Annotated in this window: 122 protein-coding genes, 2 tRNA genes, 1 other RNA gene, 2 pseudogenes and 1 riboswitch (2 of these 128 running past the window's edge); of the genes and pseudogenes, 92 read left to right on the forward strand and 35 right to left on the reverse strand. The window is 37.6% G+C overall.

All coding sequences use genetic code 11. The annotated features are described in order from the left end of the window. A protein-coding gene (locus AC1F25_RS01975) for an acylphosphatase (RefSeq protein WP_002289551.1) crosses the window boundary here: on the reverse strand, positions 1 to 39 show its beginning. It extends 237 nt beyond the left edge of the window; 39 of the gene's 276 nt are visible here — the first part of the coding sequence; its start codon is at positions 37 to 39; its stop codon lies beyond the left edge, outside the window. A 107-nt stretch (positions 40 to 146) separates the two neighbouring features. On the opposite strand from AC1F25_RS01975, the gene AC1F25_RS01980 reads away from it, so the two are divergent. After that, the gene (locus AC1F25_RS01980) at positions 147 to 911 is read left to right on the forward strand and encodes a TrmH family RNA methyltransferase (protein ID WP_325908208.1); all 765 of its coding nucleotides are present in this window, start codon (positions 147 to 149) and stop codon (positions 909 to 911) included. 122 nt (positions 912 to 1,033) lie between these two features. Next, positions 1,034 to 1,537: an HD domain-containing protein gene (locus AC1F25_RS01985; RefSeq protein WP_002291751.1), complete on the forward strand. Its 504-nt coding sequence runs from the start codon at positions 1,034 to 1,036 to the stop codon at positions 1,535 to 1,537. A gap of 412 nt (positions 1,538 to 1,949) precedes the next feature. Here AC1F25_RS01985 and AC1F25_RS01990 read toward each other — a convergent pair whose 3' ends face one another. Next, positions 1,950 to 3,200, reverse strand: coding sequence for an IS110 family RNA-guided transposase (locus AC1F25_RS01990; protein ID WP_119364931.1), 1,251 nt, complete (start codon positions 3,198 to 3,200; stop codon positions 1,950 to 1,952). A gap of 525 nt (positions 3,201 to 3,725) precedes the next feature. Between AC1F25_RS01990 and AC1F25_RS01995 the strand changes: the two genes are divergently transcribed. Both AC1F25_RS01995 and AC1F25_RS02000 read left to right on the forward strand, forming a co-directional pair. Next, positions 3,726 to 4,373 carry a FusB/FusC family EF-G-binding protein gene (locus tag AC1F25_RS01995; RefSeq protein WP_123856425.1) on the forward strand — a complete coding sequence of 216 codons (648 nt, stop codon included), beginning with the start codon at positions 3,726 to 3,728 and terminating at the stop codon, positions 4,371 to 4,373. 41 nt (positions 4,374 to 4,414) lie between these two features. Next, a riboswitch (Fluoride riboswitch) is annotated at positions 4,415 to 4,481 on the forward strand. A 55-nt stretch (positions 4,482 to 4,536) separates the two neighbouring features. After that, positions 4,537 to 5,805: a voltage-gated chloride channel family protein gene (locus tag AC1F25_RS02000; RefSeq protein WP_479994206.1), complete on the forward strand. Its 1,269-nt coding sequence runs from the start codon at positions 4,537 to 4,539 to the stop codon at positions 5,803 to 5,805. Positions 5,806 to 5,831: 26 nt separating this feature from the next. On the opposite strand, the gene AC1F25_RS02005 is transcribed toward AC1F25_RS02000, so the two are convergent. From AC1F25_RS02005 to AC1F25_RS02015, 3 genes are all read right to left on the reverse strand, one after another. Further along, the gene (locus AC1F25_RS02005; RefSeq protein ID WP_010721455.1) at positions 5,832 to 7,031 is read right to left on the reverse strand and encodes a YdcF family protein; all 1,200 of its coding nucleotides are present in this window, start codon (positions 7,029 to 7,031) and stop codon (positions 5,832 to 5,834) included. 118 nt (positions 7,032 to 7,149) lie between these two features. Beyond that, a complete protein-coding gene (locus AC1F25_RS02010; RefSeq protein ID WP_002302201.1) occupies positions 7,150 to 8,457 on the reverse strand; it encodes a serine hydrolase in 1,308 nt (435 codons plus the stop codon). Between the two features lie 115 nt (positions 8,458 to 8,572). Further along, entirely contained in the window at positions 8,573 to 8,695 is a 123-nt protein-coding gene (locus tag AC1F25_RS02015; protein WP_002296297.1) for a hypothetical protein, read from the reverse strand. Positions 8,696 to 8,926: 231 nt separating this feature from the next. Here AC1F25_RS02015 and AC1F25_RS02020 point away from each other — a divergent pair, with 231 nt between their 5' ends. From AC1F25_RS02020 to copB, 20 genes are all read left to right on the forward strand, one after another. After that, positions 8,927 to 10,045, forward strand: a complete 1,119-nt coding sequence (locus AC1F25_RS02020) for a baeRF6 domain-containing protein (protein WP_002299523.1) — start codon at positions 8,927 to 8,929, stop codon at positions 10,043 to 10,045. A gap of 314 nt (positions 10,046 to 10,359) precedes the next feature. Next, entirely contained in the window at positions 10,360 to 10,503 is a 144-nt protein-coding gene (locus AC1F25_RS02025; RefSeq protein ID WP_002318940.1) for a hypothetical protein, read from the forward strand. 44 nt (positions 10,504 to 10,547) lie between these two features. Beyond that, complete coding sequence (locus tag AC1F25_RS02030; protein WP_104765644.1) at positions 10,548 to 10,868, forward strand: hypothetical protein; 321 nt, start codon at positions 10,548 to 10,550, stop codon at positions 10,866 to 10,868. Between the two features lie 2 nt (positions 10,869 to 10,870). After that, positions 10,871 to 11,035, forward strand: a complete 165-nt coding sequence (locus tag AC1F25_RS02035; RefSeq protein WP_162897327.1) for a hypothetical protein — start codon at positions 10,871 to 10,873, stop codon at positions 11,033 to 11,035. A 284-nt stretch (positions 11,036 to 11,319) separates the two neighbouring features. Next, on the forward strand, positions 11,320 to 11,520 hold the full coding sequence (locus tag AC1F25_RS02040; protein WP_002288762.1) for a cold-shock protein: 201 nt from the start codon (positions 11,320 to 11,322) through the stop codon (positions 11,518 to 11,520). 146 nt (positions 11,521 to 11,666) lie between these two features. Further along, complete coding sequence (locus AC1F25_RS02045) at positions 11,667 to 14,456, forward strand: helicase C-terminal domain-containing protein (RefSeq protein WP_002334831.1); 2,790 nt, start codon at positions 11,667 to 11,669, stop codon at positions 14,454 to 14,456. A gap of 46 nt (positions 14,457 to 14,502) precedes the next feature. After that, positions 14,503 to 15,030 carry a cell wall elongation regulator TseB-like domain-containing protein gene (locus AC1F25_RS02050; protein ID WP_002316397.1) on the forward strand — a complete coding sequence of 176 codons (528 nt, stop codon included), beginning with the start codon at positions 14,503 to 14,505 and terminating at the stop codon, positions 15,028 to 15,030. 20 nt (positions 15,031 to 15,050) lie between these two features. Beyond that, complete coding sequence (locus tag AC1F25_RS02055; protein WP_395533229.1) at positions 15,051 to 16,241, forward strand: pyridoxal phosphate-dependent aminotransferase; 1,191 nt, start codon at positions 15,051 to 15,053, stop codon at positions 16,239 to 16,241. A gap of 39 nt (positions 16,242 to 16,280) precedes the next feature. Then, on the forward strand, positions 16,281 to 17,579 hold the full coding sequence (asnS, locus tag AC1F25_RS02060; RefSeq protein ID WP_002308688.1) for an asparagine--tRNA ligase: 1,299 nt from the start codon (positions 16,281 to 16,283) through the stop codon (positions 17,577 to 17,579). Positions 17,580 to 17,983: 404 nt separating this feature from the next. Beyond that, positions 17,984 to 18,370 carry an iron-sulfur cluster biosynthesis family protein gene (locus AC1F25_RS02065; protein WP_002308691.1) on the forward strand — a complete coding sequence of 129 codons (387 nt, stop codon included), beginning with the start codon at positions 17,984 to 17,986 and terminating at the stop codon, positions 18,368 to 18,370. Between the two features lie 168 nt (positions 18,371 to 18,538). Next, positions 18,539 to 19,213, forward strand: coding sequence for an SGNH/GDSL hydrolase family protein (locus AC1F25_RS02070; protein WP_002320309.1), 675 nt, complete (start codon positions 18,539 to 18,541; stop codon positions 19,211 to 19,213). Then, on the forward strand, positions 19,210 to 19,551 hold the full coding sequence (locus AC1F25_RS02075; RefSeq protein ID WP_002316395.1) for a GNAT family N-acetyltransferase: 342 nt from the start codon (positions 19,210 to 19,212) through the stop codon (positions 19,549 to 19,551). The genes AC1F25_RS02070 and AC1F25_RS02075 overlap by 4 nt, the downstream gene beginning before the upstream one ends. 29 nt (positions 19,552 to 19,580) lie before the next feature. Then, a complete protein-coding gene (locus AC1F25_RS02080; RefSeq protein WP_002291778.1) occupies positions 19,581 to 19,940 on the forward strand; it encodes a YccF domain-containing protein in 360 nt (119 codons plus the stop codon). A gap of 203 nt (positions 19,941 to 20,143) precedes the next feature. Beyond that, the gene (locus AC1F25_RS02085; RefSeq protein WP_002313546.1) at positions 20,144 to 22,225 is read left to right on the forward strand and encodes a heavy metal translocating P-type ATPase; all 2,082 of its coding nucleotides are present in this window, start codon (positions 20,144 to 20,146) and stop codon (positions 22,223 to 22,225) included. A 310-nt stretch (positions 22,226 to 22,535) separates the two neighbouring features. Next, on the forward strand, positions 22,536 to 24,002 hold the full coding sequence (locus tag AC1F25_RS02090; RefSeq protein WP_002291780.1) for an APC family permease: 1,467 nt from the start codon (positions 22,536 to 22,538) through the stop codon (positions 24,000 to 24,002). Between the two features lie 291 nt (positions 24,003 to 24,293). After that, a complete protein-coding gene (locus AC1F25_RS02095) occupies positions 24,294 to 24,833 on the forward strand; it encodes a P-loop NTPase family protein (RefSeq protein WP_002313548.1) in 540 nt (179 codons plus the stop codon). Positions 24,834 to 24,906: 73 nt separating this feature from the next. Continuing rightward, positions 24,907 to 25,347, forward strand: coding sequence for a CopY/TcrY family copper transport repressor (locus AC1F25_RS02100; protein WP_002291784.1), 441 nt, complete (start codon positions 24,907 to 24,909; stop codon positions 25,345 to 25,347). 12 nt (positions 25,348 to 25,359) lie between these two features. Beyond that, the gene (gene copZ, locus AC1F25_RS02105) at positions 25,360 to 25,569 is read left to right on the forward strand and encodes a copper chaperone CopZ (protein WP_002308701.1); all 210 of its coding nucleotides are present in this window, start codon (positions 25,360 to 25,362) and stop codon (positions 25,567 to 25,569) included. Next, positions 25,569 to 27,755, forward strand: a complete 2,187-nt coding sequence (locus AC1F25_RS02110) for a heavy metal translocating P-type ATPase (RefSeq protein ID WP_142975979.1) — start codon at positions 25,569 to 25,571, stop codon at positions 27,753 to 27,755. Before copZ ends, AC1F25_RS02110 begins: the two co-directional genes overlap by 1 nt. Before the next feature lie 19 nt (positions 27,756 to 27,774). Next, positions 27,775 to 29,940, forward strand: a complete 2,166-nt coding sequence (gene copB, locus AC1F25_RS02115; protein ID WP_479994207.1) for a copper/silver-translocating P-type ATPase CopB — start codon at positions 27,775 to 27,777, stop codon at positions 29,938 to 29,940. 112 nt (positions 29,941 to 30,052) lie between these two features. On the opposite strand, the gene AC1F25_RS02120 is transcribed toward copB, so the two are convergent. The 3 genes from AC1F25_RS02120 to AC1F25_RS02130 are packed head-to-tail and all read right to left on the reverse strand — an operon-like array spanning position 30,053 to position 34,241. Beyond that, the gene (locus AC1F25_RS02120; protein WP_142975978.1) at positions 30,053 to 32,224 is read right to left on the reverse strand and encodes a DUF4129 domain-containing transglutaminase family protein; all 2,172 of its coding nucleotides are present in this window, start codon (positions 32,222 to 32,224) and stop codon (positions 30,053 to 30,055) included. Further along, a complete protein-coding gene (locus AC1F25_RS02125; protein WP_479994208.1) occupies positions 32,214 to 33,293 on the reverse strand; it encodes a DUF58 domain-containing protein in 1,080 nt (359 codons plus the stop codon). Before AC1F25_RS02125 ends, AC1F25_RS02120 begins: the two co-directional genes overlap by 11 nt. Before the next feature lie 3 nt (positions 33,294 to 33,296). Next, entirely contained in the window at positions 33,297 to 34,241 is a 945-nt protein-coding gene (locus AC1F25_RS02130; RefSeq protein WP_002313554.1) for an AAA family ATPase, read from the reverse strand. 257 nt (positions 34,242 to 34,498) lie between these two features. On the opposite strand from AC1F25_RS02130, the gene AC1F25_RS02135 reads away from it, so the two are divergent. Continuing rightward, on the forward strand, positions 34,499 to 35,791 hold the full coding sequence (locus tag AC1F25_RS02135) for a hypothetical protein (RefSeq protein ID WP_002316391.1): 1,293 nt from the start codon (positions 34,499 to 34,501) through the stop codon (positions 35,789 to 35,791). A gap of 73 nt (positions 35,792 to 35,864) precedes the next feature. Next, positions 35,865 to 36,440, forward strand: a complete 576-nt coding sequence (locus AC1F25_RS02140; RefSeq protein ID WP_002291618.1) for a hypothetical protein — start codon at positions 35,865 to 35,867, stop codon at positions 36,438 to 36,440. Positions 36,441 to 36,503: 63 nt separating this feature from the next. Here AC1F25_RS02140 and AC1F25_RS02145 read toward each other — a convergent pair whose 3' ends face one another. Further along, positions 36,504 to 36,869, reverse strand: coding sequence for a hypothetical protein (locus AC1F25_RS02145; RefSeq protein ID WP_002313555.1), 366 nt, complete (start codon positions 36,867 to 36,869; stop codon positions 36,504 to 36,506). Positions 36,870 to 37,076: 207 nt separating this feature from the next. Between AC1F25_RS02145 and AC1F25_RS02150 the strand changes: the two genes are divergently transcribed. The 4 genes from AC1F25_RS02150 to AC1F25_RS02165 all read left to right on the forward strand — a co-directional run bounded on the left by AC1F25_RS02150 (position 37,077) and on the right by AC1F25_RS02165 (position 43,017). After that, positions 37,077 to 37,559 carry a hypothetical protein gene (locus AC1F25_RS02150; RefSeq protein WP_002308710.1) on the forward strand — a complete coding sequence of 161 codons (483 nt, stop codon included), beginning with the start codon at positions 37,077 to 37,079 and terminating at the stop codon, positions 37,557 to 37,559. 194 nt (positions 37,560 to 37,753) lie between these two features. Beyond that, positions 37,754 to 38,644 carry a phosphate ABC transporter substrate-binding protein PstS family protein gene (locus AC1F25_RS02155; RefSeq protein WP_002313557.1) on the forward strand — a complete coding sequence of 297 codons (891 nt, stop codon included), beginning with the start codon at positions 37,754 to 37,756 and terminating at the stop codon, positions 38,642 to 38,644. A gap of 250 nt (positions 38,645 to 38,894) precedes the next feature. Then, on the forward strand, positions 38,895 to 41,363 hold the full coding sequence (locus tag AC1F25_RS02160; protein ID WP_002308713.1) for a cation-translocating P-type ATPase: 2,469 nt from the start codon (positions 38,895 to 38,897) through the stop codon (positions 41,361 to 41,363). Positions 41,364 to 41,547: 184 nt separating this feature from the next. Continuing rightward, positions 41,548 to 43,017 carry a C69 family dipeptidase gene (locus AC1F25_RS02165; protein WP_002320322.1) on the forward strand — a complete coding sequence of 490 codons (1,470 nt, stop codon included), beginning with the start codon at positions 41,548 to 41,550 and terminating at the stop codon, positions 43,015 to 43,017. 94 nt (positions 43,018 to 43,111) lie between these two features. Here the strand turns inward: AC1F25_RS02165 and AC1F25_RS02170 are convergent, their stop codons facing one another. Further along, entirely contained in the window at positions 43,112 to 44,851 is a 1,740-nt protein-coding gene (locus tag AC1F25_RS02170) for an ATP-binding protein (protein ID WP_002308716.1), read from the reverse strand. Continuing rightward, a complete protein-coding gene (locus tag AC1F25_RS02175; RefSeq protein ID WP_002291606.1) occupies positions 44,848 to 45,552 on the reverse strand; it encodes a response regulator transcription factor in 705 nt (234 codons plus the stop codon). The genes AC1F25_RS02170 and AC1F25_RS02175 overlap by 4 nt, the downstream gene beginning before the upstream one ends. A gap of 130 nt (positions 45,553 to 45,682) precedes the next feature. Here AC1F25_RS02175 and AC1F25_RS02180 point away from each other — a divergent pair, with 130 nt between their 5' ends. The 5 genes from AC1F25_RS02180 to AC1F25_RS02200 all read left to right on the forward strand — a co-directional run bounded on the left by AC1F25_RS02180 (position 45,683) and on the right by AC1F25_RS02200 (position 49,146). Then, a complete protein-coding gene (locus AC1F25_RS02180) occupies positions 45,683 to 46,186 on the forward strand; it encodes a 2-thiouracil desulfurase family protein (RefSeq protein ID WP_002313561.1) in 504 nt (167 codons plus the stop codon). Beyond that, complete coding sequence (locus AC1F25_RS02185) at positions 46,146 to 46,484, forward strand: putative DNA-binding protein (RefSeq protein WP_002291603.1); 339 nt, start codon at positions 46,146 to 46,148, stop codon at positions 46,482 to 46,484. The genes AC1F25_RS02180 and AC1F25_RS02185 overlap by 41 nt, the downstream gene beginning before the upstream one ends. A 20-nt stretch (positions 46,485 to 46,504) precedes the next feature. Then, positions 46,505 to 47,923 carry a signal recognition particle protein gene (ffh, locus tag AC1F25_RS02190; RefSeq protein ID WP_002291602.1) on the forward strand — a complete coding sequence of 473 codons (1,419 nt, stop codon included), beginning with the start codon at positions 46,505 to 46,507 and terminating at the stop codon, positions 47,921 to 47,923. A gap of 110 nt (positions 47,924 to 48,033) precedes the next feature. After that, on the forward strand, positions 48,034 to 48,606 hold the full coding sequence (locus AC1F25_RS02195; protein ID WP_002313562.1) for a DNA-3-methyladenine glycosylase I: 573 nt from the start codon (positions 48,034 to 48,036) through the stop codon (positions 48,604 to 48,606). A gap of 18 nt (positions 48,607 to 48,624) precedes the next feature. Next, positions 48,625 to 49,146 (forward strand): dihydrofolate reductase family protein, encoded by a 522-nt coding sequence (locus tag AC1F25_RS02200; protein ID WP_002308721.1) that lies wholly within the window; start codon positions 48,625 to 48,627, stop codon positions 49,144 to 49,146. A 76-nt stretch (positions 49,147 to 49,222) separates the two neighbouring features. Here the strand turns inward: AC1F25_RS02200 and AC1F25_RS02205 are convergent, their stop codons facing one another. After that, on the reverse strand, positions 49,223 to 49,777 hold the full coding sequence (locus AC1F25_RS02205; RefSeq protein WP_002290264.1) for an NADPH-dependent FMN reductase: 555 nt from the start codon (positions 49,775 to 49,777) through the stop codon (positions 49,223 to 49,225). A gap of 179 nt (positions 49,778 to 49,956) precedes the next feature. Here AC1F25_RS02205 and AC1F25_RS02210 point away from each other — a divergent pair, with 179 nt between their 5' ends. The 22 genes and pseudogenes from AC1F25_RS02210 (at position 49,957) to AC1F25_RS02315 (ending at position 66,010) form a co-directional block, all read left to right on the forward strand. Continuing rightward, positions 49,957 to 51,069: a helix-turn-helix domain-containing protein gene (locus tag AC1F25_RS02210; protein WP_479994209.1), complete on the forward strand. Its 1,113-nt coding sequence runs from the start codon at positions 49,957 to 49,959 to the stop codon at positions 51,067 to 51,069. A 1-nt stretch (position 51,070) separates the two neighbouring features. Beyond that, positions 51,071 to 51,271 (forward strand): PLDc N-terminal domain-containing protein, encoded by a 201-nt coding sequence (locus tag AC1F25_RS02215; RefSeq protein ID WP_002306273.1) that lies wholly within the window; start codon positions 51,071 to 51,073, stop codon positions 51,269 to 51,271. Continuing rightward, entirely contained in the window at positions 51,271 to 52,173 is a 903-nt protein-coding gene (locus tag AC1F25_RS02220; protein ID WP_002313564.1) for an ABC transporter ATP-binding protein, read from the forward strand. Before AC1F25_RS02215 ends, AC1F25_RS02220 begins: the two co-directional genes overlap by 1 nt. After that, positions 52,170 to 52,940 carry an ABC transporter permease subunit gene (locus AC1F25_RS02225; protein WP_002308727.1) on the forward strand — a complete coding sequence of 257 codons (771 nt, stop codon included), beginning with the start codon at positions 52,170 to 52,172 and terminating at the stop codon, positions 52,938 to 52,940. The genes AC1F25_RS02220 and AC1F25_RS02225 overlap by 4 nt, the downstream gene beginning before the upstream one ends. A 123-nt stretch (positions 52,941 to 53,063) precedes the next feature. Then, positions 53,064 to 53,339: a 30S ribosomal protein S16 gene (gene rpsP, locus AC1F25_RS02230; RefSeq protein WP_002290274.1), complete on the forward strand. Its 276-nt coding sequence runs from the start codon at positions 53,064 to 53,066 to the stop codon at positions 53,337 to 53,339. A gap of 11 nt (positions 53,340 to 53,350) precedes the next feature. Beyond that, on the forward strand, positions 53,351 to 53,602 hold the full coding sequence (locus AC1F25_RS02235) for a KH domain-containing protein (RefSeq protein ID WP_002308728.1): 252 nt from the start codon (positions 53,351 to 53,353) through the stop codon (positions 53,600 to 53,602). A 123-nt stretch (positions 53,603 to 53,725) separates the two neighbouring features. Beyond that, positions 53,726 to 54,517 (forward strand): hypothetical protein, encoded by a 792-nt coding sequence (locus AC1F25_RS02240; RefSeq protein ID WP_002334807.1) that lies wholly within the window; start codon positions 53,726 to 53,728, stop codon positions 54,515 to 54,517. Between the two features lie 150 nt (positions 54,518 to 54,667). Continuing rightward, a complete protein-coding gene (rimM, locus tag AC1F25_RS02245) occupies positions 54,668 to 55,192 on the forward strand; it encodes a ribosome maturation factor RimM (protein ID WP_081185933.1) in 525 nt (174 codons plus the stop codon). Then, positions 55,182 to 55,943 (forward strand): tRNA (guanosine(37)-N1)-methyltransferase TrmD, encoded by a 762-nt coding sequence (trmD, locus tag AC1F25_RS02250; protein WP_081185931.1) that lies wholly within the window; start codon positions 55,182 to 55,184, stop codon positions 55,941 to 55,943. Before rimM ends, trmD begins: the two co-directional genes overlap by 11 nt. Positions 55,944 to 56,078: 135 nt before the next feature. Continuing rightward, positions 56,079 to 56,426 carry a 50S ribosomal protein L19 gene (gene rplS, locus AC1F25_RS02255; RefSeq protein WP_002290284.1) on the forward strand — a complete coding sequence of 116 codons (348 nt, stop codon included), beginning with the start codon at positions 56,079 to 56,081 and terminating at the stop codon, positions 56,424 to 56,426. A gap of 259 nt (positions 56,427 to 56,685) precedes the next feature. Further along, positions 56,686 to 56,979 carry a DUF2087 domain-containing protein gene (locus AC1F25_RS02260; protein WP_002335881.1) on the forward strand — a complete coding sequence of 98 codons (294 nt, stop codon included), beginning with the start codon at positions 56,686 to 56,688 and terminating at the stop codon, positions 56,977 to 56,979. Between the two features lie 289 nt (positions 56,980 to 57,268). After that, complete coding sequence (gene alsS / locus AC1F25_RS02265) at positions 57,269 to 58,933, forward strand: acetolactate synthase AlsS (protein WP_002336495.1); 1,665 nt, start codon at positions 57,269 to 57,271, stop codon at positions 58,931 to 58,933. Positions 58,934 to 58,945: 12 nt separating this feature from the next. After that, the gene (budA, locus tag AC1F25_RS02270; protein WP_002313570.1) at positions 58,946 to 59,656 is read left to right on the forward strand and encodes an acetolactate decarboxylase; all 711 of its coding nucleotides are present in this window, start codon (positions 58,946 to 58,948) and stop codon (positions 59,654 to 59,656) included. A 129-nt stretch (positions 59,657 to 59,785) separates the two neighbouring features. Then, positions 59,786 to 60,283, forward strand: a complete 498-nt coding sequence (locus AC1F25_RS02275; RefSeq protein WP_002293167.1) for a GAF domain-containing protein — start codon at positions 59,786 to 59,788, stop codon at positions 60,281 to 60,283. A 185-nt stretch (positions 60,284 to 60,468) separates the two neighbouring features. Continuing rightward, entirely contained in the window at positions 60,469 to 60,729 is a 261-nt protein-coding gene (locus AC1F25_RS02280) for a hypothetical protein (protein ID WP_002289617.1), read from the forward strand. 716 nt (positions 60,730 to 61,445) lie between these two features. After that, complete coding sequence (locus tag AC1F25_RS02285) at positions 61,446 to 61,649, forward strand: hypothetical protein (RefSeq protein ID WP_479994210.1); 204 nt, start codon at positions 61,446 to 61,448, stop codon at positions 61,647 to 61,649. Beyond that, a pseudogene (locus AC1F25_RS02290) lies at positions 61,649 to 63,454 on the forward strand (BppU family phage baseplate upper protein); the annotation flags it as partial. The gene AC1F25_RS02285 and the pseudogene AC1F25_RS02290, both read left to right, overlap by 1 nt. Before the next feature lie 400 nt (positions 63,455 to 63,854). Then, positions 63,855 to 64,295 (forward strand): hypothetical protein, encoded by a 441-nt coding sequence (locus AC1F25_RS02295; protein ID WP_002344276.1) that lies wholly within the window; start codon positions 63,855 to 63,857, stop codon positions 64,293 to 64,295. Between the two features lies 1 nt (position 64,296). Further along, entirely contained in the window at positions 64,297 to 64,434 is a 138-nt protein-coding gene (locus AC1F25_RS02300; protein ID WP_002314480.1) for an XkdX family protein, read from the forward strand. A 37-nt stretch (positions 64,435 to 64,471) separates the two neighbouring features. Beyond that, positions 64,472 to 64,765, forward strand: a complete 294-nt coding sequence (locus AC1F25_RS02305; RefSeq protein WP_252706243.1) for a hypothetical protein — start codon at positions 64,472 to 64,474, stop codon at positions 64,763 to 64,765. 23 nt (positions 64,766 to 64,788) lie between these two features. Then, positions 64,789 to 64,986 carry a phage holin gene (locus tag AC1F25_RS02310; protein WP_002314481.1) on the forward strand — a complete coding sequence of 66 codons (198 nt, stop codon included), beginning with the start codon at positions 64,789 to 64,791 and terminating at the stop codon, positions 64,984 to 64,986. 10 nt (positions 64,987 to 64,996) lie between these two features. Further along, a complete protein-coding gene (locus tag AC1F25_RS02315; RefSeq protein WP_479994211.1) occupies positions 64,997 to 66,010 on the forward strand; it encodes a peptidoglycan recognition protein family protein in 1,014 nt (337 codons plus the stop codon). 32 nt (positions 66,011 to 66,042) lie between these two features. Here AC1F25_RS02315 and AC1F25_RS02320 read toward each other — a convergent pair whose 3' ends face one another. Continuing rightward, positions 66,043 to 67,044: an Abi family protein gene (locus tag AC1F25_RS02320; protein WP_002313578.1), complete on the reverse strand. Its 1,002-nt coding sequence runs from the start codon at positions 67,042 to 67,044 to the stop codon at positions 66,043 to 66,045. Between the two features lie 379 nt (positions 67,045 to 67,423). On the opposite strand from AC1F25_RS02320, the gene AC1F25_RS02325 reads away from it, so the two are divergent. Further along, a tRNA-Ile gene (locus tag AC1F25_RS02325) sits at positions 67,424 to 67,497 on the forward strand. A 527-nt stretch (positions 67,498 to 68,024) separates the two neighbouring features. On the opposite strand, the gene AC1F25_RS02330 is transcribed toward AC1F25_RS02325, so the two are convergent. The 3 genes from AC1F25_RS02330 to AC1F25_RS02340 all read right to left on the reverse strand — a co-directional run bounded on the left by AC1F25_RS02330 (position 68,025) and on the right by AC1F25_RS02340 (position 69,881). Next, positions 68,025 to 68,327 carry a DUF5960 family protein gene (locus AC1F25_RS02330; protein WP_002313579.1) on the reverse strand — a complete coding sequence of 101 codons (303 nt, stop codon included), beginning with the start codon at positions 68,325 to 68,327 and terminating at the stop codon, positions 68,025 to 68,027. 244 nt (positions 68,328 to 68,571) lie between these two features. Beyond that, positions 68,572 to 68,938, reverse strand: a transfer-messenger RNA (tmRNA) gene (gene ssrA / locus AC1F25_RS02335). 169 nt (positions 68,939 to 69,107) lie between these two features. Next, a complete protein-coding gene (locus tag AC1F25_RS02340; protein ID WP_081186009.1) occupies positions 69,108 to 69,881 on the reverse strand; it encodes a Cof-type HAD-IIB family hydrolase in 774 nt (257 codons plus the stop codon). Between the two features lie 143 nt (positions 69,882 to 70,024). Between AC1F25_RS02340 and AC1F25_RS02345 the strand changes: the two genes are divergently transcribed. From AC1F25_RS02345 to AC1F25_RS02355, 3 genes are read left to right on the forward strand one after another with little or no spacing between them, the layout of a single operon-like run. Beyond that, positions 70,025 to 70,375, forward strand: coding sequence for an SdpI family protein (locus tag AC1F25_RS02345; protein ID WP_002290403.1), 351 nt, complete (start codon positions 70,025 to 70,027; stop codon positions 70,373 to 70,375). After that, positions 70,356 to 71,072 (forward strand): response regulator transcription factor, encoded by a 717-nt coding sequence (locus AC1F25_RS02350; RefSeq protein ID WP_002290404.1) that lies wholly within the window; start codon positions 70,356 to 70,358, stop codon positions 71,070 to 71,072. The genes AC1F25_RS02345 and AC1F25_RS02350 overlap by 20 nt, the downstream gene beginning before the upstream one ends. Then, on the forward strand, positions 71,072 to 72,520 hold the full coding sequence (locus AC1F25_RS02355) for an ATP-binding protein (protein WP_252705794.1): 1,449 nt from the start codon (positions 71,072 to 71,074) through the stop codon (positions 72,518 to 72,520). The genes AC1F25_RS02350 and AC1F25_RS02355 overlap by 1 nt, the downstream gene beginning before the upstream one ends. 72 nt (positions 72,521 to 72,592) lie before the next feature. Here the strand turns inward: AC1F25_RS02355 and AC1F25_RS02360 are convergent, their stop codons facing one another. From AC1F25_RS02360 to AC1F25_RS02370, 3 genes are all read right to left on the reverse strand, one after another. Next, positions 72,593 to 73,102, reverse strand: a complete 510-nt coding sequence (locus tag AC1F25_RS02360; protein ID WP_002308814.1) for a hypothetical protein — start codon at positions 73,100 to 73,102, stop codon at positions 72,593 to 72,595. Further along, positions 73,092 to 73,817 carry a hypothetical protein gene (locus AC1F25_RS02365; protein WP_479994212.1) on the reverse strand — a complete coding sequence of 242 codons (726 nt, stop codon included), beginning with the start codon at positions 73,815 to 73,817 and terminating at the stop codon, positions 73,092 to 73,094. Before AC1F25_RS02365 ends, AC1F25_RS02360 begins: the two co-directional genes overlap by 11 nt. A 171-nt stretch (positions 73,818 to 73,988) precedes the next feature. Continuing rightward, complete coding sequence (locus AC1F25_RS02370; protein ID WP_252705796.1) at positions 73,989 to 76,109, reverse strand: LTA synthase family protein; 2,121 nt, start codon at positions 76,107 to 76,109, stop codon at positions 73,989 to 73,991. Positions 76,110 to 76,337: 228 nt separating this feature from the next. Between AC1F25_RS02370 and AC1F25_RS02375 the strand changes: the two genes are divergently transcribed. The 3 genes from AC1F25_RS02375 to ybaK are packed head-to-tail and all read left to right on the forward strand — an operon-like array spanning position 76,338 to position 78,792. Then, positions 76,338 to 77,516, forward strand: coding sequence for a class I SAM-dependent rRNA methyltransferase (locus AC1F25_RS02375; protein WP_002308823.1), 1,179 nt, complete (start codon positions 76,338 to 76,340; stop codon positions 77,514 to 77,516). Positions 77,517 to 77,531: 15 nt separating this feature from the next. Then, on the forward strand, positions 77,532 to 78,284 hold the full coding sequence (gene aroD / locus AC1F25_RS02380) for a type I 3-dehydroquinate dehydratase (RefSeq protein ID WP_002313585.1): 753 nt from the start codon (positions 77,532 to 77,534) through the stop codon (positions 78,282 to 78,284). Positions 78,285 to 78,306: 22 nt separating this feature from the next. Next, positions 78,307 to 78,792 carry a Cys-tRNA(Pro) deacylase gene (gene ybaK, locus AC1F25_RS02385; protein ID WP_002290411.1) on the forward strand — a complete coding sequence of 162 codons (486 nt, stop codon included), beginning with the start codon at positions 78,307 to 78,309 and terminating at the stop codon, positions 78,790 to 78,792. A gap of 70 nt (positions 78,793 to 78,862) precedes the next feature. Here ybaK and AC1F25_RS02390 read toward each other — a convergent pair whose 3' ends face one another. Beyond that, positions 78,863 to 80,116 carry a BaiN/RdsA family NAD(P)/FAD-dependent oxidoreductase gene (locus AC1F25_RS02390; RefSeq protein WP_002308827.1) on the reverse strand — a complete coding sequence of 418 codons (1,254 nt, stop codon included), beginning with the start codon at positions 80,114 to 80,116 and terminating at the stop codon, positions 78,863 to 78,865. Between the two features lie 116 nt (positions 80,117 to 80,232). On the opposite strand from AC1F25_RS02390, the gene gdhA reads away from it, so the two are divergent. Together gdhA and AC1F25_RS02400 are read left to right on the forward strand one after the other, a co-directional pair. Next, the gene (gdhA, locus tag AC1F25_RS02395; protein WP_252705798.1) at positions 80,233 to 81,582 is read left to right on the forward strand and encodes an NADP-specific glutamate dehydrogenase; all 1,350 of its coding nucleotides are present in this window, start codon (positions 80,233 to 80,235) and stop codon (positions 81,580 to 81,582) included. Positions 81,583 to 81,693: 111 nt separating this feature from the next. After that, a complete protein-coding gene (locus AC1F25_RS02400; RefSeq protein ID WP_479994213.1) occupies positions 81,694 to 83,040 on the forward strand; it encodes a glucose-6-phosphate isomerase in 1,347 nt (448 codons plus the stop codon). Between the two features lie 103 nt (positions 83,041 to 83,143). Here AC1F25_RS02400 and AC1F25_RS02405 read toward each other — a convergent pair whose 3' ends face one another. The 4 genes from AC1F25_RS02405 to AC1F25_RS02420 all read right to left on the reverse strand — a co-directional run bounded on the left by AC1F25_RS02405 (position 83,144) and on the right by AC1F25_RS02420 (position 86,064). Next, positions 83,144 to 84,367, reverse strand: a complete 1,224-nt coding sequence (locus AC1F25_RS02405; protein ID WP_479994214.1) for a tyrosine-type recombinase/integrase — start codon at positions 84,365 to 84,367, stop codon at positions 83,144 to 83,146. A gap of 156 nt (positions 84,368 to 84,523) precedes the next feature. After that, a complete protein-coding gene (locus tag AC1F25_RS02410) occupies positions 84,524 to 85,192 on the reverse strand; it encodes a hypothetical protein (protein ID WP_002320149.1) in 669 nt (222 codons plus the stop codon). 65 nt (positions 85,193 to 85,257) lie between these two features. After that, positions 85,258 to 85,686 (reverse strand): ImmA/IrrE family metallo-endopeptidase, encoded by a 429-nt coding sequence (locus AC1F25_RS02415; protein WP_002320148.1) that lies wholly within the window; start codon positions 85,684 to 85,686, stop codon positions 85,258 to 85,260. A 6-nt stretch (positions 85,687 to 85,692) separates the two neighbouring features. Then, complete coding sequence (locus AC1F25_RS02420; RefSeq protein ID WP_002320147.1) at positions 85,693 to 86,064, reverse strand: helix-turn-helix domain-containing protein; 372 nt, start codon at positions 86,062 to 86,064, stop codon at positions 85,693 to 85,695. A gap of 154 nt (positions 86,065 to 86,218) precedes the next feature. Between AC1F25_RS02420 and AC1F25_RS02425 the strand changes: the two genes are divergently transcribed. The 7 genes from AC1F25_RS02425 (at position 86,219) to AC1F25_RS02455 (ending at position 89,454) form a co-directional block, all read left to right on the forward strand. Then, complete coding sequence (locus AC1F25_RS02425; protein WP_002320146.1) at positions 86,219 to 86,443, forward strand: helix-turn-helix domain-containing protein; 225 nt, start codon at positions 86,219 to 86,221, stop codon at positions 86,441 to 86,443. A gap of 237 nt (positions 86,444 to 86,680) precedes the next feature. Next, on the forward strand, positions 86,681 to 87,058 hold the full coding sequence (locus AC1F25_RS02430) for a hypothetical protein (protein ID WP_479994336.1): 378 nt from the start codon (positions 86,681 to 86,683) through the stop codon (positions 87,056 to 87,058). A gap of 1 nt (position 87,059) precedes the next feature. Then, positions 87,060 to 87,197 carry an XkdX family protein gene (locus AC1F25_RS02435; RefSeq protein WP_002314480.1) on the forward strand — a complete coding sequence of 46 codons (138 nt, stop codon included), beginning with the start codon at positions 87,060 to 87,062 and terminating at the stop codon, positions 87,195 to 87,197. A 37-nt stretch (positions 87,198 to 87,234) separates the two neighbouring features. Further along, the gene (locus AC1F25_RS02440; protein WP_252706243.1) at positions 87,235 to 87,528 is read left to right on the forward strand and encodes a hypothetical protein; all 294 of its coding nucleotides are present in this window, start codon (positions 87,235 to 87,237) and stop codon (positions 87,526 to 87,528) included. A gap of 23 nt (positions 87,529 to 87,551) precedes the next feature. After that, on the forward strand, positions 87,552 to 87,749 hold the full coding sequence (locus AC1F25_RS02445; protein ID WP_002314481.1) for a phage holin: 198 nt from the start codon (positions 87,552 to 87,554) through the stop codon (positions 87,747 to 87,749). Positions 87,750 to 87,759: 10 nt separating this feature from the next. Then, entirely contained in the window at positions 87,760 to 88,773 is a 1,014-nt protein-coding gene (locus tag AC1F25_RS02450) for a peptidoglycan recognition protein family protein (protein WP_479994215.1), read from the forward strand. A 249-nt stretch (positions 88,774 to 89,022) separates the two neighbouring features. Next, positions 89,023 to 89,454 (forward strand): DUF4231 domain-containing protein, encoded by a 432-nt coding sequence (locus AC1F25_RS02455; protein ID WP_002308843.1) that lies wholly within the window; start codon positions 89,023 to 89,025, stop codon positions 89,452 to 89,454. 231 nt (positions 89,455 to 89,685) lie between these two features. Here AC1F25_RS02455 and AC1F25_RS02460 read toward each other — a convergent pair whose 3' ends face one another. Further along, on the reverse strand, positions 89,686 to 89,943 hold the full coding sequence (locus AC1F25_RS02460) for a hypothetical protein (protein WP_002295273.1): 258 nt from the start codon (positions 89,941 to 89,943) through the stop codon (positions 89,686 to 89,688). Between the two features lie 162 nt (positions 89,944 to 90,105). Here AC1F25_RS02460 and bsh point away from each other — a divergent pair, with 162 nt between their 5' ends. Beyond that, on the forward strand, positions 90,106 to 91,080 hold the full coding sequence (gene bsh, locus AC1F25_RS02465; protein WP_002287105.1) for a choloylglycine hydrolase: 975 nt from the start codon (positions 90,106 to 90,108) through the stop codon (positions 91,078 to 91,080). Positions 91,081 to 91,681: 601 nt separating this feature from the next. Here bsh and AC1F25_RS02470 read toward each other — a convergent pair. The 3 genes from AC1F25_RS02470 to AC1F25_RS02480 all read right to left on the reverse strand — a co-directional run bounded on the left by AC1F25_RS02470 (position 91,682) and on the right by AC1F25_RS02480 (position 93,523). Continuing rightward, entirely contained in the window at positions 91,682 to 91,984 is a 303-nt protein-coding gene (locus tag AC1F25_RS02470) for a DUF5960 family protein (protein WP_002308844.1), read from the reverse strand. Positions 91,985 to 92,717: 733 nt separating this feature from the next. Next, positions 92,718 to 93,104: a YxeA family protein gene (locus AC1F25_RS02475; protein WP_002308846.1), complete on the reverse strand. Its 387-nt coding sequence runs from the start codon at positions 93,102 to 93,104 to the stop codon at positions 92,718 to 92,720. A gap of 269 nt (positions 93,105 to 93,373) precedes the next feature. Beyond that, entirely contained in the window at positions 93,374 to 93,523 is a 150-nt protein-coding gene (locus AC1F25_RS02480) for a hypothetical protein (RefSeq protein WP_002320735.1), read from the reverse strand. Positions 93,524 to 93,970: 447 nt separating this feature from the next. Between AC1F25_RS02480 and AC1F25_RS02485 the strand changes: the two genes are divergently transcribed. Further along, the gene (locus AC1F25_RS02485; protein ID WP_002308849.1) at positions 93,971 to 94,183 is read left to right on the forward strand and encodes a hypothetical protein; all 213 of its coding nucleotides are present in this window, start codon (positions 93,971 to 93,973) and stop codon (positions 94,181 to 94,183) included. Between the two features lie 277 nt (positions 94,184 to 94,460). On the opposite strand, the gene AC1F25_RS02490 is transcribed toward AC1F25_RS02485, so the two are convergent. Both AC1F25_RS02490 and AC1F25_RS02495 read right to left on the reverse strand, forming a co-directional pair. Continuing rightward, positions 94,461 to 96,260, reverse strand: a complete 1,800-nt coding sequence (locus AC1F25_RS02490; protein ID WP_252705898.1) for a glycerophosphoryl diester phosphodiesterase membrane domain-containing protein — start codon at positions 96,258 to 96,260, stop codon at positions 94,461 to 94,463. A gap of 126 nt (positions 96,261 to 96,386) precedes the next feature. Then, positions 96,387 to 96,983 (reverse strand): TVP38/TMEM64 family protein, encoded by a 597-nt coding sequence (locus tag AC1F25_RS02495; protein ID WP_002308851.1) that lies wholly within the window; start codon positions 96,981 to 96,983, stop codon positions 96,387 to 96,389. Positions 96,984 to 97,353: 370 nt separating this feature from the next. Between AC1F25_RS02495 and AC1F25_RS02500 the strand changes: the two genes are divergently transcribed. Then, complete coding sequence (locus AC1F25_RS02500; RefSeq protein ID WP_002308852.1) at positions 97,354 to 97,698, forward strand: carboxymuconolactone decarboxylase family protein; 345 nt, start codon at positions 97,354 to 97,356, stop codon at positions 97,696 to 97,698. Further along, the gene (locus AC1F25_RS02505) at positions 97,699 to 98,118 is read left to right on the forward strand and encodes a cupin domain-containing protein (protein WP_479994216.1); all 420 of its coding nucleotides are present in this window, start codon (positions 97,699 to 97,701) and stop codon (positions 98,116 to 98,118) included. Between the two features lie 89 nt (positions 98,119 to 98,207). Here the strand turns inward: AC1F25_RS02505 and AC1F25_RS02510 are convergent, their stop codons facing one another. Continuing rightward, positions 98,208 to 98,561: a hypothetical protein gene (locus tag AC1F25_RS02510; RefSeq protein WP_002308854.1), complete on the reverse strand. Its 354-nt coding sequence runs from the start codon at positions 98,559 to 98,561 to the stop codon at positions 98,208 to 98,210. Further along, positions 98,527 to 99,854, reverse strand: a pseudogene (locus tag AC1F25_RS02515) (DUF1576 domain-containing protein). The gene AC1F25_RS02510 and the pseudogene AC1F25_RS02515 overlap by 35 nt, the downstream one beginning before the upstream one ends. Positions 99,855 to 100,109: 255 nt before the next feature. Between AC1F25_RS02515 and AC1F25_RS02520 the strand changes: the two are divergent. From AC1F25_RS02520 to asnB, 3 genes are all read left to right on the forward strand, one after another. Further along, the gene (locus AC1F25_RS02520) at positions 100,110 to 100,676 is read left to right on the forward strand and encodes a TetR/AcrR family transcriptional regulator (protein ID WP_252705896.1); all 567 of its coding nucleotides are present in this window, start codon (positions 100,110 to 100,112) and stop codon (positions 100,674 to 100,676) included. 143 nt (positions 100,677 to 100,819) lie between these two features. Then, positions 100,820 to 100,907, forward strand: a tRNA-Ser gene (locus tag AC1F25_RS02525). Positions 100,908 to 101,197: 290 nt separating this feature from the next. Continuing rightward, complete coding sequence (asnB, locus tag AC1F25_RS02530; protein WP_002308857.1) at positions 101,198 to 103,093, forward strand: asparagine synthase (glutamine-hydrolyzing); 1,896 nt, start codon at positions 101,198 to 101,200, stop codon at positions 103,091 to 103,093. A gap of 81 nt (positions 103,094 to 103,174) precedes the next feature. Here asnB and AC1F25_RS02535 read toward each other — a convergent pair whose 3' ends face one another. Next, positions 103,175 to 103,621, reverse strand: coding sequence for a DUF2188 domain-containing protein (locus AC1F25_RS02535; protein WP_479994217.1), 447 nt, complete (start codon positions 103,619 to 103,621; stop codon positions 103,175 to 103,177). Positions 103,622 to 103,833: 212 nt separating this feature from the next. On the opposite strand from AC1F25_RS02535, the gene rpmG reads away from it, so the two are divergent. Further along, a complete protein-coding gene (gene rpmG / locus AC1F25_RS02540) occupies positions 103,834 to 103,998 on the forward strand; it encodes a 50S ribosomal protein L33 (protein ID WP_002320810.1) in 165 nt (54 codons plus the stop codon). An 87-nt stretch (positions 103,999 to 104,085) separates the two neighbouring features. Further along, a complete protein-coding gene (locus AC1F25_RS02545) occupies positions 104,086 to 104,604 on the forward strand; it encodes a dihydrofolate reductase (RefSeq protein ID WP_002308859.1) in 519 nt (172 codons plus the stop codon). 73 nt (positions 104,605 to 104,677) lie between these two features. Here the strand turns inward: AC1F25_RS02545 and AC1F25_RS02550 are convergent, their stop codons facing one another. Further along, positions 104,678 to 105,634 carry an ABC transporter substrate-binding protein gene (locus AC1F25_RS02550; protein ID WP_479994218.1) on the reverse strand — a complete coding sequence of 319 codons (957 nt, stop codon included), beginning with the start codon at positions 105,632 to 105,634 and terminating at the stop codon, positions 104,678 to 104,680. 165 nt (positions 105,635 to 105,799) lie between these two features. Here AC1F25_RS02550 and AC1F25_RS02555 point away from each other — a divergent pair, with 165 nt between their 5' ends. The 10 genes from AC1F25_RS02555 (at position 105,800) to AC1F25_RS02600 (ending at position 113,932) form a co-directional block, all read left to right on the forward strand. Then, positions 105,800 to 106,606, forward strand: a complete 807-nt coding sequence (locus tag AC1F25_RS02555) for an ABC transporter ATP-binding protein (protein ID WP_002308861.1) — start codon at positions 105,800 to 105,802, stop codon at positions 106,604 to 106,606. Beyond that, complete coding sequence (locus AC1F25_RS02560) at positions 106,603 to 107,592, forward strand: FecCD family ABC transporter permease (RefSeq protein ID WP_002313633.1); 990 nt, start codon at positions 106,603 to 106,605, stop codon at positions 107,590 to 107,592. The genes AC1F25_RS02555 and AC1F25_RS02560 overlap by 4 nt, the downstream gene beginning before the upstream one ends. Then, positions 107,589 to 108,593, forward strand: coding sequence for a FecCD family ABC transporter permease (locus AC1F25_RS02565; RefSeq protein WP_002344361.1), 1,005 nt, complete (start codon positions 107,589 to 107,591; stop codon positions 108,591 to 108,593). Before AC1F25_RS02560 ends, AC1F25_RS02565 begins: the two co-directional genes overlap by 4 nt. Before the next feature lie 142 nt (positions 108,594 to 108,735). Continuing rightward, positions 108,736 to 109,269: a 5-formyltetrahydrofolate cyclo-ligase gene (locus tag AC1F25_RS02570; RefSeq protein ID WP_372684143.1), complete on the forward strand. Its 534-nt coding sequence runs from the start codon at positions 108,736 to 108,738 to the stop codon at positions 109,267 to 109,269. A gap of 19 nt (positions 109,270 to 109,288) precedes the next feature. Continuing rightward, complete coding sequence (locus tag AC1F25_RS02575; protein ID WP_002308868.1) at positions 109,289 to 109,987, forward strand: rhomboid family intramembrane serine protease; 699 nt, start codon at positions 109,289 to 109,291, stop codon at positions 109,985 to 109,987. Positions 109,988 to 110,007: 20 nt separating this feature from the next. Then, positions 110,008 to 110,220 (forward strand): YqgQ family protein, encoded by a 213-nt coding sequence (locus AC1F25_RS02580; RefSeq protein ID WP_002293902.1) that lies wholly within the window; start codon positions 110,008 to 110,010, stop codon positions 110,218 to 110,220. Continuing rightward, the gene (locus tag AC1F25_RS02585; RefSeq protein WP_002308870.1) at positions 110,220 to 111,182 is read left to right on the forward strand and encodes an ROK family glucokinase; all 963 of its coding nucleotides are present in this window, start codon (positions 110,220 to 110,222) and stop codon (positions 111,180 to 111,182) included. The genes AC1F25_RS02580 and AC1F25_RS02585 overlap by 1 nt, the downstream gene beginning before the upstream one ends. A 17-nt stretch (positions 111,183 to 111,199) precedes the next feature. Continuing rightward, positions 111,200 to 111,595 carry a rhodanese-like domain-containing protein gene (locus AC1F25_RS02590; RefSeq protein ID WP_002308872.1) on the forward strand — a complete coding sequence of 132 codons (396 nt, stop codon included), beginning with the start codon at positions 111,200 to 111,202 and terminating at the stop codon, positions 111,593 to 111,595. A 163-nt stretch (positions 111,596 to 111,758) separates the two neighbouring features. Then, complete coding sequence (locus AC1F25_RS02595; protein WP_002308873.1) at positions 111,759 to 112,124, forward strand: DUF488 domain-containing protein; 366 nt, start codon at positions 111,759 to 111,761, stop codon at positions 112,122 to 112,124. Further along, positions 112,121 to 113,932 carry an FAD/NAD(P)-binding protein gene (locus AC1F25_RS02600; protein WP_479994219.1) on the forward strand — a complete coding sequence of 604 codons (1,812 nt, stop codon included), beginning with the start codon at positions 112,121 to 112,123 and terminating at the stop codon, positions 113,930 to 113,932. Before AC1F25_RS02595 ends, AC1F25_RS02600 begins: the two co-directional genes overlap by 4 nt. Before the next feature lie 62 nt (positions 113,933 to 113,994). Here AC1F25_RS02600 and AC1F25_RS02605 read toward each other — a convergent pair whose 3' ends face one another. Next, positions 113,995 to 114,018, reverse strand: the end of a protein-coding gene (locus tag AC1F25_RS02605; protein WP_002288457.1) for a DUF3042 family protein. Its footprint extends 144 nt past the window's final position; the window shows 24 of its 168 coding nt (coding positions 145–168); the start codon falls outside the window, past its right edge — the gene reads right to left on this strand; its stop codon occupies positions 113,995 to 113,997.

Genomic DNA, 114,018 nt, shown 5'->3' on the forward strand with positions numbered 1-114,018 from the left:
TTGGACGCGTCCTTGGACGTTCATTTTAACTTTGCGCATGTTCGTCACCTTTCTTTCCTATTTTATAAATTAATGATACCGATTTTTTTAGGATGAAACAAGCTAAAGCACCTATTCCATGATATAATCATGGGGAGGTGAGGAATGTGAAAGAGATCCAATCAGCAAAAAATCCAAGAATCAAAGAATTAAAAAAACTACATAAAAAGAAATATCGGGAAGAAAAGGAAGAATATCTTTTGGAAGGGTTCCATCTGATTGAAGAGGCTGCGTCGTCTGATGCAGAAATAAAAGAACTTTTTGTGACACAGCGAGGCAGGAAAGAATGGGGAGACTGGCTGGCCGCAAACAAAGAGATTTCTACTTTTCTAGTTTCGGATGAGGTCATGGATGCTGTATCGGATCTACCTACACCACAAGGAATCTTAGCAGTAATGGCGTTAGCGGCTGAAGGCGCGCCAGATTTTTCAGGAGGTTGGCTGTTATTAGATAATGTACAAGATCCTGGAAATGTAGGGACGATGATCCGTACGGCAGATGCATTTGATATGGCTGGTGTTTTATTAGGCAAAGGAACGGCAGATATTTATAGTACAAAGGTGCTACGGAGCATGCAGGGAAGCAATTATCATTTGCCTGTGTTGCAAAAAGATTTGACAGAAGTGATCCCTTTAATGAAAGACAAAGGGTTCACAGTGTATGGCACAGAATTAAATGAAGAAGCACACGCATTAGACAAAGTAGAAAAATCAGATAACTTCGCAATAATCATGGGGAATGAAGGTCAGGGGGTAAGTCAGGAAATCTTGTCTCTGACTGACCAGAACGTATATATCCCGATGAAAGGAAATGCGGAATCGTTGAATGTTGGGGTTGCGGCAGGAATTGTTCTTTATCATTTTTCTTTATGATTAAGGAACTATTAAGCTTTGGCTATTTTATCCAAGGCGACTAGAATAATCCGAACACTGGTGGTATACTTAGATCAATTTCAGAAGAAAATGAAATTCAAAAAGGTGGCAGATCGATAATTATGACAGAAAAATGGCGTGAAGACGAAGAATATATGTCTTATGTAGAAGATCTTTTAGAAACAGAAGCAGTGAAAAAATTAGCGAATTACACACAGCATGTTCATTCCACTCGTTTGGAGCATTCCATCAGTGTTTCTTACTATAGTTATCTGCTCGCAAAAAAATGGGGTGGCAATGCTAAAGCAACAGCGCGTGCTGGACTTTTGCATGATCTGTTCTACTATGATTGGCGTACGACGAAATTCGATGAAGGTACACATGCGTATATCCATCCAAGAATTGCTGTAAAGAATGCAGAAAAGATCACCGAATTGTCGGATCTTGAGCGAGATATCATTTTGAAGCACATGTGGGGCGCAACGATTGCACCGCCTAAGTACAAAGAAGGATATATCGTAACATTCGTAGACAAATACTGCGCAGTCAAAGAAGCCGCTCAGCCTATGTCAGCAAGTATGCGTAAGAGATGGCAACGTTACTTCGGAAAAGAATCCTCGATTTAACAGGTATAACCAATAATAGACCATATTGAGGTTGTGACAGAAGTGGTCAGCTTCAAGAAATAAGAAGGAATTTACGAAAATTGCTTCTCAAATTTTTGTGAAATTCCGGCTTATTTTTCGAAGAAGCTACTTCTGGAACACCGTTTGTTTGTAGAAAGGGACTTTGACACGACTTTTGTCACAGTCCTTTTTCTGTTTGCAGTTTACTATTTGCTCAAGATACGGTTTACTTTTATTTATCGAATGAATCATGTACATAGAAGAGTGAACATTAAAGTCTAATGGTAATAAGTCAAGACAAAAATGAAACATAGTTTTATTGAGTCACCTGTTTTGAAGCGCACTTAACTAGACCCGACCAAAATCAAAATTTTTTCGGGTCATTTCAAGGATTTGCGTCAATAACAAAGTGTTATTTATCTATCACGCTCCTTGGGGGCGTGTAGAGTTGATGGTTACGTAGTAGCGTATCCACCAGACGCGTAAATTTTCTTGCGGTTAAGACGAGAGCTCGTTTGTGTTGATGTTTTGGAACCTCTTTATATTTGCTTTGATAAAAAGCTTTATATTCGGGAAGATAATTTTTTACAGAGTTGGCAGCTTCAACTAAGTAATAACGGAAATATCGATTCCCTTGTTTTGTCAGAGGCGTGTTTTGTGACTGATAGTTCCCGGATTGTTTGACTTTCCAGCTTAATCCAGCATATTTTGCTAATTTCGTCTGATCTTCAAATCTTTCGATTTGACCGATTTCAGCGATCAATCCAGCGGCGTAGACTTTACCAACGCCTGGAATACTGGTTAAGCATTGGTATTCTGGAATAACAACCACTAATTGTTCGATTGCTTTATCTAGTTCTTTGATGTTCTTTTCAAGAGCCCGTATTTCGCAGACAAGAACACCCAGAACAATATCAATAGACTCTTGGGCTACAGATCCTAAGCGATAGCTTGATCTGATAGCTCGTTGAATCGCCTTGGCAATTTTTTCTGGTTGCTTGAACCGACCTCTTCCTTTTTCTTGAAGTAAGTCACAGAAGGCTTCCAAAGGAAGCTCAGCTAACTCATCGAGGGTGAAGTCTTCTGTCATAAGGGAAATGACTGTGGCACTAAAAAGACTTGTCGATTCGTCTCGCATTTCTCGAGCAAGCGTATTGCATTTGTACGTTAGATTTTCCAGAAAATGTTGTTTTGTACGAGTTAATTGCTTAATGAGTTGATAGCGAGTACGAGTTAAACGCTGTAAAGCCATGTATTTCTCTTCTTTGATAGGGGAAGTTGTGAATCGTTGGATACGCAAAAAGTCAGCAATTCTTAATGCATCGTTTCGATCAGTTTTATCCTCATCAAACATGCGACTGAACTGTTTAATCCGAAAAGGATTTTCAATCGTTACAAGTGTATTGAGTTTCTTCAGCTCCTCATCTTCGTGAAAAAACATGGAAGGGTGAAAGCTGTACATGGACGTTGATTCCATACCAATCACAATCTGATTAAAGTGATAATTCTCATTGAACTCAAGAATCATATCTCGTATGGATGTGGCACCCTCAATATCATTGGTAACAGGGATTTCAGACAATATAGAGAGTTGATCATCGTCAGTTAGAAAACAAACATCTAATTTTTCAGAGCTAACGTCAATACCGACAAATAATTTCATGGAAGAAGGACCTCCTTTCATTTTAAATTTTGGAAAATGCTTCGATACTGTGGGATTCCCCAGAAACTCACTGTATAGCCACAACCTCGCCTAATAGAATACGGTGATAAAAGAGCTAGAAGCTGCCTTCCAACTACTATTTGAAAGTCTAGTCCATTATCGAAACAGCTAATGAGTTGGTAGTGATAACAGTGGCACGGGTAACAGACTTTACAAGGTAGACAAAACTACAGGGGTGAGTAGCAAATTCCCGTTGGATCCTTTCCATACATCCATTGTACTCTGAGAAATCACACAATATCGAAACAAATTCCGGAAGGAATGTGTTATTCAATAAATTTTATGATTTATAGACACCTTGAAAGAAAACTGTTAGACAAAATATATTTTACGAGGGGGTGATGATAAGATGCAAAACATATCTTATTTAAAAGAGTCCGGGATCTTCAGGTAACACATACTTTGCAGAAGATCACTTTTTTCTACAAAGTATGCACTTTGGTTAGAAGAAAGGACTTTAAAATCATGGAACAAACAATGAAACCATATCAATATTTTTTTATAAAAAGAGAAGTAGATCAGTTATTAAATGCGTACTCATCTGTCAATGACTCAAAAACGGTACAAACGGTTCAGGCTCTAGCAGCTGAAAAGATTCGCGATGTATTAGGTTACGAACCACCAGAAATCGATACGTTTTTAACGACAGTTTTAGATGTAAAACTGACAAAAACGCAAGCAGAACGAGCATTGGAGGAGCTGAAGCAAATCGTCCAGCCGTTTATGCAGCCGAGCAAACCACAAATCGAGAAATTATTCCGAAAAGTGAAAAAACTCAAACAACCCGCTTGGAATGAAATCGACTTGCAAGCACATACGTACATCGGTTGGAATGATCCAGGGACGCAAAAAAAATTCATGGTTTATTACGAAGATGGAAAATTAAAAGGGATCAGCGGTACTTTATCACCAACGATTAATAAGGGAATCTGTGCGATCTGTCAGAAAACATCGAATGTCTCGCTCTTTCTTTCTACAACGAAAGCCGGTTCTGATGGCACGTATACGAAAAAGGGGAATTATATTTGTCATGATAGTGATCAATGTAATCAACAGTTAACGAAATTGGCTCCTTTCTATGAATTTGCTGAACGTGTAAAGAAAGAACGATAATTTTATTGTTTTTTACAGAAAAATATGCTATCTTTTAATGGAAGTGAATAGGTGATGGTGTTCGCCTTTAAATGCTAACGTAAGATAGCTAATGACGCCTACTAAAGTCTGGGGCCAGCCCCTTTCTTTAGTAGGCGTTTTTTTATTTGAGGAGGAATTTTTTATGGAAAAACAATTACCGAGTCCAGTGCGTATTTTGATGTACATGTTGAAGTGGCTGGTGGTCACAGCGATTCTCGGAGTATTCATAGGGAGCTTGTCTGCTTTTTTCTTAAATAGCCTGACGTTCGTGACAGATATCCGACTAGCACATCCTTGGCTACTTTATCTATTGCCAGTCAGCGGCGCGCTTTTTGCTTATCTTTATGCGTATCATGGCGGTCTTTCTAGTCGTGGGAATAACTTAGTGATTGATCAAGGGAATGGAGGAGAAGAGAAGATCCCTTTGCGGCTCATTCCATTGACCTTGTTTGGGACCATCACTACTCATTTATTTGGGGGATCTGTTGGTCGTGAAGGAACAGCAGTTCAAATGGGGGGAGCATTAGCTGATAATATAGCGCATTTATTCCGATTGGATAAATCAGAACGGGAAATCTTGATTATCAGTGGAATCAGTGCGGGTTTTAGTTCTGTATTTGGCACACCTTTAGCTGGAACATTATTTGGATTAGAAGTGTTGGCAATCGGGAAAGTCCGAACAGAAGCAATCTTCCCTAGCTTCTTTGCTGCACTGTTTGCAAATTTCATGACAGAAAGCTATGGTGTTTCTCATCTACATTACCAAATGGGTGTGATTCCTAAATGGAGTATGTTGCTGTTCTTCAAAGTTTTTGTTGCTGGGATTGCTTTTGGTTTGATTGGTTGGGTATTCAGCCGTTCGATCGTCTTTTTAAAAGCGCGATATGCACAATGGATTCCTCATTCTGTTTGGCGAAATACGATAGGTGGAGCTGTAGTTGTGGCAGCAGCATTGATTTTGCAAACACAACGTTATCTCGGATTGAGTCTTCCGTTACTTCAAGAATCATTTAATGGACAGGCACATGTCTATGATTTTATTGGGAAGTTATTCTTCACAGTTTTGTCTTTAGGTGCAGGGTACCAAGGGGGAGAAGTGACACCATTGTTTGAAATTGGTGCAACGCTTGGTGCAGCACTAGCGCCTTTGCTCCATGTTTCTGTTCCTTTTCTTGCAGGATTGGGCTTTATCGGAGTATTTTCTGGTGCGACAAATACACCGATTGCCTGCTTTGTGATGGGGATCGAATTGTTCGGTTCACAAGCGGCAGTATACTTCTTTATGATCTGCTTGATCAGCTTTATGTGTTCAGGCAACAGCGGTATTTATTCTGCTCAGCAAGTAGCGGTCAAAAAAGGGATACTCTTTTTGCCAATAGTTAAGAGAATGAAAGAAAAAAACAAGGTGTGACATATGTTTTGTCACACCTTGTTTTTTTAGAAAAGTAAAGTAATCAGCGATAAGAATGCGGAGCCTGCGAAAAGCAATCCGCAAATGATCATATGTCTTTTTTTGTTCATCATCAAGATGGCGATGTATTCTCTTAAAAACGCATTAGGCAAGTAGTAGAAAGCTGTTTTTGCACCAATACCATTTGCTTTCAATTTGGCTTGCCGCGCATAAAGACCGGCTCTAAAAATGTGGTAATTGTTGGAACTAAAGATCGCGCGGTACGGCCCTTTCATTTGCTGATCCATGATTTCCTTTGAATAGAGCATGTTCTCCAAAGTGGTTGTCGAATTGGTTTCGACAAGAATGTCTCTTTCAGGGATTCCTTGTTCCATGGCATATTGTTTCATCGCAATGGCCTCTGGTACTTTTTCGTCTGCTCCTTGCCCACCAGACATCAATAAGATGGGCGGATTTAATGTAGCACGGCTTTGAGCCCGATAAAAAGCAATTGCCTTATTGATTCGCTTGGCTAGAAGAGGAGACACTGTTTCTCCATTGATCAACCCGGCGCCTAACACAACGATGAAGTCTTGATTGTATCGAGGCCGGTTGAACTGATACAAGAATGAGACAGTCAAAAAGTTGTAGAATACGATAAATAGATAGATCAAGATCAGGGGAACGCAGAAAAACAAAGCATTTATCCATTGCGGCAAATATTTTAACAAGAAAAAGTCAAAAACAAGAAACAGTGTAAGAAAAATGGCTAGTATCAACGTTAAAAGATTAGCTAATGAATGCGATTCTCTACGTAAAACTGTGACCCCGTTCCAAAAAAGAAAAACAATCAATCCATAAATACCAAATAAAAGGACAAGTAGCAATGGAATCGTGATCAAGGCGATCAGTCCGCCAAGGAAAATATTTTGCGTTTCATACAGCAAGACAAACAAGTAGATGCCGAAACTGATGAGGAAAACATTGAATAAAAGACCATTCAGCAGCCTTCGTTTTTCTGTGAAATAAGAAAAAGCAAAGATACTAAAGAACAACAATGGAATCAAAAAATAAAAGGTCGAATAAAAAATTTCCAACACGACAAAATAAGTTAAGATTACCGTAAATGTCCACGTACTGCTGTAAAAGAACAAGGAAGGATCCTTCTTCTGTTTTCGCCAATAAACGATAGAGAATACCCCAATAAGATAGAGAACTAAAAAGATCAGATCTCTGGTTAGATTCATAAATTCAACTCCCTTTTCTTATACAGTATAACGAAAATAGATGAAAAAAGCTGTTATTTAAACTAGAAAAAGCAAAAAAACATCTTTCCGATGGAAAGATGTTTTTCTTATTGTTCAATTAAAACAAGTTGCCGAAAAATTCTGCGACGCGTCGCCAGCCAATCACGAACATATTCGCTTTTTCCACTGTTTTATCCGTAATGATCTCTGTTGATGGCGCATTGTTGTCTTCTAAATAGCCTAATTTATCGTCTGCCAAGGTGATCGTAGCGGTACCGATTTTTGTACCTTTATCCATAGGTGCTTGGATCTCGTTGTCAGTGACTTGCTTCTTGTCAAGTGTTGGCGTGATCGTTAATTTGCCAGTATCCATATCGTTTCGTACCCATACTTTTACAGGGCTTTTAAGCACAACAGGAACTGTTGATTCTTTTCCGTCTTTTACATCAATGGTTTTTAGACTAGGAATACTTGCGTTAGCTTTTCCGAGCTCTTTTTCTGACCAATTGTCATAGCAGTAGTCCATCAAACGGTCTGTTTCATTGAAGCGGGCACTCGGGTTTTCCGCATGGCCGTCCGCATTCAATACGACAGTGATGATCCGTTGATCGTTTTTAGTGATCGTACCAACGAAACAAGCACCTGCAAGCTCAGTCGTACCAGTTTTTAATCCGTCCACGCCTTCCTTGTAATTAACGAATCCTGGGAGCATCCAGTTCCAGTTGACCATTTCCACTGGTGATTGCGTATTTTCGCCAAACATTTGGGTCGTAGTACTTGATACATCCAGTATTTCTGGGAAATCCAAGATCAAATGGCGGGCAACGATGGCCACATCTTGAGCAGACATTTGATTTTCGTCGTTTTCACCAGTGCCTTCTGGTCGGTTTTCGCCAAGATAAGAGTTGTTCAATCCTGATGCATTAACGATTGTTGCATCTTTGATTCCCCAATCTTTCAATTGTTCTTTCATTCGTTCAGTGAATTTAGCTTCGCTGCCAGAGATTTTTTCTGCCAAGGCCACCATTGAAGCATTGGCTGACTGGATAATTGCAGAGTCGAATAATTCTTTGACAGTGTAGGTGTTTTCTTTATGCAAAGGAACATTCGATAAATCTGGGGTGATACTCAAATTTTCTGCATAATCTGAAATCGAAACTTTATCATCCCATGATAGTTTTCCTTCTTTTACTTGATCAAGAACGATGTAAAGACCGATGATTTTTGTGATTGAAGCGATCCCCATGGTTTTTTCTCCATCTTGATCATAAAGAATCTTACCGCTTTGCGCATCTACAGCAAAAGCTGCTTTTGCATTTACTTTGAACGTATCTTCAGCTTGCACAGCAACAGCTGGTAGAAAAGAAGCAAGGCAAAGAATGAGACTAGCCAATAATAGGACTAGACGTGTTTTTTTTATGGACATATCCGATCTCCTTGTAATTAATTTGTTTCGCTACAAATTAAAATTTTATCAGAGAGGGGAGAGAGTTTCAATGTTTCTGAAAAAACTTTAGGATAAGAACGCACGTTATGGAAGGTTAGCGGTCGTTTTTACGTACTTTTACAGGAATAGGCTGTGTTTCCGCATCTAATAAGCGGGAAGCGCTGAAAGCAAACAAACTGATAATACTTAATAAACTGAAAATCATAATCAAATGCATAAGATCCACCTCTTTTATTCTTTTTCTTAGTTTATCAGCATTTCATGAAGAATAGTTGAAGACTGGGGCTAAATAATTGAGGAAATTATGAAGATAACTTAAAAAATAGCTAAATTTAAAAACGTAGAAACCGTTTTATTTTTTTAGATACGTTTTATTGTATGGAAAAATAGTGTTGTGGTAGACTTTAGATAGAAACAAATGAATGATTTTTTTAGGAGGGGTACGTTTATGGCAAAAAAGGATAAAGAATTATTGTCACAATTGACTTCAGAAGGCGCTAAAGGACCATTCGTCACGATCATGCTGAATACGCATGTCGCCCATCAAGATGTGGAAAAAGATCAGATCAAATTCAAAAATTTTGCGAAAGAAGCAAAGAAACGTTTTGAGAAAAAATATTCCGAACATGACTGGTCCCCGTTCCAAGAAAAAATTGAAAATTTGTTAGGAGATCCTTCGTTTTGGCGTAGTGCAACTACGAGTGTAGCGGTCATTATAACTGCTGACCAAACCTATATCCATCGTTTGAGTATCCCGGTAGACGATCAATACTATGTAAGTGATCTTCCTTATTTACTGGCTATTATCAAAAATGGGCAGTTCAACTATTCTTATTATTTATTGGGATTGAACCGCGACTCCATGAAATTGTATGAGGTCAGCAACAAACAAGTAAAAGAAGTATCTCTACCAGAAGGGGCACCGGTTGATGTCGTTACTGCATTGGGATCTGAACTGACAGGTGGCGGTTTGAACTTCTCTTCTAATGGAGGAGGCGGAGCCCGAGATGGAGTAACTTTCCATGGCGTAAATCCAAAAGATGAAGAGGTAGAGATCGATTGGGTCAACTATTACCAAGCAGTTGATACGTACTTGAAGGATTCTTTCGAAAATCCTGAACAATGGCCGATTTATTTATTTGCATTACCAGAAAATCAGACGATGTTCAAAAAAATTGCTAAAAATCCCTATTATTGTGCAGACGTTGCGATTTCTGCTTCTCCTGCGCAGCTATCCTTTAGAGATATCGAAGAAGGGGCGAAGAAGCTGTCAAGTGAACTCGCAGCTCAAGAATCAAAAGAATACAATAAACTCTTAGATAAGAAATTCATCGATCAGTTAGTTGATATCGTTCCAGCTGCGAAAGAAGGAAAAGTGTCGCATCTATTTATCGCTACGTCAAACTTAGCTGATGGTTTCGGTGAAGATCCTGAAATAGAATATGATCGGCGTCAAGTGTTGAATGCATTAGCAGATGATGTGATCATTAATGGCGGGAAAGTGTTTATTTTGGATCAAAAAGATGCGCCAGATGAAAAGAGTCTGACAGCGATTCTTCGTTATTAAAAGAGGTTGTGAAATCAGTGTTTTGACCTGAGTATTATAGAAACAAACGGAAAAATAGTTTCACATATTTTTCCGTTTTTTGAGCTAATACCGAAGGTCAGCTGATTAAACACCGTGTATGAGAGGTTGTGAAAAAGCTGTTCTGCATCAAGTAATAAGAACAGCAAGCAAAAATAGCTCTTCATATTTTTTGTTTGGTGGGCTTATTACCGCAGATGCAAGCTTTTGAACACCGTTTAAGGAAGAGGTTGTGACAGAAGTGGTCAGCTTCAAGAAATAAGAAGAGATTGACAAAAATTATTTCTCAAATTTTTGTGAAATTTCGGCTTATTTCCGAAGAAGCTACTTCTGGAACACCGTTTAAAAAAGAGGTTGTGACGTGGTCACGACCTCTTTTTGACGATTATGATACAAAAAACATCATTTATGAACAAAATGTGAATAACGGGCGTTCTTGAGATATGATTTTAATTGGGAAAAACTTATCGATAAGGAGGTCTTTATGAAAAAAAGACTATTATGGTGTTTGCTGTTTCTATCCCTAAGTTTAACAAGTCAGCCAGTTTTTGCTGAAGAAACACAGCGGTCTCCTATTACAGGCACACGTCTGTACAAAAATGTTTATGTACAGACAACAGATCTTGATTCTGCGATTCCTGAAACAGAAGAACGGTCTTTGCAGCCAAGATTTGGTTACTTTTGGTACTGTCCGACCTGTGATTATGAAAGTTGCTGGCATTTCTTACATTCTACAGCTGTAGCTTTTGCTTTTACTCATACTCAGAAATATGATGGACATCATCCTGTTATTTATGAGGTATAGATATGAGCAAAAAAGAAAAACTAATCTCGTTGATCGTATTGGTTTGCCTTGTTCTTCTGGTCACTTTCATAGGCTATCAAAAATACCATGAGAACATCAGACCTACTAAAGAATCTTCCCCAGCCTCGACCGTTGAAACAGAACCGATAAGTAGTCAGAAAGAATAATTTTTTTAGTTTAAAGAAGAACATCAGAGCAAAAAAACACCAACTGAACAATATGTCGTTTATTTTAAAAAAAGTTCGGTTTTTCACTTTATGTAATCGCTGAGAAAACTTTTTTTAATAAAAAAAGTCGAAAAACTCTAGCTTTTTTGTAAACGGTATGATATACTATAGGAGTAGTTTTTGTTCGGTAATCTGTGGTAGCTTGTTTCAAATAAACATCTTCCAGATATACACCATTCAAGTAATTGCAAAATATGTGTTGATACACAAGGAGGATTTTTATTATGGAAACAGGTACAGTAAAATGGTTTAACTCAGAAAAAGGATTTGGATTCATCACTGCAGAAAACGGAAACGATGTATTCGTTCATTTCTCAGCTATCCAAGGCGACGGATTCAAAACTTTAGAAGAAGGCCAAGCAGTAACTTTCGATGTTGAAGAAGGCCAACGCGGACCTCAAGCAACAAACGTTACTAAAGCTTAATTAACCTATACTAAAAAATAAACGCCCAGACATTTGCGTGTCTGGGCGTTTTTGTCTATTTTCTTTAAAAAGCGATGAGAGTATTTTTCTGCACTTTGTAGTATAATTTCAAAAGAACATTAGAGGCAGGAGAAGAGGAAGATATTTTGAAACCAAGAACTTATGCAGTCGTTGATATCGAGACGACTGGGACGAATCCAAAAGAAGATCGGATCATCCAATTTGGCTGCGTCATGATTGAAGCTGGTCGGATCACTTCACGTTTTTCGATCGATATTCATCCAGGGCGGAAGATTTCAAAACAAATCCAGCATTTAACAGGGATCACGAATCAACGCGTCCAAAAAGCGCCTTATTTTGAAGATGTCGCCCAAACGATTTACAATCTTTTGGCAGACACCATATTTGTCGCGCATAATATTTATTTTGATTATAATTTTTTGAACCATGAACTCATGCGATGCGGACTTCCTAGTTTGAAGATACCGGGCATCGATACCGTAGAACTTGCACAAATTTTCTTGCCGACGGAACCAAGTTTTCGCTTAGCTGATTTGTCAGAAAGCCTTGGCTTTATTCATGAGAATCCTCATCAGGCGGATAGTGATGCCGAAGTGACAGGTCAGCTTCTTTTACTGATCGAAGAACGAATGAGGAAATTGCCGATCATCACATTAGAGCAGATTGCACGATTAAGTAGCCATACAGGAATGGATACGAGTCGTTTCATTTACCACGTGCTTGAAGAAATGAAAGAAAACCCGGAGCCCCTTGATCTCTCATTAGAAATCATCGATGGGCTAGCTTTGCAGAAAAAAGAAGTGGAACTATTCACATCCGTCCATTATGGCGAGCGGACATATCCAAGAAAAAAACAAGCAAAAGAAAAAATGTTTGGTAAAACACTGATGTATCGAAAAGAACAGAACAGGCTGATGAATGCTGTCTACGACCATTTCACAAAAGATGAATCAAAAGATTTGATGATCGAAGCAGCTACAGGAATGGGCAAAACGATTGGTTATCTGTTGCCTTTGAGTTATTTGGCTACACCTGAAAAACCAGCTGTCATCAGCACCGTTTCGCTTGTTTTGCAGCAGCAGATCATGGAAAAAGACATTCCATTACTGAATCAATTACTAGAACAGCCGATACAACCTGTGATTATCAAAAGCTATCGCCACTATATTGATTTACAGCGTTTTAAAGGTACACTTGTGGAACCGCCGGGACAAAAACAATATGCTTTGTACCAAATGGCTGTCTTAGTATGGCTAACACAAACGAAGACCGGTGATTTGGATGAATTACATTTAACTAATCTGAACCATGCATTCTTTGCAGATGTCGCGCACAGAGGCACCGGGTTTTTAGCAAGGAATCAGTCGTTTTACAAACAAGACTTTGTGCGTTTCTTGCAAAAGAAAATCAAACAAAGCAATTTTTTGATTGTCAACCATGCATTTTTAGTACAAGAAACACAGCGAAAAGAACCATTGCTTCCAGCTAGTCCTTATTTGTTGATTGATGAAGTGCATCATTTGCCGGAAATTGCTGAAAAAGTAAATGACAAACGACTAAGTATTAACTACTTCCATAAACAAATCCAGCAGTTGGAAGAGCCGAATCAGTTATTTGACCGCATACAAAGTTATTTGCCGAAGGAACATGAAGCCTTACGCTGGTTGTCGATTTATCGAGAAGAACTCTCTGCGCTATGCGAAGCGCAGATTTGCGTGGCAGAGGGATTAATGAACTTAGTAAGCAGCAAGCAACCTAACGGACAATATCCAGAAGAAGTCATGATGACAAAAGAAATGTTGGATCAGCTGCCACTGGAATCTGGGACAGCAATGGATCACCTGCAACTTTTTTATCAAGAGATCCAACAACTACAATCACAAATGCGCTTGACTTTTGAGATTATCCAAGAAAGTTGGACTAACCAGATGCGGATCGATTTAGCAAGTTTATATAGCTTATTTGATCAATTAGACAAGCAATACTTGCTGATGGACCAATGGCTAGAAGATTGGCGAGATCATTTGATCCATTGGTTCGTTCCTGGGAATACAGCACAGCAGATGATTTTTCATCTCCATGATTTTCAAGCAGCTATGTTGCCGTCCACTGTGTGGTATCCACGATATGACCATATTCTTTATATTGGAGGAACGCTGAAGATCGGACCTAATCGACAGTATCTCTCTAAACGACTGGGCATTGAAGCAGCACCTCTTAAAGTGATTGCTTCTCCTTATGATTACGAGAAACAGGCAAGAATCTATGTGCCGAAAGAAGCACCTGCAGTCCATCAAGTCAGCAATCAAGCATATATCGATTATTTAGAAGCAGCACTCACAGGATTGATTGAACAAGAAGATCGGCCGATCCTTGTTTTATTCACTTCTCATGATGTTTTGCAAAAGGTATATCAGAAAATGCATTTGTCTATGCTAGAAAAAGGACGTGAAATTCTTGCTCAAGGATTTGGCGGAAGTCGGGAAAAACTTTTGAAACGCTTCATTTTGTCAGAAAAAAGCGTCTTATTTGGTGCTGACAGCTTTTGGGAAGGTGTAGATTTACCTGGAGATGCTTTACAGATTGTTGTAGTCACACGTTTACCCTTCGACAACCCGTTACGTCCCATGGTCAAAGCTAGGAATGCTTATCTGGAATCAGAGGGGATCAATCCTTTTTATCAGGAATCCGTGCCTAAAGCAGCTTTGAAGTTACGCCAAGCATTAGGTCGTTTGATAAGGACGGAGACAGATCGTGGCGTATTACTTATTTTGGATCGGAGATTAGTCACTGCAAAATATGGTGCACGAATCATCCATGCATTACCGAAAAAAGTACCGATAAAAGAGCTAGCTATGGATGAAATCTATCAGGATCTCCATGAATTCTTAAAGAAAAATAAAGAAGGAAGTTAAAGGTGCCGTCTTTTTTCATCATTAAAATCTGCTATAATGAAAAGGAATGAAGATAAAGGAGCGACGACCCTTGAAGAAAAAACAGACAAAGGAAAAAACGATTAATCGCGTGTTGCTTGGCTTGATCGTGTTTTTATTAGCGGTCATCGTGATCAGCTCGATTTTTTACTTGCGTTCTAGTCGTCCGGCGGTCCAGGCGAAAAAAGAAGCAGTAGAAATCGCAAAGAAATATGCAAATCTCGAGGAAGCTGATCATTTTTACTGGTTTACTCGAAAGAAAACGTACTTTTCATTGACGGGTACGAATGATAAAGGAAAAGAAATCGCCGTTATCATTCCTAAATCTGGTGAAAAAGTAAAAGTATTGGATCAAACGAAGGGGTTGACTGAAAACGAAGCGAAACAAACAATTGCTACAGCTCATCCTGAAATCCAAATCGAAAAAGCAGCATTAGGAATGTACGATGATCAGCCTGTATGGGAAGTAGTAGGAAAAGAAACAAATGGAAAATTGAATTATTACCTGATTGGTTTTGAATCAGGAGATGAAGTCAAGACAATCAAGGGAATTTAATAGGTAAAGGAATGAATGGGATGGAGTTATCAAAAAGAACGAAACGATTAGAACCATCTGTTACTTTGGCAGCTGCGGCAAAAGCCAAGGCGTTAAAAGCAAAAGGAAGAGATGTGCTGAGTTTGACTGTGGGAGAACCGGATTTTGCGACACCAGAAAACATCCAAGAAGCAGCAATCGAAGCAATCCGTAACGGAAAAGCTAGCTATTATACACCAACAGCAGGAATCCCAGAACTTCGACAGGCGATCGTTGATTATCTGAAGAAAAACGATGGACTTGTCTATGAATCTTCACAAACGGTCGTAACAGATGGCGCGAAATTTGCTTTGTATACACTTTTTCAAACAATTCTGGACCCGCAAGATGAAGTCATCATTCCTGTGCCTTATTGGGTCAGTTACGGCGAGCAAGTGAAACTGGCAGAAGGCCTGCCTGTCTTTGTGAAAGGGAAAGAATCTAATAACTGGAAAGTCACTGTTGAACAGTTAGAACAAGCACGTTCAGGAAAAACAAAAGCCGTGATCATCAATTCGCCATCGAATCCGACTGGAATGATTTATAGCAAGAATGAACTGCAGGCAATTGGTGAATGGGCAGTAAAAAATGATATTTTGATAGTTGCTGATGATATTTATAGTCGTTTAGTTTATAATGGCAATGAGTTTACTCCAATTGCAACGATTTCAGAAGCAATCAAAAATCAGACCATCATCATAAATGGCGTGTCTAAGACCTATGCGATGACAGGCTGGCGCATCGGTTATGCGGTTGGGAATCCTGAAATTATCAATGGGATGATCGCTGTTGCTTCCCAATCAACTAGCAATCCGACCGCAGTCAGTCAATATGCAGCTGTTGAAGCATTGAAAGGTGAGCAAGATACAGTAGAAGAAATGCGGAACGCCTTTGAAGAACGCCTGAATACGTTATATCCGCTTGTGGCAGAACTACCAGGTGTTTCTCTTGAAAAGCCGCAAGGAGCTTTTTATCTTTTTCCTAATGTAAAAGAAACGCTACGCATGTGTAAGTATGAAAATGTCACACAATGGGTAGAAGATCTTTTAGAAGAAACAGGGGTAGCACTTGTGACTGGCGAAGGATTTGGGGCACCAGAAAATGTCCGCATGAGTTATGCGACTGATCGGGCTACGTTAGAAGAAGCGGTACGCAGAATCAAGCAATTTATTGAGAGTAAAAGTCAAAATTAATCCTGAAGAAATTCAAGGAATATAAAAGGAGAGTCATACGTGGAACAAATTCAAATCATCGATTCGAAAAACCATGTGGGAGAAACAGTAACAATCGGCGCTTGGGTCGCAAATAAACGATCAAGCGGAAAAATCGCATTTTTACAATTAAGAGATGGAACAGCCTTTTTCCAAGGGGTGGTTGTAAAAAGCGAAGTGCCAGAAGAAGTTTTCCAAACAGCTAAAAATCTGCACCAAGAAACATCTGTGTTAGTAACTGGAGAAATTCGTGAAGACAGCCGTTCAAAATTCGGTTATGAAATCGGGATTACAAATGTGGAAGTAGTAAGCGAGAGCCACGATTATCCAATCACACCAAAAGAACACGGAACAGATTTCTTGATGGATCATCGTCATTTATGGCTACGTTCTTCAAGACAACATGCGATCATGCAAATCAGAAATGAAATCATTCGTGCAACGTATGAATTCTTTAATCAACATCATTTTGTCAAAATCGATCCGCCAATCTTGACTGGTTCAGCACCAGAAGGCACAACGGATCTATTCGAAACAAACTACTTTGATCAAAAAGCCTATTTATCTCAAAGTGGCCAATTATATATGGAAGCTGCTGCTATGGCTTTCGGAAAAGTCTTTTCATTCGGTCCGACTTTCCGTGCTGAAAAATCAAAGACACGCCGTCACTTGATTGAATTCTGGATGATCGAACCAGAAATGGCCTTCACTCACCAAGAAGAAAGTTTAGAAGTACAGGAGCAATATGTAGCCTTCTTAGTACAAAATGTTTTAGATCATTGCGAATACGCATTGGATGTACTAGGACGAGACAAAGAAGTCTTAAAAACTTATACAAAATTGCCATTCCCTCGTATTACTTACGATGATGCAATCGAATTACTGAAGAAAAATGGATTTGATGACATCGAATGGGGCGAAGATTTTGGTTCACCTCATGAAACGTTCATTGCGAATTCATTCGAACAACCTGTCTTTATCCTAAACTATCCAAAAGCCATCAAGCCATTCTACATGAAACCACATCCAACAAGAGAAGACGTGGTGATCTGTGCAGATATGATCGCACCAGAAGGCTACGGTGAAATCATTGGCGGAAGCGAACGGGCAACGGACTATGATTTCTTGTTAGAACAAATCCGTGATCACGGTTTGGATGAAAAAGAATATTCATGGTATCTTGATTTACGTAAATACGGTTCTGTTCCGCACTCTGGTTTTGGTCTAGGTCTTGAACGAACAGTCACTTGGATTGCTGGTATCGACCATGTGCGTGAAGCTATTCCATTCCCACGTTTGTTGAACCGAATTTATCCATAAGAAGTGATGAAAAAGCTGTTTAGTTTCGAGTATTAAGAAAAATTTTGTAAAAAATGGCTTTCCACATTTTTACATAAATTTGGCTTAATACCGAGAAACTGGCTTTTGAACACCGTTTAAGGAAGAGGTTGTGAAATCAGTGCCTTGACCTGAGTATTAGAGAAACAAAACGGAAAAATAGCTTCTCATATTTTACCGTTTTTTGAGCTAATATCGAGGGTCAGCTGATTGAACACCGTTTATTCTAAAAAAGAACTGCGAGCTCTCGCAGTTCTTTTTTTAAATACGGGATAAAGGAAGTTTCCAACAGACAAGAGAAGAAAGCAAAAGAAATTGCTATTTGATTCACAAGATTCTATAATGAAATCGCAATCAATCCAACATATACAAAGAAGGCGATTCAAATGGAGATCCGATTTGATGATGCTTCTGCTGCTGAAATAAAGCAGCATCTAGCACCTGAAAACAAACTAATATTAACATTCGAAGATGGAATAGGTCCGTATTCTCAGCATGCAATGATCCACATGCAAGTTCAATTCACCCTTGGAATCATCGGATCAGATATGTCGACAGAAAGTTATGACCAATCTATCCCAAGCAATCTAGGAGAGATATTAGTAAAGGGATATTCGTTGGCAGACTTAGATGAGCATATGAATATACGTTTTGATGCTTCTCGTCATATTTTGAGTTTGACGGGCGACAGTGGGCTGATTGACGGAAACTTAGGTCTGATCGATTTCACTGAATCAAACAACGAAGGAATCAAGAAAAATCCGGCACGTTAAGAAAAAAGCATAAAAAACTAGGCACTTGTTGAGTATTCATCCAATCGTTTGAGGAAACTAGGCGGGTGTCTTTTTTTATACATCTATTTACTCTTTCGTCTTGGCAGAGCTTATGGGATAATATAAGGAAGAAAATCGTCGTTTTATTCAAAAAGGAGTTTTTGACAAATGAAAACACGCGTGTTATTTATTGGTGACAGTATTACAGACGCAGGAAGAGACCGTTCAGAAGCAACGGATTTAGGTAAAGGGTATCCGCTTTTGATTGCCGGGAAACTAATCTCACGATATCCAACGATGGAATTTGAATGTATAAACCGTGGGATAGGAGGAGACAAAATTGCAGATCTGCAAGCGCGCTGGCAAGAAGATTGTTTAGCTCTGCAACCTGATTATGTATCGATTTTGATTGGAATCAATGATACGTGGCATAATACTGGAGATCAAGCTATATTCGGCACTGAGAAATCTGTGCAGCAATTTGAATCCGTTTATCGAGAGTTACTAAATGAACTACAAGCAGCTGGAATCTGCAATATCGTATTAATGGAGCCTTTTGTACTTCCTGTGACAAATGATCGTTATGGGTGGCGCAAAGACTTAGACCCTAAGATCCAAACCGTTCGTAAACTCGCAAAAGAATATGGCACATTACTGATTCCTTTAGATGGAATATTCAATGCTTTAGGAATCGCTTATGGTTTTTCGAAATATACAAAAGAAGATGGCGTGCATCCAACGATTGGCGGACACGAGATTATTGCACAAAGTTGGATAGATGCGATTTCCGCAGTTGATTTTTTTAGTGGAAATAAAAATGAACGAAAGAAAAGGGAGAAATGATGGAAATACGAAGGGCAGTAAAAGAAGATCTCCCTCAAATCAATCAGCTGATTACTGATCATCCAGAATCATTCGTAAAAGTAAAAACGGCAGCTGAACTACATGATAGGAATAAACTATTGATCGTTGCTGTAACAAAAGAAAACCGGATCATCGGTTTTGCGCAAGCAGATGAACAGCAATCAGAAGAACGGGTGGATCAGCGACCAGCAGGAAAACTAATCCAACACACATTAGTAACAAAAGAAAAAACGGAAGAAATCCAAAAAAGATTTGCGGAATACTTGATGCTGGAAGCTAAAAAAAGAAAAATCAAATCGTTTTTTGTCCAGTTCTAATTAAAAACTGTAATAAAAGGAGAAATACAATGAGTTGTTTAGGAAATGTCATCTGGTTCATATTTGGCGGACTAATTGGGGGTCTTAGCTGGTTAGCAGCAGGGGTACTTTGGTGTATCACGATCATCGGTATCCCCATCGGTATGCAGTGTTTTAAAATCGCCTCCCTTTCTTTTGCGCCTTTTGGCAAAGAAGTAATTTATCACCAGTCCGGCATGTCATTGATTGTTAACATCATCTGGCTGATCGTTTCAGGTCTCCCAATTGCTCTTGGACATGTCGTCAGCGGCATCCTTCTATGTATCACGATTATAGGGATACCATTTGCAAAGCAATCTTTCAAACTTGCTCGATTGGCGTTAATGCCATTTGGTGCAGAGATTATATAAGTCAGGATGTTCTAAAAGAGTGTCCTAAACATGTTTTATGAACGAGAGGACTGGATGAAACACAACTATCACGTGTTTTATCTGGTTCTTTTTATATTTTGAAAACTCATTTTTTCTTTCGGATACCTTGACATATGAATGTACATTCATTTATAATTAGTTATGAAGAGATATTCATATGTTAAGGCGAGGAGGTCATTAAAATGAAAAGTTACAGATTAGAAGGTTTAGATTGTGCGAACTGTGCGATGAAAATCGAAAAAGGAGTCCAGCAAATCGATGGAGTCAAGGAAGCAACGGTAAATTTCACTTCTGGAAAACTAACGATTGACGTAGCGGAAGATCGATTAGCTACGGTTGAACAGGAAACAAAAAAAGTAGTGAGGGAATTAGAACCAGACGTCAAGGTAACAGAAATAGATAAAGAAAAAGTATCTGAACATGGAAATGAAAAAGAGAGAAACACGCTGATCCGGATTTTATTTTCACTTGCAGGTATCGCTGTTTTGCTATTATTTGATTTTAATGAACCAATTCGTTTGATAGGATATTTATTGATTTATCTGCTGATAGGATATGATGTAGTGAAAAAAGCGGTGATGAATATCGTCAAAGGACAAATCTTTGATGAAAATTTCCTCATGTCTGTGGCTACGATCGGCGCTATGTTGATCGGTGAATATCCAGAAGCCGTAGCAGTGATGCTGTTTTATCAAATCGGCGAATATTTCCAAGGATTGGCAGTCAATCATTCAAGAAAATCGATTCGTGAATTGATGGCTATTCGTCCAGAAACAGCGCACATACAGACAGAAGAAGGATTGATGACCGTGAATCCTGAAGATGTGCAGATTGGTCAGTATGTACTTGTTAAGCCTGGTGAACGTGTACCGTTAGATGGAACGATCATCGAAGGAGAATCATTAGTCGATACATCCGCACTTACAGGTGAATCCGTTCCTAAATCTGTATATGTTGGTGAAACAGTATTAAGTGGATTTATCAATAAAAATAAACCATTTTTAGTTCAAGTAGAAAAATCCTATGAAAATTCTACCATCAGTAAATTATTAGAATTAGTAGAAAATGCCAGCAGCAAAAAAGCACCAGCTGAAAATTTCATTACCAAATTCGCGCGATATTATACACCAGTCGTTGTAGGATTGGCCGTCTTATTGGCTGTTTTACCTCCAATAGTTTCTGGAGCGGCGTTTTCTGAATGGATCTATCGGGCGTTGACGTTTTTAGTGATCTCATGTCCATGTGCATTAGTGATTTCCGTACCACTTAGTTTCTTTGGTGGGATCGGCGGAGCAAGTAAAATTGGTGTATTAATAAAAGGTTCAAATTATTTGGAGTTGCTTGCACAAACTGAGACAGTGGTTTTCGATAAAACTGGCACATTAACAAAAGGCGACTTTTCGATCCAGACGATCGATCCAACAGGAATTGATCCAAAGAAATTTATGCAATATATTGCAAGTGCAGAACAGTTTTCTACACATCCGATTGCGCAATCCGTTTTAGAAGGCTACGAAGGTCCGCTTTTACCGGCGACAAATATCCAAGAATTTGTAGGTGAAGGAATCTTAGCTGAAGTTGACAGCAAACAAATATTAGTAGGTAATCACAAATTGATGGAAAGGTTTGAGATTTCTTTTCCTTCAAGTCAAGAAATCGGTACACTGCTTTATATAGCAATCAACCAAAGTTATAGTGGTTATCTTGTCATTGCGGATACCTTGAAAGAAGATGCCGTAGACGCATTGGTTCAACTAAAACAGGCTGGTGTCAAGCACACAGTAATGTTGACAGGTGACTCGAAAAAAATCGCTGATCATATCGGGAAGCAAGTTGGCGTGGACAAGATATACAGTGAACTACTTCCAGAAGATAAAGTACAGCGGTTAGAGGAGATCTTACAAAGAAGCAATAAAAAGACCGCCTTTGTCGGAGATGGAATCAACGATGCACCAGTGCTAGCAAGAGCAGATGTAGGGATCGCAATGGGTGGGTTAGGAAGCGATGCTGCAATTGAAGCAGCAGATGTAGTCATCATGAACGATCAACCATCGAAGATTGCAGATGCGATCCGGTTAGCAAAGAAAACATTGAAGATCGTCAAGCAGAACATTATTTTTGCTATTGGGATAAAAATGCTGGTACTTGCCTTAGGTGCTTTTGGTTTTGCAACAATGGGAGATGCAGTATTTGCAGATGTCGGGGTAACTGTCCTAGCTGTTTTGAATGCTATGCGAAGCTTACATGTAAAAAATAAATATTGACCAGTAGAGAGGACGAATGAACGTCCTCTTTTTTTATTCCTTTTTCTTAATAAAAGAATACAAAGAAAATAGCTAAGATTATAAAATAACTGATGTTTTTAATTTTACAGAAAATTCAAAATTGCTTTAAATACAATAAAATCAATGAAATGAAAGAAAACAACTCCTTTTTTTGATGGAAAAAATATGAAAACATGATGTGTATTAAATAAAAGAATACACACATAAAATAACGCTGTCTTGTAAGTTTGTTAAAAATTGAATATGATTACATTTGGTTAACAAATTTTTATTATAAAGGAGAGAACGAATGAACAATAAACAATTACGCTGGTTCACTGTTGCGTTAATTGCATTTAACATGGTTTGGGGCATGGGGAATGTAGTTAATAACTATGCCCAGCAAGGAGTATCAGTTGTCACCTCTTGGCTATTGATTCTAGCCATTTATTTCATTCCATACGCATTGATCGTTGGACAATTAGGCTCAGCCTTCAAGGATAGTAAAGGAGGCGTCAGTTCATGGGTCGAAAATACGACATCCAATAAACGGCTAGCATATTATGCTGCTTGGACTTACTGGGTCGTGCATATTCCTTATTTGGCACAAAAACCTCAAGCCATCCTGATTGCAGGGGGTTGGGCGGTCCAAGGAAATGGAAATATCGTAAATACGATGTCAGTCCAAATGGTAGCAGTTATTTCACTTATTATATTTCTTGCCTTTTTATATTTATCAACAAAAGGACTTTCTACGTTGAAAGTAATCGGCGGATTAGCCGGAACAGCGATGTTCGTTATGTCGATCTTATTTATTCTTTTAGCAGTAACGGCACCGTTCATCAACCCAACGATGGAATTTGCCACACCGCATATGAATCAAGTGAAAACATATATTCCAACCTTTGACTTCAGTTATTTCACAACCGTCTCTATGTTAGTGTTTGCAGTTGGAGGAGCGGAAAAAATATCCCCTTATGTTAACTCTACAAGAAATCCTGCAAAAGAATTTCCTAAAGGGATGATTTTCTTAGCAGCAATGGTAGGGATTTGTGCTGTATTAGGTTCAGTCGCAATGGGCATGCTGTTTGCTAGCGATAATATCCCTAAAGATTTGATGGCAAATGGGGCATACAGTGCTTTTCAAATTTTAGGTAATTACTATGGTATCGGTAACTCATTGATGATTATTTACGCATTGACAAATATGATCGGACAAATCTCCGCATTAGCCTTTTCAATCGATGCACCGTTAAAAATCTTGTTAGCAGATGCAGATCCAGAATTCGTACCAAACTGGCTACGTAAACGTAGTCATAAAGGTACATTAGTAAACGGCTATCTTTTGACAGGTATACTAGTAGGAATCATTATTTTGCTGCCAATCTTCGGTATCAAAGATATGAATGAATTAGTTAAATGGTTGACGAACTTGAACTCAGTTGTTATGCCAATGCGTTACCTATGGGTATTCTTGGCGTATATGATGTTGAATAAAGCTTATAAGAAATTCAATTCTGAATATAAATTTGTCAAAAATCCAAAAATCGGGTTTATCTTCGGTGCTTGGTGCTTTGCCTTCACTGCGTTCGCCTGTATCTTAGGAATGGTACCAAAAGTAGATTATACTGCTGATCCTAAAGCATGGTGGTTCCAGCTATTCACGAATATCATCACACCAATCGTCTTGATCTTATTAGGCATGATCTTGCCAGCTATCGCTCGTCGAGACAAAAATAAAGAAATCACTGAGCCAGAAACTGTGGTTCAGCCTTAAATATAGAAATACTTGTTACAAGAGGTTGTAACAGAAGTGGTCAGCTGATTGAACACCGTTTACCCAGAGGTCGGGAACTTGCCGTTTCACTCTGAGTAACAAGGAACAAGTTCAAAAAACAGCTTCTCATGTTTGTTGAATAGTGTGACTTGTGACCGAGGAGTTGGCAGGAGAACACCGTTTATTCGGAACAAGGGACTTTGACACGACTTTTGTCACAGTCCCTTGTTTTTTTGTGGCATTATAAGTGGTATGATCGAACCAAATTCCAAAGAGAAGTGAGGGAGGAAAATGAAGATCATCGTGATTGGACAAAGTGGGTCGGGAAAATCGACCCTCGCAAGGAAGATCAAAGAAATCACCGGCTTTCCGCTACTGCCTCTAGACCTTTTATGGCATACGACAGATTACAGTATTCAGGCAAAACAGTGGTTTTTACAAGAACAGCAATCGTTTATGGTATCTAATCCGTCATGGATCGTTGAAGGAAATTATACTTCTACGTTAGAAGAGAGAATCAAAGAAGCAGATAAAATCATTTGGCTTAAAGTGCCGCGTTATGTCGCCATCTACCGAGTAGTTTGGCGTTCTCTAAAAAGAAAGATAAACAAAAAATCACGGCCAGATATGCCTGAAGCATTTACAGAGAAACTAAACAGGGAATACGTAGAATTTTTATCTTTTATCTGGCATTTTGAAGAAAACAATGAACCGAAAATACAGCAACTGATCCAAGAAAATCATGCACGAAACAAACTGATCATCCTTAAAACAAGAGGGGAAAAACAAGAATTTTTAACTAAATTGAAAATAGAGAGCAAAAATAATTGACAGTTTTTGTTTACAAGTGTAATCTGTATTCGTAAGCTATTGATTACATTTGTAAACGAAAGGTGTGAAATAAGTGGAGAAAGTCAAAACGCCGGTAAAAATCAGCGATTCAGAATGGGAGATCATGCGGGTTATTTGGACACTTGGGCAGACGACTGCCCAAGAAATCACGCAGATCTTAGCTGATTCGATGGATTGGAAACCAGCAACGATCAAAACTTTGCTGGGACGTTTGGTAAAAAAAGAAGTGATCTGGACAGAACAAGAAGGAAAAAAATTCATTTATCATCCAGCTGTCTCAGAGATGGAAACAGTTCGTAGTGCGACGGAGAATCTTTTTTCCCATATCTGTGCAAAAAGGATTGGAGAGACGATTGCGGATCTAGTAGAAGAAGCTACTTTGACTCAAGAAGATATCAATGAAATCTTGAAACAATTAGAACAAAAGCAACCAGTCGAAACAATCGAATGCAACTGTATCCCAGGTCAATGTGAATGTAAACAACATCAATAGGAGGAAGAAAAAATGAAACAACAATTTTCAATCGAAGGTATGAGCTGCAATCATTGTGCTGCAAGAGTCGAAGAAGCGGTAAGCGCACTTGACGGCGTACAGAAAGTAAAAGTGAACTTGAAAAAAGCAAACGGTACGGTCAAGTTTGATGAAACAAAAGTCCAATCCGAAAAGATTTGTCAAGCAATCAATGGATTGGGATATAAAGCAGAGGTGATTTGATGGCAGCAGCAGAAACCAAAATGGACACATTCGTCATTACAGGTATGACTTGTGCAAATTGTTCTGCTAGGATCGAAAAAGAGCTGAACGGACAACCTGGTGTTGTCAATGCCACAGTCAACTTGGCCACTGAAAAAGCAAGTGTCAAATATGAAGGGACGACCTCTGAAAAATTAATCCAAAGCGTAGAGAACATCGGCTATGGTGCGATTTTGTACGATGAAGCCCATAAACAAAAAATTGCGGAAGAAAAGCAAGCATATTTGAAAAAAATGCTATTCGATCTTGTATTGAGTACGATTTTGACTTTGCCATTGATGCTGTCAATGATTGCCATGATGTTGGGGAGCCATGCGGCAATTGTTCACTTTTTTCATCTGCCAATCGTTCAGTTAGTTCTGTCTACACCTGTCCAATTTTATGTTGGTGCTCGTTTTTATAAAGGGGCGTATCATGCAATCAAGACGAAAGCACCAAATATGGATGTACTAGTAGCAATCGGAACATCAGCTGCTTTTGCATTGAGCATTTACAACGGATTTTTCCGTGGACATCCCCAAGATCTTTATTTTGAAAGCAGCAGTATGATCATCACGTTGATTTTGCTCGGCAAATATTTGGAACATACAGCAAAAACGAAAACAGGTAATGCAATCAAACAATTGATGTCTCTTCAAACAAAAACAGCTCAAGTAATAAGAAACGGTAAAGAAGAAAAGTTAGCGATTGAAGAAGTCGTCGTTGGCGATCAGCTAGTCATCCGTCCTGGTGAGCAGATCCCAGCAGATGGTCGAATCATTTCAGGAAGTAGTGCGATCGATGAAAGTATGCTTACTGGCGAAAGTCTTCCTGTAGAAAAGAATCCAGATGACACACTCTTTGGCGGAACAATCAATACGAATGGTCTGCTTCACATGGCAGTCACACAAGTTGGTAAGCAGACAGTTTTAGCTCAAATCATCCAAATGGTGGAAGACGCTCAAGGAAGCAAAGCACCAATTCAAAAAATCGCGGATCGAATCTCAGGGATTTTTGTTCCGATCGTTTTAGTCATTGCATTCATCACACTAGTGGCGACAGGTTTGATCTCGGGTGATTGGCAACTTGCATTGATCCATAGCGTCTCTGTATTAGTCATTGCGTGTCCATGTGCATTAGGTTTAGCGACTCCAACAGCTATCATGGTAGGAACGGGTGTTGGCGCACGAAACGGAATCTTAATTAAAGGCGGAGAAGCATTAGAAGCAGCTGCTCACTTAGACAGCATTGTTTTGGATAAAACTGGAACGATTACAGAAGGAAAGCCCAAAGTTACAGATCTAGTCGGTTCTAAAGAAGTCCTATCTATTTTTTATACTTTAGAACAAGCTTCTGAACATCCACTAGGTAAAGCAATCGTGGAATACGGAAAACTGCAAGAAGCAGCAACATACGATATGATTGATTTTACAGCTCACCCAGGTGCTGGAATCAGCGGTACGATTAACGGAGTACGCTGTTTTGCGGGTACACGTAAACGATTAATTGAATTGAACCTATCATTTGATGAATACCAAGAACACGCGTTAGAATTAGAACAGCAGGGAAAAACAGTCATGTTTTTAGCTGATGAAAAGCAAGTGATCGGGCTGATTGCCGTGGCAGATCAAATCAAACAAGAAGCCAAACAAGCAATCAAGCAGTTACAGGATAAAGGATTAGATGTCTTTATGCTGACAGGAGACAACAAACTGGCAGCCGAAACGATCGGTAAACAAGTGGGGATTGATCCAATGCACATCTTTGCCGAAGTACTTCCAGAGGATAAAGCAGCCTATGTGGAAAAACTGCAGAAAGATGGCAAAAAAGTCGGTATGGCAGGCGATGGAATCAATGATGCGCCAGCTCTCGCATTAGCTGATGTTGGTATGGCAATGGGAAGTGGAACGGACATCGCGATGGAAACAGCAGATGTAACGCTGATGAATAGTAGTTTGGCGTCCATTGCTCAAACAATCGAGTTATCTAGAATGACATTGAGAAAAATCAAACAAAATCTTTTCTGGGCTTTTGTCTATAATACGATTGGCATTCCTTTTGCTGCATTAGGCTTTTTGAATCCAATCATTGCAGGAGGAGCGATGGCGTTTAGTTCCGTCAGTGTATTGTTGAACTCCCTGAGCTTAAATCGGCACATGAAAAAGTAAGAGAAGGGATGGAGTAAAAATGAACGGGAACGATATGGAGAAAAAACAGGAGCATAAAAAAGAAGCAGGAAACAAAGAAAGTGCTCATTCAAACGAAAAACAGATGAAGCATGATCATAGCCAGATGGACCATTCGATGCATATGGAACATAACCATGGAGATATAGCGGACAGCAAACAAATGGACCATTCGATGCACATGGATCACGATCATGGCGGTATGGATCATTCCATGCACATGGGGAATTTCAAACAAAAATTTTGGCTATCACTTATCCTAGCTATCCCAATCATTCTTTTTTCACCAATGATGGGAATGGAATTTCCCTTCCAGATAACATTTCCTGGTTCGGATTGGCTCGTACTGATCTTAGCAACTATACTGTTTATCTATGGCGGACAGCCATTTTTAAGCGGGGCAAAAATGGAATTGAAACAAAAAAGTCCTGCTATGATGACGCTGATCGCGATGGGGATTACAGTTGCATATATTTATAGTGTCTATTCGTTTATCGCGAATCTGATCAATCCTCATACGCACGTCATGGATTTCTTCTGGGAATTAGCTACATTGATCGTCATTATGTTGCTAGGTCACTGGATCGAAATGAACGCTGTTTCGAATGCCAGCAATGCTTTACAAAAACTAGCAGAATTACTGCCAGAATCAGTGAAACGCTTGACGAAAGAAGGAAAAGAAGAGACAGTCTCACTAAAAGAAGTAACCGAAGGCGATCATTTGATCGTCCGTTCCGGTGACAAAATGCCAACAGATGGTGTTATCTTGAAAGGTGAAACTATCGTTGATGAATCAGCTGTGACTGGCGAATCAAAAGGAATCAAAAAGCGAGCCAATGATAAAGTGATCGGCGGTTCTATCAATGGGGATGGAACGATCGAAATCGAAGTAACTGGAACTGGTGAAAATGGGTATCTAGCGAAGGTTATGGAAATGGTGCGAAAAGCACAAGGAGAAAAATCCAAGCTAGAGTCATTATCAGATAAAGTGGCAAAATGGCTGTTTTATATTGCCTTAATTGTCGGTATCTTGGCATTTATCGCATGGTTGTTCTTGACAGATCTTCCTAATGCATTGGAACGTATGGTCACTGTCTTTATCATCGCCTGTCCCCATGCTCTAGGTTTAGCTATCCCATTAGTTGTTGCTCGTTCCACATCGATCGCCGCTAAAAACGGATTGCTTTTGAAAAACCGTAACGCACTAGAGCAAGCCAATGATCTAGATGTGATCATGCTGGACAAAACCGGGACACTGACAGAAGGAAAATTTACGGTAACGGGTGTCGAAGTTCTTGATGATGCGTTCAATAAAAATGAAATCCTTCAATATTTAGGAGCATTGGAAGCGAATGCCAATCATCCATTGGCTATTGGCATTATGAATTATTTGAAAGAACATGAAATCAAGCCTTATCAAGCCGAAAATCTAAAAAATCTTTCAGGAGTTGGGCTAGAGGCAACAGTCAAAAACCAACAAGTGAAAATAGTTAATGAAAAAGAAGTTGAGCGTCTCGGATTAAATGTAGAACAAGCATTATTGAAACCTTACCAAGAACAAGGAAATACCATTAGCTTCCTGATTTTAGAAAATCATCTAGCTGCAATCGTTGCTTTAGGTGATGTAGTAAAAACAGAAGCAAAAGAGTTTATCCGAACATTGAAGGAAAGAAAAATCACTCCAGTCATGCTTACTGGCGACAATAAAAATGCTGCTCAAGCAGTAGCAGATTATTTAGGAATCGAAGATTATTACGGCGGTTTATTACCAGATGATAAAGAAGCTGTTGTCCAGAAATATCTTGACCAAGGGAAAAAAGTAATCATGGTGGGTGATGGGATTAATGATGCGCCAAGTTTAGCCCGTGCTTCTATTGGGATGGCAATAGGTGCAGGAACAGATATCGCAATCGATTCTGCGGATGTCGTCTTGACAAACAGCGATCCAAAAGATATTTTGCATTTCCTTGATTTAGCTAAGCAAACGCGAAAGAAAATGATCCAGAACCTCTGGTGGGGAGCAGGGTATAATATTCTCGCAATCCCACTAGCGGCCGGAATACTTGCACCAATTGGTATCCTATTAAGTCCAGCAGTTGGTGCTGTCTTGATGTCGTTAAGTACGGTAGTCGTAGCGCTGAATGCTTTGACATTGAAAATCAAATAATAATGAAAAAAGGTTGTGACAAAAAACGTGTCACAACCTTTTTTTACGAATAATCGATGCTCAATCAGCTGGTTATCGGCATTCCAGAAGTAGATTCTCTAGGAATTTTATCTTATTTTTTGAAGCTGCTCCCTTTTGTCATAACCTTTTTGGATACCGTTTTTCTTATTATATGCGTTAGTTCTAAATAGGTTTTTTTATCGAATTTTACCGGATCTGCTTGTCTCCCATATATTTCTGCTTCATATTGAGCAGTTAATCGAATGAAACGTTGATCTAGATTGAATGTTTGTTCTATTCGTTGGCTGTATGCCTGCAAAGATTCTGCGGGGGTGCGCGGTACCAGTGTTTCCAAATGGTGGAGAAGTTTTTGATACGCAACCGCATTAGTAGAAGCAAAAAAATGAAGATAGATAAGATAACTTGTCCAGCGCAGAGATTTTCTAAATAACAATAGAAAGAACAACAAGACGGATAAACACACCCCAAGGCTGAATAAGACGATTTTATAAGACGGTGTGAGTGTCGTGTTATCTGACGAAATAGTCTCAGGTTTCTCACTGGAAATAGTTTCTACTATATTTTCGCTTTCTTTTGGCTGTTCTTCAGCAGATTGGACGGTTTCTGTTGTTTCAGCGGCTGGTTGTGAAACAGTTGGATTGGCAAATGAAGGGGTTGGTTCAAATGGAAGCCAGCCAAACCCAGGAAAGTACACCTCTGGCCAAGAATGAGCATGACTATTGAGAATGCTGTATTCCTCATTTCCTTGCTCATCTGTTCCTGTTCTAATCCCATCCGTAAACCCTTTTGTCCACCGAGCTGGGATGCCTAGTGTGCGAAGAAGGACGACCATAGAAGTTGAAAAGTTGTCACAGTAGCCGACTTTTGAATCGAAGAGGAAATAATCTACATAATCGCGTTCTTTAGGCGTATGTCCGGTATCCGTTTTGGAATAGCGAAAATTCCCGCTTGTTTTCAAATACTGTTCGACAGCTTCAACTTTACGAATTAAAGTTGCTTCATTTTTGGTCAATTCGATCGCTAAGTCCTCAATACGTTGAGGCAACCCTTTCGGCAACTGAAGATTTGTCTGTTGTTTTTCTAAATCATCGGCCTCTAACTGACTGCTTTTTAATTCTTCTCTCGTAAAAGCTAATCTTTCTGTTTGTAAGGACGCCAATCGCGTCGATTCATTCGGGACAGGGATGAATCGTTGGCTTTCAGGCAAATAGTAAAGTGTTTGTCCACTGGCTAATGAAAAATCAGTCAAGGTAGTATTTCCATAAGGATAAGGTAAGAAAGCTTGGTTTTTTAGCGTCAATGTAATGTTTTCTTTTTCTTCCATAACTGTTTGGTAGCTTGTGATATCAACAGGAAATTCTTGGATTGGTTGGATGGGTGCATCCGGATCTTCTACCCATCCAGAACCGGTGTAATGATTCTTATTTTCTATTTTCCAATAGCCGTTTACTTTCTGGTTCGCTGTAAAAACAACTTCGCCATTATCATACAATGGACCACCAAGTTGTTCATCATTTTCACTGAAACCCGTTCTGGCACTTCCGGTTAATTGATACTCATGGAGTCTGTCATAAAGCCCTTCATCATTAAGATATTCTCGGATCGGTTCACTCGTTTCCTCAAGAGATTGGTGTACTTTTGGGAGATATAAAGGCAAGATGGCGCTGAAAGTGAACAAACAAATAAGCAGGATCGTAGTTAACGACTGGAATCGAGCGTTTCCCGACAACAATCGGAGGGAGAAAAATTGCCTTGCTGCCAAATATACGCATAAAACAGCTACTACCGCAATCATTTCGTACAATAGTTCTTTTTCCCGAAAAACGGTAAGCATCATGAAGTAACCCATCAATGCAAGAAAGGGTGCATACCAATAGTCGTAATCCACGGTCAAAGTAATAAATAAATAGATCAACAACAATATGAGAAAAAAAGCTGTCTTTTCTGGTAAATAATGAAGTTTACCTTGGGATAGATGGAAGAATTCCTCTGTAACTGACGAAAAAAACTGTACGACCCATAATAAAGAAATTGTCTTTGAAGGAAAATAGGTAAACAAACAGCCAAACATTACTGGCAAAGAAAGTAGCAATCGTACCCATTTTTTAGGAATACAGCATACAATAAGACATAGGATACCAATAGTCAGGATAAGAGGATAGCTATTTTGCAATTGATTAGCTGCTACAAATATCGGAGCACCTACACTTAGCATCATAAAGGAATAAACGCCACGCAGGTATTTTTCCCATTTAATCGTCAATCCATTCACCTCCTGACAGTGAACATACCTTGTCTTTTTCTTGTATCATGATTTGTTTTTCTGCGAAATAAACAAGATAGACCGTTCGATCTTTCGACAATGTTTCGACAGCTTCTGAGACTTCAGGAGAATGCTCAGGAATAAAGAGGACGATTTGTTTTTTTGCCTGTTTTTTCAAGTGTGCCAAAAAAGTTTTCTCATTGCCAGCGTTCAAAGAAGCAAAATAGGTATATCCAGGATCTTTGCCATTAAAGGTACGGTCGCCTAATATCAGAAGTTCCGGCTGCTTTTCTTTTCTCAGATGCCATAAAGAAAAATACAAATCTAGCAGATGGTCAAATTTCAAGCTAGGTGAACCCCAAAAGCAAAGAAGCGGAGAATATTCTTCTTGATACTCGTATTCGCGGTATAACCACTCTTGACTATGAGCAGACAATTTCCAATCGATTCGGTTAAAAGAATCGCCGGGGCGATAAGAGCGATGTTCTCGAAAATCAAGACCTTTTTGATACGCGTTCAGCTGTTGTTTTTTTTCCAGAACTCTTTGCAATGTTTCTGCTTGAGTTTTATGAAAAGCAGGAAGAACAGTCACAGGAAAAGAAAGCTCTCTTCTTGTCCTTTTTCTAAAAAGTCCTAGACTATCATAGGCTGTAAAAATGACGGTTAATGCTTCATGGAACCCTCTCTCTTTTGGTTGCCAAAGTACTTGGACTTCTTGCGGTTTATTTGTAAGGATCAATATTTCTTGTTTTTTTTCTGCAAAGATCTCTGGAAAGACGATCTGTAAACGAGGGAGAGGGAAAGAAAAAGCTCCTTTTTTGGCTATAGAAAAAATAACCTGTATACTTTTTTTACGATAAACGACTGGCTGGACTGGCTGGACTGTGCAAGTAACAGAAAGTTTCTTTAGAAAGGTGCTTAATGAAAACACACTCCATGATACATAAAGAGTAAAAAAAGCCAATAAGAACCACCCTAAAGAATTGTTGAATACAAGAGCAAAAAAGACAATGACGAAATATATCAGAAATAACACAAAATTAATGAAATAATCTTTGGCTTTTTCCATTATCTACCTCACGGGAATTGGGATTTGTGCAACAAGGGCATGGATCATTTGTGTCTTTTCGTCTTCCTTCAATGAACGATCGTAAAAAATCAAGCGGTGAGAAAAAACGAAAGGAACTAACTCCTGCAAATCTTTGGGCGTGACGTAATTTCTCCCATGGATTAATGCATAGGCTTTTGCTGCTTGAATAAAGGCAAGGCTTCCTCGTGGACTGATACCAATCTGGATAGCAGAGTGGGTTCTTGTTGCGGATACTAACTGCAAGGCATAAGATGCCACTTCTGGGCTGACAAAGACATTCGCCACTCTTGTTTTTATTTCTTCTATTTCATGACTGTTCAAGACGACCTTCAAATTATCCAACACTTTTTCGAATTTATCCAAAAGTAGCAGAAGTTCGTCGTCAAAAGAAGGATAACCAATTTGTAGTCGGAATAAAAAACGATCGAGCTGTGCTTCCGGCAAAGGATATGTTCCTTCATACTCGATTGGATTTTGTGTAGCTAAGACAAAAAAATGATTGTCTAGGGGGTATGTATTGTTGTCGATCGTTGCATGATTCTCTGCCATTGCTTCTAAAAGTGCTGACTGAGTACGGGGAGTCGTACGATTGATTTCATCTGCTAACAAGATCGTTGTAAAGATTGGCCCCGGACGAAATTCAAACTCTTTTGTTTGTGAGTTATAGACGGAAAAGCCCAAAATATCACTAGGAAGAAGATCAGGTGTGCATTGGACTCTGCTAAAGGTTCCTTGCACAGCCTTTGCTAGTGCTTTGACTAGTAATGTTTTACCTACACCGGGAATATCTTCGAACAAGACATGACCACCTGCTAGCAGGGCAACGATCATCAATTGGATAGTGGAACGTTTACCGATGACCGCTTTTTCTAATTCTTGTATCAACTGATCGATTTTTTGTTTGGATTCTTCGATTTTAGCTTCCATTTTCACATCACCTTCTCATGAAATCACTATTTAATTTAATTGTAATGGAAGGGGATACATCCTACAAGCAAAGTGATTTTATTATGTTTTTTTTAAATACATTCGTTTTAAAATGAGAATACAATTAAATTAAGTAAAATAAAAAATAATGAGAGAAATTTGCGTAATTAAGTAAATAGAAAGGGACTTTTTATCTTTTTAGAAAAGAGCCCTTTCTGATCAAACAATATGTTTAGAAACTAGGTGAGAGATGATCAATGAGATGGCAAAAACTATTATCAAAAAATGCACAGAATTTATTTTCACTAATCAACCTAATGAAAGATCTAATCTGGCGAAAAACGGATCTAGCTGAAGAACTGAAAATCGATGTCAAAACAGTTGATCGGCATCTAAAACGTTTGGCAGAAAGCGACTGTCCAATCCAGCTGATTCTTCATAAGAAAACCGTTCAGTTAGTTTATGATCAAGGATATAGCGAACCCTACCTCCTTTTTGTTTTTCTGATTCAATCACCACCTTTTTGTCTACTGAAAAATCTGCTGTTGAATGAACCTTATGAGCAGGAGTATGATCGTTCGACACAAGAGCGGTTGAGAAAATGGTTTGGTGAGTATCACCTTTCGTTTTCTTATAAAAAAGCGCAGATCTTTGGTTCAGAAAGAAAAATACGGTACCTGCTATTTTGTTTCTTGAAAGATTTCCCCCATTTTTTTGCAGACGATGGAGAGCAATCCTTTTCAGAGACATTCATCCAATTATTGAAGCAACGAAAGGATCCGGCAGAAATCGAGATTTTAGGAGACAGTCGAACCCTTTTCTTTGAGTTGTTTCCAGAATTACTTTTTAGAGAAGAGCAGATTTTGCCAATAAAAGAAAAAAATTATCTAGCGATTTTGCGCTTGAGCTGTAATCAGATTACTGAAAAACGGTGGGAACGGATAGAAGAGACACAAGACTATCGGAAATTGACGATCGTAACTGAAAAGCTTGATTCGCTGTTTTGGCTGAATAGTGAGTTTGAAAGTGGAAATAAATCAAAGCTGACAAAAGTACTTTACCAAGAATGGCTTCGTTATGTGATTGGTATCCATGATCGATTGGTGGAAGAAGAAGTTCGTTATTATCAGGAAACATTAGAAAAGTTTCCCAATTCCAAAGATAAACTGTATCAATTTCGTCTAGCAATCCAACAAGCACTTGCACACCCCGCAGTTGAGTGGGGAATGCTTTTACTTAAGACACTCCAAGAACGGGGGTATTTAGATGTCCATCCTCCTGAAGTGAAAATCGTCTTTTTTTTTCGTTATGAACATCAGGAAGCAAGAAGACTTGCCGGGGTACTGAACAAAACCCTAAGACATCGAAAACGGATTTCGATCCATGTTTGCACTCGAAATAAGCCACCTCGTTATGCAGATCTAGTGATTACGGATCATTTTTTTCCATTAGACCATAATGAAGATCAAAAAACGTATCTGTACCATCCTTCATTTGGTATTGAAAGACTACTTACGGATATCAATTACTGGTTAGGGAAAAACCGATAAAACCTTTGGAAAACAGATCAAAACAAGTCAGTCTATGCTATAATAAAAAGCGATTAGTAAAGGAGGAAATCCATTGGAATTAAAGAAATTAGAAGTTCCCACATCTTCGATCACAGAAGTGAAACGATCGCCGATGGATGTATTTGCTCAAGCGCGAGACGCGGGAACTGGCGTATATATATTTAATCGGGAAAAAGTAGCTGGTGTGATGTTGACCCAAGAACAATACGAAACGCTCTTGCAAGAACTAGATGTCCTTCGTCAAACAGTGAAAGAGGAACTGAAAGAACCAAAGGAAAAAGAAATACATGAAGAATCTGTCAATAAAACAGCTTCCGTCGTATCCAATGCTGAAGGGATGGAAGAGTTGGCACAAACATTACAGCACTCGCTTATTACTGGTGTGACGATTACAGCAAAAAATCTAGATGAACGAATGGTCGCACTTGGTTTTATTACGAAAAAAACCGGATTTGGCGGGGTCGTGGATATGCTCAGCGAATTGATGAAAACCGGGAAAATCAATTACCAGCTAAGAAGAAAACCGCAAAATCGGACCATCATCGCTGAAATCATAGGGGAGCAAAACAGTCAATCCCAATTGATGGATAAGATTATTATCAAAAAAATTTTTCTACATGAATTATAAGAAAACCCTATATGTACAAAAAGAAAAAAACAGCTTCTCTTTGTACATATAGGGTTTATTTTTTTAGGGATGCCGTGCTTTTTTATAAGATAAGGCTACCGCCCATAACGATCCAAGGATTTGTGGAACTAAGTAAATGCCAGCTAGAATCAAAATCAGTTGGGTCGGTTTTAAAGGATGATAAAAGTACCGCCATTCAGCAAAATTGACGCAAAATAAATAGGAAGTGACAGTAGATATAATGTTGGCGATAAATAAAGATAAAATACGCCTGCTTTTTTGGAAATAATACCCAGCAAAAAGAGATAAAAATATCAACGTGATGAATCCGCTTACGGAATGATAATAGAAATCAAGCAGTAAAGCGAAATGCACATAAGGAACAAAAGATAAAAGCAATGGAAGATTCTTCCAACACGTTTTTATCATATTTTGTCACCACCTAACAAGTGTTATTATTTTGTTAATTTTATTGTAAATTGAATCATATAATAATCAATTACTTTTTCATTATTTCTAGATTAAATGAATAAACTCTCATGCCATTATCTCTAAAAAAAAAGTTTTTCCCCCTAATTTTTTTAGATAGAAAATTGTATAGTATGATGAAAGAAAAATTGGTTTGGGGGAACATTGATGAGAAGAAAAGCAGTAATCGATCGGCTTTATTTATTTTTTTGGTTTTTTCCTATCGTTTTGCTACCTTTTACATGGGTAAATGCTGTTGTGCAAGGTGCCGAGATATTAGGGCTGATCCAAGGAAGTGGATTTGTGGTTTCTAGAAATTTTCCAGCTTTGACTATTTTTTACTTAGTGATAAGTGTAGGTCTATTACTGCCAAAATCTCTGATCAATCATTATAATTGGCAGCTGCTTTATTTTTCTTGTTTACTCATATTCACATCTATGTTTTCCTTGTTGCCTCGCATGATCATCGGTCCTAATGGTTTGAGCGAGAGCGGACTGAAGGATTCAGCATATCCCTCCATGTATTTCTTGACCATTAAACCGTGTTTCTATTTAGTCATTGTCTCATTTATTCTTGCGACATTCTTTTACTTCTGGACAGAGATCCGGATAAAAAGTGAACGATCTGTATCTATAAAAAATAACCGTTGATGGTGGATCATCGGTAACAAGCATATGAGCGGCGGAAAACGCCTGTTTCTCATATGCTTTTTTATTATCGTGTAAAGAATCTGAAAAACGTTTACATGATTTTTACATAACTTAACTATATTTTTACAGCAACCATACGAGGGATTTACAGTCGACTGATAAACTTTAGTTGTAAATAAGAAAGGAGCAATAAAATGAAAAAAGTATTGTTTACTCTAGGCATGATTGGAGTTCTTTTAGCCGGATGCGGCTCAGGATCAGGAAATACAGATGGCTCTGCCACACAAAATAATTCAAGTGACTCAAATGAACAGGTAAAAATCGTTGCGGTAGGTTCGACAGCATTACAGCCTTTGGTCGATGCAGCACAAGAAAGTTTTGTACAAGAAAATCCGAATTATCAAATCTCTGTACAAGGAGGAGGAAGTGGAACTGGTTTGAGCCAAGTCGAAGCTGGAGCAGTTACTATCGGAAACTCTGATGTATTTGCAGAAGAAAGAGACGGGATCGATGCCTCTAAATTAGTGGATCATAAAGTAGCAGTAGTTGGGATGGCACCAATCGTCAACAAAGATACAGGTGTCAAAGATATCACAAAACAGGAATTGATTGATATCTTTACAGGAAAAATCACTAATTGGAATGAAGTTGGCGGGAAAGATCAAAAGATCAACGTTGTGAACCGTGCAAACGGCAGCGGTACCCGTGCGACATTTGAAAAATGGGGATTAGATGGTGCCACACCTATACAGTCCCAAGAACAAGACTCATCAGGAACTGTTCGGCAGTTGGTAAGTCAAACACCAGGAGCAATCAGCTATTTGGCCTTCTCATATCTCGATGATTCCACACAAGCACTAAGTATCGACGGTGTAGAACCAAAAGAAGAGAATGTAGCAGATAACAGCTGGAAAATCTGGTCCTATGAACATATGTACACGAACGGAAAACCTTCCCCTGAAGTCCAAAAATTCTTAGACTACATGATGACAGAAGAAATCCAAGAAGGACCTGTTAAAGAATTGGGCTATTTACCAATCACAATGATGGAAGTAGAACGTGACCACGAAGGAAATATCAAATAACTAGCAGATAAATATGCTACAGTTATAGTGACAATCAAGGAAAAATCAACTATCTTTCCCCGCATATAGATTTTTCCTTTAATTGAGAAAAAGAGCGACGACATAGAACTGTCGTCGCTCTTTTTTTGCTATATGACAGGAATGAAAGGTGTATGCAAGCTTAATAGGAGGAACACTTTTCATATCTGTTCTATACTGGATAGGAGAAGTTTGTAAATATCCAGAAAACGAAATTGATCGAGGTAGCCACATGAAGAATAAATGGACAAATCGAAGTAAAAAAAAGAAAATAACACAAAAATCATCTGACAAAGTTATCCGTCTTTTTCCCTCGTACAAAGAAGGATTGACAGCAGAACAAGTCAAGGAACGAATAGAAAAAGGTGCAGCAAACGATTCAGTCGATCCCACATTCAAAACAAACCAACAAATTATATTGGAAAATATTTTTACGTATTTCAATTTGATCTTTCTTATCTTAGCCATTTTGCTTTGCCTAGTAGAATCTTATAAAAACTTGACCTTTTTACCAGTTATCATAGCCAATACAGGAATCGCTATCTTTCAGGAAATTCGATCCAAAAAAGTCTTGGATGAATTGAATGTATTGAATACAGCAAAAGTCAATGTCATAAGAGAGGGGATAGAGCAAACAGTAGATATAGAAAACCTTGTATTAGATGACATTGTTATTCTAGAGACTGGACATCAGATTCCAGCAGATGCAGAGGTCGTGGAAGGAAAACTGCAAGTCAACGAGGCTTTATTAACAGGTGAAGCAGATGAGATAACCAAAGAAATAGGTGATCCATTGATGTCCGGCAGTTTCGTTGTTTCCGGAAAAGCTTACGCCCGATTAGACAAAGTCGGAGCAGATTCGTATATTTCCCAATTGACAGTCAAAGCCAAGACAATGGGAGAAGGAGAACAGTCGGAGATGATTGCTTCTCTTAATCAATTGATCAAATGGATTGGGATCATCATTATTCCTATCGGTATTCTGCTTTTTTCTCAAAGTTACTTTTTTAATGGAAACACGATGAAAGAAAGTGTCGTCGCAATGGAAGCAGCATTGATTGGTATGATACCTGAAGGACTGTACTTGTTAACGACGATTGCATTAGCATTAAGTGCGACTAAACTAGCAAAGCAAAGAGTTCTTTTACACAATATGAAAAGCATTGAGACATTGGCAAGAGTAAATGTCCTTTGTGTAGATAAAACAGGAACGATCACAGAAAACAAAATGTCTGTCCAAAAAGTGATTGTCTCTAAAAAACAAAAAATAATCAGCCAATCAGATCAACTGGAAGAGCGCATTGCTGACTATGCAAAAGCGATGGCAGGAGACAATGCAACAATGGAAGCCGTCAAAGAATACTTTACAAAAACCACTGATCAATCCTATCACCAAGTCATTCCTTTTTCTTCTGTCCAAAAATTCAGCAGTGTAGCGTTGGGAGACAAGGTATATGTTTTAGGAGCACCCGAAATGGTTTTGCGAGATCAGTTGCCGGAATATGCGGAAGAGTTTGTTTCTTTCGCTGAAAAAGGCTATCGCGTGTTGGTCTTTGGTGTGTACGATGGGATTCTTGAAGAACCAGTATTAACGGAGGCAGTCACACCATTAGGGTATATCCTGATCGCTAATCCTATCAGAAAAGAAGCAAAAGCCACATTCAATTACTTCAAAAAACAGCAAGTAGCCATCAAAGTGATTTCTGGAGATAATCCGCTCACCGTATCTAATGTAGCTGTCCAAGCAGGGATTTCACATGCTGATCAGTACGTTGATGCGTCTAAATTATCAGAAGAAGAATATGAAGCAGCTGTCGAAAAATATACAGTTTTTGGACGCGTCAAGCCAGAACAAAAGAAAATCTTCGTTCAATTGCTAAAGCGTAACAATACAGTAGCTATGACAGGTGATGGCGTGAATGACATTCTAGCCATGAAAGAAGCAGACTGCAGTATAGCGATGGCTTCTGGCAATGAAGCCGCCATGCAGGCCTCACAAGTGGTCTTGCTTGATTCTGACTTTTCACGCATGCCGGAAGTTGTTGCAGAAGGACGGCGCGTCGTGAACAATATTGAGCGATCAGCCAGCTTGTTTTTAGTGAAGAATATTTTCTCCTTTTTGCTTTCGCTGTTTTCAGTCATCTTTGCTTTGACCTATCCTTTAGAACCATCACAGATCACATTGATTAGTTTGTTTACGATTGGACTTCCATCTTTCTTGCTTGCTCTAGAAGAAAACAAAAAGCGAATCAGAGGGAAGTTCATCATGAATGTGATGGAAAAGGCTGTGCCAGGTGGACTGACAGATATGATCGTAGTCGGTGCGTTGGTGATCTGCGGGGTGACTTTGGATCTAAATAAAACAGATGTTTCTACAGCATCTACTATGCTTTTGATTGCAGTAGGATTTCTTGTTCTCTATAAAATCTGTTCACCGCTGAATAAATTCAGAAGTCAGATCATTCTTTTCTGTGCTAGCGGTATCTTTTTTTCGGTCGTTTTTTTGCATAAACTGTTTTCAATCACCGGTATCTCAGCTGTATCGCTTTTGTTGTTGAGTATTTTATTTTTCTCGGCAGATTCGATTTTTAGGCATTTGACTACATTGGTAGAATATTTGTTTGAACGTAAAAATGAAAAAGAGCCGGAGATAATAAATAAATTGCCTCGGTTCCTTCGAGTATTCAAAAGAAATAAATGACTAATAAGATAAAAGAAGCTTAAAAATACATTAACTAAAAAATTGTATTTTCTAAGCTTCTTTCTGTATAAAAAACAAAGCAAATTTTTATCTAGAACTTATAGAAAACCAATTAAATCTTTACTTCAGGTGTCCTATAATCATTTTTGAAAGCGTTTTTACAAAAGTGGGAGGGATGCTTCAAATGAAAAATAGAAGATTGCTTCAATTTAGTTTATTTTTAGGTGTACTGTATGGGATTTTCTTATCAGTTTCTATTGATGCTTGTACGACGGTTTTAGTAGGAAAAAATGCTTCAGTAGATGGATCAACGATGATTGCTAGAAATGAAGATCTGAACACGGCTTGGTCAAAACACTTTGTTGTCAGAAAAGAAAATACGAATCCTTCACATTTTGTATCAAAAGGGAATGGATTTACCCTTGATCTTCCGAAAGAACAGCTGAAGTACACAGCGACCCCAGAATGGGATACGTCAGAAGGATTATTTGAAGAAGATGGTATCAATAGCAAGAACGTTGCAATGAGCGCTACTGAATCAGCTACGACAAAGGAAGAGATATTGAAAAAAGATCCATATACCGCGCATGGTATCGCAGAAGACTCTATGTTGACCGTGACCCTTCCTTATATTGATTCAGCAAGAGCAGGGGTAGAACGATTAGGAAAAATCGTTGCTAAGCAAGGAGCTGCGGAGACAAATGGTGTGATTTTCTCTGATAAAAATGAAATCTGGTATATGGAGATACTTAGTGGTCATCAGTGGGCAGCTGTCAAAGTTCCAGATGACTGTTATGCAGTTATTCCTAATATGTTGTCAATTGATTCATTTGATTTGAAGGACAAAGATTCTTATCTTTGTTCAGCAGATTTAGAATCTTTTTTAGAAAAGAATCAACTGATAAATACGAAACGGGATATTTCTTTAAGAGACATATTTGCAGATAAGTCAAAGGATGAAAAATACAATCTTCCTAGGATATGGGATGCACAGAGAAAACTGACACCTTCAAAGAAACAAAAAATAACAGATCGTTCATTTGAGATGTTTGTCAAACCAGATAAACCTATTTCAATTGCAGAAACAGCTTATATCATGACATTACACTTTAATGGTACTGAATATGATACCATCGAAGGGACAAAGCCAGATAAGTATCGTCCAATCTCTGTGCCGAATACGATGGAATCTCATATTCTACAGATAAGAAACAATGTACCAGAAGAAATCAGTGGTATCCATTGGTTAGCGTTGGGGATTCCTGATACAAGCAATTATATACCATTTTATAGCAATATAAGCGAGACACCCGAAGCTTATCAAAAAGGAACAGATATGCCAGATGATATTTCCGCTTACTGGACATATCGGTTGACGAACATCTTGACGAAGCCATACTATAGTGATTTTAAGAAAAATATTACTTTACCAACTCGCCAAAAAGTTCGAGACCATCTATCGAAAGAGTTAGCAAGTACAGACCAACAAGCAAGAGAATTAATAGTAAATCATCCCGAAAAATTAACGGATTATTTGAATCAAAAAACACAAAGTTTTGCTGATTATGCTATAGATGCTTATCAGAAAATGAACCAGGAGCTGATTGTAAAGATGTCAGAAAAGACAGCTACACATCATGACAAAGATCTATAACATGTGGCTCAGCGTTTTTAGCTAATAAAAAGCCTGCTTTTCAGCGTAGTAGATGATCGTTAGACATCTAAACATTGCTGCAAGCAGGCCTTATTTAATTGCTTTTCGGAATGGTAACGGTGAAAGTCGAACCTGTTCCAAGATGACTGTCTACAGTAATTGTACCATGAAGGAGTTGCACGTAGTCTTTTACAATCGCTAACCCTAGTCCGGTCCCGCCTGAATGTCGGCTTCGTGCCTTGTCTACGCGGTAAAAACGCTCAAAGATCCGTTCCTGATCCTCAATGTCGATACCTATACCAAAATCTTGGACAGAAAACGATAATTCATCTGTTGCCTGATAACGGATAATGATCTCGCTGTCGTTTTTTGAGTATTGGACAGCATTTTCAATCAGATTTTTGAGGATTGGATAAAGGATATCTGTTTTAGTAGTAAATGGTTCGTTCTTTCCAATCAATCGAATCGTCAACCGTTTCTTTTCGATGATTGGCTGATAATTTTGAACGATTTGCTGGAAATAAGGTTCTGTATAAATCGTCTGGATCTCGTAAGAATTTTCACCGTCTTTTGACAGCTGGATGATTTCCCGAATCAATTTATCTAACCGAATCGCATCTTTTTGCATGATCTCAAGAAAAGAAGTCAGAGTTTGTGGGTCATCTTTTGCACCATCCAGTAAAGTCTCGGTAAAACCAATCAGTGAAGTCACAGGAGTTTTTAATTCGTGGGAGACGTTGCCCACGAAATCCTTTTGTAGCTTTTCTAAACGTCGCACTTTCGTTAAGTCATACGCCACCCCTAGAATCTGTCCGGTACCTTCTGAATTAGTAAAGTAGCGCAAACTCAAGTCTAATGTCTGTCGTCCTTCAGCGATGGTGATCTCCTGATGGATCAGCGGATGCTCAGGAGTCACTTGGTGAATCAGCTGAATGAGTTTTGGCTCTTGGATGACTTCTGTGTATCGTTGTTCAGGTTCATAGCTTGTCACGTTTAAATGCAACTGCATCTTTGGATTAAGCAGTAGTAAACGAGAATCAGCATCATCAATCAGGAATACGCCTATCATCAGTTCATTTAATAATGTGTACAATTGTTCTTCTGTTGTAGTATACGCTCGATACATCTTACTCATTTGTTCGCTCAGCTCATTGATTGTTTGATACAATTCCTCCCATTGGTCAGGTGTCTGCATGATTACTTCTGCTTGGTTTGGATTTTGTACCATTTTTCTAAGAACAGGCAGGACAGTTTTCAAAGGCTGATTTTTTTGGTAGATCAGGTAATAAATCATTCCTGCAAGAACAAGGAAGAAAGACAGAAAGAAGAAAAAGACCCAACGGCGAAAGCTCTCCGTTCTCGGTAAAAATCCGCTTGTCGGTTCTGCGATACGTAAAATGGCTTCTAACTGGCCTCCTTTTTTAACTGGTAATGCGACGTATAAAAGATCCTCATTCAAAGTAGTACTTTTGCGCAAAGCGCTACCTAGGTTCCCACCATTCAATACAGCTTTTATTTCTGGACGAGAACTTCGCCGTTCATTCAATGTTTCATTGTTTGTGTCAAATAAGATTTTTCCAGTAGCATCCATTAAAGTGATCCGTTCGTTCGACTGATGGACGAATTCTTCCAAAGCAGTTTTGTTTTGCGCTGCTTGGAGGTTTTCGACATCTAATTGCCGGATCAGTAGTTGTGCTTTTTTTGTCAGGTAGCTTTCTTGCTGTTCGACGATCTGTTGTTGGAAATAATGGGAGATCAATTGCCAACCACCAAAAAACAAACTAATTAAAAGAATAAGAAAGAAGAGACGCTCATAAATTTTTTTCCATTTCATCGTTTTGGTTCCTGAAACTTATAGCCAAATCCTCTAACAGTCACCAAGTACTTTGGATGTTTTGGATCTCGCTCGATTTTTTCTCGCAAATGACTAACGTGTACATCTACGATACGGCTTTGTCCTGCGAAGTCAAAATTCCAAATGCGGTCTAGCAATGTGTCGCGATCGATCACACGGTCTTTTCGTTTCATGAAATAAACGAGTAATTCAAATTCTTTCGGTGTGAGTTCAATCAGATGATCGTCTACGGTGACTTGATAATTGGTCAAATCAGCAGTGATTTGTCCAATCGATAGATATTCAGGCTCAGCTTCATCTTTTGATTGCTTACGAGGTTCGATCCGTCTGAATATGGCTTTCATACGGGCTAATACTTCACGTGGACTAAATGGTTTGGTCAAATAGTCATCAGCACCTATCTCCAGACCAATGATTCGATCCACCTGATCATCTTTAGCCGTCAGCATCAAAATCGGTGTTTCATTTTTTTCTTGACGCAGCCGCTGAGTGATCTCCATGCCATCCATCGTTGGAAGCATCACATCTAAAATGATGAAATCAAATGATTGTTCTAATGCTAATTCTAATCCTTCGCCTCCATCTGCGGCACTGGTTACCTTATAGCCTTCTTTTTCCAAATTGAACGTCAAGAGCGTCACAATAGAAGGTTCATCATCAACAACTAGTATTTTTTTCATTCAAATCTCCTTTAAATAGGTTTCATTCTGTTTATATTTTAGCATAGAATCAGTACAAGGGGCTATTTTACAGAAGAAATAAATGGTATAATAGGAAGGCACTTTGCTGAATAGAAAGGAAGAGCAGTCAATGATTGGAATCAGTGCATGTTTAGGCGGTCTGGCCTGTCGCTATGATGGACAGAAAAAAGAAGTACCAGAATTGATGGAACTAGTTGAAACTGGCGAAGCCGTCATGGTCTGTCCAGAAGTAATCGGCGGATTGTCAATTCCTAGAGATCCTGCTGAAATCATTGGTGGAAATGGGTTCGATGTGTGGAAAGATCAAGCAAAAGTATGGACGACAAGCGGCGAAGATGTAACGGAAGCGTACAAAAACGGCGCGATCAAAGCCTATCAAAAATTGCAGGAAAAGCACATTGATCTAGTCATCGTGAAGGAAAAAAGCCCTTCATGCGGGACCCATTCGATTTATGATGGAAGCTTTTCCGGAATAACAAAAAATGGCGCCGGAGTGGCCACTGCTTATTTTATTCAGCAAAAAATGACTGTGCTCTCTGATGAAGAATGGCTGAAAACTAGAGGTGAGCAGAATGGAAATCGAAAAGACCAATCGAATGAACGCGCTCTTTGAATTTTATTCGACCTTATTGACAGAAAAACAAATGAACTACATGGAGTTATATTATGCAGATGATTTTTCATTAGGCGAGATCGCGGAAGAATACGAAGTAAGTCGTCAAGCAGTATATGATAATATCAAGCGGACAAGCAAGATCTTGGAGGATTATGAAAAAAAACTCCATCTCTTCTCTGATTATATTGTCCGAGAACAGATATTGGAAAAGATGACCGCATATATTACTGATAAGTATCCGGAAGATAAAAAACTGCTTGAATATGTACAGCAAATTCAAGCAATCGAAGAATAAATAAAAGGAATGAAGAAAATATGGCATTTGAAAGCTTAACTGAACGTCTCCAGCAGGCGATGGGAAAACTAAGAAAAAAAGGAAAAGTATCAGAAGCTGACGTAAAAGAAATGATGCGGGAAATCCGCCTTGCCTTACTAGAAGCCGATGTTAACTTGCAAGTAGTCAAAGACTTTACTAAACGCGTACGCGAACGTGCGGTAGGGGCAGAAGTGCTGGAAAGTTTATCACCAGCACAACAAATCGTAAAAATCGTTGATGAAGAATTAACAATCACACTTGGTTCTGAAACAGCAGAGTTAAATAAATCACCAAAAATACCAACTGTTATCATGATGGCTGGTCTACAAGGGGCAGGTAAAACAACTTTTACCGGTAAATTAGCGAATTATTTAAAGAAAAATGAAAATGCTCGTCCGCTCCTAATCGCAGGGGACGTATATCGGCCAGCAGCGATCGACCAATTGAAAGTATTAGGTCAACAGCTAGATGTTCCTGTATTTGATATGGGAACAGAAGTCAGCCCAGTAGAAATCGTTCGTCAAGGGATGGAGCTAGCAAGAGAAAAGAAAAACGACTATGTATTGATCGATACGGCAGGACGTCTACACATCGATGAAACATTGATGGATGAGTTGAAACAAATCAAAGAATTAACTCAACCAAATGAGATCTTGCTGGTTGTCGATGCCATGACTGGTCAAGATGCCGTCAATGTAGCTGACAGCTTCAATCAGCAATTAGGGATTACTGGAGTAGTCATCACTAAACTTGATGGGGATACTCGAGGCGGGGCAGCATTATCGATCCGCTCAGTGACAGGCGCACCAATCAAATTCATCGGTTCTGGTGAAAAATTGACTGACTTAGAAGTATTCCACCCAGATCGTATGGCTAGCCGTATCCTTGGTATGGGGGACATGCTGACACTGATTGAAAAAGCGCAGCAAGACTATGATGAGAAAAAAGCGGAAGAACTTGCACAGAAGATGCGGGAAAACTCATTTGATTTCAATGACTTTATTGAACAACTCGATCAAGTGATGGGGATGGGCCCACTGGAAGATCTAATCAAAATGATCCCAGGAATGAATCAAGTCCCTGGAATCGAAAACGTCAAGGTAGATCCAAAAGATGTTGAACGCAAAAAGGCGATGGTTTATTCTATGACACCAGCAGAAAGAGCAAATCCTGATCTGTTGAATCCAAGCCGTCGTCGCCGAATTGCTGCTGGTTCTGGAAACAGTGTGGTTGAAGTAAACCGAATGATCAAGCAATTCAAGGAATCAAGAAAAATGATGCAACAAATGTCCAAAGGGGATATGAACATCCCAGGTATGGACCAAATGTTTGGATCAGGCGTCAAAGGGAAACTAGGCAAAATGGCGATGAATCGAATGATCAAGAAAAATAAGAAGAAAAAGAAAAAACGGAAATAAGATAAAAAAACAGCTTCGGTACAGACTGAAAATGTCTATTGCCGGAGCTTTTCTATCAGCAATTTTTATTCTTTACTGATACAATTACTCTAAACAAAGAGGTGGCACAAATGAGATGTCCGTGGAGTGAACAGACAGAAAATATGCAGCAATATCATGATACTGTCTGGGGTGTTCCTGAATATGATGACCAAAAGCTGTTCCGAAAATTGATGCTCGACATCAATCAGGCAGGATTGAGTTGGCAGACGATTTTAAATAAAAGTGAAGCATTCGATAAAGCATATGATCAATTCGATATCCAAAAAGTCGCAAATTATGGAGAAGCAAAAATGAGCGAACTAATGGAAAACAAAGGAATTATTCGGAATCGCAGAAAAATCGAAGCTGCTGTCCAAAACGCTAAAGCAGTCTTGAAGATTCAAGAAGAATTCGGCAGTTTTTCTGAGTATCTTTGGTCGTTTTCTAATGGAAAAATCGTTGATTCTTCTTATCATTCACAAGAAGAAGTCCCGACAACAAGTTCTCTTTCAGATGAATTAGCAAAGGATCTAAAGAAAAGAGGATTTAAGTTTATCGGAAGTACAACAATCTATGCTTTTTTAGAAGCAGTCGGGATCATCAATGATCACCTTGACAGTTGTTTCCGCAAAGAAGAGGTCGTACGTATCGGCAAAAAATAAAGAAAGGACGAATAAAGCATGCGAAAAATCATATTTTATGGCGCTGTAAGTTTAGATGGTTATTTGGCAACGAAAACGGATGATCTTCAATGGCTTTTTGACACTCCGACAGGTGAGCAAACCACTTATGAAGCTTTTTATGAAACAATCGATACGACCATCATGGGCAGGAAAACTTATCAGGAAGCAAAAAAATATTTGGAAACCGAAGCAATTTATCCAGAGAAAAAGAATTTCGTTTTTTCAACCAATGCACAATTACAATTGCCAGATGCTGAGGTCGTACACGAAGAGCCTGTTGCTTTTCTAAAAAATCTACAAATGACAGAAGGAAAAGATATCTGGGTTGTGGGTGGAGGTCGATTGATCAAACCGTTAGTAGAACATCAAATGATTGATGAATGGTATATCCAGATTGCCCCTGTATTATTAGGGGACGGAATCCCTTTATTCCAAAAAGGAACCTATGAAGCACGTTTTGAATTGCTAGATACGACACGATTCGGTGAATTTATCGAATTGCATTATATACGAAAGTAGAAACAAAAAAAACAAAAAAGACAACTATATGCAGAAGTGTCCTGTACATAGTTGCCTTTTTATTACTGTTCTAATTTTATTCTGCTAATTTGTTAGAAAAATCTAGATATGCATCTAAAATCGTTTGGAAGAAACTTAATGTTCCTTCAACGATATTGCCGTTTTCATCAATTAGATTCGCAACGTTTCCGATATATGCTTCCGGTTGTTGCAAGGTTGGCACATTCAAAAAGACAAGTGATTGGCGTAGATGGTGGTTTGCGCCAAAGCCGCCAATCCCACCTGGTGATGCAGTAACGACTAAACCTGGTTTATGATCCCAAACACTGTGTCCATAAGGTCTTGAGCCTACATCTAAAGCATTTTTCAATACTGCTGGCACAGAGCGGTTGTATTCAGGAGTAACGAAAACGACACCGTCTAATCCGCTCACTTCCTCACGAAAACGAGTCCATTCAGCAGGAGCTTTTTCTGGGGTTTCAAGATCCTCATTGTAAAATGGCAGATCATCGAATTTTACAAATACACTTTCGTACCCTTCAGGAAGCAATTTCGCAAAAGCTTCTGCTACTTTTTTGTTGTAAGAATCTTTTCTTAAACTACCAATAAAAAATCCAATTTTTTTTGTCATACGATTTTTCCTCCTTCAAACTATCTATAATAATCTTACAAAAAATAAGTAACTGGAGCAAATAAAAACACTTACTGGCAAAAGTTTCGTTTTAGTTGACAAATGATCGCGAAGTATCGTTAGTCTCCATTGCCAACCCTCTTAGAAAGTCTATATAATGAAGAAAAAGGAGGGATAAGATGGAAGAATTATCATTATCGAAAAATGTAGCAAATTTACGAAAGGAAAAAGGCGTGACTCAAGAAACTCTAGCCGAATTCATAGGTGTGACAAAAGCTTCTGTTTCCAAATGGGAGACAGGCCAAAGTATGCCTGATGTACTCATATTGCCTAAATTAGCCAGTTTTTTTGATGTGTCTGTTGATGAACTGCTCGGCTATCATCCTCAATTGACGAAAGAGCAAATCAGACACTTTTATCAGCAGTGGACCACCGCTTTTTCTAAAGAGCCCTTTGAATATGTGATGGAGGACTGTAGAAAAGCGGTCAAACAATATTACTCATGTTATCCTTTTCTTCTACAAGTAGTCGTTTTGTGGTTGAATCATTTTATGCTAACAAAGGATCTGGAGGAACAACAAGCAATTCTGTCTGAAGCAGAAGCGTTATGTACGAAAATCGTTGAAGAATCAGCAGAATTATCTCTATGCAATAATGCTTCTTTGTTAAAAGTAGCGGTCATGCTCCAGTTAGGCAAACCAGAAGAAGCTTTATCTGAAATCGAAGAAAAAGCGGATCCTTATCGTTTTGCCCAGCAAAGCGACACCTTGCTTATCCAAGCGTACCGAGCCGCTGGTCAAACAAAAAAAGCGGTAAGCTATACTCAATTCAGCATGTTTTCTCATTTAATCAATCTCGTATCTTCAGCCACTCATTATCTATTGATCCAAATCATTCAATTACCGGTTATAGAAGAAACTGTCAATAGAATAGATGCTGTGATCCAAGCATTCAACCTGACGGCGGTCCATCCCAACAGTTGTGCTCAATTTTCTTACGCTGCAGCCTGTGCTTATGCGAAACATGAAAAAGAAGAACAAGTAATAAAGTGCTTAAAACAGTTTGTGGATTTGACACTTATACTTTTAAGCGAGGAAGGCAGGATCCTTCATGGTGATAGGTATTTTGATGAGATAACTGAGATATTTGAAGGAGCAGATCTTGGGGTACAGCAAATAAGAGACACGAAATTCATCAGGGAAGGGGCATTGAGTGCATTAGAAAATCCGATTTTTCAACAGATTGAGAAATCAAAAATTGAAAAACTAAAAAAGCGATTGGCAGGCGAGTAATATGGGCATCAAAGAATTTCTTCCGTTTTTAATTCCTTTAATCATTGTACAGTTTGGATTACTTATTTATGTACTTCATCATATCTTTACACATTCTGCATATAAACATGGAAATCGAATGATATGGGTGATTATTGTTATTGTTGGTATGCAGTTCATCGGTCCTGTCCTTTATTTGATTTTTGGCAAGGAGGATGCGTAGTGGCTATCTTGACACTTGAAAAAGTCTCAAAGTCTTTTGGTACAAACAAATTGCTGGATGATTTATCTTTTTCTGTAGAAGAACAGACGATTTTTGGTTTCATCGGTAAAAACGGTGCTGGAAAAACGACAACTATGAAACTGATCTTAGGTCTTATCAAAAAAGACAGCGGAACGATCCGAGTGAACGGAAAAGAAGTAGAGTACGGACAAACAACGACCAATCAAGAAATCGGCTATTTAGCTGATGTACCGGTTTTTTATGATTATATGACCGCTTCTGAGTATTTGATCTTTTGCGGCGAACTCACAGGAATGCCTAAACAGCGGATAAAGGAAAAAATCAGTGAACTGTTGTCACTTGTCGGTCTGTCGAATGAAAAGAAGCGGATCAAAAAATTTTCCAGAGGGATGCGACAACGTTTAGGGATTGCTCAAGCATTGTTGAACGAGCCCAAGTTACTCATTTGCGATGAACCAACTTCTGCTCTTGATCCTGTGGGTCGAAAAGAAATATTAGATATCTTATCATCTGTGAAAGAGCAAACGACGATTTTATTTTCAACTCATATTTTATCTGATGTGGTGCGTATCTGTGACAAAGTTGCTTTTTTGGATAATGGAAAAATCGTGTTGTCTGGATCAGTGGACGAATTGAAAAAGCAAACAAATGCTAGTGGATTTGAGATCGTATTTTTTTCCAAAAAAGAGCGCGAACAATTTGAAGAGCTTTTACCTGGAGGGATGATCCGAAGTGAACTGCGTATAGCTTATCCACAAAAAAGTAAAGAAGAAATGCTTTTTGCTATGGATTTGCTAGCCAAATACCAATTGCCAGTCCAATCGGTCCAGATGGAAGAACCTACGCTAGAAAAACTCTTTTTGGAGGTCGTTCAATCATGAGACAACTCATTGCCTTCGCCAAAAAGGAGCTAAAGGAAAACTGGCGTACTGGAAAAATCATCACGCTAAGTGCGCTCACAGTGATTTTCGGTATAATGAATCCATTGCTAGCTAAATTGACTCCTTATTTAGTGCAAGCTATGTCAACAACTCTGGCAGAGTCAGGGATTTCTGTTCAGAAGATTACAGTTGATGCAACGACTTCATGGACACAATTTTATAAAAATATTCCGATGTTGCTGATTTTTTTCCTTCTTTTATTCAGTGGGATATTGACAAGCGAATACCAAAACGGAACAATCATCAACTTGCTGACAAAAGGGATGAAGCGCTGGAAGATATTTCTGTCGAAATGGATCATGGGTATACTATTTTGGAGTGTCAGCTATTGGTGCTGTTATAGTATTACGCTAGCATACACGATTTATTATTGGGACCAGTCGATTATCACCCATCCTTTATTTATCAGTTTTACTTATTATTTTTTTGGTTGTTGGCTTTATTCATTGATTTTATTTTATTCAGCTTTTCTTTCTTCCAATTATGCGGTTCTGTTGGCTAGTGGGGGAACGGTCATTCTGAGTTATGGTGCTGGGTTGTTCTCTAAAGTAGCAGAATATGTACCGACTTATTTGATTTCTTCCTCAAATTTTCTTGCGAAAGAAATCCACCTTGCAGATTATACTCGGTCATTAGCAGTGACATGTTGTTCTATCGTCATATCCATCGTAGCTGGGTGGCTTGTTTTTAACAAAAAAGAAGTCTAAAATCTGCTATTTCCTAAAAAAAAATCGAATTTAATCAAGCTGTAAAGAAAAAAAGCTTTACAGGGTAAAAAAAAACTGTTACACTACATCTTGTGAATAAAACAATGGAGGTGGAAATAAATAATGGCAGTTAAAATCCGTTTAAAACGTATGGGTTCTAAAAAGAGTCCTTTTTACCGTATCGTCGTAGCTGATTCACGTTCTCCTCGTGATGGACGTTTCATCGAAACTGTAGGTACTTACAATCCTTTGAAAGACCCTGCAGAAGTAGTTTTAAAAGAAGACTTAGTTCTTGACTGGTTATCAAAAGGTGCACAACCTTCTGACACTGTACGTAACATCCTTTCAAAAGAAGGCGTTATGCAAAAACACCACGAAGCTAAATTCTCAAAGAAATAAGGTGACCGGATATGAAAGATTTAAGCGACTTAGTCTTAACAATCGTTCGTCCGCTAGTCACTTATCCTGATCAAGTCAAGTTAGAGGTCGTAGAGTCGAAAGATTTTTACGAGTACAACCTAACAGTGGCACCTGAAGATATTGGCCGTATCATCGGAAAACAAGGGCGTGTGGCCAAAGCAATCCGCACGATCGTTTACGGTGTTCGGATCAATGCACCAAAAAAAGTGCGTTTGAATATCATCGATGATAAGGAAAAGTAAATAAACGTGCTGTACTCGAATTTCCGAGTACAGCTTTTTTGTTTTTTTATTAATTGAAGAAATGATTATTTGGCAAAAGAAGTAAGAAAGCGTATCCTTATAATAGGAGGGAGTGAACAGATAATGAGAAATACTATGTTATTTATTCCGTTTGTCTTATTGTTAAGCGCCTGCAGTTTGATTACTGAAAGATCAGACAATACGCAACCATCAAGCAGTACATCTGAAACTGTTGCAAGTACAGAAAAAAGTAATACTAAAACGGCTTCATCTACTGAACAAACAAGGACTACCTCAAATAATGAGGAAAAGCCTGCTTTAAACCAATTGAAAGAACAACAACCAAACGTGCCCATGCCTTTAGATGTACCGATTTCTTCTGGCTATCTCAATGTCGCAGCGGCACAAACAAAGCAAGGCTATTCTATTTTATATTACGGATCAGATCGTCCCCTCAGGTTGAATGCTGACGAATTGAATCAAGAAACGCCTATTGCAACTTATCTCTATCAATATGGATTTGCTTCTAGTCAAGAAACGATCCAAGTCTTGCAGCCATTTGAGATCGATACAAATGGGCAGCAAATGGATTTAGGTCATCAAATCACGGGGTATCAGCAAGGAGCAGCAGGTTCAAGCTACCTTGAATGGCAAGAAGGAAATTGGCGTATTCGGATCCGTGGGAATAATATAGATGGTCAAGAACCCTTGCCGTTAGCTAAAGAAATCGTAGCCTATTTGGAAGAAAACAGGCTGCCAGTACCTGAACAATTTGGTAAGATAACTATTGATATGGGAGATACGACGAATCGAGCCGTAGAAGTAAGTTGGCAAGAACCGAAAAATGTCTATACGATCACTCGTCAAGACCCTATAGCTGCATTGAAGATGGCAGTTTCTATGAAGAAGCCATGACAGAAGTGCTCAGCTCCAAGAAATAAGAAGTCATCAAAAACAGCAAGCCACAGTTTTGCATAAATTTGGCTTAATACCCTAAAAGAAAACTAGAATTGCCTCTCCGCACATGCTAAAATAAAACAGACAAAAAAGAAATGGGGATATAAGTTGACTGAATACTTGAATGTAGGAAAAATCGTAAACACACAAGGTATCAAAGGTGAAGTCCGTGTGATCTCAACAACGGATTTCCCAGAAGAACGTTACAAAAAAGGGACGGTGCTGACATTATTCCAAGATGGAAAAGCACCTGTGGAATTAACAGTCAAAAGTCATCGCAAACATAAAAATTTTGACTTATTGAGTTTTGAAGGTCATCCTTCGATCAATGATGTGGAAAAATATCGGGATGGCATATTGAAAGTGTCAAAAGACAACTCTGTAGATCTAGATGAAAATGAATTCTATTACCACGAGATCATCGGTCTGCGTGTGGTGGAAGAAGATGGAACGGAACTAGGTAAAGTAAAAGAAATCTTGTCACCAGGCGCTAATGATGTTTGGGTCGTTCAACGTCCGAAAAAGGCTGATATCTTGCTTCCATATATCGCTTCTGTCGTCAAAGAAGTTGATTTAGAAGCTGGAGTGATCCGTGTAGAAATCCCAGAAGGACTGATTGACGATGAAGATTGATGTATTGACTTTATTTCCACGAATGTTTGAAGGTCCTATGGGTGAATCCATCATCGGCAAGGCTGTAGATAAAGGTTTATTAGACATCAATATCTCTAACTTCCGCGACTATTCAGATAATAAACATCAGACAGTAGACGACTATCCATATGGCGGAGGAGCAGGTATGTTGCTTAAAGTCCAACCAATCTATGATAATATCCAAGCAATTGAACAAGCTGCACCTGATGTCAAGAAACGAGTCATCCTTCTTGATCCAGCTGGTAAACGATTCGATCAGAAAATGGCAGAAGAATTTTCACAAGAAGAACACCTGGTATTCATTTGTGGTCACTACGAGGGGTATGATGAACGTATCCGCACATTAGTGACAGATGAAGTTTCCTTAGGGGATTATGTCCTTACTGGGGGAGAATTAGGTGCAATGGTCATGATCGATGCAACAGTTCGGCTGTTGCCAGATGTGTTAGGCAATCAGACTTCTGCCCAAACCGATTCTTATTCAACTGGTCTATTAGAACATCCCCAATATACTCGTCCAGCAGAATATAAAGGGATGAAAGTACCAGAAGTATTGACAAATGGAAATCATAAATTGATTGAAGAATGGCAATTAAAAGAGTCGCTAAGAAGAACCTATCAACGCCGACCTGATCTCTTGGAAACACTTGAATGGACGCCTCAAATGACGAAATTTTTAGAAGAAATCAAGAAAGAAGAGCAAAAAAAAACATCAGATGTAGCCAAGTAACTTTTTCTAAAATTTCCTTTACAGTAGATTGATAGTATGTTAGTATTTTATGGTGAGTGCACAAGCACTTAACTATTACGATATTCCGCTGTGAGATAAGCTCATAAGAATATTTGGAATAAGGAGAAGAAAACCATGAATCCATTAATCGAAGAATTAACAAAAGACCAATTGCGTTCTGACATCCCAGCGTTCCGCCCTGGTGACACTGTGCGTGTTCACGCAAAAGTTGTCGAAGGTACTCGTGAACGTATCCAGTTATTTGAAGGTGTTGTTATTAAACGCCGCGGTGCTGGAATCAGCGAAACTTATACAGTACGTAAAGTTTCTAACGGAGTGGGCGTTGAGCGTACATTCCCATTGCACACACCACGTGTTGCAAAAATCGAAGTAGTTCGCTACGGTAAAGTACGTCGTGCAAAATTGTACTACCTACGTGCATTACACGGAAAAGCTGCTCGTATCAAAGAAATCCGTCGTTAATCATTGTTATCAGACAGAGAAAGAACCCTTGGTATTCAAGGGTTCTTTTTTTGTTCTTATCATGTAATGCAATATTCTTGATTCAGTATTTTTTAATTACTCGACTGGGCGAATAACTTATTAGGATGAGTCTATCGACAAATATTAGTAAAAAAAAGAACTATATGATAATATCTTTCTTGAGAGTAACCGCTTTAACAAAAAAATCAGAATATTCTAATATAAATGGAGTATTCTTAGAATCAAAAGGAGAAAGAAGATGATTTATACTTATACGGAGCAAGAGAAAATGAAAGTTTTGGAGACATTTATGAAGGATGGAAAAGTAAAACAAGTACCAAGCGCAACAAAAAAGAAATACATCCTGCTGAAAGAAGTCTTGAAACGATTCGAACATGGAGTAATCTATACAGAAACAGAAGTCAATTCGATATTGATGGACGTATTTTCTAGTGCTGATTATGTCGAACAAAGGCGTTACCTAATCACATTCGGTTTTTTCAAAAGAAGTTCGGATGGTCGAGCGTATCAGTTGATGGGAAATGAAAATTAGAAGTTTTGATGTATACTAATTGAAAAAAATTCAAGTATGGGGCGTAGAACCAATGTCGCATACTTGAATTTTTTTTTGTCATCTTGTGAAATTGGTTGAAACTTTCAACCAAGAATGACAGTTTTTTATGTAAAAACTGTCATTCTTTTTCATTTTTTGAAACATATGGCTAAACAAATGAAATAAAACGTGCTATACTTCTGAATGAAACAGGTTTAGAAACTGTATCACTTGTTTGTGATTATTTCTAACTAATAATTAAAATAAAGCATAAAAAGGACGATGTTCAATGGCTGAAAAAATGAAACAAGGTTCGAAATCTGTAGTAGAAAGTTTGATCAATCATCACGTTGATTATGTATTCGGTATACCAGGCGCAAAAATCGATGGTGTATTTAATGAATTAGAGGATCATGGTCCTGAATTAATCGTAACTCGTCACGAACAAAATGCTGCATTTATGGCACAAGCAATCGGACGTATCACAGGAGAACCCGGGGTTGTTATCGCAACAAGTGGTCCAGGTGCTAGTAACTTAGCTACAGGTTTGGTAACAGCGACAGCAGAAGGAGACCCAGTTTTAGCAATTGCCGGACAAGTAAAACGAAGCGATCTATTGAAGTTGACCCATCAAAGCATGGATAATGCAGCGCTGTTCCAGCCAATCACAAAATACAGTGCAGAAATCCAAGATCCGGAAACAATTTCAGAAGTGATTGCCAATGCTTATCGTATGGCTAAGAGCTCAAAAAAAGGAGCGAGTTTTATCAGTATTCCTCAAGACGTAGTGGATGCGCCAGTTCAAGGTAATATCATCAAGCCATTGAGTGATCCTAAATTAGGTTCTGCTTCTGCAGATGATATCCGTTACTTAGCCGAACGCATCAGGGAAGCAAAACTACCGGTATTATTAGTAGGTATGCGGGGATCAAGCGAAAAAGAAACATTAGCTATCCGACAATTAGTTGAAAAGACAGCATTGCCTGTTGTAGAGACATTCCAAGCAGCAGGAGTGATCTCACGTGAATTAGAAGCGCATTTCTTTGGTCGTGTGGGATTGTTTAGAAACCAACCAGGCGATATGCTTTTGAAACGAAGCGACCTAGTCATCGCAATTGGCTATGATCCAATCGAATATGAAGCAAGAAACTGGAACGCAGAAAAAGATGCGCGGATCATTGTGATCGATGAAGCACCAGCTGAAATCGATCCGTTTATGCAGCCTGAAAGAGAGTTGATTGGCGATATCTCAGCTACTCTTGATTTATTGACAGGTTCATTAGAGCCTCAACAAGTGTCAGAAGATGCGAAAGAATATTTAGCTTCTCTTCAAGCAAAACTAACGGAGCGGGATATTGTCCAATCAAAAGGAGAAGCAGGTATTTTGCATCCTTTAGAAGTCATCAACACACTTCAATCAAAAGTAACAGATGATATGACCGTTACTGTAGATGTAGGGAGTCATTATATTTGGATGGCACGCCACTTTAGAAGTTATGAACCCCGACATCTGTTATTCAGTAATGGTATGCAAACGCTTGGTGTAGCATTACCATGGGCAATTTCTGCTGCACTGGTACGTCCAAATACACAAATCGTATCAGTTTCCGGAGATGGCGGATTTTTATTCTCTGCCCAAGATTTAGAAACGGCCGTACGTAAAAAATTGAATATCGTTCATTTGATTTGGAATGATGGACGCTACAATATGGTAGAGTTTCAAGAAAAAATGAAATATCAACGGGCGTCAGGTGTAGACTTTGGTCCAGTTGATTTTGTGAAATATGCAGAAGCTTTTGGTGCTAAAGGGATCCGAGCTACAAGTGTAGAGGAATTAGAAAAAGCTTTAGAAGAAGGTTTTGCGACAGAAGGACCCGTAATTATTGATATTCCGATCGATTACCGTGATAATGAGAAATTGGGAGAAACAATCTTACCAGATCAATTCTATTAAGGAAGTGGCGACATGACTGAAAAAATCTTATACCAGCACGGGACATTAGGAGCTTTGATGGCCGGCTTGATGGATGGAACAGAAACGATTGCTCATATATTGGAAAAAGGAACTCTGGGATTGGGAACATTGCATGGACTTGATGGTGAAGTCATCTTTTTAGATGGCGTAGCTTATCAAGGAAGATCAGATGGCTCAGTTGTCCAATTAGATGGAAGTGAACTTACCCCCTATGCAGCAATTACAGATTTTACGCCAGATACTAGTTTTTCTGTTTCAGAATCTGCAGATGGAGAACAATTGAAAAAAGACATCTTAGTAAAAGAAGATGGGGAAAATCTATTTTTAGCAGTGAAGATAACTGGATTATTCAAAAACATGCATATCCGTATCATGCCGAAACAAGAAAAGCCTTATCGAAGACTAGCAAAAATTTCAGAGTCTCAACCAGAATTCCAACAAAGCAACATTCATGGAACATTAGTTGGGTTCTTTACGCCTGAATTATTCCAAGGAGTTGCTGCAGCGGGATTTCATCTGCATTTTATCGATGATACACATACATTTGGTGGACATGTAATGGATTTTGAAGTAACTGAAGGAAATGTGGAAATCAGCCGCATCTCGTCCCTTGTACAGCACTTTCCAGTTGATGATCCGACTTTTGTTCATGAAACGATTGATTATGCTGATTTAGCAGCAGAAATCCAACAAGCAGAATAGAAAAAGACAGCGAGATGCGTTCAAGGTGATCAACCTGACGTATCTCTTTTTTTTGAGGAGGAAACCTAGCGTTTACTAAAAAACTGAGCTATAATCTTCTCCATAGATCAAAAAGGAGCGGTTTTTATCATGTGGACAGAAAAACAGAAAAAAGATGCATACGAAATTCTATTATTACAGCAACAAGGATTATTAGAAGCAGAAGATAACTGGTTAGCAAATTTAGCAAATTCATCTGCATTGTTGAATGAAACATTACCTGAGACCGTCTTTGCAGGATACTATTTATTTGATGGTAATGAATTGATTTTAGGACCGTTCCAAGGGCGAGTTTCCTGCACACGTATCAAGATGGGAAAAGGAGTTTGTGGAGAGTCAGCTGAAAAACAAGCGACATTGATCGTTGACGATGTCAAAAAACATGAAAACTATATTTCCTGTGATTCAGCCGCACAATCAGAAATCGTTGTACCAATGGTAAAAGAGGGTCATTTAATCGGTGTTTTAGATATCGATTGCGGAGTAACGAAAGGGTACGATGAAATCGATCAAGCATTTCTAGAAAAATATGTAGATCTTTTATTAGCAAATTTTAATATAAATGCCTTTTCATTTATTAATAACTAAAATCGATTATTGAAACAAAAAAGAAGAGAAATCAAGAATAAAAAGAGCCGGAAAGACAGTGGGCATATCTGTTTTTCGGTTTTTTTATTTTTTTATAAAATCACAAGTGTTATTGGTTTTCATAATCATATTTTAATGGTATTATCATTTTAAATAATGAAAAACACATTAAGGGTGGATGAAATATGAATAACGAAACTATCATTTTAGGAAAAAAATATATTTGCCAACCTATTGGCTTGAAACAAAAAGTGGTTGGAGAAGTAATCAGTAAATTAGAAAATTGTGTTGTGATCTGCGTAGACGAATATCATGACGTCGATCGCAATGAAATATTAGAAAAATGCGGAAAAGTAGTGGCAAAATACACTCACGTTTATGAGTTGGAAACGACAGAATATCTATATAATTACAGCAATAAATATGAACATACTTTAGTTTCATAAAGATTTTAAATAAAGTGCCTTCAAAAGCGAGGAGTCCAAGCTTTTGAAGGCACTTTATTTAGTTGGCGTTGTTTTTTTATGATTTTTGATTTATTAAAAAGGCTCGCCTAGAGAATCTGTTTCTGTAACAATACCTTGTGAAGAAACTCGATAAAAATCTATAGTACCATAGCCGTCCAGTTGTCGAATGGATCTACTAGTTGCCTTAAGAAGATAGCCCGAGCAAATCATTTTAAAAAATGCAAAACTGATATCATAATCATTTAGATCAGGTTTATTATCCGTAAAGTATTTGTAAAGCTTGTGCCTGATCAGGAGTAAACGTAGAACTATCATAGTTATTTGTTGAAGAAGACAAAGAAGTTGACTTAGAGTTTACTTGAAATGATGAAGATGTGCTGTTAGTTTCTCTAACCTGTATTTTTTAGTGGAAGAAACTTTTATATCGGAAGTTTCAGAAGTTTCTCCAGAAGAATTTTTCTTATTTCTAGAAATTGTTGATCGATACTACTCGAAATGTGGATATCTGAAGATATACTCTTTGACTAGGAATTTTCACAAGCAGTAAGTAAAAATAAGCTTGATAAACTGATAAGTAGAATTTTTTCATTATATACACAATCCTTATACTGTAATTTGGCATATACCTATGCTAAATATTAGGCAAAAACAATGCAAAAATATTAAGTCTTTTATTAAGCCAAAATAAAAAAACGTTGATTTATCAACGTTTTTTACAGTATCTATTAGTCTCAACCATACATATATATATTGAGACGGCGGGTTCAGGCAATAACATTGGGGTGTACGTTGATGCAGCAACTGCTAGATATACCAAGCCAGTTGCAGGATTTGCGACAACTGAAAATAAAATTATTGGCAGAGGTTTGATTATCAATAATGGGCAGGTGTTAAGTTAATGGTTTATAAAATGAATGAATCGATCATTGTGATTCAAGCAGAAGCCACTAGTCCAAACAGGACGAATGTTGTTTTTTGGTCGCATGATCGAGGAACAGCTAAGCTTCGAATGAAGTTAGTTCGGAAAAACGGCATCCCTCAAAGCTTACCCGAAGGGACAACTGTTCCGATTCGCTTGATGTTCAAATCTGCAACGGCAGAAGGTGGTTATGGTAAACATGACTATCTAGCTACGGTAGAAGATCCTGTGAATGGTATTGTATTTATCGTATTAGAAGATAATATTTTAGGATATGTCGGTAAAGTAGAAGGTAGCGTATATATTGATTTTCCAAACGACCGCTCGTTAGATACAGCTGGTCGTTTTACTTTTTATATCAAACGCAGTCCAATTGATGATAGTACGCCAGAGCTGGAAGATTATTATTTCAATGGGTTTAGCCAGACAATCGATAAAATCGAAAAAATTCTAGCTGATGGAAAGCTAGAGATTGAAAAGAAAATTGCGGAATCCGAAACGCAGATTGATGCGAAAGTAAAAGACACAAACGACAAAATCACGAAAGCTAATCAAGATGTCGCAACTCTCAATACTAATATTGATAAAGCGAATGATCGTATTGATCAAACCAATCAGCAAATCGGCGACCTCGGCAAGCTGAAAAAGATGTACAGTAACAGCATTGACTTCGGGGACTATGATTATTCGGGAAGACCTAACTTATTCCTAAATTTAGATTTTTCAAAACTAAGTAAAAATGCTTCAGAGATTACAGAACCTCCTGCTTATGTTAAAGACGGCGGTTCGCATTTTGTACTTGACTTTAGCGATCCGTCAGCAAACGATGTAAGTAGAAGCGTATATATTCCATCTGTAGGACGGTTAGAAAAAGGCTCTACTTATATCGTAACTGTGCCTATAATGATTAGTGAGGATTTCTCCACAAATTACGGCTCTTCGCCTATCTATCCGTATTGTGTATCAGCTAATAACGTTGTGACACGTGTCACTTATTTATATCCAGATAATAGTTGTAGGGGAAAATGGGGGTTCATTAAAGAGACATTTACTGTACCTGAAAACGTGTCAGACGGAGAATTTACTTATTTTTAGGTTTACTCGACTAAAGGACAAGTCGGCAAACTCTACATTGGTTATGATATTAAGATTGAGAAAGTAACGTCAACAAGTGATACGGCAACTCCTTACCAGCCAAATTTACTCGATGCGCCATATTATTTGAGTAAAAAAACACTAGGTAAAAATTTACTTGATCCAACTGGCATTACAAGTAGCTCATATTTGCTTCTAACTAAAACACCAAGCGAAAAGTTACTTAAAGACCAGACCTATACTATTACACTTAAAGGAACTAAACCGGCAACGCAGACATTCCGTTGTTTTGTACAATATGAAACTAATGGTTCTACTGTGAATCTTTTTGATATGAAACCAGTTGAAGGTCTTGTTGATGAGTGGCAATTGACATTTAAAGCAACTATAAGCGCCACTGATATAACTGGGAGACTATATGTTTATCAAGTGCCAAATACAAGTTTAGGTCAATGTAAAGTAGAATGGATAAAACTAGAAAAAGGCGACACACGAACCCCAAATATTAGTGAATATAAATACTGTGGTGAAGGATTGAAAGACAGCAACAATCCCAATGATTACAGTTGGGACATCACGCCTGAATATGCTGAAAAAGGCTTGAATAATACGGTTAGTTTGACCGAGCCACAGTCAGTTGAAGGTTTAAAAAACTTTGAGGATGGGTTGCAGATTGCAGGTGAAGAAGTTGCGACAGTTGCAGAAAGTACAGGTTGGCTTGCTCTTACACTTGTGGACGGTTTCGAAGTAGCTGAGAATAATCCACCTCAATATAAAATCACGTATCAAGCAAATGGTGATAATGAAATTGAGTTTAGAGGTGAGTTCCAACTGACCGGAGGGACAAAATTTACAAAGGATACAAGTTATTATCCATTCGGACGTGCTAATCAAGCTACAAATATACCAAATGAGTTGAAACCTGACCGAACCGCCTTTGGTTACGGCGCAACAAGTACAGGTGTCGGTGGTCGGCTAGCTGTAACCACAACGCCAACTTTTGTATTCATACCTGGCGATTCAGATGGTACTTATTGTTCCATTAGTCCTTTACGGTACACGCAAACAAAAAAATAAAGGAGTGAAATAAATGAAAGATATTTGGAAGTATGGCAAGCCTGGTGGGGAATATGCCGGAAAAGTGTTAGATGATATGGTTATGACTGTCCCGTTTACTGATGTCCCACCATTAGAAGGAATTCGTTCAGATGGGGAGCCTTTAACAATTAATGATCAATTATTTGATCCGCAAGAAAAACGATGGATTGTTTTGACGAATGTATTGGATCACAATAAGCTAAATAATCTTGAAGCAGTGTATGAAGCTCTGGAACATGAAAACGGCAATCTAAAACAGCTCAATGCCAAACTCATGCTAAACGATGTAGCAATTAAACAGGAAAATACAGCATTGAAAGAAAAAGCTGATAGTTTAGCACAGATCAATTCAAAGACAATGCTTGCTTCACTTCAAAATAGCAAAGACATTGAAGAAATTAAAGAGCAATTAAATCCAGAAGGAGGCGAGTAGTATGTTTAGTTTTAGCGATGTGAAAATGATGTTTGACTGGGGCTGTTTTACTGACGATCAAGTTCTACAGTTCGTTCCGCTATGCATTACAGACGAAGAAGCAGAAAAAATTATTAACAATGAAGAGAGTGCATCTTAATTGATGTGCTTTTAGTTTTGATACAAGGAGTTGCAATATGATTAATTTAGGGGAATGGGGAGCGATAGCAGGATCAATAACCGCTATCGTTTCTTTGATTTTATTAGTAATTAGACCGATTGTTGCATCATTTACAAAAATTACGAAAACACTATCACAAGTGAGTTACAACTTGGAACTATTAACAAAAGAATTAGAATCGAGCAAATCAGATCGATTGATGATTCATGAAGAACTAAAGAAACACGATGAAAGATTAGATACACATGCAGAAAAATTGGTAGAACACACACAACAAATTAAAACTTTATTTAGGGAAACATCTCGATAAAAATAGAAAGAAGATGAATAAAGATGATCTTACCTGATAAATATTATCAAATCATTAAGTGGGCGGTACTTACGGTACTTCCGGCTACATCTGTATTAGTTGCAACACTAGGCAAAGCATATGGATGGAATGGAACAGATATGACAGTTCTGACTATCAATGCAGTAGCGACGTTTTTAGGTGTTATCACTGGTGTGTCTGCATATAACTTAAAAAAATAGGAGGAAAAAAATGAAGAAAATCATTTTATCATTGAGCCTACTAATGGCTCTTTTTTTATTACCTTCGAATGCTTTTGCCTACACTATTAACAATGAATTTAATTTAGGTGTAAATGAAGGTAGCTCTCAAGTAGCGAATAATCAGTATATTTTACTTCATGAAACGGCTAACGAAACAGCAACAGGACGCAATGAAGCACAGTATATGCAACGTTCATGGACTAGTGCTTATACTGCTTACATTGTGGGAGACGGTGGAATTGTTTACCAAGTCGGACAACCTGGTTATGTACAGTACGGTGCTGGTTCGTATGCTAATGCAAATAGTCCTGTGCAGATTGAGTTACAACACACACATGATAAAACAACGTTTGAGAAAAACTACAAGGCATACGTTGAATTGGCTAGAGATTCAGCAATGAAATATGGTATTCCATTAACATTGGACACGCCTTATAACCAACCAGGAATCAAATCGCATTTATGGGTAACACAAAATATTTGGGGCAATCATACAGATCCTTACGGTTATCTTTCTGAAATAGGTGTAAGTAAAGAAAAATTAGCCTATGATTTGGCTCATGGTTTTACGGATGATAATCCAACTACTTCGGAGGATAAACCAGTCATTGATCCAACTAGAGCAGGTGCTGCAAATCCTACGCTGACAGATGGAACAAATTACGCCCACATTGATCAGTTCGGAGAAATCGAAAACGCAAACTTGCATGTAGCTGGATGGCACATTGCTAACTATAAATACGAGTATATCTTCATTATGAATTACGATACTGGAAAAGAATTAGCTCGAGTAAGAGGTGATGGAATTTATAGACCGGATGTAAATCAAGCGTATGGGACATCTGGGAATGTTGGCTATCATGTATCTTTTAACATGCACAACTTCCCTAATAAGAAAGTATACGTTATGATGCGTGTTACAAATGATCCAACAGGAAATACTAAAGGTGGAGCGCAAGATTTCCACGATAAACGATGGTACTTAAATATTCCGCAAAGATAAAAATAGCCCCTCGGTGAGGGGCGATACATATGCTATACATTTCTCAAGAGAGAACAAATATTCTTTGGAATCATATACTTTCTACACATTAAATCATAAGCTTTATAATTTCTTTTTTTTAAGGTAACAAAAATAGATTCTAGTTCATCTATAAATTGACTTTGCACTAAACTTCTCGAAGATAATAACAAGGTAACTGATAAAAAAAGCCCAATTATTGAATCTGAACGACCATCTTTGACTAGCATATGAGTTTTCTTGTTTTTAGAGAATAATTTAAATTCATATTTAGGTAAAACATTTTTTTCTTCCACACAGTGATTTACAATTCTTTGTCCATGCGCTACTCTATTTCGGTAAATGTGAATAAATTTCAAGGATTTTATAAATAAATTTTTTTGAGCACTAATATCTTGGATTTTTGGTTTCATAAAAACAGAAGAAATATCACTTTTAGCTTCTTTTGGGCAAATACGATACAACTCATAGATTGTTCCTAAAGAAAGTGCAGGGATGGAAATCCAAGGTGGTACATTATTATGTTCTTTTTTATAATACTCAATTGAAGGATCTCCACTTTTTTTGATGCATTTTTCTAAATGATCAATAGTGACTTCTCTTGAAGGTCGACCTTTCATCTTACCGTGTTCTACAATATATCCCCACGAATAATTGTTTTTATTTAAGTAATTAGTTTGCATTTCACCAATGTATAAAGAGATATAGTAAGAACAAGATGTTTTTAATGTAGTCTCAATCATAGAAAAATATTTGTAGAGCAACGAAGATAAGTTTTTGTCAAAATCATATATACTTAACAAATCCTCAAAGTAATTTCCTTGAAAATCATCTTCAAAATCGCCTTCAGCATTTTGAGTAGAAATCGAGAATAATTCTTTATAGCGATTTATTAATCCATAATAAGAGTTATTCATTAGTACATATTTAGCATTTTCACTGTTTTTAAATTTTAAATTTCTTTGTTTTAAAATTTCAATTTGTTCTTCTAGTGTCTTAAACGGTTTATCTGACATTTTGGTCACCTCTACAAAAAAAAGTCCCGCTATAATTGGTGCAGCGAGACATGGAAGTAATCTTCCGGATTCTTTTATTAACTAAAATATACCACTTCTTGAAATTACAGTAAAGCACTTAGAAGAAATTAGCGAAATTATTTAATTATTTTTTCCGTTCCTCGACCATCTGTTCTATTTGACGTTATAAAAATAGCCCCTCAGTGAGGGGCAGTACATAATTATATTGAAAACTATAAAAATCATTCGATAAAATAGTAATGTTATCGCATATCTTCACTATCACTCATAAATAGTCACACTCCAAGATATGCGATAACAGGTTTGTTGCCACACATTCTACTGGTTGATTGTTTATGGCTTTATGTGGCAACAACCTGTACCCTTAGCTCAGTTGGTCAGAGCAGACGGCTCATAACCGTCCGGTCGTAGGTTCGAGTCCTACAGGGTACATTAATGTAGCCATTTGAATCGTTCTGTGTTAGAATTTTTTGAAGAGTATTATACAAGCTAAAGCTTTTCTTCATTGCCACTCAAATGAGTGGCTTTTTTATGTATCCTTTTATGGATTAATGAAAGGATGTTTCACATAGTTATACTTCTGTATATTTGAAAAGTTTTACTTTGATTTTTAAATAGAAAGACATTTGGGTTATATTGTGAGATAATAATAAAGAAGAGTTTAAAGCGTTCCCCAAAAACCACTCCCCCATAAGTGTGTTACGCTTTAAACTCTTTTATATTTGAAGCCATTAAAAAGCATACCATATTTTTGAAAAAAAGTGAGAAAAAAGGCTTATAATTGGAGTGGTAGTTAATTAGTGACTTATTTTTGATTTTATAGCACTGATACTATAAAATATAGATATCATCATATTACACAATCTTAATACTAACTTAAAAAGTATCCCTTTTATAAGTATGGTGATAAAATCCGTTCCGGGCTACCTTTTTAGGTAGCCTACTTTAATCTTTATACCTTAATCTTTATACCTTTCTGGATCAACGAAAGTATACTTTATATAATCATAACGCCGATGATCGCTATGTGCATCCGGCACGTCAGTCACCACATCAAACAAAAAATATACATCTTTCTTCATTCTCGTTTTCGCAGCAGGAATTTTAAAGTAGTTCTTATTAGAATAGTAGAGATTGATTAATAAGCTATCTTCGATTGCCAAAAAGAAAACTTCTGAATCCCACACCTTATAAAAATCTTTGACAAATCTATTCGAAGGATCAAATTTAAACCATAATTGTGTTTTTCCTTCCATCAGCATAAAAGTTCACCTCGAAAAGAGCATACGAACTAATGTTCTTTTTGTAAAGTAGGAATAGCGTTGATAATATGGATGGAACATATATATTAAAAAATGTTCTTTTTGAATGCTATTTTGAATGCTATTTTGAATGCTATTTTGAATGCCATTTTCATTCATTTAACGAAAATCTGCGAAAATAAAAAATGCTCAAACCCTTATAAAATAAGGATTTAAGCATCTAGCGAAATCTGCTGAAATCTCACAATGGAGACGGCGGGAGTCGAACCCGCGTCCAAACACATCGCCACTTAAAAATCTACGTTCATAGTCAACTCATTTGAGGTTTCGCTTTACAGCTTGCCGAGTGACAGGCATTCTGTATCGCTAGTCTGATATTCTCTTTTTCAACTTACAGACGGAAAGTTGAAACGTATCCCACTAAAGTTAGGACCCTTACTCGAGCACATGGGCGATGCCGAGAGGATCTACGCTAACTGTTTTTAGGCAGCTAAAGCGTAAGAGTTGTTTTCGTTTTTAGCAGTTATATTTAACTGTAACGTTTTTACGTAGACGTAACCTACGAAACGCAATTCAAGCTCGACTGTGCCTGTCGAATCCGTAACGTCCCCGTTAGCTAACAAGGGTTACGTGTATTTTTCATACAAAATCAGTATAGCACATCTTGGGATAAATTCAATAAAAAAGCGGATGCTACCCCAGTATTTATATAAAACTGTCCCTTTCTTAAGAAAAAATAAGTGATTTTTTAAGAAAGGGTCCAGTTCCGAAAAAATGACCTTAAATCAGATCAAAATGCTTCAATGCGTGGACAATTCCGCCTTCTGTATTTTTCTTTGTGATGAAAGTAGAAAGCTCTTTTAATCCATCATAGGCATTGCCCATAGCGATTTTGTTGTCGCAAGCTTCCAACAAGGCAAAATCATTCGGACCATCGCCAAATCCAAAAGTAGGAACTTCTTCTAATTGAAGTTCTTTTTTCAGTCGTTTGACACCTGCGCCTTTTGAGATTCCTTTCTTCACTGTATCAATCGAGTAAGGACCATTCCGATAAAAAGTTAGCTCAGGAAAATGTTCATGATAGTATTCGTCACCCGATTGAGATAAGATAAGTAACATATTTACTGTATTGTCTTTAAAGCCTAGAGGATCTATTTCCGGCACATCTGAATGGATAAAGTCATAAGCATCGATCATTGTTTGGCTATGACCGGTACACCAGATTTTCTGGTCGTTATAGTAAGAAAGTTCGTGCCCATTCAACTGTACATGATCATACATTTTTTGACATTCTTCTGAAGAAAATGTCTGAGAGTAGATTTCTTCACCGTTTACTCGAATGAAAGAACCGTTCATGGTGACTGCAGAAGTAATGCCCGCATCTTCCATGATCGAGTGGATTTCTGCTTCTGTACGTCCTGTGGCGATGACGGGAAGAACGTTGTTTTCTTTTAATGCGTTCATAGCTTTTGCCACTTCGGGTGTGATTTTTGACTTCCCATCTAGTAATGTTCCATCAAGATCAAAGAAAGTGATTGCACGATAATTTGACACAAATAAAACTCCTTTTTTATTGGAATAAGTTTATCTTAACAAAGAATGAACAAAAGACAAACCTTTCGTGAAGAATTCCTGAACATATTGGTTCAGTCAACAATATAGAGTATACTATAAGAAGAGAATTTAGGAGGGAAAGAATGATTTTTTTCAGTATTGGTATCTTATTCTTAATAATTGGCAGTCTTTTTCGGATTCTGCCCTCAAAAGGAAACCTGCCTTTTTATGGGTACCATTCGCCTCTTGCCGCAAAAACAGACGCTCATTGGCGACTAGCACAAAAGACAAGCGGGAACTGGTTTTTCCTTATGGGCTTACTGATGACATTGATCGGTTATTATTTAAAGACATCTGGACATACGAATTATTTTTTGATCGAGATGCTATTATTGGTATTTCCAATTATGCCCATTTTTATTATGACAGAAAAAAAATTACAGAGATATGACCTGGAAACTGGAGGAAACGATAATGAATATTTTAATGATTGAAGATAATCAATCTGTTTCTGAAATGATGCAGATGTTTTTCTTAAATGAAGGCTGGGAAGCAACCTTCAAATATGATGGAAAAGAAGGGCTCGACGCCTTTTTAGAAAACCCCCAACATTGGGACATGATTACATTGGACTTGAATTTGCCTACAATGGACGGCATGCTAGTAGGAAGAGAGATCCGCAAAGTTTCAAGCACAGTGCCGATTATCATGCTGACAGCTAGAGATTCTGAAAGTGATCAGGTGATCGGCTTAGAGATGGGGGCAGATGATTATGTGACGAAACCTTTCAGTCCGCTGACGCTTATTGCTCGAATGAAAGCTTTACATCGCCGTAGCGAGTTGGCAGAAGCAAGAGAAGAAGCAGCGGTTTCAGATGACCATTTTGATATTGAGACCAGTCATTTCAAGATGAATACGAAAACACGAGAAGCATATCTGGACAATCGGCCCATCGAAGGCTTGACGCCTAAAGAATTCGATCTATTGTTTACTTTAGCAAAAAAACCACGACAAGTATTTTCTCGGGAACAGTTGCTTGAACTAGTCTGGGATTACCAGTATTTTGGTGATGAACGGACAGTAGATGCCCATATCAAGAAATTGCGTCAAAAAATTGAAAAGGTCGGACCACAAGTTATCCAAACTGTTTGGGGAGTCGGCTACAAATTTGATGATTCTGGTGTTGCCTAATGCGTTATTTGTATCAGCAACTCTTAGCATTTTGCGGAATGGTCGCGTTGATCTTATTGATCGTCGGAGTTTCTTTTACGCAACTGACAAAACAGACGATTGAAGAAAACAATTATCAGCAACTGTTTGGATACGCTGAATCAGTTGAAAAGACAACGCAAACCTATGCCGATACACTTCCGCAGTTTAGTCAAGATCAGGCATTTCAAAATGCATTGCTGCTGACGGAGCAAGTACTGACAGAACAAAATGTGAATTTTATATTCATCGACAAAAATGAACGTGTCATTTATCCGACCAATACAGCATTGCTGAACTTTACCTTAACAACGGATCAATGGAAAAATCTGAGGAGTGGGCGTCAAGAGAAATTCACATCGAATAAAAACATTTTAGGGCAAGCACAGGCGACCTCTTACGCACTTGTACCATTCAATTTGAATCATGAATTCTATGGAGCACTTGTAGTCAGTCAACCTGCGCGGAATATCGATAACAGTGTTCGTCCAATTACACTGAACCTGTTCAAAGGTTTCATTTTTTCCAGTATTGTGGCGGTCATTGCCAGTTATGCTTTTGCAGCATTCCAAGTCAAGCGGATCAATCGTTTAAGGAATGCGACGAAAGAAGTGACGAATGGCAATTTTGATGTACAGCTTCCCGTACATGATAAAGATGAATTTGATGAGTTAGCAGATGATTTCAATAAAATGACGAATTCACTGAAAGAATCTCAAGCAGAAATCGAAGAACAAGAAAATCGTCGAAGACAATTCATGGCAGATGCTTCCCATGAGATGAGAACACCTCTTACGACAATCAACGGTCTTCTGGAAGGGTTGGAATACAATGCAATCCCTGAGAATCAGCGAGAAGACGCGATTAAATTGATGAAGAATGAAACAGAGCGTCTGATCCGTTTAGTAAATGAAAATTTGGATTATGAAAAAATCCGTACGAATCAAATCAGTATGGTCATTAAAAAATTCAATGGTACAGAAACATTGAGGAATATTGTTGCCCAGTTAGAAGCTAAAGCAGAGGCAGCAGGGGATACGTTGACACTGAAAGCCGATGATGATATCGATGTTTACGCGGATTATGACCGTTTTGTCCAAATCATGGTCAATATTATTCAAAACGCGATACAATTTACCGAAAACGGCCAAATCATGGTCACCCTGGAAAAAGGCTATCTTGAAACGATCATCACGATCGAAGATACGGGAATTGGAATGTCTGAACAACAAATGAAAAGTATATGGGATCGCTATTATAAAGTAGATCCTTCAAGAAAAAATACAAAATATGGTGAATCAGGATTAGGTTTACCAATCGTGCAGCAGCTTGTTCGCCTGCATAAAGGAAAATTAGAAGTAGAAAGCGAACTAGGAAAAGGAACGAAATTCACTGTTCGTTTGCCTGACGTAGAAATCAAAGAAGAGTAAAAAAACAAGCGATATAAAAGATCATGAATCGATCTTCTATATCGCTTGTTTTCTTATAATAAAAGGACTGATTTAACCCGCAGGCTCTAAACGATCAATGTAAGGACTTTGGGCAATAGTAGCGTCATGCGTAAAGAGTAAGATACCTTGATTTTCTTCATGAGCTAAATAAGAAAGCAAGTGGAGCAGTTCTTGGATCTCCAATATACTAAGTTCATCAAAGGTGTCTTCAATAACAATATTGTTTCGTTTGGAAAGCAACGCATGAAGCAATTGAAGCTTTACTTTCTCAAAAGGCGTAAGCTCAGTCGCCGCACAATTAAGTAATGAAGAAGAGATATCAAGTTTTTCTTGATAGGCTAAACGATCTTGTTTGATTCCCTTTTCTGGTAAATCTAACAGTACATGGTCTTTGAGCTTTAGGTAAGGAAACATTGGCCAATCTTTTTGAACGATGGCGAAATTTTCCAGATTAGCAACTAGAACTTCTTTTTTTAAGTGCTCTAATATCTTATCCTGTTTTTCGAGGGGACACAAGATAACGGTCAAATGGTCAGCGTTAATCAAATATTCAGGTTTCATTACGTTTAGGCCTCCTGCTTTGCAAGTGATGGATAAAAAAAGTGAATGGGAATAGGCTGAGAATCAGACAGCACCCGCTAAGTCCAACAAGTGTTTGGGCAAAGCCTCTAAGAATATTTGTGAAAAACAGATCATTTTGAAAATCAATAGTAAAGAAAGTCTGCTGATCCATCGGAATCGTAAGTCCGCTTACTGAAGTCAAGATATCACGGATATCTGGCAGCTCAGCAGTCTTTAAGACAAGAAAATTGATCCTTTGAAGCAGTGTTTCATAAACCGACTGGAAGCTGACGATCCACAATAAAACCAAGATACAACAAAGAAAGAGAGGAAAGAACAGCTGCCAAAAAATAAAAAGGAACAGTTTGGCTTTAGAAAGACCAGTCAGGCGCCAATTCATCAATTCTTGCTGGTTTTGCCTGAGTGAATAGTAAAAGAAAAAGATAAAAAAGAAGGCAAACAGAAAAAATAAACTGAATATGCCTTTTAGATAAAATCGGCTAGCTAATTCTAAAGCCGGAAGAAGCGCCGTAGATGCAGAAGCACCGATAAATGAAAGCCGATCTTGGACTTGATTCGCTAAAACCGATCGCAAATGGTAAAGAGTCAGGCATGCTATCAATAAAAAAGCAGAAAAGCTTGAAAATAAACAATAGAGTATTGTCTGCTTTTTGTAATAAATTAATCGAGCAGTAGCATAGCGGATCATTTTCATACTTTTCACCTCTATAAAAAGTATAAAAAATGAATATGAATAAAGTATGAAATTCCTTTAGTAAAATCACGAATTAAAACCAAAACCAGGAAACCTCTTGCAAAAAGCAAGAGGTTTTGAAAAAAGAGCTGCGACAAGATATTTGTCACAGCTCCTTTCAGATTTGTTTTGTCATTCGGAAGAACTTGTGGTCGTTCCGTGAAGTTCTTGATACGTTTGAGTTTTATAAAGATCAACAGTTGATTGTCCGTTGTGTTGACTAAAGACACTAGTTGATTTGTCACCTAGAGATTTTTCAGCTTCTTTTAATTTCTCTAAGCCATTCTTGTAGTCATAATCACTGGTATCAATTGGGTCTAATCCACTATTCGTATAGAACCGAAGAAGATCACCGTTATTGATTTGATCAGAAACAGCTAACTGTTTATCAACTTTTTCTTTGAGTGAATCAATTTCATTTTGTACTTCCTCAGTAGGTTCAGTAATGGCCTCACCAGTTTCGTTACTGTAGATGGTACCACCGTAGTAAGTATATTTTGGAGTAACAAAATCGCCATCACGGAAAGAAACAAGCTGTTCATGATCTTTCGAGAATAGATCTTGTCCTAACTGAATATAATTTTTTGTATCTACACCTAGTAAATGGAGCAGCGTAGGCAAAGCATCAACTTGGCCGCCATAAGTGTGATTGATCCCGCCTTGTGTTTGTCCAGGAATATGAATCATATAAGGGACACGCTGCATTTGTGCATTGTCATAATTAGTCCAAGTAGAACTCGTTTTTCCAACTAGTTCAGCTAGATTTTTATTTCTAGAATTCGAGACACCATAATGGTCACCGTAAAGAACGATAACTGAATTATCATACAAGCCGCTTTCTTTCAAATAGTTGAAGAATTCTTGTACGGCAGTGTCTAAATAATTAGCTGTCGCGAAGTAACCGTTAATCGTTTCATCGTTTGTATTGGCTAACGGGAATCCAGCTTCGTCATTGGTGAATTTCGAATAAGGATAATGGTTAGATACAGCAATGAATTTTGAATAAAATGGTTGTTGCAGACGTTCCAAGTATTGTACAGATTGTTGGAAAAATGGTTTATCATGCAAACCGTATTGGAACGAATTGTCATCATTAACGTCATAATAAGAAGAATCGAAGAAATAATCATATCCTAAATTCTTATAGGTCTCGTTTCGATTCCAGAATGTGCCGGCGTTCCCATGGAACACTGCACTTGTGTAGCCTTCTGTTTGACTTAAAATATCAGGTGCAGCTTGGAAAGTATTTTTTCCGCCTAATTGTGTGAACAAGGAGCCTTGATTCAAGCCAAACAATGAATTTTCCATCAGCGTTTCCGCATCACTTGTTTTTCCTGCTTTTACTTGATGGAAAAAGTTGTCAAAACTGAACGTGCTATTGCTGTGATAAAGACTATTGATGAAAGGTGTAACTTCATGTTGGACACCATTCTCATCTGTCAATTTATAATCGATCAAGAATTGTTGGAAGCTTTCTAAATGGATATAAATCACATTTTTTCCTTTAGCAAGTCCAAACAAATCATCATTTGGTGCTGCGTAATGTTCTTTTACATAATTTTCTACTTCTTTCATATCATTGGGGCTTGCTTCTGCCCGCACTTGGTTTGTCTGGTAAGTTTGAACGCCGTCGTAAACCATGAAAGCATTCAAGCCAAGATATTTGACCAAATAATCCCGAGAGAATGTACGAGTCAATAATTCTGGACGATCAGCTTCCGCCATAAAAAGATTTCCTGAGAAAATCATAACGGCTAATGTAGAGATTGCAAAAGCCATTCTTGCTCGAATCGGACGAGGGTCCAACTTGATTTTTTTGGCGATCAGTAGGACAGTCAAGATAATGAAATCGATCCAATAGATCACGTCATATGGGCGAAACAGTCGAAGGGCACTTTCTCCCAGACCACTTGCTACTTTCCCAGCACCTAAAATCGTGTTGATCGTAATGAAGTCCGTGAATTCTCGATAATAAGTGACATTCGAAAAAACAAGCAACGTCAAAAGAAAATAAATGACCATTATCGTGATATAAGCAACTCTAGGGCGTCTGATATAAAGAGCAATTCCAAGTAATAACAGTGTAGTTGCAATAGGATTGATAAATAAGATAAAGTATTGAATGCCACTTTCAATTCCGAGATGGAAATCAACCAAATAGGCAAAAATCGTTTTCAACCAAAGTAAAACGACTAGTAAAGAAAAAAATCCGAGCCTCTTATTCAAAAAGGCAGGTGTTTTTATATATTTCAAGATAATCTTCCTTTCTGCACTTCTTAATCACAGAAGTGCCATGAAACCATGTTACACAGCTCACTTATTCTCATTTATTTTACTAGTATGACAATATAGTGTCAATTGAAACCAGAACTTTGTGCTGTTTCATTAAGGTTTTCTTTAAGCTTGATGAAAAAGAAGCAGTAAGACAAGACCTATGTTTTTTGTTATACTTGAGAAGAGAAAGCTAAAGCAGGTGAAGGAATGAAAGTACAAGTAAAAAAAAGAGCAAGCAGTCGATTGAAAAAAGGCTATCCATTGATCCAAAAAGAAGACCTTGCACATCCTCAAAAAGAAACCACGCAATGGGTGGAATTAGTTGATCCGCAAAATCAATTTATCGCAAAAGGATATTTAGGAAAGCAGAATAAAGGGATCGGTTGGGTACTGAGCCAGCAGGATATCCCATTTGATCAATCATTTTTTGAAGAACTTTTTGTGAAGTCAAAAGAAAAAAGAACTTTCTTTTTTTCAGATGATTCTACTACCGCTTTTCGTATATTCAATGGAGAAGGAGACGGAATCGGCGGTCTGATTATTGATTATTATGCAGGTTATGCTGTTTTTTCTTGGTATAACGAGACGTTATATACACATCGTGAATTATTGATTCAAGCTTTTCGTGAAATCTATCCGGAAATCATCGGTGGATATGAGAAAATTCGTTTTGAATCAGTGAATCTGCCTGAGAGCCAGTTCATTTACGGAAAAGAGGCACCGGAGCCCTTGATCGTAAAAGAAAACGGAATAAAATTTGCCGTTTATTTAAATGAAGGATTAATGACTGGTATCTTTCTAGACCAAAAAGAAGTACGGGGATCATTGGCAGAAGGTTTCGCTTCTGGGAAAACAGTTTTGAACATGTTTAGTTATACCGGCGCCTTTTCTGTTGCTGCCGCAATGGGAGGGGCAATCGAAACGACAAGTGTCGATCTAGCAAAACGCAGTTTGAAAAAAACACAAGAACAGTTTGAAGTGAATGGCCTGGATGTCGATCAGCAAAAAATCATTGTTATGGACGTATTCGAGTATTTCAAATACGCAAAAAGAAAACAATTTTTATATGACATGATTGTGTTGGATCCACCAAGTTTTGCCAGAAACAAGAAAAAAGTCTTTCGCGTAGCAAAAGATTATGGGGAACTGGTCAAGGATAGTCTGGATATTTTAGCAGAAAATGGGATACTTATTGCTTCTACAAATGCTGCAAATGTCTCGATCGAACAATTCCAAACAATGATCGAAGAGGAATTCCATGCCAAGAATGTTTCTTTTGAACAACTTGCTTTATATCGTTTGCCAAAAGATTTCCAGACGACGGATACCTTTTTAGAAGGTAATTATCTGAAAGTGTTTGTTTATCAAATTAAAAATAACCATTAGAAGGAGCGATGCAGAGTGGTTCGGATAAAGGGATTGAATATAGGAAGCGGTAGACCAAAGATTTGTGCGCCTCTTATCGGAGCCGTCCGAGAGGAAGTATTACGTGAAGCAGTTCTTGCACGTGAAGCAGGGGCCGACTTAGTAGAATGGCGAGTCGATCATTATCGTAAGGTTTTTTCTTTTGATGAAGTTGCAGAAACATTGGTTCTTATCCATGAGATGCTTGATGGACTGCCGTTATTATTTACGTTTCGTACCTTAGCTGAAGGCGGAGAACAAGACATTTCGATCCGTCAGTATCGCGACCTCTATGAACATGTGATACACACAGGATTAGTAGATATGGTCGATATCGAGTTGTTCAAAGTAGAAAGTCTAGGAAAAGGACTGATAGAGGAAATCAAGTCTTTAAATATTCCTTTAATTATCAGTAGTCATGATTTTAAAGAAACACCAACTGACCCTGTCTTGCTTTACCGACTGAATGTCATGGAACATTTTGGCGCTGATATCGGAAAGTTGGCAGTGACTCCCAATAATGAACGAGATGTTTTGCGGTTGATGGAGTTGACTAGACGGGCAAATGCTTTTGTCTCCATGCCTATCATTACGATGTCTATGGGCGATCTGGGAAAAATTTCTCGTCTGGCTGGCGGAACGACAGGATCCGTCATGACGTTTGGTTCCTTAAGCAATGCTTCTGCTCCAGGACAATTACCGGTCAAAGCATTGAAGCAAATTATCCAATTATTAAATGAACCGTTGTAGAACAAGTTTGAGGTGATATTTTTTGGCAAAGAAAAAAATAGTAAAAACGAATGCGATCCGTATGGTCGAACAAAAAAAGATTCCCTATACAGAACACGAATATGAATGGGACGAAAACCACCTAAGTGCGTCCTCTGTCGCAGAACAGCTCCCAGAGAGCCAATCTCGTATATTTAAAACACTGGTTGCTGTGGGCAATGTGACGGGGCCTCTTGTTGCTGTGATACCAGGAGAAGCCGAATTGAATCTAAAAAAATTAGCAAAAGTTTCAGGGAATAAAAAAGTAGAAATGCTTCATTTGAAAGATTTGGAAGCAACGACCGGATACATACGTGGTGGCTGCTCGCCTATAGGAATGAAAAAACTGTTTCCTACTTATTTAGATCAAATCGCAGAAAACTATGATCAAATCATTGTATCAGCTGGCAGAAGAGGGCTACAGATGGAATTAGCTCCTCAAGATATCTGTGCATTAACGAGCGGACAATTTGCAGATATAAAACAATAAATCATACGTATAAAAGAAAGAAGGAGGCCAGGATGTTGTTTGCCCAGTCTCCTTCTTTCTTTTTTATACATTATGCTCTTTGTCCAGCATTCCTTCCTGCTACATGTCCTGTAGCGAAAGCCGCTGTGATATTAAAGCCACCAGTATAACCATTGACATCCAGTAATTCTCCGGCAAAATACAGACCATCAATGATTTTACTCTCCAACGTTTTAGGATGAATTTCCTTTAGAGAAACCCCTCCGCCAGTTACAAATGATTTCTCAATAGGAAAAGTCTTGTTGATTGATAGCTTAAACTCTTTGCATAATTGAACGAAATCTTGAATTTGTTTTTGAGAGGCTTGTTGTCCTGTTAGGCTATCCATTTCAAGCCGCTCAAGAAAGAAAACCAACAATCGCTCAGGTAATAGACCATGCCAAGCATTTACTAAGTTCTTTTTGGTGGCTTTACTTTTTTCTGTCAATAAATGAATAAGCTCTTGTTTGGTTTGTGTAGGAAAACAATCCAGAGAAAGTGTCACTGGTTCTCCCGTTTTCTCTAATTCTTTATTGACGAAACTTGAACAACGCAGTGCAGCCGGACCAGAAATACCGAAATGGGTGAAAAGTAAATCCATCGTATGTTCAGTCAATACACGGCCTTTTTTATTTAGAACACGTAAAGTGATGTCCTGTAAAGAAAGCCCTTGAAGTGTTTTCTCCTGAATATACGGTTCATCCGATATCAAGGGGGACTCTGTCGCATACAGAGGCGTCACCGTGTGACCCACTCGCTTCACGATCTTGTACCCATCTCCAGTAGAACCAGTAGAGGGATAAGTCCGCCCACCAGTTGTTAAGATAACGGCAGGAGCATGGAACTCTTCGAATTCCGTGCGTATACCGTAAATTTTATGTTCTTTGTGGATCAATTTCTCTACTCGAGTAGAGAATAGGATCGTCACATCTAGTTCTTTCAGACGATTAAGTAATGCTTCGATAATCGTTTTTGATTTATTTGTCACAGGAAACATCCGTCCATGATCCTCTTCTTTTAAATGTACGCCTTGTGATTCAAAGAAGTTCATGATATCGAAATTATTCCATTGCGCAAATGTACTATATAAAAAATTTCCATTTCCAGGAATATGTGCGATTAAATCATCAACAGGACGATTATTCGTGACGTTGCACCGACCACCACCTGTCATCAGTAGTTTTTTTCCTGCTTTTTTGTTTTTTTCGATCAAAAGTACGCGTGCGCCTTGTTCAGCTGCACTGATCGCTGCCATCATCCCGCTTGTTCCAGCGCCGACTACGATCACATCATACAGTTTTTCCATTCCCTCACCTCAAGGAAAGTGTAGCATATTTGAAGAAAGAAAACAGAAAAAAATGTTTTGAGCCAAAAGAGAAAATGAGCTAAAATGAGGGAAGATAAGCAAAGGAGCGTGGAACGATGACAAACGCAACAGAATATGTTCAAGCAATTCAAGAAAAGCTACATCAAAAGGATCAAGGACAAGAAGAATTTTTGCAAGCAATCGATGAATTCATGCCCACAGTGATGTCTTTTTTGGACACTCATCCCGAATATATCGAAAAGAATATTTTAGAACTTTTAACAGAACCAGAAAGAATTATTCAATTTCGAGTACCTTGGCAAGATGATAAAGGAAACTGGCGAGTAAATAGAGGCTACCGTATCCAATACAATTCAGCTATCGGCCCTTATAAAGGTGGATTACGCTTTCATCCCAGTGTCAACCTAAGTATCTTGAAATTTTTGGCTTTTGAACAGATTTTCAAGAATAGTTTAACTGGTCTGCCAATCGGCGGAGGAAAAGGTGGGAGTGATTTCGATCCTAAAGGGAAATCTGATAATGAAATCATGCGTTTTTGTCAAAGTTTCATGTTGGAATTGTCAAAACATATTGGGCCATCAATTGATGTTCCTGCAGGAGATATCGGTGTAGGAGCTAGAGAGATCGGTTATTTGTTTGGCGAATATAAACGATTGAAAAAATATGATACTGGTGTGTTGACAGGTAAACCTCTGGATTTTTGGGGAAGTAAGATACGTACAGAAGCGACTGGATATGGATTGGTCTATTATGTCAAACATCTATTGAACGAAGAAAAAGATTCATTTGATCAAAAAACAGTTTTTGTTTCCGGAAGCGGGAATGTAGCCATTTATGCAATCGAAAAAGTGCAAGAACTTGGTGGAAAAGTGTTTACATGTTCAGATTCTAGCGGGTACATCTATGATCCAGAAGGAATAGACGTGTCACTATTGAAAGAAATCAAAGAAATCAAGCGCCAACGTTTAACAGAATACGCGAACCAACGTCCTTCTGCTGTTTATCATGCTGGGGAATCTGTTTGGACATTGAAAGAAAAGGCGGATATCGCTTTGCCATGTGCCACTCAAAACGAAATAGACGAAAGCTTGGCTGAAATCTTAGTAGAAAATGGGATCAAAATCGTAGCAGAGGGCGCTAATATGCCATGTACAGTAAAAGCTGTTTCTGTTCTTCATGAAGCAGATGTGTGGTATTGTCCAGGAAAAGCTGCTAATGCTGGAGGAGTGGCAGTATCTGCTTTAGAAATGAGTCAGAACGCCCAACGATTGACTTGGGAAAGAGAACAAGTGGATGAGCAACTGGATCAAATCATGGAAAAGATTTACCATACGTGTCGCCAAACAGCTGCTGAGTATGGTGACGAAAAAAATCTGCTTCTTGGAGCAAATGTTGCTGGATTTGAAAAAGTTGCCAAAGCAATGGCAGCAGAAGGTTTAGTTTAAAAAATGAAACTTTCTTGGAAATATTGTCAGCATTTTGTTTATTTGCTTGAAAAATAATAAAAAAAAACGTAAAGTATTACCTGTAGAGTAAACCTATAAGGAGGAGAACAAATGGCACACATTCATTTTGACTATTCAAAAGTAGCACCGTTTGTCAATGAACATGAGTTAGGGTACATGCAAAGCCAAGTAACAGCAGCCCACAACGAATTACGGGAAGGAACTGGCGCAGGAAGCGACTTCCGCGGTTGGATCGATTTACCAACGAACTATGACAAAGAAGAATTTGCACGTATCAAAGAAGCAGCTAAAAAAATCCAATCTGATTCTGAAGTATTAGTTGTTATCGGTATCGGTGGTTCTTATTTAGGCGCTCGTGCAGCAATCGACTTCTTGAATCACACATTCTTCAATCTATTAGATAGCGACACACGCAAAGCACCACAAATCTTCTTTGCCGGAAATTCAATCAGCTCAACATATATCGCTGATTTGATCGAAGTAATCGGTGATCGCGACTTTTCAGTAAACGTTATTTCAAAATCTGGAACAACTACTGAACCAGCGATTGCTTTCCGTGTATTCAAAGAGCTTCTTGTTAAGAAATACGGACAAGAAGAAGCAAACAAACGTATCTACGCTACAACAGATAAAGCAAAAGGTGCAGTTAAAGTAGAAGCAGATGCAGAACGTTGGGAAACTTTCGTGATTCCTGATGATATCGGCGGACGTTTCTCTGTATTGACTGCTGTTGGTTTGTTACCAATCGCTGTTAGTGGAGCAGATATCGACGCATTGATGCAAGGAGCTGCTGATGCAAGCAAAGCTTATTCAAGCGACAAACTAGAAGAAAACGAAGCTTACCAATACGCAGCAATGCGCAACATTCTTTACCGTAAAGGCAAAGTAACTGAGTTATTGATCAATTATGAACCAGGAATGCAATACTTCTCAGAATGGTGGAAGCAATTGTATGGCGAATCTGAAGGAAAAGACCAAAAAGGCATCTATCCTTCAAGCGCAAACTTCTCAACTGATTTGCACTCTTTAGGACAATTCATCCAAGAAGGACGCCGCAACATTTTTGAAACAGTTGTGAAAGTTGAAAAACCTCGTAAATCAATCACGATTCCTGAACAAGCAGAAGACTTAGACGGTCTAGGCTACTTGCAAGGAAAAGAAGTGGACTTCGTAAATACAAAAGCATTTGAAGGAACATTGCTTGCTCATACAGACGGTGACGTACCTAACTTGCTAGTCAAAATTCCAGAAATGGATGCTTACACATTGGGTTACACAATGTACTTCTTTGAAATTGCTGTAGGTATTTCAGGTTACTTGAATGGCATCAACCCATTCGACCAACCAGGTGTAGAAGCTTACAAGAAAAACATGTTCGCACTTCTAGGCAAACCAGGCTTTGAAGACCTTGCTAAAGAATTGAACGAACGCCTGTAAGATAAGGGTTTTTCGCTAGATTTAAATAATCAGTGATAGAAACATGTTCGCTTCTAAATAAAATTAGTGATAGTTTTAGTGATAGTGAACTTAAAAAAAGCACTCAATTTGAGTGCTTTTTTATTTGCTCTTCTATATAGTTTTCTAGTTGATTCATTGATTTTTTTTTCACTTCGGGAGAAATATGGGCATAGACTTGTGTAGTAGAAACATCTTTATGACCTAAAAAATCTTTGATATCTTCTAAAGGTATTCCTGCTTGTCTCGTTCTAGCTGCAAAAGTATGTCTACCATCATGCACAGTTATGTGGGGGAGACTGGCACGTTTTTCAATTCTATGAGAAGCACCGTTAACGGTTCGATCTCTTATTGGAATACCTTTATTTTTACCGTAAGTATTTATAAAAATAAATGCTTCGTGGTCATCTGTTTCAGGTAAAAAACCAAATTCTTTTATTACTTGATTTCTTAAAGTCAATAAGGCTTTCTTTACTCGTTTTGTCATAGGCAATGATCGTGTACCAGATGGGGTTTTTGTGTCATCTGTAATAATCAAACCCTTGTTAGGTCCTTTTTCAGCAGCCCCAAGTCGTTCACGATTAATATTAAGTGTATTCTGAGAAAAATCAATATCAGCCCATTGAAGCCCTAAAGCTTCTGATTTTCGCAATCCTTGATCAAATATAATAAGAAAAAAGGGATACCATATAAATGATTTTTCTTTTTTGGCAAATTCGAGAAATAGTTCAGATTGATCAAAAGTATAATATTTAACTTTCTTTTTATCAGATGGATTTCTTGGAAACTCAACAAAACTAGTAGGGTTATTCTTTATATATCCTAACTGAATAGCTTTGTTGAAAGCATTGCTAAGAGTGGCGTTAATACTTTTGGCTGTTGTTACTGAGAGACCTTCCTTAGTTCTCCCCAAACCCTTTTTAGTAAGTAACTGATTGATGAATCTTTGATGATCAGCTCTAGTATATTTATCTAGTTTATATTTTCCAATATATGGATTGATGTACATTTTTATATTTGCTCTGTGAACAATTCTTGTTCCTTCTTTAACATTCATTTTATAGTTATTAATCCAATCGTCCATAAACTTTTCTATAGTCAAATTTTTAGGGTTTTTTTGTGTATATTCTTCCGAAGCTATTTCGCCTTCGACAATTTTTGCGAATCTTTCTGCTTCTTCATGACTTTTAAACCCTTTTTTATGAATCTTTTTCTGTAGCTTAGTACCAGGATCAATTCCATTTGATATATAGACTTCATAACGATATTCTTTTGATTTTTTTAAATAGTACTTTTTAATGGAAGCCATTAAAACCAATCCTTTCGTATTTCATTCCTAATAATAAGAATATTTTAGGGGAGGTATGTTATTTGAACGAATATTTAGAAAATCGTCGTATTAGCAGAGTTTTTATACGAACTTATGTTCTTTTGCGTTTAAAAAGAAAAGCCCGAAGGCCAGTCTTTATTGTAAATTTAAGTTAATATCATATGTGTGATACGAGTTTTCATCATCATAATTATCAGTTTCATAGCTAGAATCAATCTTCAATCGAAGAGATTTGATTGAAGATGCAACAGGAAGTTTTGATAAAGGATAGATGCCCCAACCATCTTTTTTTGTTCCTTTCATGAAGTCACCATCCCATGAATCATAATTAAAGACTCCGCCATCATCAACTTGCTCACCATAGTCAGTTACAATTGTGGCTTGATTAGGGTATATAGATACATCTTGTTGTGTATTATCTATGTTGTAATGCACGGCTACAAAACCATTGTATTGATTATCTGAATAGTCTTTGATATCAGTAGTTTTCACAACTGAGACCCGATCGATATTTAGGTTAACACCCGCCCAAGAATTATCATTAAAATTGGTTGAATAATCTTGTTTACCTTGTACTTCTATGGATTCTCCATCAGGTACATTATCAGCTATTTTTCCGAAATCTGAATCATTTGATAGAAGATTAGTCTTTTTTTCCACAGAGCTACTGAATTCAAGAGAAACCATTGTAGAGCTCGCAGTGGTTGTTTCTTTAGGCGTATCAGAATTTGAATTACTATTTCCACATGCTCCTAGTACAATACTAGAGAACAGAATTAATCCTAACCCAACTATTTTTTTCATTTCTTCCTCCATAACAATAAAAATATATTTACTCCCACTTAAAGGCAGGTAGTGATAGTCGCCAATTAAATTAAAAATCTATATGAATTTTTAGGAAGTCCATACAAATTTGTTAAATCTTCAATTTTTCTAGGGTATTGATCATTATCTTCTTTATAAAGAGAAATAATAAGATTGGCGGCAAAGCAATTCGCTTCGCTTTCTGATTTGCTTCTGGAGGATCGAGTAGAGACATAATAACTAGATAAACCTTGATGAAAAATTGCGTGACCTAGTTCGTGAGCACAAATATAGAACCGTTCTTCAGAATACTTTAGTTCGTGATTTAGAAGAATAACCGAACGCCCTAACAGTTCTTGAAATTGTCCCTTTGGATTATTCAAAAAAGGAACATACCTAATCTGAATATCCATTTTTTCGCAAATAGTAAAGGGATTAGCTGAATTATATTTTTGCTTCAGTTTGCCAACTAGACTAATTACGTCCATCTCCATAGAAAATCACTTCTCTTTACTTTTGTCTTCTTTTCTAAATTCCCAAAATAGACCTGTCAAAACATCTTTTACCCGTTGTTTCTCTTCATCTGTTAATGTTTCACCACCATAAGCCATGTTAACGTTGGAATCGAGCATTTTATCTAATTCAATTAAATCATTTTCATCGGCCCATTTTGGCGTTTTATTTCTTCCTAATAAATAATCAGTAGTAACATCAAAAATATTAGCTAAAGATTGAAGAATAGAAAAGTCAGGCTCTCTCTTTCCACTTTCATAGGCTGTATAAGCAGGGCGAGTAATTCCTAACTTATCAGCAACTTCTTGTTGCGTCATTTTCTTTGAAAGCCTCAATTCTTTGATTTTTTCTGGAAACATTTCGACACCCACTTTCTATATAAATGGTAACACGCTGTTACGTATAAATGAATCTAAAAACAAGTAACCTTTTGTTACTTTTTGCATTGGCAAGTAACTATGTGTTACTTATAATGTATTTGTAACGAAATGACACTTAAATAGGAGGCATATGATGAGGAAATGGCTAATTGAAAAAAGAGAGCAACAAAATCTAACTCAAGAAAAAGTAGCTAAAAGATCAGGAATTCAGCGTTCTTATTATAGTATGATTGAGAGTGGCAAGAGAAGTCCTAGTCCATTTGTAGCTATGAAAATTGCCACTGTTTTATCCTTTGATTGGACTATTTTTTTTAATCAACAAAGTAACAAAGTGACACATGGAGAGGTGATCAAATGAAAAAGAACGATAAGGATTTTCTTGAAGGTAAATTTTGTACGATTGTTTTGCCAATATTACTTTCTATTATTGTTTCAATTGTCTACAAATTATTAGTTAACTAAGAAAGGAGTGCTTTACATGTCACGACAAGAAAAAATAAACATCGTACTTGATGCAAGGCCGAGACTAGTTCACATCATCAAATGTGCCACAGATGATCAACTTGGGGAATATGTCGGAAAAGTGTTAGATGATATGGTTATGACTGTCCCGTTTACTGATGTCCCACTATTAGAAGGAATTCGTTCAGATGGGGAGCCTTTAACAATTAATGATCAATTATTTGATCCGCAAGAAAACCGATGGATTGTTTTGACGAATGTATTGGATCACAATAAGCTAAATAATCTTGAAGCAGTGTACGAGGCACTGGAAAACGAGAACGGCAATCTAAAACAGCTCAATGCCAAACTCATGCTAAACGATGTAGCAATTAAACAGGAAAATACAGCATTGAAAGAAAAAGCTGATAGTTTAGCACAGATCAATTCAAAGACAATGCTTGCTTCACTTCAAAATAGCAAAGACATTGAAGAAATTAAAGAGCAATTAAATCCAGAAGGAGGCGAGTAGTATGTTTAGTTTTAGCGATGTGAAAATGATGTTTGACTGGGGCTGTTTTACTGACGATCAAGTTCTACAGTTCGTTCCGCTATGCATTACAGACGAAGAAGCAGAAAAAATTATTAACAATGAAGAGAGTGCATCTTAATTGATGTGCTTTTAGTTTTGATACAAGGAGTTGCAATATGATTAATTTAGGGGAATGGGGAGCGATAGCAGGATCAATAACCGCTATCGTTTCTTTGATTTTATTAGTAATTAGACCGATTGTTGCATCATTTACAAAAATTACGAAAACACTATCACAAGTGAGTTACAACTTGGAACTATTAACAAAAGAATTAGAATCGAGCAAATCAGATCGATTGATGATTCATGAAGAACTAAAGAAACACGATGAAAGATTAGATACACATGCAGAAAAATTGGTAGAACACACACAACAAATTAAAACTTTATTTAGGGAAACATCTCGATAAAAATAGAAAGAAGATGAATAAAGATGATCTTACCTGATAAATATTATCAAATCATTAAGTGGGCGGTACTTACGGTACTTCCGGCTACATCTGTATTAGTTGCAACACTAGGCAAAGCATATGGATGGAATGGAACAGATATGACAGTTCTGACTATCAATGCAGTAGCGACGTTTTTAGGTGTTATCACTGGTGTGTCTGCATATAACTTAAAAAAATAGGAGGAAAAAAATGAAGAAAATCATTTTATCATTGAGCCTACTAATGGCTCTTTTTTTATTACCTTCGAATGCTTTTGCCTACACTATTAACAATGAATTTAATTTAGGTGTAAATGAAGGTAGCTCTCAAGTAGCGAATAATCAGTATATTTTACTTCATGAAACGGCTAACGAAACAGCAACAGGACGCAATGAAGCACAGTATATGCAACGTTCATGGACTAGTGCTTATACTGCTTACATTGTGGGAGACGGCGGAATTGTTTACCAAGTTGGACAACTTGGTTATGTGCAGTATGGCGCTGGTTCATATGCTAATGCAAATAGTCCTGTGCAAATCGAGTTACAACACACACATGATAAAGAAACTTTTGAAAAGAACTATAAAGTATACGTTGAATTGGCAAGAGATTCAGCAATGAAATATGGTATTCCATTAACATTAGACACTCCTTATAACCAACCAGGAATAAAATCGCATTTATGGGTAACACAAAATATTTGGGGCGATCATACAGATCCTTACGGTTATCTTTCTGAAATGGGTGTAAGTAAAGAAAAACTAGCCTATGATTTGGCTCATGGTTTTACGGATGATAATCCAACTACTTCGGAGGATAAACCAGTCATTGATCCAACTAGAGCAGGTGCTGCAAATCCTACGCTGACAGATGGAACAAATTACGCCCACATTGATCAGTTCGGAGAAATCGAAAACGCAAACTTGCATGTAGCTGGATGGCACATTGCTAATTATAAATACGAGTATATTTTCATTATGGACTACAATACTGGAAAAGAACTAGCTAGAGTAAGAGCTGATGGGATTTATAGACCAGACGTAAATCAAGCTTATAATACTTTAGGAAATGTTGGCTATCATGTATCTTTCAATATGCGTGATTTCCCTAATAAGAAAGTATACGTCATGATGCGTGCGACAAACGATCCAGAAGGAAATACTAAGGGTGGAGCACAAGATTTTCATGACAAGCGTTGGTATCTAAATATTCCACAACGATAAAAAATTCCCCCCTCTTTGAGGGGCGGTACATAAAAATTTATTATTTAGATTCTATAAACATGTGCAACTTATCTAACAACAAAGTATATATTCTACAGAAGTAAACAAATAGCTTATATTTTAGGATGTACACAAATTGACAAGTATAATAAAACTTTGATAAAATACAAATGTTTTTTATTTTTATGTGTGATTAGTTAGAACTTACTTAAATCCTATTATAATATTTTTGTTAATGATTTTAATAAAATGATTGGAGAGAAAATGATGGATCAAAAAGCGTTTATCGAATCTATTGATTCTACAATCGATAGATTAAAAAAAGAAATTCGATTTTATAATAGAGTAATTGGTATCGGAAATATTATAAAAATAGTCTTATCAGCTAGTATCCCAATATTAATTGATCAGGCTTCCGAACACAGGTCTTTACTATTGATTGTTTCAATTGCTTCAGCAATAATTACAATTATACAAAGTGGGATGTCTGCATTTAATTATCAAGATAAAGTACAGACTTCGACAGAGTTATTAATGAAAATTGAAAAAGAAAAGTTGTTATATATAACGAAAACATCCCCATATAATAAAACAGATGAAGAAAATTTCCATTTAATCGTTACAACCCTTCAAACTGAATTAATTGATATTATCTCTGATTTTAATCAAGTTAATAACTAAAAATTTATTTAATTAGAAAGTAGTGCAGATAATACTAATTGTACAATTAAGAAAAGAGATAAGACTTTACATTCCTAAAAAAATGTAAAGTCTTATCTCTTTTCTTAATGCTATAAATTCATAATAACATTATGGACAATAAATTTAAAATTTATTCAGACTGTAGACAAACTCCTAAATTTAGAGTGTTGTTTGCAGTCTGACGACTCAAAAATGAATCGTATAAATCAATTATAGTAATAAGTCATTGATTTCTTTAAATTCTTTATCAAGTTCTTTTTCATCATATTTTTCATATTTATCAGCTTCATGAAGAACTTTTTTAATTTCATGAATAGCCTTTCGTTCAACTAACCATTTTTTTAGGTTATGTTTTTTTTCTGGATTTTCAGATAACGTATCAAGTTCGTCTAACTCTTTATCCAGTTTATTGACAACAGAAACAATTTTGTTTACAACTTTTTCTTCTTTGTTTTCTAAATTTGACATTTATCTTCACGTCCTTTTTATTTGATAATTTAAGTATAGAACTTTGATATAGTTTATACAAATAGAAACGCTTCTTCGTGTATTCTGTGATTTTCTTTTGAAATGAGGAAAACTTTGGAGTAAAATGAACGTGGACAGAACAATATTTAGGAGGAATAAACTATGTGTACGTCTATTACTTATGTAACAAGTGATCATTATTTTGGAAGGAATTTTGATTATGAAATATCTTACAATGAAGTAGTCACTGTTACTCCAAGAAATTATAAGTTGAATTTTCGAAAGGTAAATGATTTGGATACTCATTATGCAATGATTGGTATTGCCGCTGGTATAGCTGACTACCCTCTTTATTACGATGCGACAAATGAAAAAGGATTGAGTATGGCTGGGCTAAATTTTTCTGGGTATGCTGATTATAAAGAAATACAAGAAGGGAAAGACAATGTATCTCCTTTTGAATTTATTCCTTGGATTTTAGGACAATGCTCAACAGTAGGAGAAGCTAAAAAATTGTTAAAAAATATCAATTTAGCAAATATAAATTATAGTGATGAACTTCCTTTATCCCCTTTACATTGGCTATTAGCTGATAAAGAAAAATCAATTGTCATTGAAAGTATGAAAGATGGACTTCATATATATGATAACCCTGTGGGCGTTCTTACCAATAATCCTTCATTTGACTATCAATTATTTAATTTAAACAATTATCGTGTCTTATCGAGTGAAACTCCTAAAAATAATTTTTCAAATCAAATAAGTTTGAATGCCTATAGCCGCGGTATGGGAGGGATAGGCTTGCCTGGAGATTTATCCTCAGTATCTCGTTTTGTTAAAGCGACTTTTACGAAGCTGAATTCTGTATCTGGAGATTCAGAGTCAGAAAGTATTAGTCAATTTTTCCATATCTTAGGTTCAGTAGAACAACAAAAAGGTTTGTGTGATGTTGGTGATGGAAAATATGAATATACAATTTATTCTTCTTGTTGCAATGTTGACAAAGGAATCTATTATTATCGAACATATGAAGACAGTCAAATTACTGCAATTGATATGAATAAAGAAGACTTAGATAGTCATAAGTTAATTAGTTATCCAATTATAGAAAAACAACAAATTAAATATATAAATTAGTTAATGTGTTGTGATTGATTATTTAATATAGATATAATACAAAAAGGCAAAGATATTTTCAAAACATTTTTTCTTGATGTGATATCCTTGTCTTTTTTGTAATGTTTTTAACTTATTGCTTTTGCAAAATTTATTTACCTGTTTTCTGGATCAACGATAGTGTATATTATGCTATCCTTGTTTGGATTTTAGGACGTTTAAAGAGGCACTTTTTTACATAACTTAATCCATAGACATAGACCTTTTAAGCATGCTGTGAGATAATAATAAAGAAGAGTTTAAAGCGCACCCCAAACCACTTCCCCATAAGTGTATTACGCTTTAAACTCTTTTATATTTGAATTCACTAAGAAGCATACCATATATTTGAATTTACTAAGAAGCATACCATATATTTGAATTCACTAAGAAGCATACCATATTTTTGAAAAAAAGTGAGAAAAAAGGCTTATAATTAGGATTTAGAGTAATTAATTAGATGTTTATTTTATAGGACTGATACTATAGATTACAAATAGTATCGTATTTCGCAATCTTAAATTATCTTCTTACTATAAATAAGATAATAAAATTTGTATTTGTCCTTTTTAGGTAACTTATTTTAATCTATATACCTTTCTGGATCAACGAAAGTATACTTTATATAGTCATAACGCCGATGATCGCTCCGTGCGTCTGGCACGTCAGTCACGATATCAAACAAAAAATATACATCTTTCTTCATTCTAGTTTTCGCAGCAGGAATTTTAAAGTAGTTCTTATTAGAATAGTAGAGATTGATTAATAAGCTATCTTCGATTGCTAAAAAGAAAACTTCTGAATCCCATACTTTGTGAAAGTCTTTAATGAATTTGTTCGAAGGATCAAATTTAAACCATAATTGTGTTTTTCCTTCCATTAACATATAAAGTTCACCTCAAAAAGAGTATACGAACAAACGTTCTTATTGTAAACCCTAAAATAGATTTTCCTGAATATGTATTGACAATATCTAAACGATAATATGCATTTCTTCTTATAAAAAGACCCTAGCAATTAAATTTGGTTGAGGTCTTCTTTCGTTCTTCTATTAATTTTTCTAACTCCTGTTTCAATATACATATAAAAAAGTAAAAATAATAGAAAAACTAGTGATAGCTTTGGTGATAGTGATATTAAAAATCAGAAAAGATAGAAAAAACAAGAGATAGATAAAATGCTGATATTTCGGCGTTTTCTAACGGTATAAAAGAGAAAAAAAGTAATAAATGTATACATGATACAAGAAAAACATGTTCGCACTTCTAGGCAAACCAGGCTTTGAAGACCTTGCCAAAGAATTGAACGAACGCCTGTAAGATAAGGGTTTTTCACTAGATTTAAATAATTAGTGATAGAAACATGCTGACTTTAAAATGAAAGCTGGTACCCATTTAGGTACTTAACACATATCGGCACCATTTATTCGGAAAAAGGGGGCTGTGACAAGAATTTTGTCCCAGCCTCTTGTTTGTATGGGAATCGATTCATTGCCTTGTTCTTTAGTTAAGGACTTGAAGAACAGGAAAGTGACTTCGAAAACCAATTCTATTTTTTTCTAAAATCAGTAAGTAAAAAAGCACTCACTTCGAGTGCTTTTTTGCGATATTTTCTTAGTGTTAAGATAGCCCTAATTTGTCTTTTACAGATGAAGGTACTTTATCGCTAGTGATTACTTTTTTCTCTATAATTCGCTTTTCGCTTGCTTTCAACTGCAAGATTGTTCCTTCGGGATAAGCAGAACCATTAGCAGAGTCGCCAGAAGTAATGACATCAAAATCCAATTGTCTTTTTTCACCGTTTTCAGCGTACGCATCTACGTTATATTTAAACCCTTTTCCAATTACTTCTCCATTATCTGCTTTAATATCAGTTTCTGCAGGCATCGGTGCTTTGATTACTGCATAATAATCTTTTCCTACATAAGTAGACTGATAGTAGTCCCAGCCTTTCCAACCTATAAAAGCAATCAATACGATAACGATTAACCCTAAAATTTTTTTCATGAAAATTCTCCTTTTTTATTTTTATTCTATAGAATATTATACAAATCATAACAAAATATCATCATCGAAACAGCTAACAAAATTGTCATAAAAAGCGACGATAATTGATATTAAAACTATATTTTTGTTTAGGTCAAGAACAAATGACAGATATAATGACCAAATGTATGTAAAAAATATAAAAAGACGTCTGTCGCGGATCACCGTTACAAACGTCTTCTATTGATTTTCCGAGATCTCATCAGTCGCCATTTGGAATGGGTCACTCCCTATCTAGATTCATTTAATGCTCGGACTGCTTGTTCAATTGTAATACCAAACGCAACGTTATTTTCGTTTTGTGCATCAATCGCCATAAAACGGTTAGAAGTTGTATCAAAGGCTACGCGGTATTGCATATTTTTTTTTGTAAACGTCATAAAATTCATCTCCTTTGTAATGTAATTCAGTTCTTGAAAGTTTCCTTTAAACTTTCGAACCTATAACAAGTTTAGCATCGTCCGTTTTTTCATGCAATTAAAAAGCATTTATCACTTTTCTTATTTATTTTTTCTTAAATCAATCAGCCGTTTTCTTTCAAGCCAATAAGTAGCCCAACCATCAACGTTACAAAGACTATTGCTTGGATATAAATCATATACTCACCCCTTGTAAATAATTTAGCAGGATAATGAAAAGAACACACGAACAACATAGGAATATAAACAAACGTTTTTGTCACAACATCTAGAATTATGATAAGAAAATAGTTATCTAAAAAGTAAAAAATAAATCAAATAAAAATAAAAAAATGAAATAAAACGTTTTCAATTGAAGGGAGATTTGTTATTATAAAATAAAGAAAAACAAAGAAAAGAGGGAATGAAATGGTAAAAGCAGAAGTAGGAAGATCTTATATATGCAAACCGATTGGCGTATCTCACGAACTAATTGGCTGTATTGAACGTACATATAACAACACGGCTGTCGTGTATGTTGAAAGTTATGACCAACGAGACTATCCAATCATTTATGAAAGCAAGTACCGCATGCTCGTAAAATTCTGTGATATTAGTACACCTGCTGAATTGGTTTCTTAAACAGTATTTTTGAGAATTCGCAAGAACTCCCTTATAATATAAATAAAGACAGAAGGGAGCGAGAAGATATGCCTAAAAGAAAAAGTTCAGGGAAAATGGGAATTATTCTTGCAGTGATCTCTGCAATTCCTGCTATTTTAGCTATTGTTCGTGCGATGAAGGAATCAAGAGATAATTAAGGACACGTTATGAATGTCAAACAAAAAACGCATATACCTGCGGTAACAGGTTATGCGTTTTTTGTTGTATAAAAACTTATTTCATTAACGATTTTTGATTAGCCAACACCCAAAACAAAATTTAGTAGCTTGTCTGAATAAGTGATTTCTTCATCTGTTTGTTTCACACTTTCATTTAGTAGTCCCATCTCATCGGTTATGATACCATCCACACCATAAAACATCATGCGACTCATAGAATCTGAATCGTTGATCGTCCATACATATACTTTTTTTCCATCTTGATGGGCAGAATTAATGAAGTTACGATTGATCGTACTATACTCCATTGTCAAAAAATCAGCAGGCGTTACGGGAGGCCCAACGATATTGAAAGGCAAGATATAGCCCACATAAAAGTTTGGTTCTGCTTCTTTTAAATCAGAAACAGTTTGGTACGTCAAACTTTGCAAAATATGATGATTCTCTAAAATCGCTTTGCGGTATTTCTGAACAAATCGTTCGACCAGGTCATCTGAATCTTTTTTAGAGGTCTTAATCTCAATAAGTAATTTTTGGTTCAATTCATGCGCTTTTTCTAAATAAGAATCAAAAGAACACACAGGGGCTTGGAACCCATTTTCAGTAACCGTAAGATTTGTCAATTCTTTCAACGTCAAATCCTGTGGTGTTCGATTTACCCCAGTTAAGTGACGAAGATTTGCATCATGCATCACTACGAAACGGCCATCTTTTGTTTCCTGCACATCCATCTCTATATAATCAGGATGATAGTCTCTGCTTGTTTTTTCAAGTGCTTCTAAAGTATTTTGCGCCCCATTTTGCGTACTTACACCTCTGTGAGATACAGTCACTGGTTTTGTCTGAACTGCCGAAGTCAGATAATCCATATTGTAAAGACAAACGCCAATACCGAAAAAAACTGCAAAAAGGGTCAAACCAGTGTTTTTCAGCGCAGATAAATGCACGTTGGACGTTTGAGGCGTAAACCACTTGGGAATCTCTGGTAAGAAACCTTCGTCATCCATGAAATCAACGATGATATAAAAAATTCCTACAGTAGACATCACGATATTGAATAATAAAATTCCTTGTAAAAGCGTCATCGCAAATACAGCGCTGATCAATGCGTAATTCGGGAAAAATTCTTCAACAACACTTTGTGCCAAAATAACAACGATATATCCCAAAGAAGAAAGAAGTAAAATCGTACCGCCAATCACGATAAATTGCCCCGTGATAGCAAAAAGACGTGATTTGGTCAGCAACCAGCTTTCTCGAATGGATGCTCGAAAAGGTCGATCTCGTAAAATCATTTCAGGTAAAGCGAAAATCAGCCGAATCCCAATATAGCCAAGAAAAATGTAAACGAGTAAAAAGGAACTGACGACGATCCAACGGTTAGCAAAAATAAAATCCATGATAAAAGCAGGGATTTTTATTTTTGACAGTAGATCAGAATTGAAACTTAACCCGCTGATCGGTAGAATCAATAAAAAATAAGCAAGAAAAAACAGAAAAGTAATAGGTCTCACTTTCTTCAGTTGAAGTATCGTCAAGTGCAAGAGCTGCTTTAAAGAAACGGGTTCTTTCTTTTTAATAAAGAAGACACTCATCAAAAGAAATGCAAATTCGAAATAAACCAATAGTAAAATCGTTAATAAAACGGCGATTAACGACAGCAGAACTCCAGGATGCTGAGAGAAAATCAAAGGAATATTGTCATAAGACAAATAGTCAATTGCTCCTCGGTGCAAAATAAAACGAGTCGTACTGCTCAATAAGGGTAAACAAATAAATAAAATAAAGCCATGCATCAGCAAGACATCACGGAAATAAGCTTGTGTTCCTTTCAAAAAATCCCACGCGTTGCCTAAGCTACGTTTCAAATAATTCATCCTATCACCTACTTTCACATTGTAGCGCAAATCCAATGAAAAAGGAAAGGGTGCAATGTATTTTGCAGATCCTTTCCCAGAATTAACATTGGTAATCAATCAATAACTGATTTTGCAAAATAAATATTAACCAAGAAGACCACTTAGATATTGTCCTCCATAAATCAAAGCCATACTGTATAAGAAAATCGATAGTGGTTTAGCTATCAAAATAATCAGTGTATATCGTTTCATTGAAATGTTTGTCAATCCAGCCATCAAACATAACGCATCGTCCGGAGCAACAGGAAGAAAAATAGCTAGAGCAAACAGCTTCTCAAAGCGGTTTTGATTGTCTAACCAGCCAATATATTTGTTATAGGTCTTATCGCTGATCATGGAAAGAATGAATGGTTTTCCGTAACGTCGTCCTAGAAGAAAGATAATAATCGAACCAATACAGATTCCAACATAATTGTAAATAAAGCCAGCATAAGGACCAAATATCAGAACACCCGCTGCAGTGCTGATTCCTCCAGGAATGATTGGAATAACCACTTGCAAGATTTGGATGAAGATAAAAATGACCGGACCTAAAATGATCGAATCACCTACTAATCCTCTTAAAGCATTCAAATCTTTGAAAACACCTAAATTAATAAAATAAATCGTCAGCGCGATCGATAGACCTAATCCAATAATGGAAATGAAGTTTATCAGTTTTCGAGAGGCAGCAATATTCATTATTCATCAACTCCTTAGAGGTTCTTTAGTATCTATACTTTACTAGAAAAGCAACTGTCTGCGCCACTTTTTAAGATGACAGAAAACAAACAATTTTGTAAGTTCATCATACGTTCATTGTAAGTATAAAAGAATAATCTCAAAAAAACATCCAACTAAAGACTTATTTAATATCTTGTTTTTTCAAAAATAGAAAAAAGATAGAAAACGTTAACAATTATGCTTGGAAAGCATACTGATGGAGTAAACTAAGCATTGGACAGGTTAAAAAATAGGGCTTAAAATAAAATGCGAAGAAACAATAGATAATGATGTTATTTAAGAACAGTGTTTGAATCACCTAGCAATCACGAACGGAGGAAGTAAAAAAATGGCAGAAAAACAAACCGCAGGAAGAGATCAATTGGGGGAGTTTGCACCAAAATTTGCAGAATTGAATGACGATGTTTTATTTGGAGAAGTATGGTCAAGAGAAGAATTATCTCCTCATCAGCGTAGTATCATCACCCTATCTGCTTTGATCTCAGAAGGGAATTTTGAACAATTGCCGGCTCATCTGAAAATTGGCAAGCAAAATGGCATTACTAGTGAAGAAATAGCAGAAATCATTACCCATTTAGCTTTTTATGTAGGGTGGCCAAAAGCTTGGTCGGCTTTTAGTTTAGCAAAAGAAATCTATCTAGAAGAAAATAGTGAAGATAAGAAAGAGGCATAAATGATGACAAAACACGAAGAAATACAAAAAGGCGTGATTTTTCCAGCAGGTGAAAAAAACGAAGCTTACGCTCAAGTATTTACCGGGCAAAGCTATCTGAATATGTTAGTAAACGATCCCGAAATTTCTGTTGGTGTAGGTAATGTAACTTTTGAACCAGGCTGTCGCAATCACTGGCATGTCCATACAGACGGTTATCAAATCTTACTTGTGACCGGAGGAGAAGGCTGGTATCAGGAAGAAGGAAAGCCAGCAAGACGATTAATGGCTGGAGATGTCGCCGTAACGCACAAAGGGATCAAACATTGGCATGGTGCGACAAAAGACAGTTGGTTTGAACATTTGGCGATCACTGCTGGTAATTCAGAGTTTTTAGAACCTGTAACAGATGAATTATACGAAGGATTGGAAAATCAATAATATCAAGCTTAGAACAGCTCCTAAAAGTAGATTTTTAATCGAACTTTCAGGAGCTGTTTTAGGTGGATGAAGCTGTTTTGTAAAATAGGCTAATAATAAGGGCGAGGAGAAGCACGCCGAAAAATTTTGATATTGATAATCGGCTGGGCATACATGATTTCCACATCGTCAATCAAACTACCTAGCAGATGATAATCTTCCCGATCATGTCGAGGATTACCTAATAGCTCCTGATAGTAGATTTCCATGCTAGGGTCTCGAGGATTGTTCAGCAAATCAGCAAGTACATCTAGATCTTCTGGCTGAGATTCTGTTGTGCCCTGTATTTCTATGAAAAGTCCCTCCTCAGCAAATTCTACGCCAATACGTATTTCAGTTATTTCGTGGGAATATAGATAAGTAAGAAGCTCATCGATGATTCTTTTTGATAATTCTTTTTCCAAGTGTCTTTTTTCCTTTCTGACAGCAGTAAAGTTATCTAGTATCGGTACAAGGATACCTGCAACGAATCCAGTTGAAAAACCACTGTTATATAAATTGAGTCCTCCGTGCAAAGTGCTGACGTTATGGACAAGAGCAATATGTAACATACCAGCTATTACACCGTAAAAACTGCCGTAAAAACCGCTTATGGGCGCGAGGCCTGTTCCAAACACAGCGGCAACGAGCATGCCGGTGCTGGTGATCTCATGAAACGTCCCAAACAAAGAAGCAAGAAAAATTCCGACTAGTATCGGAAAACTGTTTTTTAAATGACAACCAAAAGCACTGAAACCAACCGCAGATAAAATAGCACCGATGACAGGACCATTTAACTTACCACCAACTAGCAAAACATAAGAAGAAAGCATTAGACCAACTAGCCCCATGTTGATCAAAGTAGCACCGATACCAGAATTAGCAATGAAATCAGTTGTCAGTTTACCAGATGAATCGAAAATCTCTCGAATACCCGAAAGTCGAAAGGAATTATAATAGAAACCAAAACCGACTGTCAGCAAAAAAAAGCCGAAAATGATCCAGACGAGAGGGGAATGGTATTCATTGGAAACCAATGTATTCTCGACGATTGAGTAGCTGAACAATCGCAAAACAGCAGTAAAAGCCATGGCAATCAAGCCTGAGGTAAATCCAATATTATAAAGCGTGAACCCGCGATGGAAAACTAAAGTTTGAGCAGCTAACGGCGGAAGAAGACCAATTGCTATACCAGCCAAATTTCCCAGTAGAATTCCTACTAGCAAAGGAAAGCGCATACCAAAAGTAATGTAACTAACGACCGGCGACAATGCGCTGCCGAACAGTCCTATCATAATATACTGAGAAAAAGGTTTATTGACAAATACAGCATACAGGTATACACCTAAAATGATCGAGATTGAATTATAAAGGTTTTTGCCAAAAAAAGAAAAACCGGTAACTGTTAAAATCGAAGCGAATAAGGGGCCATTTAAAATCACCTTTTGCCGGTAAGCCACAAGCACAGAAAGTAAGGTCAAGATCCCAACGTTTATAAATGCGCTTCCAAAACCACCCAAAGCAAAATAATCTGTCAGAAGATTGCTTGGCGAGGTAAGAATAGTCAGTAGTCCACTCCAATTAGCGGCAGGTGTACCAGAAACTAAGCCAATAAAAAGAAAAAAAGCACCTGTAAAACTAAGATAAAAATATTTTCTTTTCTGTGAAACGATTCTTTTTTGAGGATGAATATAAATAACGTCAGTTTCGTTTTCCATTACACACCTTCTTTTTCGTTTTCTTTAACTATAACTTGAAATGAAAGATTTGGTCAACTATCATTTAGGTTAAAACTAAAAATGTAAGGGAACCCAGTGAATTTAACCAAATTTTTTTAATTTTGCAAAAAAAGTTAAAGAAGACTGAGAAAAAAATTTAAAATATAACGTTTTGAGTAAAATGTTTGCAAAAAATACTAAAAATAGGGTACAATAAAACAACATATACTGCAGTAAAGAAGTGGGGGAGTTTTAATGAGAAGAAAAGTCTATACCAAGGATCAAATTCTAAAAGCTGCTTATGATGTTGTTGCAAAGGAAGGGTTTAAAGGATTTACTGCGAGAAACATTGCGAAAAAGATGGGGATTTCGACTCAGCCAATTTATCTGGAATTCAAAAACATGGAAGATTTGAAAAATACGTTATTGGATTCGATCTTTGAACAACTAAAAGAAGATGTTTTCCCTATTGAGCGTACGGGTGATAAAATCATTGATCTCGGTTTGAACTATATCTACTTTGCAAAGAAACATCATAGTCTTTACATGGCATTGTACATTGATGAACATGGGGACGGAAAGAAAATGTATGATTTTTCTTACAACTATTTCCGTGAAATAGTCAAAGAAGATGAAAGATACAATCAATTATCGGATGATTATATCGATGCCTTGCATACTGGTACATGGGTAGCGGTGACTGGCTTAGCATCATTGATGTCATCAAACATCATGCATCCAACAGAAGAACAAATCATCGCACTGATCAAACGGACAATTGACTCGATTTTAGCACTAGATAATCCTGAAACAATCAGATAGTGTTCTATCATGATGAATTTGATCGGTAAGTCCGTTGGCTGTAAACTGTCAATGGACTTTTTTTGTAAAAAAACGGTTTCTGTTATTTATCTGTTAGAAATAGGCTTGACATTTCGTGGGAAAAGTTTAAAAATAGTACTTGCGGAAGGTTGGCAGAGTGGTAATGCACCGGACTCGAAATCCGGCGAGCCGCAGTAATGTGGTGCACGGGTTCAAATCCCGTACCTTCCTTATATATCCATGTTTAGACACGATTTCGGTCGTGTCTTTTTGTTTGGAGGCTATTTTTTGAACAGCATCCACTAATATTTTTTTAACACGAAGAGAATAAGATAGCCTCAAAAAAGAAAACATGGTAAATTAGATATCGGGACTTTATTTTCTGTAAAAACAGAAACTTTCATCTTTTGTTTTCACGTGACGAAACTGTAAGAGAGAAAATATTCGTCCGCTATTTATTCTATGTTAAGATGCATATGGATGAAATAAACAGTAATTTTATATTAGGATGTGAAAGTTAAATGTGCGGTATTGTAGGTTTTGTTAACGACAAGGACAACAAAAAAACAATTATTAATACAATGATGGATCGAATCGTTCACCGTGGACCTAATAGTTCAGGGGAATATATCGATAAACACGTTGCTTTAGGATTTAGAAGATTAAGTATTATTGACTTAGAGGGCGGTACTCAGCCTATTTACAATGAAGATCGAACAAAGATCATTATTTTTAATGGCGAAATCTATAATTATCAGCCTTTGAGAGAAGAATTGATTACAGCTGGTCACGTTTTTCAAACACATGCAGATACAGAAGTCCTTTTGCATGGTTACGAAGAATGGGGAACAGAATTATTGCAAAAAATCCGCGGAATGTTTGCTTTTGCTATTTGGGATAATGAAAAAAATGAGTTATTCGGTGCGAGAGACCATTTTGGGATCAAACCATACTATTATGCAGAAATGAACGGAACATTTATGTTTGGTTCAGAAATCAAAAGTTTTTTGCCTCATCCTGATTTTAATAAAGAATTGAATAAAGAAGCATTGAAACCTTATATGACTTTCCAATATTCTCCATTGAACGGTGAAACCTTCTTCAAAGGTGTCTATCGTTTGCCTGAAGGTCATTATTATACGTATAAAGACGGAAAACTGGACATTCAACAATATTGGGATGCAGATTTTGAAACAAAAGAAACGCATTCCCGACAAGAATGGATCGAAAAAATCGACGAAACTGTTCAAGCTTCTATTGAAGCACACACAATCAGCGATGTAGAAGTTGGTTCTTTCTTATCCAGCGGGGTCGATTCCAGTTATGTAACCTCTGTATTGAAACCAGATCATTCTTTCTCAATTGGGTTTGATGATAAAACCTATAATGAAGCGATTGAAGCCAGAAAACTAACAGAATTGTTGGACTTAGACAATACGGCAGCTGTAATCGACGGAGACATGTCTTTTAAAGCATTCCCATTGATCCAGTATCACTTAGATGAACCAGACTCAAATCCTTCTTGTGTGCCGTTGTACTTTTTAGCAAATCTCGCTTCACAAAGTGTACGGGTGGTTCAATCAGGAGAAGGGGCAGATGAACTATTTGCGGGATACCAAACGTATGGATTTCACACGAATTCAAAATTTATCCGTGTGATTGCGCAAGGACTGAAAAAATTGCCAAAAGGGACACGCTATAATTTAGGACGTAAAATCGGAAAAATGAAAAATTTCCATGGACGTATCCATTTATATGAATCACTTGCGCCAGCAAAAGAATATTTTATCGGGCATGCTCGAGTGTTCGAAGAATCAGAAGCATCAGAAGTGTTGACGCCAAAATATCAAACAGCGCCATCTGTGAATGAGATCATGACTGTTCATTACGAGAAAACAGAAGGAATCAAAGATGAAGTCAATAAGATGCAATACGTCGATCTTCATCAATGGATGCCAAAAGATATTTTGTTGAAGGCAGATAAACTTTCTATGGCTAGTTCTCTAGAAGTTCGAGTACCTTTACTGGATATCGAAGTCATGAAATTGGCTCAACAAATACCAAGTAAGTTCTTGTTGAATCAAAACAACACAAAAGATATTTTCAGACAAGCTGCGAACAAACATCTTCCAGAAGAGTGGTCGAATCGTGTGAAATTAGGATTCCCTGTGCCAATCAAAGCTTGGTTGAAAGAAGAACACGGCTACGAACAAGTCAAAGCACTATTCGAAGCAGATTTTGCAAAAGAATTTTTTGATCAAGAAAAAATTATGAAGTTGCTAGATGACCATCACGAAGGACGTAAAGAAGAACAACGTAAAATCTGGACGATCTTCAGTTTCTTGACATGGTATAAAGTTTACTTTGTCGATGAAACGATTCCGCAAGCAGAAGCAATCGACTATGTGACTGTTTGATAAAAAAAGAAACAACAATATGAGAAGAAGCATAGAAGCATGTGAGATGATCTCCTTGTTTCTATGCTTCTTTTTAAGCGCTTAGTAACTGATTTCTTTTTCTTTTGTCCCATCTTTTTTATAAATGATCAAAGTTGATTGTTTGTTTTGAGCTACTTGCTTTCCTTTTTCGATTGCTTCTTTTTTTGTATCAAAATGGTTGCTTGCCTTTTTTGCCCCTTTAGATTTCACGATCCATTGTTTTTCCTCATATTCTACGATCACATCTGAATCAAGCAGTTTTCTGGCACGAGGATTCGTATCGTGTTCATCCGTCTTGCTTGGATTTTTTTCTTTTTCGAAGGTTCGTTTTTCTGATTCACTAGCATCTTCATCCCATTTTTTTGCTTGATCAATGGCAATTGGGATCGCACGGCTATCAGGGTACCCTTCATCCAACAGTGCATTTGCGATGTCGATTGCTTTTTTTCTTGTCAGTTTATCTAAGTTTTTCATTGATGCAGGAAAGTCCTTCATGTTCCATGGCATATTAGTATCCCCCTTTATTAAAAAACATAATCTATATAAACAAGTGTAAGGGTATTTATACAAAAAGGAAAAGATTTTGTTTGAGAAGTAAAACCGTTGTATTTATCGTCAAGTAGTTTTACTTAACAAAATCGTGAAAAACACTAGCAATCTAGAAAAAATCATGGTAAGATAATCAAGTCTGAGAGTCATCTTAGAGGATTCTTGTAAAAATGGGAGGGAAAAACATGCGCGTAAACATCACTTTAGAGTGTACTTCTTGTAAAGAACGTAACTACCTAACAAGCAAAAACAAACGTAACAATCCTGATCGTTTGGAAAAACAAAAATATTGCCCACGCGAACGCAAAGTTACTTTGCACCGTGAAACAAAATAATGTTTTTAAAGTTCTCAATTCCTTGCTGGTCAAAGAATTGAGACTTTTTTTATCTCAAACCATCTAAAATCATAAGGAGCGGATGATATGTTTATTTCAATGTGGGCACAAGATAGGAATGGTCTGATCGGCAAAAATGGATTGCTACCGTGGCGATTGCCAAATGACATGCGTTTTTTTCGTGAACATACAATGGATCGAATCTTAGTGATGGGAAGAAAGACCTATGAAGGAATGGGCGATCTCTCACTTCCTTATCGCCATATCATCGTGTTGACAACGCAACCGAACTTTCGCACGAAAGAAAATGCAGAAGTGATGCATTCAATCGATGAACTTTTGGCGTATAGTCAAACAATCTCAGAAGATATCTATGTTTCGGGTGGCAGTCGGATTTTTCAAGAACTTCTTCCTTACACCGGTCGAATCTGGCGGACATTGATTGATAGCACGTTTGAAGGAGATACGTATATTGGGGATATCGATTTTTCAGACTTCGCTCTTATAGAGGAATACGAGGGAATAACGGATCAGGAAAATTTATATGCCCATCGTTTTCAAAAATGGGAAAGAGTAAGAAATAAGGTTGTTTCAAAAGAAGAATAATATCCGGGTATTTAGTTTTTAATAATAAAAAAGCATCTCGCGAATGAACGTGAAGATGCTTTTTTAGTTAAAATCAGTTTAGCTTTTCTTTGATATCATTGACCATTTCCTGACTGGCAATAGGTCCATTATATAGCCAGCTAGATTCAGGGCCGAATTGCAGTACGTGATTGTTCTTCACTGCTTTGAGATTTTTCCAGCTTGGTTCATTGAACATAGAAGCATCTTTATCACTGTTTACAAGAATGATGTAATCAGCATCTAATTCAGCTAGTTTTTCCGAAGAAACAGCAGACCAGTCAGAAGTGGCTTCTTTGGACACTTCTTCTACTAAATCAGGCACACCAAATTTTAGATCGTCATATACGATTCTACCGCTTGACCGATTTTTGCTGACCATGAAGGCAGAGTTATTGGTCACCCATAACACTGCAGCTGTCTTGTTCTCAATTTTATCTGCTAATTCTTCGCGAGTGCTCTTGACGGATTTTTGATAATCGGAAATGACTTTTTCCGCTTCTTTTTCTTTTTCCAAAGCCTTGCCGACATCTTTTAGTTGTTCTTCCCATGTGACGTCTGTTCCATTTTTTACGACATAAGTTGGCGCGATTTTACTATATTGCTCGTATTTTCCACCTTCGACAGTAGCGGAAGAAGAAATCAACAGCAAGTCAGGTTCGAAGCTTAATACTTTCTCGTAAGGAAGATCATAAGAAATAGTTGGAACATCTTTCAAATCATCTTGCAGATAATCTTGGATAGAACCACTGCCCACTGTCCATTGGGCGATAGGTTTTTCTCCTAGGGAAATCAGATAGTCTTCTAAGTAACTGCCGATGATCCGTTTAGGTGCGTTTGGAATGTCGACTTTATGTCCAAGCGTATCTGTGACTGTATGCGTGCTGGTGGATGAAGTCGTCGAATTGGTAGTTGTAGCTGTTTCTTTATCTGAAGAGGGGGAGCAAGCGCTCAATACTCCAGCCAGCAGCAACATGCTAGATAAGGTGAATACTTTTGTTTTTAAGTTCATTTCTTTCCTCCTGACATAATTGAGAATCTTTCTCATTGGTTATTATTCCTGATATTTCGAATGCTGTCAACCGCTTCATTTAGCTATAGATATGAAAGTAGCGCTTGACGAAATAGTGAAACAGCGTCATAATTGAGAATGATTTTCAGCGAAAGGGTGGGTGAAATGACGAGACTAAGGGCAGCTGATATTGCAGCCGGCTACGAAAATAAAAAAATTATTGAAAACATGTCTGTTACGATTCCTGAAGGGAAAATCACGAGCTTGATCGGGCCAAACGGAAGTGGAAAATCTACTTTATTGAAAAGCTTTACCCGTATACTACCTGTGAAATCAGGAAAGATCATTGTCAATGACTCTGATATATCTACATACAGTTCAAAAGAACTTGCAAAAAAAATTGCTTTATTAGCACAAACTAGTGAACATCCTATAGGTATGACAGTAGAAGAAGTAGTATCTTACGGACGATATCCCTATCAAAAACTGTTTAGTGGTATGGATGCACAAGATCATGAAGCAATCGAGTGGGCTTTGGATGCAACAGGTTTGTCTGGATATCGCACGCGAGATATCGCAACGTTGTCTGGTGGACAAACCCAGCGTGTCTGGATCGCTATGGCACTTGCTCAGGAAACAGATATCTTGATCTTGGACGAGCCGACGACGTTTTTAGATCCGTCACACCAATTAGAGATCCTACAGTTATTGTCTCAAATCAATCAAATAAAACAAACAACGATCTTGATGTCGATCCATGATATTAATCTTGCTTCACGTTTTTCTGATTATTTACTAGGCATGAAAGACGGTGAATTGATTACGGAAGGTACACCTGAAGAAGTGATCACAAAAGAGTGTATGAAAAAAATATTTGAGATTGATGCAACGATTGTAACACTACCAAAAACGAATAAACCAGTTTTTCTGACGTATGATCTGTTGCCAAAAGAGCAGGAGGATCAATTATGAAGGCTAGGAAAAAAAACAAACTCTTGCTTTTGATCTGTTTTGTTCTTTTGATCATTTTTTTTATTGCTCTTTCAAATGGCGCAGCGAGTGTGGGAAAAACAGCCTTTTGGCAGGCTTTGGTTGATTTTGATGGATCAAAACAAAGTCATCAAATCATAAGAAACATTCGCTTGCCTCGGGTCGCAGGGGCATTTCTCGTAGGGAGTTGTTTTGCATTGAGCGGTGCATTGATGCAAGGTGTGACAAGAAATCCGTTAGCAGATTCAGGTTTACTAGGAATCAACGCTGGTGCTTCGTTGGCAATGGCTCTTAGTTTTGCTTTTTGGCCCAAAGCTTCTGGGTTTTCTGTGTTTCTGGTGTCATTGGCAGGTTCTTTTGCTGTGACTTTGCTCGTATTTGGCTTTTTGCAGTTTTCGAAAATGGGCATGAATCCTTTACAGCTGATTTTAGCTGGCGTAGCTATTAGTTCTTTTTTTACTGCAATCAGTCAAGCACTTACCCAATTTTTTAATCTACAGCAGGATCTTGCCTTTTGGTTTGTAGGTGGAGCTGCCAATATCACATGGAAACAGTTAACAGTGTTGTTCCCTGTATATGTGCTTGCTGTCTTGGTTTCTTTTTCATTAGGAAAAGCGATATCCTTGATTAGTTTGAGTGAAACTCATGCATTAGCTCTTGGAGGTCGTCCTAAACGAACACGGTTGATTGTTTTCTGTCTAGTTGCAGTGTTAGCAGCCATTGCCGTTTCGTTAGTCGGACCTGTTTCATTTATTGGGCTGTTGGTTCCGCCGATTGTTCGCGGAATGGTTGGGACAGACTATCGTTATGTCCTACCTGTCTCTTTTTTAGTTGGAGGCGGACTGGTCATGTTGGCGGATCTTGTAGCAAGGATGATCAATCCACCTTTTGAAACACCTTTTGGATTAGTCATTGCATTGATTGGCGTTCCGTTTTTACTGATACAAGTAAGGAGGGAACGACGGTGAAAAGAATATATTGGACGTTGTATTTCTTGCTTTTTCTACTTATCGTCTTGTCTGTAGGTAGTTTGATGATTGGCACGCCTTTTATTTATCTTGATCAGCTTTTTGACACGTTCATAGGGAAAGGCTCCTCTTCTTTGGCGCTGATTGTTGGAGAGTTTCGAGTTCCCCGATTACTGATCAGTTTATTAGCAGGAGCTTGTCTTGGCGTTTCTGGCTATATCTTGCAAGGAGTGACGAGAAATGAATTGGCAGATTCTAGCATATTGGGGATTAATGCGGGAGCTGGATTTCTAGTGATGCTTTATTTAGGTTTCTTTTCACAATATTCTCTGCCGTTTCTGTTGCTAGTTGTAGCCTTTATAGGTGGTATTCTCGCTGCTTGCTGTGTGTATCTTGCGGCCTATGATCGAAATGGATTTTTAGGGATGAATCGTATCTTATTGTCTGGTATTGCCATTAATGCTGGTCTTTCTGCATTAACGTTGTTGTGCACCATCCAATTGTCAAAGGAAAATTATGGATTTGTCAATGCATGGTTGGCGGGATCGATTTGGGGTGCGAGCTGGTCCTATGTTTGGGCGCTTCTTCCATGGGCGATTATCTTGATTCCGCTAGGAGGATTTTATGCGCAACGGATTGGCTTGCTATCATTTGGTCAAGAACGCGCGCAAGGATTAGGGCTAAATGTGAATAAAAGTCAAAAAATCCTTTTGTTGTTAGCTGTTGCTTTAGCAAGCGGTAGCGTAGCGGTGACAGGGAGTTTATCCTTTGTAGGACTACTGGCTCCTCATGCTGCGAAGCTAGTCGTACGTAAAGAAAATCATTGGACCTTTATTTTGAGCAGTTTGTTCGGTTCCGTTTTTGTACTTAGCGCAGATATTGTTGCACGAGTGATTCTACCAAGTGGGGAAATACCGACAGGGATTTTGATCGCCTTTTTTGGTGCGCCATATTTTCTGTATGTATTGTTTATCAGACAAAAACACGTGCTGAGCAGTTGAAGTTCATTAAAAGGCAAGAAGGCCAATCATTGTTAGGTCTTCTTTTTCTTTTATTTATACATTTATTTGAAAGTTCGATTGCTATTTTTCTTTTTTTCCTATACCATTTTATGAGAGAAGGAAAGGTGATTTTTTGGAGCAAATGAAAGAAAAATTACGCCGGCAAGGAATTGAAAAGCTGAAAAATCTGGCCAAAAGCGGCAAGAAAAAGGGCAAAGAACAGCGAATCTATGAACAGCTATTCGCAAGCAAGTACTGGAAGTCGGCACAAGTGATAGGGACGACTTTGTCAAATGAAATTGAGCTGGATACACAGCCGATTATCCAACGGGCGAAAAAAGAACAAAAGAAAATAGTTGTTCCTAAAACTTTACCAAAACGACAGATGGCGTTTTATGAAATGGAAGAACACACCATTTTTGAACGTTCGAGTTTTGGTGTTCTTGAGCCACAATCAGAGAAGCTTTATTTGCCGGAAATGATCGACCTCCTCATTGTACCAGGGATTATCTACAATAGAGCCGGTTATCGTATTGGTTTTGGCGGTGGTTATTACGACCGGTATTTAAAAAATTTCCATCGAAAAACATGCAGCCTCGTTTTTCGAGAACAATTGAATGAACAATGGCAACCGGAGAGTTTTGATCAGAAGATCCAACAATTATTTATTGACTAAAATGAAATGGGAGGTTTTCATGAATTATCAACAGCAAATAAAAATGCGTGCATGGTTGAGGCGACCGTTATGGACCTATGTTTTTTTAGGGATACAGACAATAGTCTTCATTATAATGGAGTTGTTTCCGCGTCTTGAAATTCCTTATTATACTGGAATGTATGGTCCTTATCTTGTTCACTTCAATGAATGGTGGCGCTTAGTGACACCAATCTTCATCCATTTTGGAGTGATGCATTTCGTCATGAACTCACTGATATTGTATTTTATGGGGCAACAAATCGAGGCAATATACGGTCACTGGCGGTTTTTCCTGATCTATATGTTCAGTGGGATAATGGGAAATACAGCAAGTTTTGCTTTCAACGAAGCGAATGTTTTGTCTGGTGGTGCAAGCACCTCGATATTCGGGTTGTTTGGTGCGTTGTTTATTTTAGGATTTCATTTTAAATATAATACGGCGATCCAACAACTAGTCAGACATTTTCTTTTATTTATTGCGATGACATTTGTTTTTGGTCTTCTTGACACCTCTGTAGATGTTTGGGGACATGTCGGCGGACTGGTGGGCGGTTTAGTATTAGGAAATATTTTAGGGCTACCGAAACAGCAGACAAGCTATTCGATACACCAGAAGATTCTTTCTACACTAGTTTTTGTATTTCTTTTTGTAATATGTATTTTACTGGGTTTAAAAAAATATGGTTTACTTGTATAATATGAAGGAAGTGCTTAAAGATGGAGAGCTTATATGATGTACAGCAGCTGTTCAAAAAATTTGGCATCTTTATCTATGTGGGTGCACGCATCTATGATATTGAATTGATGACTATTGAATTGCGGAATCTGTATGATAGCCGTTTGATCGATCATGATACATACATGACAGCGTGGCGCATATTAAAAAGAGAGCACCGAATTGAAGAAAGCCGAAAGAAAGGAAATTTGTAATGGACAAGAAAATTATTGGGATTGATTTAGGTGGAACAACAGCAAAATTTGCAATTTTAACACCAGAAGGAGAGATTCAACAAAAATGGAGCATCGATACCAATATTTTGGATGATGGCAAACATATCGTTCCTGAAATCATCGAATCAATCAACCATCGATTGAATTTATATAATATGAAAGCCGAAGACTTTATTGGAATCGGTATGGGTACTCCAGGAAGCGTGGACAGTGACGCTGGAACAGTTATTGGTGCATATAACTTGAACTGGACAGAAGTACAATTTGTGAAAAAACTGATTGAAGCAGGGACAGGAATCAAATTCGCTATCGATAATGATGCGAATGTGGCTGCTTTAGGTGAACGATGGAAAGGTGCTGGAGAAAACGATCCAGACGTTGTATTCGTTACTCTAGGAACAGGTGTTGGCGGTGGTATCGTTGCTGGCGGGAATTTGATCCATGGCGTGAGCGGAGCAGGCGGAGAGATCGGCCATATCACTGTGGATCCTGAAGGGTTCGAATGTACTTGCGGTAAACGCGGATGTTTAGAAACAGTATCTAGTGCTACTGGTGTGGTACGTCTAGGTCGTTACTTGGCAGAAGAATACGCAGGAGATTCAAAACTGAAAGCAATGTTAGATAACGGTGAAGAAGTAACAAGTAAAGATATCTTTGAAATGGCTCAAGAAGACGATCCGTTTGCATTGATGGTTGTTGATCGCGTATGCTTCTACTTAGGTTTAGCTTGCGCCAACTTGGGGAATACATTGAATCCGTCAAGTATTGTGTTAGGCGGCGGAGTATCGGCGGCAGGAGAATTTTTACGCAGCCGTGTAGAGAAATATTTTAAAGAATTCACTTTCCCACAAGTAAGAGAATCAACAAAAATCAAATTAGCAGAGCTTGGAAATGAAGCTGGTGTCATTGGCGCTGCCTCATTAGCCTTGAAATTTGCTTAAAAAAACGGAGGCATTACATGGTTTTATGGGTAATTAATATCATTTTGCTATTGATTGTGCTTGCAATCATCTTTTGGGAAGTCTATCTACGAGTAATGGCCAAGCGTTCAGCAACGACTTTGACAGAAGAAGAGTTTCGAGAAGGAATGAGAAAAGCACAAGTAATCGATGTTCGCGAAAAAGATGTGTTTGATGCAGGGCATATCTTAGGTGCAAGAAACATCCCTTACACTGTTTTGAAAGATTCACTAGGATCGATTCGAAAAGACCAACCTGTCTATATCTACGATCAAAAGAAAAGCTTGAGTATCCGTACGGCAAATAAATTACGTAAAGCAGGTTATAAAGAGATTTATTTGCTTAAGGGTGGTTATGACGGCTGGTCTGGAAAAATCAAAAGCAAAAAAGTATAAAGCATATATTTTTATGACAGCTTTGGAAAAACTAGATCAATAATCAGGTATTGACTAAGAAAAAATGAACGACGCGTGGATAGTTGTGTCGTTCATTTTTTATTTTATGCTATTATCTACATATAAAATATAAAAGAAAAAAGGCAGAAAGAAGGAAACAACTATGATTAAATTAAAGCGTGTTTACCTTGATGCTGAAGAAGAGGATGGCTTTCGGATACTCGTGGACAGGCTCTGGCCGCGAGGGCTTTCAAAAGAAAAAGCACACTTGGATCTATGGTTGAAAGAAATTGCGCCTAGTAATGAGGCACGCAAAGCTTTTGACCATGTACCAGAACGTTTTGCTTCATTTGCAAAGAAATATCAGCAAGAATTGTCTTTTGAAGAAGAAAAGACGCGAGCTGTTTCCGAACTCACCCAACTTATGAAAGAACATCCAGTCATTACTTTTGTTTATGGTGCAAAAAACGAGCACCAGAACCATGCCGTTGTGTTAAAAGAATTTATCGAAAAGGAGGTGTACAAATGAAAATAGGGATCATTGGTGCCGGACCTAGAGGATTAAGTGTAGCAGAAAGGATTCTCCATAATAATCAGGGCAGATATTCTCTTGAACTTATTCTTTTTGATCCAGAAGGTCCAGGCGGTCGAGTTTGGCGATTGAATCAGCCACCAGAATTATTAATGAACTCTGTTTCTCAACAAGTGACGCTTTTTACAGACGAAACGTTGTCCAGTGGGGGAACGGTAATGCCGGGACCTAATTTGTTTCAATGGAGTAAAGGACCTGCTACAGATTATATCGAACAGACGGTAACCAAAAATAAGCAACTATTTATAGAAGAAATTAACCGTCTGGAAAAAGATCAGCAATCTACTCGTTGCCTATACGGACTTTATCAACGCTGGTTTTTCTCAAAGTTGCAAGAAGAATTTCCAGCTTCTACTCAGCTTGTCTATTCTTTAGTGAAAAAGGTCAGCAAAGAAAAAGACGGTTTCCTATTACAGACAGATCAGCAAAGCTATCCTGTTGATCAGCTCATTTTAGCGAGTGGTCATTGGGAAAATGATCAGACAGAAGAGGAAAGAGCTTGGGTAGACTATGCAAAGAAAAATGATTTACTGTATCAGCTTCCTTCTAATCCTGCAGATGTCGATCTTTCAAAGATACAGCCAAAAGAAAATGTCTTTCTAAGAGGGCTTGGTTTAAGCTTTTTTGATTATGTCGGATTGTTTACGGTATCAAGAGGAGGGCGCTTCGAAAACAAAAAGGGAAAATTGGTCTATCATCCATCCGGCAAGGAACCGATTATATACAGCGGGTCAAGAAGAGGTCTGCCTTACTATCCTCGAGGGAGAAATCAAAAGCAAGGCGGAGCAATGGCATGGCCACGGCTACTTACAAAAGAAAACCTTGAGCGATGGCATCGATCGGGACTTTTGACTGGCGAAACATTTTTTGACTATCTGAAAAAAGACTCTGAGTTGTTTTATTACAAGAAAATCATCGAAGAACATCACTTGCCGATTTCAAGGAAAACTTTTGATCATGATTTTCTTTCCCTCTCCTCAGAAGAGTGTCTTGGAAAGTATCCAGCATTACTTCCATACAAATGGTCTTGGTCGTATCTAGAAACTCCTCTTACCTATCAGGATGAGTCCTTTGCAGAAGCTAGCCGAGCATTTATTGAAGGACAGATAAAAGAAGCGGAAAAAGGCAATTGCACAGGGGCATTGACTTCGACATTTGATGCATTGAAAGACTGGCGTGATCCAATCCGGCAGGCTATTGAATGGCACGTTTTTTCTGCTAAGGAATACAAAGAAATACTGTGGGGATGGTTTACTCATCTAAACAGCTTTTTAACGATTGGACCGCCAGTTATTCGGACGAAAGAGTTAGCAGCACTGATAGATGTGGGTATTTTTCATTTGATCGAACCGCCACTTGATATTCAGCAAAAGCAAAACCACTATGTTATTTCTCTACAAGATAAAGAAATCAGCAGTCGCTATTTGATCGAAGCTCGTTTGCCACAAACAAGCTTTTCTCGTTCAAGTAATCCTGTCATAAAAAATTTGAAGGAAAATAAACTTGTTCGCCCTTTTTCGTTTTCAGATAATACAGGAAGTTATCATTCAGAAGCTATAGATGTTGAGCGAGGTACGAATCGCGTGATTGATGCTTCCGGGAAAATCCCGTCTGGCTTTTATTGCTACGGAATACCAGTTGAAGGTGTGGATTGGTTAACTGCAGCAGCAGCTAGACCTTATACAGATCCATGGAATTTGAGACAAGCAGATAAAATAGCACAACTTATATTGACTGACAAATAAAAATACGCATGAAGACTTATCTGTTCTTTCACAAGTCTTCATGCGTATTTTTTAAATAATTATTAACGAGAAACGCGTTTGCGCAT

This window comes from Enterococcus sp. M-BR2 (genome assembly GCF_056612775.1).

Bases quoted from the DNA above. Each gene is read 5' to 3' on its own strand.
- AC1F25_RS01985 (WP_002291751.1), top strand. From the start codon at position 1,034: ATGACAGAAAAATGGCGTGAAGACGAAGAATATATGTCTTATGTAGAA.
- AC1F25_RS01990 (WP_119364931.1), bottom strand. From the start codon at position 3,200: ATGAAATTATTTGTCGGTATTGACGTTAGCTCTGAAAAATTAGATGTT.
- AC1F25_RS01995 (WP_123856425.1), top strand. From the start codon at position 3,726: ATGGAACAAACAATGAAACCATATCAATATTTTTTTATAAAAAGAGAA.
- AC1F25_RS02000 (WP_479994206.1), top strand. From the start codon at position 4,537: ATGGAAAAACAATTACCGAGTCCAGTGCGTATTTTGATGTACATGTTG.
- AC1F25_RS02005 (WP_010721455.1), bottom strand. From the start codon at position 7,031: ATGAATCTAACCAGAGATCTGATCTTTTTAGTTCTCTATCTTATTGGG.
- AC1F25_RS02010 (WP_002302201.1), bottom strand. From the start codon at position 8,457: ATGTCCATAAAAAAAACACGTCTAGTCCTATTATTGGCTAGTCTCATT.
- AC1F25_RS02015 (WP_002296297.1), bottom strand. From the start codon at position 8,695: ATGCATTTGATTATGATTTTCAGTTTATTAAGTATTATCAGTTTGTTT.
- AC1F25_RS02020 (WP_002299523.1), top strand. From the start codon at position 8,927: ATGGCAAAAAAGGATAAAGAATTATTGTCACAATTGACTTCAGAAGGC.
- AC1F25_RS02030 (WP_104765644.1), top strand. From the start codon at position 10,548: ATGAAAAAAAGACTATTATGGTGTTTGCTGTTTCTATCCCTAAGTTTA.
- AC1F25_RS02035 (WP_162897327.1), top strand. From the start codon at position 10,871: ATGAGCAAAAAAGAAAAACTAATCTCGTTGATCGTATTGGTTTGCCTT.
- AC1F25_RS02040 (WP_002288762.1), top strand. From the start codon at position 11,320: ATGGAAACAGGTACAGTAAAATGGTTTAACTCAGAAAAAGGATTTGGA.
- AC1F25_RS02050 (WP_002316397.1), top strand. From the start codon at position 14,503: ATGAAGATAAAGGAGCGACGACCCTTGAAGAAAAAACAGACAAAGGAA.
- AC1F25_RS02055 (WP_395533229.1), top strand. From the start codon at position 15,051: ATGGAGTTATCAAAAAGAACGAAACGATTAGAACCATCTGTTACTTTG.
- AC1F25_RS02065 (WP_002308691.1), top strand. From the start codon at position 17,984: ATGGAGATCCGATTTGATGATGCTTCTGCTGCTGAAATAAAGCAGCAT.
- AC1F25_RS02070 (WP_002320309.1), top strand. From the start codon at position 18,539: ATGAAAACACGCGTGTTATTTATTGGTGACAGTATTACAGACGCAGGA.
- AC1F25_RS02075 (WP_002316395.1), top strand. From the start codon at position 19,210: ATGATGGAAATACGAAGGGCAGTAAAAGAAGATCTCCCTCAAATCAAT.
- AC1F25_RS02080 (WP_002291778.1), top strand. From the start codon at position 19,581: ATGAGTTGTTTAGGAAATGTCATCTGGTTCATATTTGGCGGACTAATT.
- AC1F25_RS02085 (WP_002313546.1), top strand. From the start codon at position 20,144: ATGAAAAGTTACAGATTAGAAGGTTTAGATTGTGCGAACTGTGCGATG.
- AC1F25_RS02090 (WP_002291780.1), top strand. From the start codon at position 22,536: ATGAACAATAAACAATTACGCTGGTTCACTGTTGCGTTAATTGCATTT.
- AC1F25_RS02095 (WP_002313548.1), top strand. From the start codon at position 24,294: ATGAAGATCATCGTGATTGGACAAAGTGGGTCGGGAAAATCGACCCTC.
- copZ (WP_002308701.1), top strand. From the start codon at position 25,360: ATGAAACAACAATTTTCAATCGAAGGTATGAGCTGCAATCATTGTGCT.
- AC1F25_RS02110 (WP_142975979.1), top strand. From the start codon at position 25,569: ATGGCAGCAGCAGAAACCAAAATGGACACATTCGTCATTACAGGTATG.
- copB (WP_479994207.1), top strand. From the start codon at position 27,775: ATGAACGGGAACGATATGGAGAAAAAACAGGAGCATAAAAAAGAAGCA.
- AC1F25_RS02125 (WP_479994208.1), bottom strand. From the start codon at position 33,293: ATGGAAAAAGCCAAAGATTATTTCATTAATTTTGTGTTATTTCTGATA.
- AC1F25_RS02130 (WP_002313554.1), bottom strand. From the start codon at position 34,241: ATGGAAGCTAAAATCGAAGAATCCAAACAAAAAATCGATCAGTTGATA.
- AC1F25_RS02135 (WP_002316391.1), top strand. From the start codon at position 34,499: ATGAGATGGCAAAAACTATTATCAAAAAATGCACAGAATTTATTTTCA.
- AC1F25_RS02145 (WP_002313555.1), bottom strand. From the start codon at position 36,869: ATGATAAAAACGTGTTGGAAGAATCTTCCATTGCTTTTATCTTTTGTT.
- AC1F25_RS02150 (WP_002308710.1), top strand. From the start codon at position 37,077: ATGAGAAGAAAAGCAGTAATCGATCGGCTTTATTTATTTTTTTGGTTT.
- AC1F25_RS02155 (WP_002313557.1), top strand. From the start codon at position 37,754: ATGAAAAAAGTATTGTTTACTCTAGGCATGATTGGAGTTCTTTTAGCC.
- AC1F25_RS02160 (WP_002308713.1), top strand. From the start codon at position 38,895: ATGAAGAATAAATGGACAAATCGAAGTAAAAAAAAGAAAATAACACAA.
- AC1F25_RS02165 (WP_002320322.1), top strand. From the start codon at position 41,548: ATGAAAAATAGAAGATTGCTTCAATTTAGTTTATTTTTAGGTGTACTG.
- AC1F25_RS02170 (WP_002308716.1), bottom strand. From the start codon at position 44,851: ATGAAATGGAAAAAAATTTATGAGCGTCTCTTCTTTCTTATTCTTTTA.
- AC1F25_RS02175 (WP_002291606.1), bottom strand. From the start codon at position 45,552: ATGAAAAAAATACTAGTTGTTGATGATGAACCTTCTATTGTGACGCTC.
- AC1F25_RS02180 (WP_002313561.1), top strand. From the start codon at position 45,683: ATGATTGGAATCAGTGCATGTTTAGGCGGTCTGGCCTGTCGCTATGAT.
- AC1F25_RS02185 (WP_002291603.1), top strand. From the start codon at position 46,146: ATGGAAATCGAAAAGACCAATCGAATGAACGCGCTCTTTGAATTTTAT.
- ffh (WP_002291602.1), top strand. From the start codon at position 46,505: ATGGCATTTGAAAGCTTAACTGAACGTCTCCAGCAGGCGATGGGAAAA.
- AC1F25_RS02195 (WP_002313562.1), top strand. From the start codon at position 48,034: ATGAGATGTCCGTGGAGTGAACAGACAGAAAATATGCAGCAATATCAT.
- AC1F25_RS02200 (WP_002308721.1), top strand. From the start codon at position 48,625: ATGCGAAAAATCATATTTTATGGCGCTGTAAGTTTAGATGGTTATTTG.
- AC1F25_RS02205 (WP_002290264.1), bottom strand. From the start codon at position 49,777: ATGACAAAAAAAATTGGATTTTTTATTGGTAGTTTAAGAAAAGATTCT.
- AC1F25_RS02210 (WP_479994209.1), top strand. From the start codon at position 49,957: ATGGAAGAATTATCATTATCGAAAAATGTAGCAAATTTACGAAAGGAA.
- AC1F25_RS02215 (WP_002306273.1), top strand. From the start codon at position 51,071: ATGGGCATCAAAGAATTTCTTCCGTTTTTAATTCCTTTAATCATTGTA.
- AC1F25_RS02225 (WP_002308727.1), top strand. From the start codon at position 52,170: ATGAGACAACTCATTGCCTTCGCCAAAAAGGAGCTAAAGGAAAACTGG.
- rpsP (WP_002290274.1), top strand. From the start codon at position 53,064: ATGGCAGTTAAAATCCGTTTAAAACGTATGGGTTCTAAAAAGAGTCCT.
- AC1F25_RS02235 (WP_002308728.1), top strand. From the start codon at position 53,351: ATGAAAGATTTAAGCGACTTAGTCTTAACAATCGTTCGTCCGCTAGTC.
- AC1F25_RS02240 (WP_002334807.1), top strand. From the start codon at position 53,726: ATGAGAAATACTATGTTATTTATTCCGTTTGTCTTATTGTTAAGCGCC.
- trmD (WP_081185931.1), top strand. From the start codon at position 55,182: ATGAAGATTGATGTATTGACTTTATTTCCACGAATGTTTGAAGGTCCT.
- rplS (WP_002290284.1), top strand. From the start codon at position 56,079: ATGAATCCATTAATCGAAGAATTAACAAAAGACCAATTGCGTTCTGAC.
- AC1F25_RS02260 (WP_002335881.1), top strand. From the start codon at position 56,686: ATGATTTATACTTATACGGAGCAAGAGAAAATGAAAGTTTTGGAGACA.
- alsS (WP_002336495.1), top strand. From the start codon at position 57,269: ATGGCTGAAAAAATGAAACAAGGTTCGAAATCTGTAGTAGAAAGTTTG.
- budA (WP_002313570.1), top strand. From the start codon at position 58,946: ATGACTGAAAAAATCTTATACCAGCACGGGACATTAGGAGCTTTGATG.
- AC1F25_RS02275 (WP_002293167.1), top strand. From the start codon at position 59,786: ATGTGGACAGAAAAACAGAAAAAAGATGCATACGAAATTCTATTATTA.
- AC1F25_RS02280 (WP_002289617.1), top strand. From the start codon at position 60,469: ATGAATAACGAAACTATCATTTTAGGAAAAAAATATATTTGCCAACCT.
- AC1F25_RS02295 (WP_002344276.1), top strand. From the start codon at position 63,855: ATGAAAGATATTTGGAAGTATGGCAAGCCTGGTGGGGAATATGCCGGA.
- AC1F25_RS02300 (WP_002314480.1), top strand. From the start codon at position 64,297: ATGTTTAGTTTTAGCGATGTGAAAATGATGTTTGACTGGGGCTGTTTT.
- AC1F25_RS02305 (WP_252706243.1), top strand. From the start codon at position 64,472: ATGATTAATTTAGGGGAATGGGGAGCGATAGCAGGATCAATAACCGCT.
- AC1F25_RS02310 (WP_002314481.1), top strand. From the start codon at position 64,789: ATGATCTTACCTGATAAATATTATCAAATCATTAAGTGGGCGGTACTT.
- AC1F25_RS02315 (WP_479994211.1), top strand. From the start codon at position 64,997: ATGAAGAAAATCATTTTATCATTGAGCCTACTAATGGCTCTTTTTTTA.
- AC1F25_RS02320 (WP_002313578.1), bottom strand. From the start codon at position 67,044: ATGTCAGATAAACCGTTTAAGACACTAGAAGAACAAATTGAAATTTTA.
- AC1F25_RS02330 (WP_002313579.1), bottom strand. From the start codon at position 68,327: ATGCTGATGGAAGGAAAAACACAATTATGGTTTAAATTTGATCCTTCG.
- AC1F25_RS02345 (WP_002290403.1), top strand. From the start codon at position 70,025: ATGATTTTTTTCAGTATTGGTATCTTATTCTTAATAATTGGCAGTCTT.
- AC1F25_RS02350 (WP_002290404.1), top strand. From the start codon at position 70,356: ATGAATATTTTAATGATTGAAGATAATCAATCTGTTTCTGAAATGATG.
- AC1F25_RS02355 (WP_252705794.1), top strand. From the start codon at position 71,072: ATGCGTTATTTGTATCAGCAACTCTTAGCATTTTGCGGAATGGTCGCG.
- AC1F25_RS02360 (WP_002308814.1), bottom strand. From the start codon at position 73,102: ATGAAACCTGAATATTTGATTAACGCTGACCATTTGACCGTTATCTTG.
- AC1F25_RS02365 (WP_479994212.1), bottom strand. From the start codon at position 73,817: ATGAAAATGATCCGCTATGCTACTGCTCGATTAATTTATTACAAAAAG.
- AC1F25_RS02375 (WP_002308823.1), top strand. From the start codon at position 76,338: ATGAAAGTACAAGTAAAAAAAAGAGCAAGCAGTCGATTGAAAAAAGGC.
- AC1F25_RS02390 (WP_002308827.1), bottom strand. From the start codon at position 80,116: ATGGAAAAACTGTATGATGTGATCGTAGTCGGCGCTGGAACAAGCGGG.
- gdhA (WP_252705798.1), top strand. From the start codon at position 80,233: ATGACAAACGCAACAGAATATGTTCAAGCAATTCAAGAAAAGCTACAT.
- AC1F25_RS02400 (WP_479994213.1), top strand. From the start codon at position 81,694: ATGGCACACATTCATTTTGACTATTCAAAAGTAGCACCGTTTGTCAAT.
- AC1F25_RS02405 (WP_479994214.1), bottom strand. From the start codon at position 84,367: ATGGCTTCCATTAAAAAGTACTATTTAAAAAAATCAAAAGAATATCGT.
- AC1F25_RS02410 (WP_002320149.1), bottom strand. From the start codon at position 85,192: ATGAAAAAAATAGTTGGGTTAGGATTAATTCTGTTCTCTAGTATTGTA.
- AC1F25_RS02415 (WP_002320148.1), bottom strand. From the start codon at position 85,686: ATGGAGATGGACGTAATTAGTCTAGTTGGCAAACTGAAGCAAAAATAT.
- AC1F25_RS02420 (WP_002320147.1), bottom strand. From the start codon at position 86,064: ATGTTTCCAGAAAAAATCAAAGAATTGAGGCTTTCAAAGAAAATGACG.
- AC1F25_RS02425 (WP_002320146.1), top strand. From the start codon at position 86,219: ATGAGGAAATGGCTAATTGAAAAAAGAGAGCAACAAAATCTAACTCAA.
- AC1F25_RS02430 (WP_479994336.1), top strand. From the start codon at position 86,681: ATGGTTATGACTGTCCCGTTTACTGATGTCCCACTATTAGAAGGAATT.
- AC1F25_RS02435 (WP_002314480.1), top strand. From the start codon at position 87,060: ATGTTTAGTTTTAGCGATGTGAAAATGATGTTTGACTGGGGCTGTTTT.
- AC1F25_RS02440 (WP_252706243.1), top strand. From the start codon at position 87,235: ATGATTAATTTAGGGGAATGGGGAGCGATAGCAGGATCAATAACCGCT.
- AC1F25_RS02445 (WP_002314481.1), top strand. From the start codon at position 87,552: ATGATCTTACCTGATAAATATTATCAAATCATTAAGTGGGCGGTACTT.
- AC1F25_RS02450 (WP_479994215.1), top strand. From the start codon at position 87,760: ATGAAGAAAATCATTTTATCATTGAGCCTACTAATGGCTCTTTTTTTA.
- AC1F25_RS02455 (WP_002308843.1), top strand. From the start codon at position 89,023: ATGATTGGAGAGAAAATGATGGATCAAAAAGCGTTTATCGAATCTATT.
- AC1F25_RS02460 (WP_002295273.1), bottom strand. From the start codon at position 89,943: ATGTCAAATTTAGAAAACAAAGAAGAAAAAGTTGTAAACAAAATTGTT.
- bsh (WP_002287105.1), top strand. From the start codon at position 90,106: ATGTGTACGTCTATTACTTATGTAACAAGTGATCATTATTTTGGAAGG.
- AC1F25_RS02470 (WP_002308844.1), bottom strand. From the start codon at position 91,984: ATGTTAATGGAAGGAAAAACACAATTATGGTTTAAATTTGATCCTTCG.
- AC1F25_RS02475 (WP_002308846.1), bottom strand. From the start codon at position 93,104: ATGAAAAAAATTTTAGGGTTAATCGTTATCGTATTGATTGCTTTTATA.
- AC1F25_RS02480 (WP_002320735.1), bottom strand. From the start codon at position 93,523: ATGACGTTTACAAAAAAAAATATGCAATACCGCGTAGCCTTTGATACA.
- AC1F25_RS02485 (WP_002308849.1), top strand. From the start codon at position 93,971: ATGGTAAAAGCAGAAGTAGGAAGATCTTATATATGCAAACCGATTGGC.
- AC1F25_RS02490 (WP_252705898.1), bottom strand. From the start codon at position 96,260: ATGAATTATTTGAAACGTAGCTTAGGCAACGCGTGGGATTTTTTGAAA.
- AC1F25_RS02495 (WP_002308851.1), bottom strand. From the start codon at position 96,983: ATGAATATTGCTGCCTCTCGAAAACTGATAAACTTCATTTCCATTATT.
- AC1F25_RS02500 (WP_002308852.1), top strand. From the start codon at position 97,354: ATGGCAGAAAAACAAACCGCAGGAAGAGATCAATTGGGGGAGTTTGCA.
- AC1F25_RS02505 (WP_479994216.1), top strand. From the start codon at position 97,699: ATGATGACAAAACACGAAGAAATACAAAAAGGCGTGATTTTTCCAGCA.
- AC1F25_RS02520 (WP_252705896.1), top strand. From the start codon at position 100,110: ATGAGAAGAAAAGTCTATACCAAGGATCAAATTCTAAAAGCTGCTTAT.
- asnB (WP_002308857.1), top strand. From the start codon at position 101,198: ATGTGCGGTATTGTAGGTTTTGTTAACGACAAGGACAACAAAAAAACA.
- AC1F25_RS02535 (WP_479994217.1), bottom strand. From the start codon at position 103,621: ATGCCATGGAACATGAAGGACTTTCCTGCATCAATGAAAAACTTAGAT.
- rpmG (WP_002320810.1), top strand. From the start codon at position 103,834: ATGGGAGGGAAAAACATGCGCGTAAACATCACTTTAGAGTGTACTTCT.
- AC1F25_RS02545 (WP_002308859.1), top strand. From the start codon at position 104,086: ATGTTTATTTCAATGTGGGCACAAGATAGGAATGGTCTGATCGGCAAA.
- AC1F25_RS02550 (WP_479994218.1), bottom strand. From the start codon at position 105,634: ATGAACTTAAAAACAAAAGTATTCACCTTATCTAGCATGTTGCTGCTG.
- AC1F25_RS02555 (WP_002308861.1), top strand. From the start codon at position 105,800: ATGACGAGACTAAGGGCAGCTGATATTGCAGCCGGCTACGAAAATAAA.
- AC1F25_RS02560 (WP_002313633.1), top strand. From the start codon at position 106,603: ATGAAGGCTAGGAAAAAAAACAAACTCTTGCTTTTGATCTGTTTTGTT.
- AC1F25_RS02570 (WP_372684143.1), top strand. From the start codon at position 108,736: ATGAAAGAAAAATTACGCCGGCAAGGAATTGAAAAGCTGAAAAATCTG.
- AC1F25_RS02575 (WP_002308868.1), top strand. From the start codon at position 109,289: ATGAATTATCAACAGCAAATAAAAATGCGTGCATGGTTGAGGCGACCG.
- AC1F25_RS02580 (WP_002293902.1), top strand. From the start codon at position 110,008: ATGGAGAGCTTATATGATGTACAGCAGCTGTTCAAAAAATTTGGCATC.
- AC1F25_RS02585 (WP_002308870.1), top strand. From the start codon at position 110,220: ATGGACAAGAAAATTATTGGGATTGATTTAGGTGGAACAACAGCAAAA.
- AC1F25_RS02590 (WP_002308872.1), top strand. From the start codon at position 111,200: ATGGTTTTATGGGTAATTAATATCATTTTGCTATTGATTGTGCTTGCA.
- AC1F25_RS02595 (WP_002308873.1), top strand. From the start codon at position 111,759: ATGATTAAATTAAAGCGTGTTTACCTTGATGCTGAAGAAGAGGATGGC.
- AC1F25_RS02600 (WP_479994219.1), top strand. From the start codon at position 112,121: ATGAAAATAGGGATCATTGGTGCCGGACCTAGAGGATTAAGTGTAGCA.